The 111,584-nt window shown below is 59.6% G+C and carries 110 protein-coding genes, 7 tRNA genes and 1 pseudogene (1 of these 118 cut by a window edge); 57 read left to right on the plus strand and 61 right to left on the minus strand.

The features are described from left to right. The 7 genes and pseudogenes from E4O97_RS04175 to E4O97_RS04205 form a co-directional block, all read right to left on the minus strand. Positions 1-364: pseudogene (locus tag E4O97_RS04175) on the minus strand (hypothetical protein); the annotation flags it as partial. A 47-nt stretch (positions 365-411) separates the two neighbouring features. Then, positions 412-717 (minus strand): hypothetical protein, encoded by a 306-nt coding sequence (locus tag E4O97_RS04180; protein ID WP_248160887.1) that lies wholly within the window; start codon positions 715-717, stop codon positions 412-414. After that, a complete protein-coding gene (locus tag E4O97_RS04185) occupies positions 714-968 on the minus strand; it encodes an AlpA family phage regulatory protein (protein ID WP_026078127.1) in 255 nt (84 codons plus the stop codon). Before E4O97_RS04185 ends, E4O97_RS04180 begins: the two co-directional genes overlap by 4 nt. Positions 969-1,050: 82 nt before the next feature. Further along, on the minus strand, positions 1,051-1,995 hold the full coding sequence (locus E4O97_RS04190; protein ID WP_248160888.1) for a hypothetical protein: 945 nt from the start codon (positions 1,993-1,995) through the stop codon (positions 1,051-1,053). 246 nt (positions 1,996-2,241) lie between these two features. Further along, positions 2,242-3,483 (minus strand): tyrosine-type recombinase/integrase, encoded by a 1,242-nt coding sequence (locus tag E4O97_RS04195; protein ID WP_248160889.1) that lies wholly within the window; start codon positions 3,481-3,483, stop codon positions 2,242-2,244. A gap of 166 nt (positions 3,484-3,649) precedes the next feature. Further along, positions 3,650-3,726: transfer RNA gene (locus E4O97_RS04200), tRNA-Met, on the minus strand. A 238-nt stretch (positions 3,727-3,964) separates the two neighbouring features. After that, a complete protein-coding gene (locus E4O97_RS04205; protein ID WP_078820225.1) occupies positions 3,965-4,516 on the minus strand; it encodes an RNA polymerase sigma factor in 552 nt (183 codons plus the stop codon). Positions 4,517-4,779: 263 nt separating this feature from the next. On the opposite strand from E4O97_RS04205, the gene E4O97_RS04210 reads away from it, so the two are divergent. From E4O97_RS04210 to sctU, 11 genes are read left to right on the plus strand one after another with little or no spacing between them, the layout of a single operon-like run. Then, a complete protein-coding gene (locus E4O97_RS04210; RefSeq protein WP_078820226.1) occupies positions 4,780-5,844 on the plus strand; it encodes a TyeA family type III secretion system gatekeeper subunit in 1,065 nt (354 codons plus the stop codon). Next, a complete protein-coding gene (sctV, locus tag E4O97_RS04215; protein ID WP_032878025.1) occupies positions 5,841-7,934 on the plus strand; it encodes a type III secretion system export apparatus subunit SctV in 2,094 nt (697 codons plus the stop codon). The genes E4O97_RS04210 and sctV overlap by 4 nt, the downstream gene beginning before the upstream one ends. A gap of 37 nt (positions 7,935-7,971) precedes the next feature. Beyond that, positions 7,972-8,877: an FHA domain-containing protein gene (locus E4O97_RS04220; RefSeq protein ID WP_078820393.1), complete on the plus strand. Its 906-nt coding sequence runs from the start codon at positions 7,972-7,974 to the stop codon at positions 8,875-8,877. Further along, positions 8,874-10,232 (plus strand): FliI/YscN family ATPase, encoded by a 1,359-nt coding sequence (locus E4O97_RS04225; RefSeq protein ID WP_005784571.1) that lies wholly within the window; start codon positions 8,874-8,876, stop codon positions 10,230-10,232. Before E4O97_RS04220 ends, E4O97_RS04225 begins: the two co-directional genes overlap by 4 nt. Then, positions 10,219-10,647 carry a YscO family type III secretion system apparatus protein gene (locus E4O97_RS04230; protein WP_032878023.1) on the plus strand — a complete coding sequence of 143 codons (429 nt, stop codon included), beginning with the start codon at positions 10,219-10,221 and terminating at the stop codon, positions 10,645-10,647. Before E4O97_RS04225 ends, E4O97_RS04230 begins: the two co-directional genes overlap by 14 nt. Beyond that, positions 10,644-11,102 (plus strand): type III secretion system HrpP C-terminal domain-containing protein, encoded by a 459-nt coding sequence (locus E4O97_RS04235; RefSeq protein ID WP_078820228.1) that lies wholly within the window; start codon positions 10,644-10,646, stop codon positions 11,100-11,102. Before E4O97_RS04230 ends, E4O97_RS04235 begins: the two co-directional genes overlap by 4 nt. Beyond that, positions 11,099-12,112, plus strand: coding sequence for a FliM/FliN family flagellar motor switch protein (locus tag E4O97_RS04240; RefSeq protein WP_216090712.1), 1,014 nt, complete (start codon positions 11,099-11,101; stop codon positions 12,110-12,112). The genes E4O97_RS04235 and E4O97_RS04240 overlap by 4 nt, the downstream gene beginning before the upstream one ends. Continuing rightward, positions 12,109-12,762 carry a type III secretion system export apparatus subunit SctR gene (gene sctR / locus E4O97_RS04245; protein ID WP_078820229.1) on the plus strand — a complete coding sequence of 218 codons (654 nt, stop codon included), beginning with the start codon at positions 12,109-12,111 and terminating at the stop codon, positions 12,760-12,762. Before E4O97_RS04240 ends, sctR begins: the two co-directional genes overlap by 4 nt. Before the next feature lie 7 nt (positions 12,763-12,769). Continuing rightward, a complete protein-coding gene (gene sctS, locus E4O97_RS04250) occupies positions 12,770-13,033 on the plus strand; it encodes a type III secretion system export apparatus subunit SctS (RefSeq protein WP_014716816.1) in 264 nt (87 codons plus the stop codon). A 10-nt stretch (positions 13,034-13,043) separates the two neighbouring features. Beyond that, on the plus strand, positions 13,044-13,832 hold the full coding sequence (sctT, locus tag E4O97_RS04255; protein WP_148853429.1) for a type III secretion system export apparatus subunit SctT: 789 nt from the start codon (positions 13,044-13,046) through the stop codon (positions 13,830-13,832). After that, positions 13,829-14,926, plus strand: a complete 1,098-nt coding sequence (gene sctU, locus E4O97_RS04260; RefSeq protein WP_248160890.1) for a type III secretion system export apparatus subunit SctU — start codon at positions 13,829-13,831, stop codon at positions 14,924-14,926. Before sctT ends, sctU begins: the two co-directional genes overlap by 4 nt. Here sctU and E4O97_RS04265 read toward each other — a convergent pair whose 3' ends face one another. The 19 genes from E4O97_RS04265 to E4O97_RS04355 form a co-directional block, all read right to left on the minus strand. Continuing rightward, positions 14,927-15,292, minus strand: coding sequence for a transcriptional regulator (locus E4O97_RS04265; RefSeq protein ID WP_078820231.1), 366 nt, complete (start codon positions 15,290-15,292; stop codon positions 14,927-14,929). Continuing rightward, positions 15,289-15,492, minus strand: coding sequence for an HrpT family type III secretion system protein (hrpT, locus tag E4O97_RS04270; protein WP_078820232.1), 204 nt, complete (start codon positions 15,490-15,492; stop codon positions 15,289-15,291). The genes E4O97_RS04265 and hrpT overlap by 4 nt, the downstream gene beginning before the upstream one ends. Next, complete coding sequence (gene sctC / locus E4O97_RS04275) at positions 15,489-17,615, minus strand: type III secretion system outer membrane ring subunit SctC (RefSeq protein WP_248160891.1); 2,127 nt, start codon at positions 17,613-17,615, stop codon at positions 15,489-15,491. The genes hrpT and sctC overlap by 4 nt, the downstream gene beginning before the upstream one ends. A gap of 14 nt (positions 17,616-17,629) precedes the next feature. Further along, a complete protein-coding gene (locus tag E4O97_RS04280) occupies positions 17,630-18,022 on the minus strand; it encodes a type III secretion protein (RefSeq protein ID WP_078820233.1) in 393 nt (130 codons plus the stop codon). Further along, positions 18,023-18,238, minus strand: a complete 216-nt coding sequence (locus E4O97_RS04285) for a hypothetical protein (protein ID WP_032878012.1) — start codon at positions 18,236-18,238, stop codon at positions 18,023-18,025. A gap of 88 nt (positions 18,239-18,326) precedes the next feature. Next, a complete protein-coding gene (gene sctL / locus E4O97_RS04290; protein ID WP_032878011.1) occupies positions 18,327-18,920 on the minus strand; it encodes a type III secretion system stator protein SctL in 594 nt (197 codons plus the stop codon). Further along, entirely contained in the window at positions 18,898-19,479 is a 582-nt protein-coding gene (locus E4O97_RS04295) for a type III secretion protein (RefSeq protein ID WP_248160892.1), read from the minus strand. Before E4O97_RS04295 ends, sctL begins: the two co-directional genes overlap by 23 nt. Positions 19,480-19,492: 13 nt before the next feature. After that, positions 19,493-20,293: a type III secretion inner membrane ring lipoprotein SctJ gene (gene sctJ, locus E4O97_RS04300; protein WP_032878009.1), complete on the minus strand. Its 801-nt coding sequence runs from the start codon at positions 20,291-20,293 to the stop codon at positions 19,493-19,495. A gap of 2 nt (positions 20,294-20,295) precedes the next feature. Beyond that, a complete protein-coding gene (locus E4O97_RS04305) occupies positions 20,296-20,667 on the minus strand; it encodes a type III secretion protein (protein WP_078820234.1) in 372 nt (123 codons plus the stop codon). Between the two features lie 118 nt (positions 20,668-20,785). Further along, complete coding sequence (locus tag E4O97_RS04310; protein ID WP_143508404.1) at positions 20,786-20,983, minus strand: type III secretion protein; 198 nt, start codon at positions 20,981-20,983, stop codon at positions 20,786-20,788. Positions 20,984-21,223: 240 nt separating this feature from the next. Continuing rightward, entirely contained in the window at positions 21,224-22,147 is a 924-nt protein-coding gene (locus E4O97_RS04315; RefSeq protein WP_078820235.1) for a sigma 54-interacting transcriptional regulator, read from the minus strand. 323 nt (positions 22,148-22,470) lie between these two features. Continuing rightward, positions 22,471-23,571 (minus strand): redox-regulated ATPase YchF, encoded by a 1,101-nt coding sequence (gene ychF, locus E4O97_RS04320; RefSeq protein ID WP_005784608.1) that lies wholly within the window; start codon positions 23,569-23,571, stop codon positions 22,471-22,473. Between the two features lie 22 nt (positions 23,572-23,593). Next, positions 23,594-24,178 (minus strand): aminoacyl-tRNA hydrolase, encoded by a 585-nt coding sequence (gene pth / locus E4O97_RS04325; RefSeq protein WP_005784610.1) that lies wholly within the window; start codon positions 24,176-24,178, stop codon positions 23,594-23,596. Positions 24,179-24,345: 167 nt separating this feature from the next. Then, complete coding sequence (locus E4O97_RS04330; protein WP_005784612.1) at positions 24,346-24,951, minus strand: 50S ribosomal protein L25/general stress protein Ctc; 606 nt, start codon at positions 24,949-24,951, stop codon at positions 24,346-24,348. A gap of 138 nt (positions 24,952-25,089) precedes the next feature. Continuing rightward, on the minus strand, positions 25,090-26,031 hold the full coding sequence (locus E4O97_RS04335; protein WP_003208392.1) for a ribose-phosphate pyrophosphokinase: 942 nt from the start codon (positions 26,029-26,031) through the stop codon (positions 25,090-25,092). A gap of 46 nt (positions 26,032-26,077) precedes the next feature. Further along, positions 26,078-26,152, minus strand: a tRNA-Gln gene (locus E4O97_RS04340). Positions 26,153-26,189: 37 nt separating this feature from the next. Continuing rightward, on the minus strand, positions 26,190-27,038 hold the full coding sequence (gene ispE / locus E4O97_RS04345; RefSeq protein WP_032878006.1) for a 4-(cytidine 5'-diphospho)-2-C-methyl-D-erythritol kinase: 849 nt from the start codon (positions 27,036-27,038) through the stop codon (positions 26,190-26,192). Between the two features lies 1 nt (position 27,039). Beyond that, positions 27,040-27,657: a lipoprotein insertase outer membrane protein LolB gene (lolB, locus tag E4O97_RS04350; protein ID WP_032878005.1), complete on the minus strand. Its 618-nt coding sequence runs from the start codon at positions 27,655-27,657 to the stop codon at positions 27,040-27,042. 4 nt (positions 27,658-27,661) lie between these two features. Then, complete coding sequence (locus E4O97_RS04355) at positions 27,662-29,386, minus strand: tetratricopeptide repeat protein (RefSeq protein WP_248160893.1); 1,725 nt, start codon at positions 29,384-29,386, stop codon at positions 27,662-27,664. 182 nt (positions 29,387-29,568) lie between these two features. On the opposite strand from E4O97_RS04355, the gene hemA reads away from it, so the two are divergent. The 6 genes from hemA to E4O97_RS04385 all read left to right on the plus strand — a co-directional run bounded on the left by hemA (position 29,569) and on the right by E4O97_RS04385 (position 34,933). Then, a complete protein-coding gene (gene hemA, locus E4O97_RS04360) occupies positions 29,569-30,858 on the plus strand; it encodes a glutamyl-tRNA reductase (protein WP_032878003.1) in 1,290 nt (429 codons plus the stop codon). Next, a complete protein-coding gene (gene prfA / locus E4O97_RS04365) occupies positions 30,855-31,937 on the plus strand; it encodes a peptide chain release factor 1 (RefSeq protein ID WP_032878002.1) in 1,083 nt (360 codons plus the stop codon). Before hemA ends, prfA begins: the two co-directional genes overlap by 4 nt. Beyond that, the gene (gene prmC / locus E4O97_RS04370) at positions 31,938-32,768 is read left to right on the plus strand and encodes a peptide chain release factor N(5)-glutamine methyltransferase (RefSeq protein WP_216090716.1); all 831 of its coding nucleotides are present in this window, start codon (positions 31,938-31,940) and stop codon (positions 32,766-32,768) included. Then, the gene (locus E4O97_RS04375; protein ID WP_032878000.1) at positions 32,762-33,517 is read left to right on the plus strand and encodes a molybdopterin-synthase adenylyltransferase MoeB; all 756 of its coding nucleotides are present in this window, start codon (positions 32,762-32,764) and stop codon (positions 33,515-33,517) included. The genes prmC and E4O97_RS04375 overlap by 7 nt, the downstream gene beginning before the upstream one ends. Further along, the gene (gene murI / locus E4O97_RS04380) at positions 33,510-34,304 is read left to right on the plus strand and encodes a glutamate racemase (RefSeq protein ID WP_078820239.1); all 795 of its coding nucleotides are present in this window, start codon (positions 33,510-33,512) and stop codon (positions 34,302-34,304) included. Before E4O97_RS04375 ends, murI begins: the two co-directional genes overlap by 8 nt. A 110-nt stretch (positions 34,305-34,414) precedes the next feature. Further along, positions 34,415-34,933: an acyloxyacyl hydrolase gene (locus E4O97_RS04385; protein ID WP_005784623.1), complete on the plus strand. Its 519-nt coding sequence runs from the start codon at positions 34,415-34,417 to the stop codon at positions 34,931-34,933. A 137-nt stretch (positions 34,934-35,070) separates the two neighbouring features. Here E4O97_RS04385 and E4O97_RS04390 read toward each other — a convergent pair whose 3' ends face one another. The 12 genes from E4O97_RS04390 to E4O97_RS04445 all read right to left on the minus strand — a co-directional run bounded on the left by E4O97_RS04390 (position 35,071) and on the right by E4O97_RS04445 (position 45,062). Then, entirely contained in the window at positions 35,071-35,376 is a 306-nt protein-coding gene (locus tag E4O97_RS04390) for a YkgJ family cysteine cluster protein (RefSeq protein ID WP_248160894.1), read from the minus strand. 54 nt (positions 35,377-35,430) lie between these two features. After that, complete coding sequence (locus E4O97_RS04395) at positions 35,431-35,922, minus strand: DUF2878 domain-containing protein (protein ID WP_078820240.1); 492 nt, start codon at positions 35,920-35,922, stop codon at positions 35,431-35,433. Beyond that, entirely contained in the window at positions 35,915-37,186 is a 1,272-nt protein-coding gene (locus E4O97_RS04400) for a cyclopropane-fatty-acyl-phospholipid synthase family protein (protein ID WP_078820241.1), read from the minus strand. Before E4O97_RS04400 ends, E4O97_RS04395 begins: the two co-directional genes overlap by 8 nt. Beyond that, positions 37,173-37,982, minus strand: coding sequence for a DUF1365 domain-containing protein (locus tag E4O97_RS04405; RefSeq protein WP_032877996.1), 810 nt, complete (start codon positions 37,980-37,982; stop codon positions 37,173-37,175). Before E4O97_RS04405 ends, E4O97_RS04400 begins: the two co-directional genes overlap by 14 nt. Beyond that, complete coding sequence (locus E4O97_RS04410) at positions 37,979-39,226, minus strand: FAD-dependent oxidoreductase (protein WP_032877995.1); 1,248 nt, start codon at positions 39,224-39,226, stop codon at positions 37,979-37,981. The genes E4O97_RS04405 and E4O97_RS04410 overlap by 4 nt, the downstream gene beginning before the upstream one ends. Further along, entirely contained in the window at positions 39,223-40,005 is a 783-nt protein-coding gene (locus E4O97_RS04415) for an SDR family NAD(P)-dependent oxidoreductase (RefSeq protein WP_032877994.1), read from the minus strand. The genes E4O97_RS04410 and E4O97_RS04415 overlap by 4 nt, the downstream gene beginning before the upstream one ends. Further along, positions 40,002-40,424 carry a nuclear transport factor 2 family protein gene (locus E4O97_RS04420; RefSeq protein ID WP_032877993.1) on the minus strand — a complete coding sequence of 141 codons (423 nt, stop codon included), beginning with the start codon at positions 40,422-40,424 and terminating at the stop codon, positions 40,002-40,004. Before E4O97_RS04420 ends, E4O97_RS04415 begins: the two co-directional genes overlap by 4 nt. After that, on the minus strand, positions 40,417-41,859 hold the full coding sequence (gene phrB, locus E4O97_RS04425) for a deoxyribodipyrimidine photo-lyase (RefSeq protein WP_248134526.1): 1,443 nt from the start codon (positions 41,857-41,859) through the stop codon (positions 40,417-40,419). The genes E4O97_RS04420 and phrB overlap by 8 nt, the downstream gene beginning before the upstream one ends. Further along, on the minus strand, positions 41,860-42,789 hold the full coding sequence (locus tag E4O97_RS04430) for a MerR family transcriptional regulator (RefSeq protein WP_032877991.1): 930 nt from the start codon (positions 42,787-42,789) through the stop codon (positions 41,860-41,862). It lies immediately after the preceding gene. Between the two features lie 3 nt (positions 42,790-42,792). Then, positions 42,793-43,752, minus strand: a complete 960-nt coding sequence (locus E4O97_RS04435) for a DUF523 and DUF1722 domain-containing protein (protein ID WP_078820246.1) — start codon at positions 43,750-43,752, stop codon at positions 42,793-42,795. Between the two features lie 111 nt (positions 43,753-43,863). Then, positions 43,864-44,079 (minus strand): TIGR02450 family Trp-rich protein, encoded by a 216-nt coding sequence (locus E4O97_RS04440; protein WP_005784634.1) that lies wholly within the window; start codon positions 44,077-44,079, stop codon positions 43,864-43,866. Next, complete coding sequence (locus E4O97_RS04445) at positions 44,076-45,062, minus strand: FAD-dependent oxidoreductase (RefSeq protein WP_032877989.1); 987 nt, start codon at positions 45,060-45,062, stop codon at positions 44,076-44,078. The genes E4O97_RS04440 and E4O97_RS04445 overlap by 4 nt, the downstream gene beginning before the upstream one ends. A gap of 212 nt (positions 45,063-45,274) precedes the next feature. Between E4O97_RS04445 and E4O97_RS04450 the strand changes: the two genes are divergently transcribed. Next, on the plus strand, positions 45,275-46,174 hold the full coding sequence (locus E4O97_RS04450; protein ID WP_032877988.1) for a TIGR01777 family oxidoreductase: 900 nt from the start codon (positions 45,275-45,277) through the stop codon (positions 46,172-46,174). Between the two features lie 14 nt (positions 46,175-46,188). Continuing rightward, the gene (hemH, locus tag E4O97_RS04455; RefSeq protein WP_248160895.1) at positions 46,189-47,214 is read left to right on the plus strand and encodes a ferrochelatase; all 1,026 of its coding nucleotides are present in this window, start codon (positions 46,189-46,191) and stop codon (positions 47,212-47,214) included. A 127-nt stretch (positions 47,215-47,341) separates the two neighbouring features. Here hemH and E4O97_RS04460 read toward each other — a convergent pair whose 3' ends face one another. Then, entirely contained in the window at positions 47,342-49,435 is a 2,094-nt protein-coding gene (locus E4O97_RS04460) for a TonB-dependent siderophore receptor (protein ID WP_248160896.1), read from the minus strand. A gap of 110 nt (positions 49,436-49,545) precedes the next feature. Beyond that, positions 49,546-50,706, minus strand: coding sequence for a Do family serine endopeptidase AlgW (gene algW, locus E4O97_RS04465; protein WP_005784639.1), 1,161 nt, complete (start codon positions 50,704-50,706; stop codon positions 49,546-49,548). A gap of 101 nt (positions 50,707-50,807) precedes the next feature. Between algW and E4O97_RS04470 the strand changes: the two genes are divergently transcribed. The 3 genes from E4O97_RS04470 (at position 50,808) to cysN (ending at position 54,651) form a co-directional block, all read left to right on the plus strand. Continuing rightward, positions 50,808-51,566, plus strand: coding sequence for a Nif3-like dinuclear metal center hexameric protein (locus E4O97_RS04470; RefSeq protein WP_032877985.1), 759 nt, complete (start codon positions 50,808-50,810; stop codon positions 51,564-51,566). Between the two features lie 259 nt (positions 51,567-51,825). Then, the gene (cysD, locus tag E4O97_RS04475; RefSeq protein ID WP_005784641.1) at positions 51,826-52,743 is read left to right on the plus strand and encodes a sulfate adenylyltransferase subunit CysD; all 918 of its coding nucleotides are present in this window, start codon (positions 51,826-51,828) and stop codon (positions 52,741-52,743) included. A gap of 9 nt (positions 52,744-52,752) precedes the next feature. Next, entirely contained in the window at positions 52,753-54,651 is a 1,899-nt protein-coding gene (cysN, locus tag E4O97_RS04480) for a sulfate adenylyltransferase subunit CysN (protein ID WP_005784642.1), read from the plus strand. 193 nt (positions 54,652-54,844) lie between these two features. Here cysN and E4O97_RS04485 read toward each other — a convergent pair whose 3' ends face one another. The 3 genes from E4O97_RS04485 to E4O97_RS04495 all read right to left on the minus strand — a co-directional run bounded on the left by E4O97_RS04485 (position 54,845) and on the right by E4O97_RS04495 (position 58,214). Further along, positions 54,845-55,744 (minus strand): acyltransferase, encoded by a 900-nt coding sequence (locus tag E4O97_RS04485; RefSeq protein WP_078820252.1) that lies wholly within the window; start codon positions 55,742-55,744, stop codon positions 54,845-54,847. Beyond that, entirely contained in the window at positions 55,745-57,844 is a 2,100-nt protein-coding gene (pta, locus tag E4O97_RS04490) for a phosphate acetyltransferase (RefSeq protein ID WP_078820253.1), read from the minus strand. Positions 57,845-57,923: 79 nt separating this feature from the next. Then, complete coding sequence (locus E4O97_RS04495; protein ID WP_078820254.1) at positions 57,924-58,214, minus strand: DUF3565 domain-containing protein; 291 nt, start codon at positions 58,212-58,214, stop codon at positions 57,924-57,926. On the opposite strand from E4O97_RS04495, the gene E4O97_RS04500 reads away from it, so the two are divergent. Continuing rightward, positions 58,213-58,698, plus strand: a complete 486-nt coding sequence (locus E4O97_RS04500; protein ID WP_003171645.1) for a peptidylprolyl isomerase — start codon at positions 58,213-58,215, stop codon at positions 58,696-58,698. The genes E4O97_RS04495 and E4O97_RS04500 overlap by 2 nt on opposite strands. A 264-nt stretch (positions 58,699-58,962) precedes the next feature. On the opposite strand, the gene rpsT is transcribed toward E4O97_RS04500, so the two are convergent. After that, the gene (gene rpsT / locus E4O97_RS04505) at positions 58,963-59,241 is read right to left on the minus strand and encodes a 30S ribosomal protein S20 (protein WP_003188401.1); all 279 of its coding nucleotides are present in this window, start codon (positions 59,239-59,241) and stop codon (positions 58,963-58,965) included. Between the two features lie 253 nt (positions 59,242-59,494). Between rpsT and murJ the strand changes: the two genes are divergently transcribed. The 6 genes from murJ to ispH all read left to right on the plus strand — a co-directional run bounded on the left by murJ (position 59,495) and on the right by ispH (position 67,012). Continuing rightward, positions 59,495-61,033 carry a murein biosynthesis integral membrane protein MurJ gene (murJ, locus tag E4O97_RS04510; protein WP_078820255.1) on the plus strand — a complete coding sequence of 513 codons (1,539 nt, stop codon included), beginning with the start codon at positions 59,495-59,497 and terminating at the stop codon, positions 61,031-61,033. Between the two features lie 119 nt (positions 61,034-61,152). After that, positions 61,153-62,091, plus strand: a complete 939-nt coding sequence (gene ribF, locus E4O97_RS04515; RefSeq protein ID WP_003188404.1) for a bifunctional riboflavin kinase/FAD synthetase — start codon at positions 61,153-61,155, stop codon at positions 62,089-62,091. Between the two features lie 14 nt (positions 62,092-62,105). Continuing rightward, on the plus strand, positions 62,106-64,937 hold the full coding sequence (gene ileS / locus E4O97_RS04520) for an isoleucine--tRNA ligase (RefSeq protein WP_078820256.1): 2,832 nt from the start codon (positions 62,106-62,108) through the stop codon (positions 64,935-64,937). Continuing rightward, entirely contained in the window at positions 64,930-65,442 is a 513-nt protein-coding gene (gene lspA / locus E4O97_RS04525; protein ID WP_032877979.1) for a signal peptidase II, read from the plus strand. Before ileS ends, lspA begins: the two co-directional genes overlap by 8 nt. A gap of 7 nt (positions 65,443-65,449) precedes the next feature. Further along, positions 65,450-65,887 (plus strand): FKBP-type peptidyl-prolyl cis-trans isomerase, encoded by a 438-nt coding sequence (gene fkpB / locus E4O97_RS04530; RefSeq protein ID WP_177327426.1) that lies wholly within the window; start codon positions 65,450-65,452, stop codon positions 65,885-65,887. A gap of 177 nt (positions 65,888-66,064) precedes the next feature. Further along, positions 66,065-67,012: a 4-hydroxy-3-methylbut-2-enyl diphosphate reductase gene (ispH, locus tag E4O97_RS04535; RefSeq protein WP_005784653.1), complete on the plus strand. Its 948-nt coding sequence runs from the start codon at positions 66,065-66,067 to the stop codon at positions 67,010-67,012. Here the strand turns inward: ispH and E4O97_RS04540 are convergent. Then, positions 66,966-67,547, minus strand: a complete 582-nt coding sequence (locus E4O97_RS04540) for a GspH/FimT family pseudopilin (RefSeq protein ID WP_078820257.1) — start codon at positions 67,545-67,547, stop codon at positions 66,966-66,968. The two genes, ispH and E4O97_RS04540, sit on opposite strands and share 47 nt — an antisense overlap. Positions 67,548-67,753: 206 nt before the next feature. On the opposite strand from E4O97_RS04540, the gene pilV reads away from it, so the two are divergent. From pilV to thiO, 5 genes are all read left to right on the plus strand, one after another. Next, positions 67,754-68,239, plus strand: coding sequence for a type IV pilus modification protein PilV (gene pilV, locus E4O97_RS04545; RefSeq protein WP_248131861.1), 486 nt, complete (start codon positions 67,754-67,756; stop codon positions 68,237-68,239). After that, positions 68,236-68,943 carry a prepilin-type N-terminal cleavage/methylation domain-containing protein gene (locus E4O97_RS04550; protein ID WP_248160897.1) on the plus strand — a complete coding sequence of 236 codons (708 nt, stop codon included), beginning with the start codon at positions 68,236-68,238 and terminating at the stop codon, positions 68,941-68,943. Before pilV ends, E4O97_RS04550 begins: the two co-directional genes overlap by 4 nt. Positions 68,944-68,948: 5 nt before the next feature. Further along, a complete protein-coding gene (locus E4O97_RS04555; protein WP_078820259.1) occupies positions 68,949-69,479 on the plus strand; it encodes a PilX N-terminal domain-containing pilus assembly protein in 531 nt (176 codons plus the stop codon). An 11-nt stretch (positions 69,480-69,490) separates the two neighbouring features. After that, on the plus strand, positions 69,491-69,892 hold the full coding sequence (locus E4O97_RS04560; RefSeq protein WP_032877965.1) for a type IV pilin protein: 402 nt from the start codon (positions 69,491-69,493) through the stop codon (positions 69,890-69,892). Positions 69,893-69,954: 62 nt separating this feature from the next. Continuing rightward, positions 69,955-71,064, plus strand: a complete 1,110-nt coding sequence (gene thiO, locus E4O97_RS04565) for a glycine oxidase ThiO (protein ID WP_005784658.1) — start codon at positions 69,955-69,957, stop codon at positions 71,062-71,064. Here thiO and E4O97_RS04570 read toward each other — a convergent pair. Both E4O97_RS04570 and E4O97_RS04575 read right to left on the minus strand, forming a co-directional pair. Then, the gene (locus tag E4O97_RS04570; RefSeq protein WP_005784659.1) at positions 71,051-71,284 is read right to left on the minus strand and encodes a PP0621 family protein; all 234 of its coding nucleotides are present in this window, start codon (positions 71,282-71,284) and stop codon (positions 71,051-71,053) included. The two genes, thiO and E4O97_RS04570, sit on opposite strands and share 14 nt — an antisense overlap. A gap of 127 nt (positions 71,285-71,411) precedes the next feature. Further along, complete coding sequence (locus E4O97_RS04575; RefSeq protein ID WP_005784660.1) at positions 71,412-72,437, minus strand: outer membrane protein assembly factor BamD; 1,026 nt, start codon at positions 72,435-72,437, stop codon at positions 71,412-71,414. A gap of 149 nt (positions 72,438-72,586) precedes the next feature. Here E4O97_RS04575 and rluD point away from each other — a divergent pair, with 149 nt between their 5' ends. The 7 genes from rluD (at position 72,587) to E4O97_RS04610 (ending at position 77,680) form a co-directional block, all read left to right on the plus strand. Further along, on the plus strand, positions 72,587-73,549 hold the full coding sequence (rluD, locus tag E4O97_RS04580) for a 23S rRNA pseudouridine(1911/1915/1917) synthase RluD (RefSeq protein ID WP_005784662.1): 963 nt from the start codon (positions 72,587-72,589) through the stop codon (positions 73,547-73,549). Continuing rightward, positions 73,546-74,271: a peptidoglycan editing factor PgeF gene (pgeF, locus tag E4O97_RS04585; protein WP_032877959.1), complete on the plus strand. Its 726-nt coding sequence runs from the start codon at positions 73,546-73,548 to the stop codon at positions 74,269-74,271. Before rluD ends, pgeF begins: the two co-directional genes overlap by 4 nt. A gap of 135 nt (positions 74,272-74,406) precedes the next feature. Next, positions 74,407-76,971, plus strand: coding sequence for an ATP-dependent chaperone ClpB (gene clpB, locus E4O97_RS04590; RefSeq protein WP_005784667.1), 2,565 nt, complete (start codon positions 74,407-74,409; stop codon positions 76,969-76,971). Between the two features lie 295 nt (positions 76,972-77,266). Beyond that, positions 77,267-77,342, plus strand: a tRNA-Asn gene (locus E4O97_RS04595). 9 nt (positions 77,343-77,351) lie between these two features. Next, positions 77,352-77,428, plus strand: a tRNA-Pro gene (locus E4O97_RS04600). Positions 77,429-77,433: 5 nt separating this feature from the next. Beyond that, positions 77,434-77,509, plus strand: a tRNA-Lys gene (locus tag E4O97_RS04605). Between the two features lie 94 nt (positions 77,510-77,603). Continuing rightward, positions 77,604-77,680 (plus strand) — tRNA-Pro (locus E4O97_RS04610). A gap of 117 nt (positions 77,681-77,797) precedes the next feature. On the opposite strand, the gene E4O97_RS04615 is transcribed toward E4O97_RS04610, so the two are convergent. The 3 genes from E4O97_RS04615 to E4O97_RS04625 are packed head-to-tail and all read right to left on the minus strand — an operon-like array spanning position 77,798 to position 80,013. Then, positions 77,798-79,096, minus strand: coding sequence for an NAD(P)/FAD-dependent oxidoreductase (locus E4O97_RS04615; RefSeq protein ID WP_078820261.1), 1,299 nt, complete (start codon positions 79,094-79,096; stop codon positions 77,798-77,800). A 60-nt stretch (positions 79,097-79,156) separates the two neighbouring features. Continuing rightward, positions 79,157-79,330 carry a DUF3094 family protein gene (locus E4O97_RS04620; protein ID WP_005784671.1) on the minus strand — a complete coding sequence of 58 codons (174 nt, stop codon included), beginning with the start codon at positions 79,328-79,330 and terminating at the stop codon, positions 79,157-79,159. A 53-nt stretch (positions 79,331-79,383) separates the two neighbouring features. Beyond that, entirely contained in the window at positions 79,384-80,013 is a 630-nt protein-coding gene (locus E4O97_RS04625) for a DUF1780 domain-containing protein (protein ID WP_003188431.1), read from the minus strand. 129 nt (positions 80,014-80,142) lie between these two features. Between E4O97_RS04625 and E4O97_RS04630 the strand changes: the two genes are divergently transcribed. After that, complete coding sequence (locus E4O97_RS04630; RefSeq protein WP_148853443.1) at positions 80,143-80,832, plus strand: energy-coupling factor ABC transporter permease; 690 nt, start codon at positions 80,143-80,145, stop codon at positions 80,830-80,832. A gap of 66 nt (positions 80,833-80,898) precedes the next feature. Next, entirely contained in the window at positions 80,899-81,114 is a 216-nt protein-coding gene (locus E4O97_RS04635; RefSeq protein WP_003171680.1) for a hypothetical protein, read from the plus strand. On the opposite strand, the gene yacG is transcribed toward E4O97_RS04635, so the two are convergent. From yacG to E4O97_RS04655, 4 genes are read right to left on the minus strand one after another with little or no spacing between them, the layout of a single operon-like run. Next, positions 81,111-81,311 carry a DNA gyrase inhibitor YacG gene (gene yacG, locus E4O97_RS04640; RefSeq protein ID WP_003188437.1) on the minus strand — a complete coding sequence of 67 codons (201 nt, stop codon included), beginning with the start codon at positions 81,309-81,311 and terminating at the stop codon, positions 81,111-81,113. The two genes, E4O97_RS04635 and yacG, sit on opposite strands and share 4 nt — an antisense overlap. Further along, positions 81,308-81,931 (minus strand): dephospho-CoA kinase, encoded by a 624-nt coding sequence (gene coaE / locus E4O97_RS04645; RefSeq protein ID WP_103734653.1) that lies wholly within the window; start codon positions 81,929-81,931, stop codon positions 81,308-81,310. Before coaE ends, yacG begins: the two co-directional genes overlap by 4 nt. Continuing rightward, positions 81,928-82,794 carry an A24 family peptidase gene (locus E4O97_RS04650; protein ID WP_032877843.1) on the minus strand — a complete coding sequence of 289 codons (867 nt, stop codon included), beginning with the start codon at positions 82,792-82,794 and terminating at the stop codon, positions 81,928-81,930. Before E4O97_RS04650 ends, coaE begins: the two co-directional genes overlap by 4 nt. Next, the gene (locus E4O97_RS04655) at positions 82,791-83,999 is read right to left on the minus strand and encodes a type II secretion system F family protein (RefSeq protein WP_223017573.1); all 1,209 of its coding nucleotides are present in this window, start codon (positions 83,997-83,999) and stop codon (positions 82,791-82,793) included. Before E4O97_RS04655 ends, E4O97_RS04650 begins: the two co-directional genes overlap by 4 nt. A 199-nt stretch (positions 84,000-84,198) precedes the next feature. On the opposite strand from E4O97_RS04655, the gene E4O97_RS04660 reads away from it, so the two are divergent. From E4O97_RS04660 to E4O97_RS04670, 3 genes are all read left to right on the plus strand, one after another. Continuing rightward, on the plus strand, positions 84,199-84,612 hold the full coding sequence (locus E4O97_RS04660; RefSeq protein WP_005784685.1) for a pilin: 414 nt from the start codon (positions 84,199-84,201) through the stop codon (positions 84,610-84,612). A gap of 63 nt (positions 84,613-84,675) precedes the next feature. Continuing rightward, positions 84,676-84,748, plus strand: a tRNA-Thr gene (locus tag E4O97_RS04665). Positions 84,749-84,898: 150 nt separating this feature from the next. Beyond that, on the plus strand, positions 84,899-85,204 hold the full coding sequence (locus E4O97_RS04670; protein WP_248128578.1) for a DUF6388 family protein: 306 nt from the start codon (positions 84,899-84,901) through the stop codon (positions 85,202-85,204). Positions 85,205-85,278: 74 nt separating this feature from the next. Here E4O97_RS04670 and nadC read toward each other — a convergent pair whose 3' ends face one another. Continuing rightward, positions 85,279-86,127, minus strand: a complete 849-nt coding sequence (gene nadC / locus E4O97_RS04675) for a carboxylating nicotinate-nucleotide diphosphorylase (RefSeq protein WP_248160898.1) — start codon at positions 86,125-86,127, stop codon at positions 85,279-85,281. A gap of 245 nt (positions 86,128-86,372) precedes the next feature. On the opposite strand from nadC, the gene E4O97_RS04680 reads away from it, so the two are divergent. From E4O97_RS04680 to E4O97_RS04700, 5 genes are all read left to right on the plus strand, one after another. Beyond that, positions 86,373-88,526: a DUF1631 domain-containing protein gene (locus E4O97_RS04680; RefSeq protein ID WP_248160899.1), complete on the plus strand. Its 2,154-nt coding sequence runs from the start codon at positions 86,373-86,375 to the stop codon at positions 88,524-88,526. Positions 88,527-88,587: 61 nt separating this feature from the next. After that, complete coding sequence (gene ampD / locus E4O97_RS04685) at positions 88,588-89,151, plus strand: 1,6-anhydro-N-acetylmuramyl-L-alanine amidase AmpD (RefSeq protein WP_248160900.1); 564 nt, start codon at positions 88,588-88,590, stop codon at positions 89,149-89,151. Beyond that, positions 89,148-89,984, plus strand: coding sequence for a regulatory signaling modulator protein AmpE (ampE, locus tag E4O97_RS04690; RefSeq protein ID WP_032877836.1), 837 nt, complete (start codon positions 89,148-89,150; stop codon positions 89,982-89,984). Before ampD ends, ampE begins: the two co-directional genes overlap by 4 nt. 547 nt (positions 89,985-90,531) lie before the next feature. Beyond that, positions 90,532-92,562 (plus strand): HAMP domain-containing methyl-accepting chemotaxis protein, encoded by a 2,031-nt coding sequence (locus E4O97_RS04695; protein ID WP_032877834.1) that lies wholly within the window; start codon positions 90,532-90,534, stop codon positions 92,560-92,562. Between the two features lie 125 nt (positions 92,563-92,687). Next, the gene (locus E4O97_RS04700) at positions 92,688-93,116 is read left to right on the plus strand and encodes a hypothetical protein (RefSeq protein ID WP_032877832.1); all 429 of its coding nucleotides are present in this window, start codon (positions 92,688-92,690) and stop codon (positions 93,114-93,116) included. Here the strand turns inward: E4O97_RS04700 and E4O97_RS04705 are convergent. Both E4O97_RS04705 and cra read right to left on the minus strand, forming a co-directional pair. After that, positions 93,063-93,839 (minus strand): TatD family hydrolase, encoded by a 777-nt coding sequence (locus tag E4O97_RS04705; RefSeq protein WP_032877831.1) that lies wholly within the window; start codon positions 93,837-93,839, stop codon positions 93,063-93,065. The two genes, E4O97_RS04700 and E4O97_RS04705, sit on opposite strands and share 54 nt — an antisense overlap. A 2-nt stretch (positions 93,840-93,841) precedes the next feature. Continuing rightward, positions 93,842-94,837: a catabolite repressor/activator gene (cra, locus tag E4O97_RS04710; RefSeq protein WP_032877829.1), complete on the minus strand. Its 996-nt coding sequence runs from the start codon at positions 94,835-94,837 to the stop codon at positions 93,842-93,844. Between the two features lie 293 nt (positions 94,838-95,130). On the opposite strand from cra, the gene ptsP reads away from it, so the two are divergent. The 4 genes from ptsP (at position 95,131) to E4O97_RS04730 (ending at position 102,313) form a co-directional block, all read left to right on the plus strand. Continuing rightward, positions 95,131-97,989, plus strand: coding sequence for a phosphoenolpyruvate--protein phosphotransferase (gene ptsP, locus E4O97_RS04715; protein WP_228309336.1), 2,859 nt, complete (start codon positions 95,131-95,133; stop codon positions 97,987-97,989). Continuing rightward, positions 97,990-98,910, plus strand: coding sequence for a 1-phosphofructokinase (gene pfkB, locus E4O97_RS04720; RefSeq protein WP_248160901.1), 921 nt, complete (start codon positions 97,990-97,992; stop codon positions 98,908-98,910). A gap of 11 nt (positions 98,911-98,921) precedes the next feature. After that, positions 98,922-100,640, plus strand: coding sequence for a PTS fructose-like transporter subunit IIB (locus E4O97_RS04725; protein WP_248160902.1), 1,719 nt, complete (start codon positions 98,922-98,924; stop codon positions 100,638-100,640). A gap of 131 nt (positions 100,641-100,771) precedes the next feature. After that, a complete protein-coding gene (locus E4O97_RS04730; RefSeq protein WP_032877824.1) occupies positions 100,772-102,313 on the plus strand; it encodes an alkaline phosphatase D family protein in 1,542 nt (513 codons plus the stop codon). Positions 102,314-102,382: 69 nt separating this feature from the next. On the opposite strand, the gene E4O97_RS04735 is transcribed toward E4O97_RS04730, so the two are convergent. Beyond that, the gene (locus E4O97_RS04735) at positions 102,383-104,908 is read right to left on the minus strand and encodes a sulfite reductase flavoprotein subunit alpha (protein WP_248160903.1); all 2,526 of its coding nucleotides are present in this window, start codon (positions 104,906-104,908) and stop codon (positions 102,383-102,385) included. Positions 104,909-105,044: 136 nt separating this feature from the next. Further along, a complete protein-coding gene (locus E4O97_RS04740) occupies positions 105,045-107,330 on the minus strand; it encodes a TonB-dependent siderophore receptor (RefSeq protein WP_032877822.1) in 2,286 nt (761 codons plus the stop codon). 205 nt (positions 107,331-107,535) lie between these two features. On the opposite strand from E4O97_RS04740, the gene E4O97_RS04745 reads away from it, so the two are divergent. Together E4O97_RS04745 and E4O97_RS04750 are read left to right on the plus strand one after the other, a co-directional pair. Next, a complete protein-coding gene (locus E4O97_RS04745; RefSeq protein WP_248160904.1) occupies positions 107,536-108,216 on the plus strand; it encodes a Fe2+-dependent dioxygenase in 681 nt (226 codons plus the stop codon). 1 nt (position 108,217) lies between these two features. Continuing rightward, positions 108,218-108,967 (plus strand): tetratricopeptide repeat protein, encoded by a 750-nt coding sequence (locus E4O97_RS04750; RefSeq protein WP_248131835.1) that lies wholly within the window; start codon positions 108,218-108,220, stop codon positions 108,965-108,967. Between the two features lie 48 nt (positions 108,968-109,015). Here E4O97_RS04750 and E4O97_RS04755 read toward each other — a convergent pair whose 3' ends face one another. Further along, a complete protein-coding gene (locus E4O97_RS04755) occupies positions 109,016-110,179 on the minus strand; it encodes a type III PLP-dependent enzyme (RefSeq protein ID WP_005784717.1) in 1,164 nt (387 codons plus the stop codon). Positions 110,180-110,653: 474 nt separating this feature from the next. Further along, on the minus strand, positions 110,654-111,584 hold the 3' portion of the coding sequence (locus E4O97_RS04760) for an ABC transporter ATP-binding protein (protein WP_003171711.1). It continues 227 nt past the right edge of the window; 931 of the gene's 1,158 nt are visible here — the last part of the coding sequence; its start codon lies beyond the right edge, outside the window — the gene reads right to left on this strand; it ends in the stop codon at positions 110,654-110,656.

Below are 111,584 nucleotides of genomic sequence, written 5' to 3' on the forward strand. Positions count from 1 at the left end.
GGCGGCGCGAATTTTGGACGGATTGAGGGCGTGCATTTGGTGAAGCTCCTGTATGTGAGGAGCTGCCACTGATCGTCGCCAAACGAATTAGGGTGGCAGCTGTGCGCGGGTTGGCGAACCGGGCATACAGGACCCCGGCAGACCCGAAGGTCTCCCACGCACAGCCGCCATAAAGCAGGAATGCGGACACAAAAAAAGCGCCTGCAATCGGTATGGGGGCGCCTGTGCGCCTGTATGTGCTCGGGTCGCCAAACCCGGTCGCTGAATTTGCAGCGACAGCCAGAGAGTAACGCCCGTTTTTTGAAAGTGCAACTGTGCAGATCACTTGCGGATTTTTTCGATGCGGCATAAATTGATCAGGCATGTAGATTTACCTCAACGCCTCCGGTTGCCGCCGGGGGCGTTTTCGTTTCAGGCATGGATGTCCCAGCGCAGGGAGACAAAAGGCAACAGGTCGCTTTCGAGGCACGCGCGCGCATCCTCATAGGCATCGATTTGTTGGCCTTCGTCGACGATGATTGCTTGAGGGGCTTGGCAGGGAACTGACAATGCGCACCAGATGCCATCTCTCCATCGCATCACCATCACGTCCCGGTTCAGGCGTTTTTGCTCTGCGCGGTAACGTTCAAAACGCTGCATACCGCGTGATGAGAATCCGACTTTTCTGAGTACAGAAAAGGGCTGCAAGATGACCCTGTTGGCAACACGATTTTTCATGCTGCCACCTGATCGCGGGCTGCGATGCGTGCCCGTGTCCATGCCTGAACCTCCCCCAATACCCACGCAACCGGAGCGCTTCGGGCATTGCTGTTACTCAGCTTTACCGGCAACGGAAATCCGCTTTCAGGTTGACGCATCAGCTTGTAGATAGTTGGGCGTGCGAGCCCTACGATTGAAATGACCTCGGGCATGCGGATGAGGGTCATGGAGGGATCATGCGAGGGAATTGCTTTTAATACGGTAGTCATAGCGAGCTAACCCTTTGTTAATTGAGACAACGGGTCATACGCTACGCAGGGGAGGGAGAGTGGACTGTGTCCGCTCCCTTTTTTATTTCAGAGGTCTAAGGCCCAGAGCGGTCAAATGCTCTCGAATGGTTTTTTTTGTGCCGTGGCCCTTTCGTTCGGAAAGAATATTGGTCAGTTCAGCATCGGACAGACTTCGCATTTCAATTTTCCGACCGTTAATGATTTGCTCTGCAGCCGCTTTGATTTTTGCCCGCCTATCCATAGCCAAGGTCTGTATTGAGGAACTGGGGTTTCGGTTCCCATTACCTGCTTCCTGGCCCCTTCTCGTCGCCTTTGTCGACAAGGCATCGTCGAGAATTCGATGCATCAGGCTTGATGTGTTGAAACCTTTTTTAAACACATCCATCTGCTCCACCTGGCGATAAAGACTCGCCATCAGCAGCGCCTGATTCGCCTCGCCTAGCAACGTTGCGAATTCTTCTCGTGCCCTGATCTCGTTTCCGCTGCTGCGGTCCCGCTCTTTTTCGATCAGGGCAAGGTACTGGCGGGGTGAGTCATGTTTCAGCTGCTCTATCAGGTCTGCATCAATGCCGTAGGTGGTGAGTTCAAGGTCGAACAGCCAATTTGCGAGTGTCTCAAGCGCCTGTGTTGCAAGTACCAGGGCATAGGTCGCCACAAGCTGTGAATCTGCTGCGGAATGACTGGCCCGAAGTAACCCTCGAATCACCCTTGGCAGTGAGCCTGCCTCTGCATAACTGGCATGGTCGTAGGTGGCATCACGTAGGTAATAAAGGTTTCGTGTGATCGACTCTGCGCATGGAGCGTAGGAGCCCTCCTCAAGCCAGAACGAAGTGGCCGTGTTGATCAGGTCAAATGCGTTCCGGAAGTGCGTTTCGAACTGCGGAAACAACACAAGATTACGAACGGCTGCCTCGACGTCGTCCTGATCCCACACCAGGCACGTTACGTCGAAGCCTGCGATTTCGAGTTCGAGCTCTTCTGCCTCGATGCCCCGCTCAAAGTCCATTTAGATCTCCCCGACGCCCCGAAGCCGGTAGGCTGTTACAGCGATTTGCGGATGGAAACGCCGATGCCAGCAGGGTTACGGGTGTGGCCGTTCTGTAACACGACTCCTGCATGTAACACGTGGTGCTCTGAAACTCTTCAGTTCGTGTAACGCGTAATATATTCAATAAAAACAATAAGTTGTCGGGTGGCGTAACACGCGTAACACCCGTAACACCATTTTTTAAGGGGTATAGGGTTAACTGCTTCACACGGCCTTCCCAAATTGACCTTGCACTACATTGCCGGCCTCTAGGGAATCAAGATGATCGGCGTACCACTGCATCATCTTTGTGCGTTGCTCTAGGTACTGGGCTTTGTTGTAAATCCCCCGAACACCTTGTGCCTTATGACTGAGTTGGGCCTCGATATGGTCAGCAGGATAGCCATGCTCGTTGAGGATTGTGCTGGCGATGTGGCGGAAGCCATGACCTGTCTGGCGACCTTCGTAACCAAGGCGCCGGAGCGCCATAAGGAAAACGGTATCGCTTCGTGGTTTGGTGCGGTCGCTTCTACCTGGGAACAGGAGCGTGTAGGCCCCGGTAAGCTGGCGGAGCTCCAATAGTGCTTCTACAGCTTGAGTGCATAGTGGCACCAGGTGCTCACGACCTTTCTTACGACCCTTGCGCTCGACTGGAACGGTCCACAGCTTTTTGTCGAAATCGAACTCTACCCAATGTGCTTCTCGGAGTTCACTGGGGCGTACAGCCATCAGGGTCAACAGCCTTAGGCCAAGCTGAACATCTTTGGCGTGGGGGTAGGAGCGTATCGCTCGGAGTAACCCTGGAAGCTCATCGGGGGAGACATGGGCGTAGTTCTCTGCCTTTCCCGAGGACAGAAATTTATGCACACCCTCCAAAGGGTTGTTGACGGCTCTGCCCGTCACGCGAGCCAAGTCATAAATATCTTTGCAGTAAGCCCTCACACGGCTCATCTGTTCAAGAATCCCCTGACGCTCAAGCCCTCTCAATAGCTCCATCCACTCCATCGACATGATAGAGGTGTAGGGGCGTTTACCGAGCGAGGGGAATACATGGCGTTCGAGTGCGCCAAGTATCCTTTTTGCCGTACCAGCATCCCAGCCGCTCAGGCGAGACGTGTGCCACTCCCTTGCCAATGCTTCAAAGGTGTCGTTGGCCGCATCGATCTCGGCGGCTTGGCGAGCTTTCTTGGAGGTGATCGGGTTCTTACCTTCCGATGCGTCTGCGCGTAGATCAGCCGCTTTCTGCCGAGCGAAAGCGCCGCCTACTTCCGGGTAGCCGCCAAGACCAAGCCATGACCATTTGCCGTCTGGCTTCTTGTAGCGTAACTCCCAGGACTTTTGACCGTTTGGCTTGACCCTGAAATACAGCCCTGGGCTGTCTAATTCGCGGTATGCCCCGGCCTCAGGCTCCAGGCTGGAAAGTGTAGTGTCAGCGAGAGGGCGCCGCTTGATATCGGTGCGTTTCATCCTTGTATGCCTTCAGTTCAATTATTTATGAAGCATACACGTGGGCATACACGGCGGGGAAGGATAGGGGTAGATAGAGGGGGACAGCCAGAAACAAGAAAGCCCGCACTAGGCGGGCTTCTTGAGGTGATTCATAGACTGCTGTAGACGTCTATGGATCGGTACTTGGTGGCTACACAGGGACTTGAACCCCGGACCCCAGCATTATGAATGCTATGCTCTAACCAACTGAGCTATGTAGCCAAGTGGCGCGCATTATTCGCTCGGAACGGCAATGCGTCAAGTCTTTTTGTTGAGTTTTTTTCTACGCTTTCAACCGTTTAACCGAAAACGCTGCTTTGGGTGACAGGCGGCAGGGAGGCTAGCTGGCGGATGCGCTCTGTAGCGGGGGGCAGATGCAGAGCATTGGCGTCTATCAGGCCAAGTCTGACAGTGTTGGGCAGATATCCCTGTCGCCCAACGCTTGCCCGGCTAATTCAGCTTAGCGATGCAGGGGGGTGTGGGTCACGCGCTTGAGCTGTTCGCGTGCCCGTGACAGGCGCGAGCGCACGGTGCCGATAGGGATGTCCAGTACGTCGGCGGTGTCCTGATAGCTACCGTCGGTTTCCAGTGAAGCGTACAGCGTCTTGCGCATCTCGGTCGGCAAGTGATCGATAGCGCTCAGGGTATTTTCCAGGCGCCGGTTGATCTCAAACTCCCAATCCAGACTGTGGGTGTCTTCCTGGCCATGCCACAGCGACTCATCGAATTCGCAATGTGCGGGTTTGGCATACAGGCGCCGAAAGTGATTGCGGATCAGGTTCTGCGCGATGCCACACATCCAGGTGCTGAGCGTTGCGGTGCCGCTGAAACGTTCGCGATTACGCCAGGCTTCCAGGTAGGTCAATTGCAAAAGATCATCCGCATCTTCCGGGTTAAGCACGCGTTTATGAATAAAGCGGCGAAGCTTTTTCTGTTGATCGTCTGTCAGATGAAGCATGAATTGAGGCGAATTGCCACCAAGGTGAACTAAGGCTTCAATAGGAATATTCATGATTTTTTCCTTAAGGTAGACGCAGTCGAAACGTATCGACAGGAACCCGATTGCACTGCTTGTGCCAAACAGAAAAAATCACGTAACTACTTAATTTATATATATAAATATCTTGAATTGATGCTTTTTTACGCAGGCTTTTGCACGTGAGGATTAGAGGTCCGTGCAAGTATTTTCAAACGTGCCGTCGTCTCGAATTTCAATGGAACCGTATGGGTAGGCTTTGCCACACAGAGACACACTCTTCCTGAACTGGCCTGTCCATGAAAGTCGAATCGCGCAACGATGTGCCAACGGTCCAACGCCTGGATCAACCTGTTATCAGCAATACTGCCGTGCCTGCGCCTGCGAAGGGTGTTGATGAACTGGCCCAACTGTTCAATCAGGAAGTAGAGCTCAATAAACTTCCGCTGGCCCAGCGGCAGATGGCCCAGCGCGTGCCTGCTGCGGAACAACTGGTGCAGCTTTATGACCAGTTGGGGCATCCGGCCCAGGCGAGCATGGCCTCGGTTTCTCGCCGCATCAGGATGCAGTTACTGCAAAACGCCAGCGTCGACAAATTGCTCGACCTCACAGGCGGCGACCCGGCGCGTGCGTTCGTGGTCCTCAAGCACGTGGCAGGCCAGGCGGACGCTGAACTGCGTAAATCCGAGGCTGCCTTGGCCCGCGCAGCCATTGCCAAATTCGAGGCGCGTTTCAAGGGAGAAATCCAGGCTGGCCTGAACATTGCCGTAGCATTGCAAGCAGCCGGCGCGGACCCGCAGGAACGCCAGGCGCTCCGCGCGCTCTACTATGCCAGCGTGGTCACGCGCCAATCGCTGGCGACCATGATGCAAGCCCTGCTGGGCGTATACGGCGGCGAGCGCTTCTATGAAGGGCTCAATGTGATGCGTAAAGCCTTGGCAGACGATATCGCGGCCCGGGTGTCATCGATGCCCACCCCACTGTTGCGTTCTGTGCTGCTGGGCCTGCGAAGTTGCGGGCAGTTGGGCACCGTATTGGCCGATTGCCTGGCGTTCAACCTGCGACTGGGCATCGATCATGACGCCGTTTCCCTGCTGCAGCGCCTGCTTGGATACGCCGATAGCGGCATCGCCGCCGATGAAATCCTGCGGTTGGGGAATGAGATGGGGAGTGGTTCGCCCTCCAGGCAACTGGCAGCTCTCAACGCGCTTTACCCTCTTATCCGGCAGTTACCGTTGGCCTTATGGTCTGACAGTAGAGTCCGCGAGGAAACCTTGTTCAGGTTTGTAGCGGTGATGGACGAGCTGAACCGGATCGACGGTGGTACCCAGCGTTTTCCTGAGTTGGCCGGGGTTATGACGTGACCCTGCTGTCGACCATCAACGGCTTGCTGCTCAAAGTGGCACAGCGCGCAGAAGTGCTGGGCGCCGTGGTGGTCATGGCCATTGTCTTTATCTTTATCGTGCCACTGCCGACCTGGCTGGTAGATATTCTGATTGCGCTCAATATCTGCATATCTTGCCTGTTGATCGTACTGGCGCTTTATCTACCAGGCCCTCTGGCGTTCTCATCGTTCCCATCGATCCTGTTGCTGACCACCATGTTTCGTTTGGCGCTGTCGATTGCGACCACGCGCTTGATCCTGCTGGAACAGGACGCCGGTGACATCGTCGAGGCCTTCGGCAATTTCGTGGTGGGGGGAAACCTGGCGGTAGGGATGGTGATCTTTCTGATCCTGACCCTGGTCAACTTCCTGGTGATCACCAAGGGCTCGGAGCGGGTCGCCGAGGTGGCGGCGCGGTTCAGCCTGGATGCGATGCCGGGCAAACAGATGTCTATCGATAGCGATCTGCGTGCAGGGCTGATTGACGGCATGCAAGCGAGGGACAAGCGTGAGCAGTTGTCGCGTGAGAGCCAACTGTTCGGGGCCATGGATGGGGCCATGAAGTTCGTCAAGGGCGACGCCATCGCCGGCTTGATCATCGTCGTGGTCAACCTGTTGGGCGGCTTCTCCACAGGAATGTTCCAGCACGGCTTGAGCGCAGGCGATTCGATGGCGTTGTATTCGGTACTGACGATCGGCGATGGCCTGATTGCACAGATTCCGGCGCTGCTGATCTCTTTGACTGCGGGCATGATCATCACCCGTGTTGCGCCGGATGGACGCAAAGGCGTCAGTAACATGGGCGTCGAAATTGCCCGGCAAATGACCAGCGAGCCCAAGAGTTGGGTGATAGCCTCGGTGGGAATGCTTGCGTTTGCCGCGGTCCCTGGCATGCCTACCCTGGTATTTATCCTGATCGCGCTGATCACCGGCAGCGTGGGTTACTACCTGGTGCGCCAGCGTCAACACCAGGCAGGGCCTTCCAACGAGGCCGCCGAAGTCGTTCGCCCTGAAGAGAACGGTAAAGAGGACTTGCGCGGCTTTGACCCGTCGCGCCCTTACCTGTTGCAGTTTTCCCCTGTTCTGCGTGGCACGCCTGAAGTGACGAATCTGATTCACGGGATTCGCCAGGCGCGAAATTCGCTGGTCGCCAATATTGGCCTGACATTGCCGCCGTTCGAAGTCGAGCTCGATGACTCCCTGGCCCCCGATGAGATGCGCTTTTGTGTGCATGAAGTCCCCATGGTCAGGGCGTCAGTGGTCAATCATATGGCCGTTGAGCGCATGGCACTTGAGGTTGAGCCAGAGCACGCCATCGCCGGGTTGGCTGAGCGCGATGAGCAGGATTGGCTCTGGTTGGCCCCTGACGATCCGCTGCTTGATGATCCGCAACTGGAGCGCTTCACCGCCACGAGCCTGATCCTGGAGCGTATGCGCAAGGCGATGATGCTCAGCGGGCCACAGTTCCTGGGGATTCAGGAGAGCAAGTCGATCCTGAGTTGGCTTGAGCATAATCAGCCGGAACTGGTGCAGGAACTGCAGCGCATCATGCCGCTGTCGCGTTTTTCTGCGGTGTTGCAGCGCCTGGCCAGTGAAGGTGTCCCCCTGCGGGCGGTGCGCCTGATTGTCGAATCGCTGATCGAGTACGGACAGCATGAGCGTGAGCCGGAAGCCCTGGCCGACTATGCACGCATTGCTCTCAAGGCGCAGATCTATCACCAGTACAGCGAGGCCGACGGCCTGCACGCCTGGCTGTTGTCTGCGCAAAGCGAAAACATCCTGCGCGAAGCCCTGCGCCAAACCCAGACCGGGGTGTTCTTTGCGTTGGACCAGGATCACAGCGCGGCGTTTATCAACCTGCTCAATCAGGCCTTTACCTTGAGGGCCAAGAGCAAAAGCGTGATGTTGGTGGCGCAGGACTTGCGCAGCCCCTTGCGGACTCTATTGCTCGAAGAGTTCAACCATGTACCGGTGCTGTCTTTCGCTGAGTTGGGGAGCGCATCCAAGGTCAAGGTGTTGGGGCGCATTGACCTCGGTCAGGAAGCATTGATGCGTGGCGCAGCGGCATGATTTCGCAGCCATGGACAGTACGAAGGAGGGCTCGATGATGTATGAGTTACGCGTGCTTGATGGGCTGCGCCAGGGCGCTGCGTTGCCGTTGTTCGGCGAGCGATGGAGCATCGGTGCCCAGCCGGACGCTGACCTGGTACTGAGCGATCCAGGGGTCGCCGAGCATCATGCCCTGCTGCAGTTTTGCGACGTTAACTGGTCGGTGCAGGCCCAGGCGCAGTTGGTGTACGGGACTGATGGCCAGGCCCTGGCGCAGATCCCGAGCCTGGCGTTGAACGTGCCCTTTCTGGTGGGTAGCGTGAGATTGTGCGTCGCCTTGGCAGATCATCCATGGCCTGAGCCTGTGCCTGAGGCCCCGGTATCTGCGGCATTGCCATCACCGGAACAACCTGTGCAGACACTGCCGTTATCGTCGATATCACCCTCGCAGCAAAAGCGGTTGATCAGCCTGATGCTGGTGGTGGCGGTAGTCATCGCAGTGGTGGGCATGGTTTCGACAGGGGAGCATGACGCGCAGGCTTCCCTGATGCCATCGGTGATTGGCAAACACGAATTGGCCTCACCGTTTGATGTGCGTCAGCAGTTGTTGAAAATGCTCGGCGAGCGTGAGCTGAGCCAACGGATCGACCTGCAAGTCATCAACGGTCAAGTCGTGCTCAACGGCGATGTTTCCCAGGACGATGTGGAGCTGGTGTCGCGGATGCTCAGCCGCTTTGGTGAGCAATTCGACAGTATGGTGCCGGTGATCAGTCGTGTACGTGTGCGAGATGACGCCTTGCCGTTCAGGATCGTGCAAATTGTCGGCGGACCTAACGGTCATGTGGTTCTGGAAGAGGGTAGCCGGCTCTTTTTGGGGGATCAGGTGGACGGCTTGCGCCTGGTGCTGATCGACAACAGCAAAGTGGTTTTTGATGGCGCACAGCGTTACGAGGTGCACTGGTGAGTACCTCCGAGCAAGCGCGTCTGGACGCCTGGCAGCAACGCCAGGCCCAGGCGCTCGGCAGCTTTGCGCCGGTGTCCATGCGCGGGCGAATCCAGCGCGTCAACGGCATGCTGCTGCAGTGCCGGCTGCCTCAGGCGCGTATCGGTGATTTGTGCCAGGTGGAAAAAGGTCCGGGTGACTGCATGCTCGCTGAAATCATTGGTTTTGATCAGCAGGATGCGGTGCTCAGTGCCCTTGGGAACCTGGAAGGCGTGCGCGTGGGGGCGCCTGTCGAGCGCCTGGGCGTGTCGCATAGAGTGCAAGTCAGCGAGGCGCTCCTGGGCCAGGTTCTGGACGGTTTCGGAAGGCCGATTACGGGCCAGGGTGCCAGCGCATTTGTCGAATCCGAACTGCCGGATACCAGCCCGGTGTTATGTGAAGCGCCCTTGCCCACCGAGCGGCCGCGTATCAACCGTGCGCTGGCCACCGGGGTGCGGTCCATCGATGGATTGATGACGCTCGGTGAAGGCCAGCGTGTCGGTCTGTTCGCCGGGGCCGGTTGTGGCAAAACCACCTTGTTGGCCGAGATCGCCCGTAACGTCGAATGCGATGTCATCGTGTTCGGCTTGATCGGCGAGCGGGGGCGCGAGCTGCGTGAGTTTCTCGACCATGAACTCGATGAGCAACTGCGCTCTAAAGCGGTACTGGTGTGTGCCACGTCTGATCGCTCCAGCATGGAGCGTGCCCGCGCCGCTTTTACCGCCACGGCACTGGCTGAAGGTTTTCGGCGCAAGGGCCAGCGGGTGTTGCTGCTGATCGATTCCCTGACCCGTTTCGCCAGGGCCCAGCGTGAAATCGGCCTGGCTGCCGGCGAACCCCTGGGGCGCGGAGGCCTGCCGCCTTCGGTGTACAGCTTGCTGCCGCGCTTGGTGGAGCGCGCCGGGTTGACCCGTGACGGCGTGATCACAGCGATCTACACAGTGCTGATTGAGCAGGACTCCATGAACGATCCGGTGGCCGATGAAGTACGTTCATTGCTCGACGGCCATATCGTGCTGTCGCGCAAATTGGCTGAGCGTGGGCACTATCCGGCGGTGGATGTGTTGGCGAGCCTTTCACGAATATTGAGCAACGTTGCGGCGCCAGAGGATATTCAGGCGGGCACGGCGTTGCGACGGTTGTTATCGGCGTACCAGCAGATCGAGTTGATGCTCAAGCTGGGCGAGTACCAGCCTGGCAGCGATGCGTTGACGGACCTGGCCGTGAACAGTCGCCAGGCGGTGGACGGTTTCCTGCGCCAGGATTTGCGTGAGCCGACACCGATGGCCGTCACGCTGGAGCAACTCAAGGAGCTGACGACCTATGTCCCCTTCTGATGTGCTGCACGGTGAAGTGCAGATGCTGCGTTGCCTGCGCAGGCACAGGGCTGATCGTGCCGAACGTGCCCTGCGTGAGGCCAAGCGTGCGCAGCAGGCCCTGCTCGCGCATATCCAGCAGGCCCAGGATGCACTTGAACACACTCGGCAGGAGCAAGCCCGGCAAAGTGCTGAGTTGCTCAGTCAGCACCAGGGCCAGCTCTTGACCTTGGCGGGCCTGAAATCCTGGAACGCACAGGAGCGCTCCTTATCCGCCAGTACCCAGCGCGAAGAGGGGCAGCTTGAGGCGCTGCGCAACCAACGGCAAGAAAAGGAACACCACGTTGGCAGTGCCCAGAGGCAAGCCACCGAATGCCTGCGGCAGGTGGAAAAGTTACAGGAGCTATCACTTTTGCTTGCACAGGAGCCGACATGACCCAGGTTGCGAATAAACCCACCGAACGACCCCCCCTGCGTGAGCCCCGCGAAGAGCGTGACTCGGGAGCAGCGGGCATGGTTGCGTGGGAACAAGGGCGACTGTTTACGCGGTTGTTTGCGGGTGATGGGGAGGGCGCAGGGACGAGCGCCTCCTTGTCGCGAAAAAAATCTGCGGCCGGTATTGCCATGATCGAGGCGCTGGCCGAACAACTGACGCCTCGTGTGTTGGCCGGTTCGCAGTGGCCGTTGCAGGCAGTGTTGTACTTGCCACGCCTGGGACGGATCAACGCCAGCGTGCGCCGAGAGCAGAGCGGCTGGGCCATTGAATTGGAAGCGGAACACGACGCCACGGCCCGCTGGCTCAGCGGCGTACGGCAACAGTGTGAGGACCGTTTTACGCAAGCGCTGGGTCTGCCGGTCAGCCTGCTTCTGCCAAGCGTCGGCAACCCATGATCGTACCGCTACTGACATTACCTTCGATCAAGAGCGACGGGGTTGCCGCGCGCCGCCAGCTGGGCCGCGGCCTGTACCTGCCGTTCCATGTTGCGGGTCAGGCCGGTGAATTGCGGCTTGAGCCTGGACGTGCGCCTGTTGGCGGTGACGTGGTGTGCTTCGACACGCAGTGCGGTGTGCTGGCGCTCGCTAAGGCGGGGCCGTTGCTTAGCCTGCTGGGTGAATGTCCGGTGACCCTTGCAGGGGCCGACAACGAACCGGATTCCTGGTTCTGGACGTTGTTTCAGTATTACCTGAGCCCCGAAGTGCGAGCGCTGTTGGGTTATGTGCGATTGCTACACACCGCGCGACCAAAAGGCTTTGGCTGTCGCCTCACCGTGACCCTGGGGGCATCGTGGGTTGAGGGTTATGTGTGGTTGAGCCCCGAAAACTTTTTGGCGTTGTACGAGGCGGGGGCCTGGCGGGCCACGGCTGCGCCGCTGCCGTTGTCGTTTCAACTGGCAATTGCCGTGACCCTTGGGCGGTTGCGGTTACCGATTGTACAGGCCGGCAGTCTGCGAGCTGGCGATGTGCTGGTGCTTGAACAGACCTTTTTCCAGGCCCGGGGCAGCGGCTATGTGTCGGTCGGCAGAGAGCGCCTGCATGGCGGCATTGACGATGACACCGGGTGGTTACGTTTCACTCTTACTTCTATCGAGGACGTGTCTGTGGACGAAGATTTAGATGTACCTCATCACTCGGGGCATGAAGACGATGAACCCGTAATGGACGTATTCGGCCCCGAGCCGTTCGATGAATTGAGCATGACGCTGAGCGTACGCTGCGGAACACTGAACCTGACCCTGGGGGAGTTGCGTAACCTCGTGCCCGGCTCGGTACTGGGCATTACCGGCTTTGCCCCAGGCATGGCGGGTCTGTTTTATGGTGATCGGCCCATCGGCCAGGGGCAGTTGGTGGAAGTTGACGGGCGCCTTGGGTTGCAGTTGTCCCGAGTGGTGTTCGGTCGATGATACTTCAAGGGCTGGACCCGATCGTCCTGGCGATATTTCTGGGCGCGCTGTCGTTGATGCCCATGCTGTTGGTGGTCTGCACAGCCTTCTTGAAAATCGTGATTGTGCTGATGATTACCCGCAATGCCATCGGCGTACAGCAAGTACCTCCGAGCATGGCCATCAACGGAATCGCTCTGGCGGCTACCTTGTTCATCATGGCGCCGGTGGGGTACGAAATCGCCGAGAATATCAAGGCGTCGCCTCTGGACATGAGCAACGTGCAAACGTTTCTGCATACCGGCAATGAGGCCATCAACCCCTTGCGTGCATTCATGTTGCGTAATGTGGACCCGGATGTGCTGACCCATCTGCTGGACAATACCGCACGTCTGTGGCCTGCGAAAATGGCTCAGGAGGTACAGCGTGAGGATCTTATCCTGCTGATCCCGGCCTTTGTGCTTTCGCAATTGCAGGCGGGGTTCGAGATCGGTTTCCTGATCTACATTCCCTTCATTGTGATCGACCTTATTGTTTCCAACCTGTTGCTGGCGTTGGGTATGCAGATGGTCTCGCCGATGACCATTTCCCTGCCGCTCAAGCTGCTGCTGTTTGTGCTGGTGTCTGGCTGGTCGCGGTTGCTCGACAGTCTGTTCCTTTCCTATCTCTGAGTGGCGTATGGAACCTATCGTGCTGTTCAAGCAGGGCATGTTGCTGGTGGTTGTACTGTCTGCACCGCCGCTGATCGTGGCGGTGGTGGTGGGGGTGCTGACCTCTTTGGTACAAGCGCTGATGCAGATCCAGGACCAGACATTACCCTTTGGTATCAAACTAGTGGCGGTGGGTGTCACATTGATCCTCACGGGCCGATGGATTGGCGTGGAGTTGATCCAGCTGATCAACCTGACGTTTGAAATGATCGGCCGTTCGGCCCTGAACTAAGGCGTTGCCTGTGCTGCTTTATCTTGAGTATCTCCCCAGCCTGTTGATCGGCATGGCGCGTATCTACCCCTGTGGCATCCTGGTAGCGGCGTTTTGTTTTCAACATGTGCGCGGCCTGCCCCGGCACACCATCGTGATGGTCATGGCGTTGTTGCCCGCTCCAGGTATTCATGCTGCTTTGGCAGGGCAGGACTATTCAGCATTGATGCTCGGTGCGCTGATGCTCAAGGAGGTAGCGTTGGGGTTGCTGCTGGGGGTGTTGTTGGCGATGCCGTTCTGGATGTTCGAGTCGGTGGGAGCGCTGCTGGACAACCAGCGTGGAGCCTTGGCCGGTGGCCAACTTAACCCGTCACTGGGGCCGGACGCGACGCCGATCGGGCACATGTTCAAGCAACTGGCGATTTACTTGCTGATGGCCATGCTGGGGTTGGGCGCGCTCACCCAGGTGATCTGGGACAGTTACCTGATCTGGCCACCCACCGTGTGGTTTCCGCTTCCAGCAGCTAATGGCATGAGCGTATTTGTTGGGCTGCTCAGTGACACATTCATGCACATGATGCTTTATGCCGCGCCCTTTATTGCCGTGCTGTTGCTGTTGGAGTTCGGTATCGCGTTACTGGGGGTCTACAGCCAGCAATTGCAAGTGAGTACCTTGGCTCCGCCGGTCAAGTGCCTGGCGGGAATCGGTATTTTGTTGCTGTACTTCGCACTGTTACAGGATCTTATTGTCGGGCGTATGAGCCAGCTGGGTGACCTTAAGCACTACCTGGGGCTTTTGTTCAAGGTCTCGGCGCCGTGAGTGATTCGGGGGAAAAAAAGCACCCGGCGTCCGCCAAGAAGCTGCGTGACCAACGTAAGAAAGGTCAGGTTGCGCAGAGCCAGGATGTGAGCAAGCTGCTGGCGCTGACGGCTATCAGTGAGGTCGCTTTGTTCACTGCCGAAACCAGCTTGCAGCGCTTTCAGCAACTGCTGGTGTTGCCGATATCACGCTTGGGTCAGCCGTTTGCGCGGGTGCTGGAAGAAGTGCTGGTGGAGGGCCTGGTGATGTTTTTCTCGTTCTCTCTGTTGATGGCCGGGCTTGCGATTGCCGCGAAGCTGATTGCCAGTTGGATGCAGTTCGGCCTGCTGTTCGCGCCGGCCACGCTGAAGATGGATTTCAATCGCCTCAACCCTATCAGCCAGATCAAGCAGATGTTCTCTGCCCAGTCGTTAATGAATCTGCTGATGAGCATCGCCAAGGCGTTCCTACTGGGCCTGATTGTGTACGTGGTGGTCTGGCCCGCGTTGGGGGCGTTGATTAACCTTGCCAACAGCGACCTGCAGAGTTATCTGCTGGCGCTGATCGCGTTGTTCCGTCACCTGCTGCATGCCTGCCTGGGGCTGTTGCTGGTGTTGGCGCTGATCGATCTGACTTTGCAAAAGCACTTCTTCGCCAAGCGTATGCGCATGACACAGGTTGAGGTCGTCAAAGAGTACAAGGACATGGAGGGCGACCCGCATGTGAAAGGCCAGCGCCGCCAGTTGGCGCAGGAATTGGCGCAAGAGGAGCCGAAGGTCAAGCTGCCCAAGCTGGAAGAAGCCGACATGTTGGTGGTCAACCCGACGCACTTTGCAGTCGCGCTGTACTACCGCCCAGGCGAGACGCCTTTGCCCCTGCTGATCAGCAAGGGCACGGACGACGAAGCGCGAAAACTGATCGCGCGCGCAAAGGTCGCCGAGGTCCCGGTGATTCAATGTGTGTGGCTGGCCCGCACGATCTATACCAAGCAGCTGGGTGCAAGCATTCCTCGCGAGACCTTGCAGGCCGTAGCGTTGATCTACCGCACCTTGCGCGAGCTGGATGACGAAGCCAAGCGCGAAACGCTGGAATTGCCTGAGCTTGATCAGCGCTGATCAGCGACTGGAGCCTGGGTCCAGAGCGCTGAGATTGGCCAGCGAGAGCATCCTGCTGAGGATCCTGCCCGGATTGCAGTGGGAGGTGGGCAATGCGTGCCAGATCACCAAGGCGCCCTGGGTATCGAGATAGATAAAACAGCCATCAAACACCTGTGCCTGCTCAAAGCGGCGCTGCAATACGCGTTGTAGTTGCCCGGCTTGCAACGCTTCGCGAATGATGTGCAAGGCCAGTCCAGGGTGATTACCCGCGTTGAGCGCGCGCACCTCGATGCCCCGAGTGAGAACCTGGTGAGTGGCAGCGCCGCTCACCAGGTTCTCCAGAAATACCTGGCGTGGTTCGTCGGGTATTTCCTTGATGCTCATCGTTCCAGCGATATCGTCTGGTAATCCGCTCGCTCCCCGGAAGGGCCGGGCTCGACGCGCATGTGAGATGGCCACCAGATCACCATCTTTTGTGCGGTCGATTGGGGGCGTGAGCAGGAGTCGCCTTTGCACGTGGGGGTGCAAGCGCTGACAAGCAGCGCCGCACCGATCAGAGTGACGCACAACAATTGATGTTTCATGGGCGAACCTTTTGAGATGGCGTAATCAAGGTGGGGCGCGGTACGCTGAGGTGTTCATCCTTCACCACCGGACGCATGGCAATAAATACCTCGGCTTCCTCTCCCGGTTTCAACCAGGCGTGTGGCCACACGGTGACGGCAAGCGTTTGCGAGTTGCTGCATTCTTTTTCATCGATGCGCACATTGCGGTTGAACTGGTTGCGTAGTACTACGACTGCAACGTTGTACTCAGGGCCTGCATACCATTGGCTGCGCTCGGTACTCAGTGCGAGCAGGTCGCGGGTGCTGCACAGCGTGTTCAACCCCACGGGCATTGGCGCCAACTTGAAGGCCTTGGGCACTTGCCCAGTCACCAGGTGCGCCAGGGTACTGATCACGTCGCTACGCTTGATCACCGGCTGGTGAGGGGCGTTACGCCTGGCCAGCGGTGCCAGCGCCGCCTGCAATTGGGCCTGATCTGCCTGGGGTAAATAGCGAGACGGATCGGCCTGGTCGCCGATGACGCGCGGCGTGATGATAAACAGGCGTTCACGCCGATTGTTCTGCCTTTCGCTGGAAGAGAACAGCGCCTTGCCCAGCAGCGGGATATCACCCAGCAGTGGCACCTTGCTTTGCCTGTCGGTGCTTTCCGTGACGTGGAAGCCGCCTACAACCATAGAGCGCTTTTCCGCCATGACGGCCTGGGTGCTGACGTTACCGCGGCGAACATCCAGGTCCCTGAGGTTACGGTTGGGGTTGGATTCGTCGAACGTGCCGTCCTCGATATCCACGACCAAGTGAATCTGATGGCTTCCGCGGCTGGTGATGACGCGGGGTATGACCTGAACGCTGGTCCCCACGGTGACCGGCAAGATGGTTGCGTTCTGCCGACCAGGTGTCAGGTATTGAGTGCGGTTGAAGTCGATCACCGCCGGCTGGTTTTCCAGGGTGAGCACGGACGGGTTGGAAACCATCGTCGCCAGCCCCTTGGCTTCCAGGGCGCGTATGTCGGCATAGAACCGTTCGCGATTCTCAAGCGACAACTGTTGGGATGACGAACCTGCACGGAACCGGCTGTTCTGAAACCCCCAGTTCACGCCGAACTCATCCAACTGCGTACGCTCGATATCCAGAATGATCGTGTCGATCTCCACCAGTTTGCGCGCCACATCGAGTTGAGCGATCAACTCGCGGTACATGGCCTGGCGCTCTGGCAGGTCATAGATCAGGACTGCGTTATTGCGAATGTCGGCTTCGACGCGAATCCGGCTGCTGGGTATCGGTGCACGCGGGGGGAGTGTGGCGCCAATATCCAATGGCATGGTGTTGCTGTTTGTACCGAGTATCTGCCCCAGCATGGGATTGCTCAAGCGGGGAACATTCGGCGCAATAGGCGAGGGCTGTGAGGAAGGGCGCTGGCTCAGCACCGAGGAGATCGGAACTGAACGGGGCTCCAGCAGCCCTTGCACAATGCTGGAAACACCGGCAATGGTCAGCTTCTGGCCGCGGTAATCCACTTGACGATCAGCGGCATTGGCGAACTTCAGCGGGAAGCTCAGCACCGTCTGTTTTTCATCCACGGTGCGGCGTTGGCTGCTGAACTGCTTGATTTGTTCGATATAGCGCCGAGGTCCGGAGACGAGCACGACGCCATCCTCGGGCAACTCACCCCAGCCGAAGCGACTATCGAGCAGGCCAATATCAGTGAGCGCCTGCTTGAGGTCGGCAATGGTCTCAGAGGAAACCTCCAGGCGCGCGGACTCCTGCTGGTCCAGGGTGCTGATGTAGAGTGTGTTGTTGTACAGATACCATTGGAAGCGATGTTCTACTCCCAGCCGGTCGAGCAAGGATTGTGGGGTATTGGCGCGTATCTTGCCGTTGACGGTGCCCTCCAGCAGGCCCTCGATTTGCAGTTGCGTACCGAAGGTTTGGGCGAAGTCGTCGAGCACGTCCCGGACTGGCTTATGCTCGGCTTCATAAGCGTAGGCGGTGTTCTTCCATTCGGCGGGGATCGCCGCCACCGCGCTTTGAGTTGAAACCAGCAGCCAGGAAAACAGGAACACATTCCGCCAATGGGCTCTTTTGAATGAAGCATCAGGCGAGTCAAGGCACAAGCGGCCGCCCTTATGGGTCTTGTTAGGCATAGACAGTTCTCTGATTAGTACGCGCGTGAACGTAGCGGGGTGGGTTTGAGGTTTTGGGCTGGACGAGCAAGACGCGCAACGATGGCGCGCCATGTGTCACGTTGGTTCAGCAGGGTCTCGAGGCAATTCAGTACGTGGGCTTCACCACGGTCGGTGCGCAGACTTTGAATCAGCCATAGCGCACCTGTGTCAGCTTTTTGAGCCAATGCACCCTGAAAATGGTTCAAGCTGGCAGCACCCAGGCGCAGCCAGCCTTGCAAGGCTGAGTTATCTGTCACCGCTGAGGTCAGTTGAACACCCAATAAAACGGCGTCACCCTGACGTCGCAAGGTGACTTCGTCGTCACCTTCAAATATGGCGATTTTTTCCTCCCTGCCGCTCAACCAGTCACCCACGAGCGCTTTCATTTACTGAAAACTTTCAATGGTTGTCTTGAGCATCTGATTGACTGTTTTACCGTGCTCACTATAAAGCGCAAAGGTGACCTCTCTGCGCGTTACTAAATTGTGAAACCGCTCGCTGTCTTCGGCCGCCAGGCTTTCTTCAAAACCGGACTTGAACTCTTTGTATGTAGAAGTTTTATTTCTGGCAATCGAATGAGTCAGCTCTTTGAAAAAATCCATGATTTCCCTCTGATAGCTATGTTGATGGGTGAATTTAAACAGTTAGTTCTGAGCGGAGAATATAAATAAAGTCTCTGTGCTCGTAGGATTAGATCTCGATCGAGTACTCTTTGCCCTGATTGAAAAAAGTGTCGAGCATGGCATTCCAGCTGATACGGAAGTCCCCCTCATCTGTTTTCAATACGAGTGTTTGAGGATGAACCGTGTCGTCGGCGTTTAACTTCCAGAATCTGCTCTTGTGACGGGCAAGGCCCTGCCTTATCTCCTCAAGATCATGGGGATGACAGAGCAACGTCGCACTGACTTCCTGAACTTGGCTATCCAGCAATTGTTTCAACAGCGCTGCGAGCCGTTGCGGGGCAGTTGTCTCGTCGAGCAGACAGCGAATGGCTTGGTTGGTGATGGCGGTCGCGTAGTGTTCAAGGTTGTCGCACATCGATTGACGGTCACGTTCCCATTGTTTGAGTTGAGCGTCGGCGCGTTGCCAGATTTCCAGTGAGGCTTGTTCAAGCATGGCCTCGCATTTTTTTTCGGTCATACGTATCAATTCGTCGGCCTGGGCATTGGCGTGGCTCAAGAGATGGTTGGCCTGTTCCCAATTGGCTAGCTCTTCGCGCGGGATAAGGTTGGCTCGCGTGCCGGATGCGTCCTTGCGTAACTCAATAGTATGTCGGCATAACATCGCTGCTTTCCTCATCCTTGCGAGACAGGGGCATGTTGTCGCTCGCCATGCTTGCGACGCGCCAGACGACGGCCTGCCAGAGGGTGTTCAATCGGCTGCTCGCATTTTCGAGTGGGGCGTCTGCTGTTTCAGCCTCGCTCACACGTGTACGGGGGAAACGCAATCGAAGGCGCTGCCAGGTAGCGGGCTCAACCCAGCTATGAAGTAGTCGCAGCGGATCGGAATGTGGGGGCAGCATGGAAGGGTGCAGCGCCATGGAGAGGCGCATGCACCACTCATGATGATCTTCACTCAAGGGTGATGCTGCCTGAGGATTGAACGTGTGGTTGGCCAATGCCAGCGCCAGGTTGAGTTGGTCCGTGGAGGCCAGGGCCAACCGAAGCACAGTGGCATGAGGTGCAGCCGGCAAGCAGGCGACAAAACCCGTAAGGTCTTCTGGCGCTGACCGACCGCTATAAAAAAGCCTTTCAATCGCACGATACTTGTCGCCTCTCCAGTCTTCGTGGGCCTGTTTCCAGGGAAAAGCCCACCATTGAGCCCAGGCCAGTTGCTCACGCATCAGATGATCGGGTCTAGGTGCCATGCGTTGGCCCCGTTGAGTTTCCTGTAAGCGCGGGCTCCAGATGAGGACGCTTGCGCCGCGCTTGCAGGAAGATCATGGCTGCCACGGCCGAAGCCAGACCGAGCAGCAAGATCATGATGCTGGATCGCCAGAATCCGAGATCGTCGCCGGGCACCAGGAAGGGGCCGAAATACACCAGGCGTTGTTGTTCCTGATAAGTGGAGGCCGGTACAAACACCACCGTGAGTTTTTGCGGGTTATCCACTGCGGTGGTCATCCCCGGGATACTGCTCGCCACCATTCTGCGGACCCGGGCGCGAATGTTGTCGGGGTCCAGGCGTGGATCATGCTTGATGAATACGGAAGCGGATGCGGGTTGGACCGGCTCTCCTGGCGCTATGCGTTCAGGCAATACCACATGCACACGTGCGACGATCACGCCGTCGATCTTGGATAACGTGGTTTCAAGCTCTTGAGATAAGGCATAAATGTAGCGGGCACGCTCTTCCAGAGGGGTGGAAATTACCCCTTCCTTGCGAAAGGTATCCCCCATAGTGGTCCGGGCGAGCCGGGGAAGGCCGGCGGCTTCCAAGGTACGTACGGCGCGCCCGATGTCGCTTGTATTAACCGTTACGACGACCCCGTCTTTGGCCGGTACCTTTTGCGCGCGAATATGTTTATCAGCCAATTCGGCTACAACCTCATTGGCTTCTTGTTCGGACAGTTGGCGATGCAGTTCTACCCGGTCACCACATCCGCTCAATATAAAAGTCATACTCAAAACTAAAGCGACAAGCAGAGAGTTATTCATGCTCAAGACTGCATGTTGCTGATCTTGTCAATGCACTGCGTTGTCTTGGCAAGACATTTCACCATCAGTTGTGTTGTAAGTTGTGCGTTATGTAACTCGCGTGGGTAATTTCCTATTGCCTCAACATCAATCCCCTTTTTGGTTGAGCGGATTATTTTTGCGAAGCCATCTCTTGAGTTGCTCAGGTGCTTTGATGCTTCTGTCAAAAGGAGTGAGCCTTCAGGCTTGGCAGAGATTGTGCTTGTGGGATGGGAGCCTTCGAACAGTGACGTGAAAAAACTGACGTCCGTACCGCCTGCCGATTGTTCCGGTGGCTTACGGTCGTGTTCGGTATTGCTGCTTTTCTGTGAAAAGCGGTCGTTTACTATTTGCATGGAGTGTCTACTCATTCAGGGTGGACAGCGGCTCTAGAGCACTAAAATGCTCTGTCGGGCCGGTTGGATGATTACCTTTCGGGCTGCAAAGCCTGAAAGGTAATCGATCACCTCGCGATTATTGGCCTGAGCCCGACCGGATCAATGCTTGAATATTTTTTACTTCAGCACTCTTCCAGCCATTTTTTATTGCATCAGCCTTCATTTTCTCGAAGATAGCTTCGGCTGAGCCCTCGTTCGCGCCTCCAGCTCCAACCATATTCCCTGAAGATGTCTGCGGTATAGAGCCTGTACCACTTCCTGCGCCAACAATCATATAGAAATCCTACTATGGGTTTTTGGGGTCTTTATTTTTCCATCGGTCAAATCACGGAACATCTACGTGTTACAGAGATTTGCTTCTGGCAACAACTGTGTGGCCCGTATTAGTAATGCGTTCCAGATGTTTCCAGGTCGCGATGTAACTAATTGTTTTCTTGAGTGGTTGTTTGATCAGGTCTTTGGCGATACAGGGTTTTTATGGCCTACTTATTAGCTGTGAGAGGAATGATTGAGCTTATGCCAGTGATATATTCAAGTGTTTCATCCTGTAATACAGCGTGCGCTTAGCGACCCCCAGTTCAATTGCTACGGTATCTACACAGTGGTGGTGGCGGTACATGGATTCTTCAATCAATGCTTTTTCAATTTGTTGGAGGCGTGTCTTCAGGTCCGTCTGAAGTGGTTGCTGTCTGCAGGCGGGAGTTGAGAGCGGCGGGAGGCCCAAGACGAACCGTTTCGCCGTCGAACGTAGTTCGCGCACATTACCCAGCCAGGAGTGACAGAGCAGTTGATGCAGCAGGCTGTCAGGAGGCGATGGGGCACTGCATTTGAACTGCTCCGCTTCTTCCTGAACCATTTCCAGAAACAACGGGATGATGCGTTCGCGCCGATATCGCAGGGCGGGGAGCTCGATGTTGACCACATTCAAACGAAAGTAGAGGTCACGCCTGAAGGCGCCTTGTTCGACCATGATTTGCAGCGACTGCTGGGCTGATGCGATGACGCGCATGTCCACGGAGATCAGCCGAGTCGAGCCCAGGCGTTCCACCCCACGGCACTCCAGCACGCGCAGGAGCTTGGCTTGCAGGTTCAGGGGCATGCTGTCGATCTCATCCAGGTATAGGGTACCCAGGTGGGCTGCTTCGACGAATCCAGCCCTTGATTGTATTGCCCCGGTATAAGCCCCGCTGTTGACACCGAACAACTGGCTTTCCGCGAGGCTTTCTGGGATTGCCGCACAGTTCACGGCAACAAAATTACCGCGTCGCCCCGATAAACGATGAATCCGCTGTGCAAGAGTGTCTTTTCCGGTGCCGGTTTCTCCCAGCAACAGAATGTCAACGTTGAGCGCGGCAGTGTTGTTAAGCGTGGTTTCAATTTCCGGACCTTCGATGAGTGAAACGTCTGTTTTATTATCCTTCTGGACGTAGGTCGACATGAATTGATACTCCCTGTTCGCTATTACTTCACTGTTGCAAATACGGTGTGCAAGCGCCATTTCAGTAGAGCGTAGATTATAAAAGTTGTCACTCGGTGTAGAGAGGTTTAAGCGGAGGAGTGATGTAGGAAAATGATGGTAAGTTAAGGCTTGTTGGTCGCAGGAATAAGTGCGGGGTTAATCGGTCGATTGGTAAGTAGGAATATTCTGAGAGTCTGTTTTTTTTGGGAATACAAGTCTTTTTTCATAAGCGCTCGCCCACAAAAAAGCCGATGCAATGCATCGGCTTTTTCTGGTCCCGCAGTCAATACCGCGGGTTGTACTTACACGTTAAAACGGAAGTGCATTACATCGCCATCCTTGACGACGTATTCCTTGCCTTCCAGGCGCCATTTACCGGCTTCCTTGGTGCCGGCTTCACCCTTGTACTGAATGAAGTCGTTGTAGGCGATCACTTCGGCGCGGATGAAGCCCTTTTCGAAGTCGGTGTGGATCACGCCGGCAGCTTGTGGCGCGGTAGCGCCAACCTTGACGGTCCAGGCGCGAACTTCTTCGACACCGGCGGTGAAGTAGGTCTGCAGGTTGAGCATCTCGTAGCCGGCGCGGATCACACGGTTCAGGCCAGGCTCTTCAAGGCCCAGGGCCTCAAGAAACATATCTTTTTCTTCGCCGTCATCGAGCTCGGCGATTTCAGCTTCGATCTTGTTGCATACCGGAACAACAATGGCGCCTTCTTCCTCGGCAATGGCCTTGACCACGTCGAGCAGCGGGTTGTTCTCGAAGCCGTCTTCGGCGACGTTGGCGATGTACATCACAGGCTTGGTGGTCAGCAGGTGGAAGCCCTTGATCACAGCCTTCTCATCGGTGCCCATGCTCTTCATCAGGCTGCGTGCCGGCTTGCCTTCGGTGAAGTGAGCGATCAACTGCTCCAGCAGGCCTTTCTGGACCACTGCGTCCTTGTCTCCGCCTTTGGCGTTACGCGCGACTTTCTGCAGTTGCTTTTCGCAGCTGTCGAGGTCGGCGAAGATCAGTTCCAGGTCAATGATTTCGATGTCGCGCTTGGGGTCGACGCTGTTGGAGACGTGGATCACGTTCTCGTCTTCAAAGCAGCGGACCACATGGGCAATGGCATCGGTTTCACGGATGTTGGCCAGGAACTTGTTGCCCAGGCCTTCGCCTTTGGATGCGCCAGCGACCAGGCCCGCGATGTCGACGAATTCCATGGTGGTCGGCAGGATGCGCTTGGGGTTGACGATCGCTGCCAGTGCCTCCAGGCGTGGGTCCGGCATCGGCACGATGCCGCTGTTGGGTTCGATGGTGCAGAAGGGGAAGTTCTCCGCCGCAATACCGGACTTGGTCAGGGCGTTGAACAGGGTGGATTTGCCGACGTTGGGCAGGCCGACGATGCCGCAATTGAATCCCATGGTGTTTCCCCTCGGGTAAAAGTCAGGCCTTCTGGCTGTGCAGGTTTTTCATCGCGCGGTTCCATTCACCGGCGAAGATATCCGGCAGCACGCCGAGGGCAAAATCGATGCTGGCATCGAGTTTTTCCTGTTCGGCGCGTGGCGCACGACCCAGGACGAAATTTGAAACCATACTGGCAACGCCTGGGTGGCCAATGCCGAGCCGCAGACGGTAAAAGGTATTCTGATTGCCCAGCTGCGCGATGATGTCGCGCAGACCATTGTGCCCGCCGTGTCCGCCGCCTTGCTTGAGCTTGGCAACGCCGGGTGGCAGGTCCAGTTCGTCATGGGCCACCAGGATTTCTTCGGGTTTGATCCGGAAGAAGCCCGCAAGCGCCGCGACAGCCTGGCCGCTGCGGTTCATGTAGGTGGTGGGAATCAGTAGACGAATATCCTGACCCTGGTGCGAAAAGCGCCCGGTCAGGCCGAAATATTTGCGATCGGCCACAAGGTTGATGCCTTGGGCGTGGGCGATGCGCTCAACAAAAAGGGCCCCCGCGTTATGCCGGGTCTGTTCGTATTCGGCGCCTGGATTTCCCAGGCCAACGATCAGTTTAATGGCAGTCACGACAGGGGCCCTTCCTTTGGAGTTGTGGATAACATCGCTACACCAGTGTGCGGCGAAAGTGGACGACAGGAGCTCACTTATCCAGAGATAAACTTCGCGTTGTTGCCCGCTTTCTCGCTACGTTTCGGTCCGCGATGTTCCCTCAAGCTCCTTCGTTGCAGAGTGTATTACTCGGCAGCGGTTTCGCCGGCTTCATCTTCTGCTACAACACGTGGCGCGTGGACGTTGGCAACAGCCTTGTCGTCGTTGTGAGCCAGTGCAACGAACTCAACGCCTTTAGGGGCCTTGAGGTCGGACAGGTGGATGATGGTGCCGATTTCAGCAGCCGACAGGTCGACTTCGATGAACTCAGGCAGGTCTTTCGGCAGGCAGCTTACTTCCAGCTCGGTAGTGGTGTGAGAAACAACGCCACCTTTCTTGACTGGAGCTTCTTCGCCAACAAAGTGCACAGGCACGATAGCGGTCAGTTTCTGACCGGCTACGACGCGTACGAAGTCAGCGTGCAGTACGTGGCCCTTGGAAGGGTGGCGCTGCAGGGCCTTGATGATAACGTTCTGCTTTTTGCCGCCAACGTTCAGTTCGATAACGTGGCTGTAGGCAGCGTCGTTTTCGAGCAGTTTAGCAACTTCTTTGGCCAGCATGCTGATGGATTCAGGGGCTTTGTCGCCACCGTAAACTACAGCTGGAACCAGGCTTGCGAGACGACGCAGGCGGCGGCTCGCACCTTTCCCCAGGTCGGAACGCACTTCAGCATTCAGAGTAAAATCGTTCATGTTGTATCTCCAAAATAACCACATTCGCCCCAGCGTTTGCGACCAGCGCTAAAGGCGATATGGGCAAAAAAGCCCCGCCCCAACAGTATGTTGGGGCGGGGCGCTTTTCGTCAGTGAGGTGCTCCGAAGGTTTGACCCTTAACGGAACATCGCGCTGATCGATTCTTCATTGCTGATGCGGCGAACCGCTTCGGCAACTACCGGTGCGATATCCAGTTGACGGATACGCGAACAGGCTTGAGCAGCAGCGGACAACGGGATGGTGTTAGTCACCACCAGTTCGTCCAGCATGGAGTTCTCGATGTTCTCGATCGCTCGGCCCGACAGCACAGGGTGTGTGCAGTAGGCGAAGACTTTTGCAGCACCGTGCTCTTTCAGGGCTTTCGCCGCGTGGCACAGGGTGCCGGCGGTGTCGACCATGTCATCAACCAGAATACAGGTACGCCCTTCGACATCACCGATGATATGCATCACTTCAGAGTGATTGGCTTTTTCACGGCGTTTATCGATGATCCCGAGGTCCACGCCCAGGGATTTGGCAACGGCCCGTGCACGCACGACGCCACCAATGTCCGGGGACACGATCATCAGGTTTTCAAAGCGCTGGTCTTCGATGTCATCCACCAGAACGGGGGAGCCGTAGATGTTATCTACCGGAATATCGAAGAAACCCTGGATTTGGTCAGCGTGCAGGTCAACCGTGAGAACACGGTCGATGCCTACCACGGTCAGCATGTCAGCAACGACTTTCGCGCTGATAGCCACACGTGCGGAACGCGGACGGCGATCCTGACGGGCATAACCAAAGTAAGGGATTACAGCTGTGATTCGAGTCGCTGAGGAGCGGCGGAAGGCATCAGCCATCACGACGAGTTCCATCAGGTTATCGTTGGTCGGAGCGCAGGTCGGCTGAATAATGAAGACGTCTTTACCGCGGACATTTTCATTGATCTCGGCTGTAATTTCGCCGTCGGAAAACTTACCGACAGAGATGTCACCGAGAGGGATATGCAGCTGACGTACGACACGTCGAGCCAGATCGGGGTTGGCATTCCCCGTAAAGACCATCATCTTGGACACGCGCAGTACCTAGAGGCTGAGGGTAACCTGGATGAGTATTAGAAAATGGCAGGGGCGGCTGGATTCGAACCAACGCATGGCAGGATCAAAACCTGCTGCCTTACCGCTTGGCGACGCCCCTGTATCTGTTGCAACGAGTGCCTAACACTCGATTCCTTTTAGAGCAGACTTTGCAGCTTGCGATGCAACATCGAAACGTTGCTTCCCTTTGCTACAAACCCTGTAAGGGTCTCTGTAAGAAGGGCCGAGACTTTATCAGCTTCAGCTTTGCTTGGGAAGCCCCCAAACACACAACTTCCAGTTCCGGTTAATTTTGCTTCGGTAAATTTACCTAACAAATTCAAAGCGTTACGTACCTCTGGATAACGCCTTGCTACAACCGGTAAGCAGTCATTTCGACTGTTTCCCTTGGGAACGGGGCGCACTTTAATGGGAGAAGAGTTACGTGTCAACAACGGATCTGAAAAAATTTCTGCTGTACTTACAGATACTTGCGGCACAAGCACGACATACCAAGGTTCTTCGGGCTCTACAGGGGTAAGTTTCTCCCCTACGCCCTCAGCAAACGCGGCGTGGCCGCGCACGAAAACCGGGACGTCCGCGCCCAGCGTCAGGCCCAGCACAGCCAGGCGATCGTGGTCCCAGCCCAGTTGCCACAAGTGGTTCAGCCCCAGCAACGTCGTTGCAGCATTCGAGCTCCCGCCCCCGATACCTCCGCCCATGGGCAGGATTTTGTCGATCCAGATATCTATCCCGAGCGGGCAGCCGGATTGTTGCTGAAGTTTTTTCGCCGCCTTCACGATCAGATTGCTGTCGTGGGGCACGCCTTCGAATTCGGTGTGCAGCTGGATCACGCCATCGTCGCGTACGGCGAAGGTCAGCTCATCGCCATAGTCGAGGAACTGAAAGAGGGTCTGCAGCTCGTGATAGCCATCTTCACGGCGACCAAGAATATGCAGCATCAGATTGAGTTTCGCAGGCGAGGGCAGGGTCAGGCGTTCTGTCACGTTATTGCCCCAACTTGCGCGGTTGCCAGTCCTTGATCACCAGCGTGACATCAAGGTCGGTGCCGTGCAGCTTGATGCGCTCGGGCAGCCAATAGCCGTTCTGTTGCACGTAGCTCAGGTACTCCACCTGCCAGCCGTCCTGCTCCAGGGAGGCAAGGCGACTGTCGCCATTGAGGCTCAGGCGACTTTTGCTCTCGGGCGCCGGAAGACCGCGCACCCACCAGACCAAATGCGAGACAGGCAGCTTCCAGCCGATCTGCTGCTCCAGCAGTTCCTCCGGGGAGGTCGCTTCATAGCGGCCCTGGTTGGCCACTTCCAGGCTCACCTGCCCCGGCCGGCCCGTCAGGCGAGCCGCCCCCCGGCCCAGCGGGCCCGAGAGGCGAATGTCGTAATAATCCTGGCGTTGCAGCCAGAACAGGGTGCCGCTGCCGGAATCTTTCGGCGCGCGAACCCCGACCTTGCCCTCGATCTGCCAGCCGTCGATGCTGCTGAGCTGATCCTTGTGTTGTTGCCATTGCGCCGGGTTGCCCTGGCCTTCAACGGATTCACGGGTGCCTACGCCCGCGCAACCGGCGAGCAGGGCGATAAAACTGAAGACGATAATGTGGCGCAAGAACATAAGCTTAAAGGGTCTCGGATCCGGTCAGGCGCTTGATGGTGCCGCGCAGGATTGGGCTTTCGGGTTGTTCCTTGAGGAATTTTTCCCAGATTTGTCGTGCTTCGCGTTGCTTGCCCTTGGCCCAGAGCACTTCGCCCAGGTGCGCGGCAACTTCTTGATCGGGAAAGCGCTCCAGTGCCTGGCGCAGCAAGCGCTCGGCCTCGTCGAGGTTGCCCAGGCGGTAATTCACCCAACCCAGGCTGTCGAGTACAGCCGGGTCTTCAGGGTTGAGCGCATGGGCCTGTTCGATCAGTACCTTGGCTTCGGCGTAACGCGTGGTGCGGTCGGACAAGGTATAACCCAGGGCGTTGAGTGCCATGGCGTTATCCGGGTCGCGCTTGATGATCAGGCGCAGGTCCTTTTCCAGCTGGGCCAGGTCATTGCGTTTTTCAGCCTGCATGGCGCGGGTGTACAGCAGGTTCAAATCGTCGGGATATTGCAACAAAGCTTGTTGCAGCAGCTTCCAGGCGCGTTCGCCCTGCTTGTTGGCCGATAAGGTCTCGGCCTGGATCAAGTACAGTTGGATGGCGTAGTCCGGCTCGGCATCGCGGGCCGCCGCCAGTCGTTTTTCCGCTTCGTCGGTACGGCCATTGCTCATCAGGATGTCGGCCTGGCGCAACTGGGCGGGCAGGTAGTCATTGCCGGGGCCGACCTGGGCGTACTCGAGCAGGGCGGCCTGCGGGTCGTTGCGTTCTTCAGCGATGCGGCCCAGGTTCAGGTGCGCCGAGTCGACATGGCTGTCACGTTCAATCAACTGTTCCAGGTAGCCCTTGGCCTCATCCCAGGCTTTGGCTTCCAGGCACACCAGGGCCAGCGAATAGCGCAGTTCGTCGTCGTCGGGGTATTGCTGGACCAGGTTGGCGAACTGCACCTTGGCGTCTTCCATGCGGTCCTGCTCAACCAGCATTCGCGCATAAGTCAGGCGCAGGCGCTTGTCGTCCGGGTATCTCTTGATGCTTTTTTCCAGCAGAGGAATCGCTTCCTTGCCGCGGTTGAGGTTCTGCAGCAGGCGTGCTCGCAGCAGGATCGGCGCGATCTCGCCGTCTTCCGGCGGGTTCTGTTCAAGCAATTTGAGTGCGGCGTCGGCTTCGTCATCCTGTTGCAACAGCAAGGCTTTGCCGAAAATCAACTGGCTGTTCTTCGGATGCTTTTGCAGCAGGCGGTCGAAGCTCTTCATCAGGCCATTGCGGGTGTCCTGATCGGTGTCGGCGGCCGACAGCGCCAGGAAGTCGAAATGCGTGTCGCCCTTGCCCTGCAGGACTTTCTCCATATAGACCATAGAGTCGTCATAGCGGCCCGCACGCGCCAGTTGCACGGCGGCGGCGCGCTGGGCTTCCAGATCATCGGTGGCATTTTTTGCCCAGATCAGCGACGTATCCAGCGCAGCCTGGTCGGCGCCCAGGTATTCGGCGATGCGAAACGCCCGCTCGGAAATGCCCGGATCCTGGGTGTTGATGGCCTGGGTCACGTAATTATCCAGCGCAATATCGAAACGATTACGCTGGCCGGCCAGTTCCGCGGTCAGCAGGCTGTAGATCGTTTCTTCACTGAACGAGGAATAAACCTTGGGCTTTTCAGGGGCGGGGGAGGTGTCTTCTACCGGCGGCGTAGCCTCCGGCGACACGGGTGCCATGGCCTGGCAGCCGCTGAGAAAGACAAAAGCAAGGAGCAACGCGGAAGATCTATTCATATAGGAAGAGGACGACTAACCTGCGGTCGGATCATCATGACACAAGCCTTCGGCCAAACATAACCGAGTCTCAGTGGAGGCCTTTATAGGCATAACGCATTAGGACAATAGACGACGGTGGTTGTTCTGGATCTTTCGAAGTAGGACAATTGTCGGCTTCCCGACATCATCAGCGATATTGAATGGCCTTCCTCGCACTCGGTATTAACCACAAGACTGCCTCCGTAGACGTGCGCGAGCGCGTGGCGTTTACGCCAGAGCAGTTGGTTGAGGCCTTGCAGCAGCTCTGCCGGCTCACCGACAGCCGCGAAGCTGCGATCCTTTCGACCTGCAATCGCAGCGAGCTCTATATAGAGCAGGAACATCTTTCAGCGGATGTGGTACTGCGCTGGCTGGCCGATTATCACCATTTGAGCCTCGATGACCTGCGCGCCAGTGCCTATGTGCATGAAGAGGATGCGGCAGTTCGTCACATGATGCGTGTGGCGGCCGGTCTCGACTCGCTGGTGTTGGGCGAACCGCAAATTCTTGGCCAGATGAAGTCTGCCTATGCCGTAGCGCGTGAGGCCGGCACGGTCGGCCCGCTGCTGGGGCGCCTGTTCCAGGCCACCTTCAATTCGGCCAAGCAGGTGCGTACCGACACGGCGATCGGCGAAAACCCGGTGTCGGTGGCCTTTGCCGCTGTCAGCCTGGCCAAGCAGATTTTCAGCGACTTGCAGCGCAGCCAGGCGCTGCTGATCGGTGCCGGTGAAACCATTACCCTGGTAGCCCGGCACCTGCACGATTTAGGCGTGAAGCGCATCGTTGTCGCCAACCGCACGCTCGAACGGGCGAGTATCCTCGCTGAACAGTTCGGGGCCCATGCCGTGCTGTTGTCAGACATCCCGGCTGAACTGGTACGCAGTGATATCGTTATCAGCTCCACCGCCAGTCAGTTGCCGATCCTCGGCAAAGGTGCGGTCGAGAGCGCGTTGAAACTGCGCAAGCACAAGCCGATCTTCATGGTGGATATCGCCGTTCCCCGGGATATCGAACCCGAAGTCGGCGAGTTGGACGACGTTTACCTCTATAGCGTCGACGATCTGCATGAAGTGGTCGCCGAGAACCTCAAAAGCCGCCAGGGTGCCGCCCAAGCCGCTGAGGAGATGGTCAGCACCGGTGCTGAAGATTTCATGGTGCGCCTGCGTGAATTGGCGGCGGTGGATGTGCTCAAGGCGTATCGTCAGCAGGGCGAGCGCCTGCGTGATGAAGAGTTGCTCAAGGCCCAGCGTCTGCTCGCCAACGGCAGCAGCGCCGAAGAGGTGCTGATGCAATTGGCCCGTGGCCTGACCAACAAACTGCTCCATGCACCCAGCGTTCAGTTGAAAAAGCTTACCGCCGAAGGCCGCCTCGATGCGCTGGCCATGGCTCAGGAACTCTTTGCCCTCGGTGAGGGCGCGTCAGACAGCTCTTCGGATAAAAAACCGCAATGAAAGCGTCACTGCTCAATAAACTGGACGTGCTCCAGGACCGTTTCGAAGAACTGACCGCCTTGCTCGGCGACGGCGAGGTCATTTCTGATCAGGCCAAGTTTCGCGCTTATTCCAAGGAGTACGCCGAAGTTGAGCCGATTGTAGCCACCTACAAACATCTCACCAAAGTGCAGGCTGACCTCGAAGGCGCTCAGGCGCTGCTCAAGGACAATGACCCGGACATGCGTGAAATGGCCGTGGAAGAAGTCCGCGAGGCCAAGGAAAAACTCGCCGAACTGGAAGGCGACCTGCAACGCATGTTGCTGCCCAAGGACCCCAACGACGGGCGCAACGTGTTCCTCGAAATCCGCGCCGGTACCGGTGGCGACGAGGCGGCGATTTTCTCCGGCGACCTGTTCCGCATGTATTCGCGCTACGCCGAACGACGCGGCTGGCGGGTCGAGATCCTGTCCGAGAACGAAGGTGAACACGGTGGCTATAAAGAAGTCATTGCTCGGGTCGAAGGTGACAACGTCTACGGCAAGCTGAAGTTCGAATCCGGCGCCCACCGTGTGCAGCGTGTCCCTGCGACTGAGTCCCAGGGCCGTATCCATACCTCGGCGTGCACCGTAGCGGTGTTGCCTGAGCCGGACGAGCAGGAGGCCATCGAGATCAACCCCGCGGACTTGCGTGTCGACACCTACCGCTCGTCGGGCGCCGGTGGCCAGCACGTCAACAAGACCGACTCGGCGATTCGGATTACCCACTTGCCGTCGGGCATCGTGGTGGAATGCCAGGAAGAACGTTCCCAGCACAAGAACCGGGCGCGGGCCATGTCCTGGCTGTCGGCCAAATTGAACGACCAGCAAACCAGCGCCGCCGCCAACGCGATTGCCAGCGAGCGTAAGCTGCTGGTGGGCTCGGGCGATCGCTCCGAGCGCATCCGAACTTACAACTTTGCCCAAGGCCGGGTGACCGACCATCGTGTCAATCTCACCCTTTATTCCCTGGACGAGATTCTCGCTGGTGGCGTGGATGCGGTAATCGAGCCGTTGCTCGCCGAATATCAGGCGGATCAACTGGCCGCGATAGGTGAATAAATGACCATCATAGCCAGCCTGCTGCGCGCGGCCGACCTGCCCGATTCGCCCACCGCGCGCCTGGATGTGGAACTGCTGCTGGCCGCCGCCCTGGGCAAGTCCCGCAGCTACCTGCACACCTGGCCGGAAAAGATCGTCAGCAGCGAAGACGCCCTGACCTTTGCCGACTACCTGCAGCGCCGCCGCAGCGGCGAGCCGGTGGCCTATATCCTCGGCCAGCAAGGCTTCTGGAAGCTGGATCTGGAAGTCGCGCCGCACACGCTGATTCCGCGTCCGGAAACCGAATTGCTGGTGGAAGCCGCTCTAGAACTGCTGCCTGCTACCCCGGCCAAAGTCCTGGACCTGGGCACCGGCAGTGGCGCCATTGCCTTGGCGTTGGCCAGCGAACGCCCGGCCTGGCAAGTCACCGCCGTTGATCGCGTGCTCGAAGCGGTGGCCCTGGCCGAGCGCAACCGCCAGCGTCTGCACCTCAATAACGCGACGGTGCTGAACAGCCATTGGTTCAGCGCCCTGCAAGGCGATCGCTTTGACTTGATCATCAGCAACCCGCCCTACATTGCCGACAACGATCCGCACCTGGTGGCGGGGGATGTACGGTTTGAGCCGGCGAGCGCCCTGGTGGCCGGGCCTGATGGCCTGGACGATTTGCGCCTGATCATCAATGAATCACCTGCCTATCTGAATGCTGGCGGCTGGCTGTTGCTTGAGCACGGCTACGACCAGGCCTTGGCTGTGCGTGACTTGTTGTTGAGCCAGGGTTTTGAAGGCGTACACAGTCGTATCGATCTTGGCGGTCACGAACGTATCACCCTGGGGCACCGACCGTGCTGACCGATCAGGAGCTGTTGCGTTATAGCCGGCAGATTCTGTTGCAGCATGTCGACATCGAAGGGCAGTTGCGCCTGAAACAGAGCCGCGCGTTGATCGTCGGCCTCGGTGGCCTGGGCGCTCCGGTTGCGCTCTACCTCGCCGCTGCCGGTGTAGGTGAGCTGCACCTGGCGGATTTTGACACGGTCGATTTGACCAACCTGCAACGCCAGATCATCCATGACACCCACAGCGTAGGGCAGACCAAGGTTGATTCGGCCATGCGTCGCCTGAACGCGCTCAACCCTGAAATCACCCTGACCGCCCATCGCGTGGCGCTGGATGCTGATTCGCTGGTCTCTGCAATCGGCGCGGTGGATGTGGTGCTCGATTGCAGCGACAACTTCTCTACCCGCGAAGCGGTGAATGCGGCCTGCGTCGTGGCGGGCAAGCCATTGATCAGTGGCGCGGCCATTCGCCTTGAGGGGCAATTGTCGGTGTTCGACCCGCGTCGCGCCGACAGCCCGTGCTATCACTGTTTATACGGGCACGGCAGCGACACCGAACTGACCTGCAGCGAAGCCGGTGTGGTCGGGCCGTTGGTGGGGCTGGTCGGTAGCCTGCAAGCGCTGGAAGCCTTGAAGCTGTTGGCAGGTTTCGGTGAGCCGCTGGTGGGTCGCCTGTTGCTGATCGACGCCTTGACCACGCGTTTTCGCGAATTGCGCGTCAAGCGCGACCCGGGTTGCAGCGTGTGTGGAACCCGGCATGGTTAAGGGCGCGCCCATCGGTGTGTTCGACTCCGGCGTCGGCGGCCTGACGGTGCTGGAGGAAATCCAGCAGTTATTGCCCCATGAATCGCTGCTGTATGTGGCCGACTGCGGGCATATCCCCTATGGAGAGAAAACGCCCACTTTCATCCTTGAGCGTTCTCGAACCGTCGCCGAGTTTTTCCGCGAGCGCGGTGCCAAGGCATTTGTGATCGCGTGTAACACCGCAACGGTCGCCGCCGTTGCCGATTTGCGCCAGGACTACCCAGATTGGCTCTTGGTCGGCATGGAGCCTGCGGTCAAGCCCGCTGCTGCCGCTACCCGCAGCGGCGTGGTGGGTGTGCTCGCCACCACCGGCACGCTGCAAAGCGCCAAATTCGCGGCCTTGCTCGACCGCTTCGCCACTGATGTACGAGTGGTGACCCAACCCTGTCCGGGCCTGGTGGAGCTGATTGAAGCCGGCGACCTGAACAGCCCGGCTTTGCACATACTGTTGCAGGGCTATATCGAGCCACTGCTCAGCGCCGGTTGCGACACCATCATCCTGGGTTGCACCCACTATCCCTTCCTCAAGCCGCTCCTGGCGCAGATGCTGCCCCCCAGCATTATCCTGATCGACACCGGCGCCGCCGTGGCGCGCCAGCTCAAGCGCTTGCTGGATGGGCGCGACCTGCTGGCAGCTGGCAATCCCGACACTGCACAGTTCTGGACCAGCGGCGATCTGACCCACCTAAGAAATATCCTACCGACACTTTGGAAACATCCCGGAGTTGTGCGAAGCTTTGGCTCGTGAAAATTTCGTGAAATGGTGCTGATAAAAGCTGAACTTCCGGCTCTACGTCAGCTTCTATAGCCAGTTAGCCTGTTTAAAACTATATAACTTCGTTTGGAAGGATGTTTCTTATGAAGCGCTTGTTCTGTTTGGCTGCGATTGCGGCCGCTGTGTTGGGACACTCTGTTTCAGCCCAGGCCGCCGGCCTGGAGTTCGGGTTGGGGAGTACCAGTGATTCGACGTTGACCTATCGACTGGGCCTGACTTCGGATTGGGATAAAAGCTGGATGCAAAGCGATGTTGGCCGTCTGACCGGCTACTGGAGCGGCGCCTACACGTATTGGGAAGGTGATGACCGTGCAGGTGCCAGCAGCCTGTCGTTCTCGCCGGTGTTTGTGTATGAGTTTGCCGGCCAGTCAGTCAAGCCCTACATCGAAGCCGGTATCGGCGTGGCGGTGTTCTCCCGCACTCGGCTGGAAGACAACAACATCGGCCAAGCCTTTCAGTTCGAAGACCGCCTGGGTTTCGGCCTGCGGTTTACCGGTGGGCATGAAGTGGGTATTCGCGCCACGCACTATTCCAACGCCGGCATCAGCAGCAATAACGATGGGGTAGAGAGCTACTCGTTGCACTACACCATGCCGTTGTAATTCAACAACAACGAAGCCCCCCCTGTGGGAGCGGGCTTGCTCGCGAAAGCGGTGTATCAGCTAGCACATGCATAGACTGACCCACCGCCTTCGCGAGCAAGCCCGCTTCCACATTTAGATCTTTGCTCATTGCAGGATCAGCGGTAGACCGTCGCGATGCCTTCTCGCTCTTCAAGACACTCCGGCGCTCCCATCTCGAACTCCCGGCAAATCAGCGGTCGAAGCGCATAGATCGTGCACATCATCGTGTCTCGATCCAGTGCCGCGCACCAGCCGTCGTCCAGGCGCAGCATCACTTCGCCGCCCCACTCATCGGTATCGATAAAGCGCTGCGGCACGCCGGTGTCGGTGATCAGCATGACTTCCAGCTGACAGCAGCAGGCCGCGCACGTCGAGCAGGTGACGGCCGGTTTAGTGATTTGGATATGGGGGATGTTGGTCATAGCCGCGCAGTGTAAGGCAAGTGCGTTAAACGTGTATGAATGCTCGGACAAGCGTCAGTGTTCTAGCTTGCGCGCGAGCCCGTGCAGCAAGGGGAACAGCATGGCCCATAACAACGCCAGACCGGTCAGAGTGGCTGCCGTGCCGTAGCCAAAACCCACACCGGCCAATTGGCTGCCGGCGTAATAAGACAAAGGCCCACCCACTGCGCCCAACAGGCCGGCCAGCCACCAGGGCCGTGCACTCCAGGCCAGGCAATGGCGCAGGGTCGTGGCCAGCAGTGCCCACAGTACGATCAACCAGAATGGAATCAACGGCCCAGGCTCGCTGAAGTGGAAAACGCCCAGGGTGCGCAACAGCGTGTCCAGCAGTGTGCCCGCCAGTGTCACGTTGAGCACGAGCATGCCGTCATCCGCCGGCGAACTTATCCACAGCAGATGCACGCCCAGTGCCGCCAAACCCACCAGCAGCCATGGGCTGTCGCCGCCGAGTACGCAGGCAAACCAGCCGCATTGGAACAGCGCGGCATTGGCCAGGGTTTTAAGCACTGAAGCGCCCAAGCAATGGCGGGTTGATCGCCGCGGGTTTGGCCAGCAGCAGTTGTGCGGTACCAATGGTGCGTTCCATAAACCCGCCTTCGCAATAGCACAGGTAGAACTCCCACAAACGCAGGAAATATTCGTCGTAGCCCAATTCCATGAGACGGCCATGGGCGCGGCGGAAGTTTTCATGCCACAGGCGCAGGGTACGGGCGTAGTGCAGGCCGAAGTCCTCCATGTGCAGCAGGTTCATGTCGGTGTCGCGGCTGACGATGTGCAGCATGTTCTGTACACAGGGCAGGGCGCCACCGGGGAAAATGTAGCGCTGGATGAAGTCGACGCTGCGCTTGGCCTGCTCAAAGCGCTGTTCGCGAATGGTGATGGCTTGCAGCAGCATCAGGCCGTTGGGCTTGAGCAAGTGCGCACATTGTTTGAAATAGGTCGGCAGGAACCGATGGCCCACCGCTTCGATCATCTCGATCGACACCAGCTTGTCATACTCGCCGGTGAGGTCGCGGTAATCGCTGAGCAGCAAGGTCACTTGATCTTGCAGGCCCTGCGTCTGGATGCGTTTTTCGGTGTAGGCGAATTGCTCCTTGGACAGGGTCGTGGTGGTGACCTTGCAGCCGTAATGCTGCGCCGCATACAACGCCATGCTGCCCCAGCCGGTGCCGATTTCCAGCAGATGGTCGCTGGGCTTGAGCGCCAGTTTCTGGCAGATGCGCTCCAGCTTGTTCAGTTGCGCTTGTTCCAGGCTGTCATCGGGTGTCAAAAACTGCCCCGCCGAGTACATCATGGTCGGGTCGAGAAACTCTTCGAACAGGTCGTTGCCCAGGTCGTAATGGGCGGCGATGTTTTTCTGCGAGCCCTTGCGTGTGTTGCGGTTGAGCCAGTGCAGGCCTTGGGTGAACGGGCGGGCCATGCGTGCCAGGCCACCTTCCATGGCGTCGAGCACTTCCAGGTTGCTGACCATCACCCGGACCACGGCGGTGAGGTCGGGACTGGTCCAGTAACCATGGATAAACGCCTCGCCGGCGCCGATCGAACCATTGGCGGCCACCAGGCCCCATACCGCCGAGTCGAGAATCTGAATTTCGCCTAACAGGTGCGCTTCCCGCGCGCCGAACACTTGTCGCTCGCCGTCTTCGATCACCACCAACTGGCCGTGACGCAGTTGGCTGAGCTGGCGCAGCACCGCCTTGCGCAACAGCGCAGCGGTCATGCCATTGACGTTCAGGCGGTTAGCCTTGACCGATAAACTAGGGTGTTTCATGGCGGCGATCCTTGGTGTACCCGACTGCGGTGCGAGAGGCGCCATCGGCGGCCCGGTGGGAAAAAATCGGTGTGCGCTTGAGCAGCAGGCGCAAGGCTTGCCAGTAGATTGCCAGGCAGGTCTTGGCGGTCATCCAGGGGAAACGCCACAAATATTGATGCAGGCTTGCGCGGCTGAGTGAGTGTTTTTCCAGGCTCAAGGTGGCGTCGAAAACCTTTTGCGTGCCCTGCCAGTCGGCCATGTGCACGCCGAGCCGGGCAGATGGAGGGCTGAAACTCATGCGATATTCCAGGTCGCGCGGTAAGAAGGGCGACACATGGAACCCCTTGGCCACGGCGAAGTGCTGATGCTCATCGGCGTCGAGGGGCTGGGCCGGCAGCACGTAGTGATAGCGCTCGCGCCATGGCGTGTTGGTCACTTCACACAGAATCGCGGCCAACTGCCCGTCGGCCTCGAAGCAGTAGAAGAAACTCACCGGGTTAAACGCCAGGCCCCAACTGCGGGCCTGGGTCAGCAGGCAGATAGCGCCCTGGGGTGTACGCCCCAGAGCTTTGCCGACTTCGTGGCGCACGGCATCGCTCAAGCTCATGCCGTGGCGCGTGAGTTCACGCAGGTAATCCTGCTGGCGAAAGCCGAAAGGCGCCAGGCGACCAGTGCCGGCCAGGGGTGAAAGCCCGAGCACCGCATCCTGTTCGCTGAGGTCCAGATACAGCAGGCCGATGCGGTAGCGAAAAGCGTGGGCCCTGGGCGTAAACCGGCGATGGGCGATCCAGCCGCTATACAGGGCGCTGTTCACAGGCTTTCCCCGAACGCCTGGGCCACGCGCAGGGCACTGACCACGCCGTCTTCGTGGAAGCCGTTGGCCCAGTACGCGCCGCAGTAGAAGGTGTTGCGGGTGCCGTGCAATTCTTCCCAGCGTGCTTGAGCGGCCACGGCGGCCAGGCTGTACTGCGGATGGGCGTAGGTGTAGCGCGCGAGGATCTTCAACGGGTTGATCACTTGCGTCTGGTTGAGGCTGACACAAAACGTGGTGTCGCTGTCGATGCCCTGCAGGATGTTCATGTCGTAGGTGACGGCGGCCTGATTCTGCGAGTGGCCGGTCAGCCGGTAATTCCAACTGGCCCAGGCCAGCTCGCGGTCAGGCAGCAAGCGCGTGTCGGTGTGCAGCACTACGTCGTTGTCGGCGTAGGGTAGGGCGCCGAGGATCTCTTGTTCGGCCTGGCTCGGGTCGTCAAGCAATGCCAGGGCCTGATCACTGTGGCAGGCCAATACCACCCGGTCGAAGGTTTCGCTGCCGTACGGGCTGTGGATAACCACGCCATTGTCGGTGCGTTGCACTTTATGCACAGGGCAACCGAGGCGCACACGCTCGCGAAAACTGCGGGTCAGCGGTTCGATGTAGCTGCTTGAACCGCCTTCGATCACGCACCATTGCGGCCGGTTGTTGACCGACAACAAGCCGTGGTTCTTGAAGAAGCGCACGAAGAATTGCAGTGGGAAACCGAGCATGTCCGAAAGGGACATTGACCATATCGCAGCCCCCATTGGCACGATGTAGTGGCGGATAAACCTTTGGCCGTAACCGCCGGCTGCGAGGTAGTCACCGAGGGTCATCTCGGCACTGATACGCTGCTCTTGCAGGTCCAAAGGCGCCTGGCGGTTGAAGCGCAGGATATCGCGCAACATGCCCCAGAACCCGGGCGACAGAATATTGCGGCGTTGGGCAAACAAGCTGTTGAGGTTGTTGCCGTTGTACTCGAACCCGCTGCTTTGGTCACACACCGAAAAGCTCATTTCGGTGGGTTTGAACGTCACGCCGATCTGGCCCAGCAACTGGATGAAGTTGGGGTAGGTCCAGTCGTTGAACACAATAAAGCCGGTGTCCACGGCATAGCGTTCGCCCTCTACGGTAACGTGGACTGTGTGCGTGTGCCCGCCGATGCGGTCGCCCGCTTCGAACACCGTGATGTCGTGGCGGCGGCTGAGCAGGTAGGCGCTGGTCAGCCCGGCGATACCGCTGCCGACAATGGCGATCTTCACGGAATGTCCTTTTTCGGTGGCGGGCTGCGCAACATGCGCTTGCCGATGATCAATTGCGCGCGGTTAGGCAACTTCGACAGCGGCCACAGGGTGGCAATGAACATGGCCGGGAAGGCAATTTCCAGCGGGCGTTTCTCCAGTTTCGCAAAGATGTGCCGCGCCGCCTTGTCGGCGGACCAGCTCAGGGGCATCGGGAAGTCATTGCGTTCGGTCAGCGGTGTGTCAACAAAGCCTGGGCTGATCACGGTGACGTCGATGTTTTCCGGTGACAGGCTGATGCGCAGGGACTCGAACAGGTAACGCAGGCCGGCCTTGGATGCGCCATAGGCTTCGGCGCGTGGCATCGGCAGGTAAGTCACGGCGCTGGCCACGCCCACCAGGTGCGGGGTACGCCCGGCGCGCAACAGCGGCAGCGCGGCCTCGATGCAATAACTGCTGGCCAACAGATTGGTACGCACCACATGTTCGATGATCGAAGCGTCAAATTGCCGGGCGTCGACATATTCACAGGTGCCGGCATTGAGGATCACCGTGTCCAACTCACCCCAGACCTGGGCGATGTGTTCACCGATCTCGCGCACGGTCTGGCTGTCGGTCAGGTCGCCGGCCACCACCAGCACTTGCCCCGGATAACGGTGGGCGAGTGCTTCCAGCGGGCCTTTGGTGCGGGAACTAAGGGCCACATGGGCGCCACTGTTGAGCAGCTCTACGGCCAATGCGGCGCCGATGCCACTGCTGGCGCCGGTTAGCCAATAACGGCGGGGCGATGCAAGGCTCATCCCATTCTCCTTTTCAGCCAACTGATGACGCGGCCGAGAATCGGCACATGTTCATAAAGCAGTGCGCCCGCATCGAAGTAATCGCGATGCCGGTAGACCTTGTCGCGCCACATCAAGTGGGAACAGCCCTCTACCCGGATCATCTTGCCTGCGGCCAGGCGCGGATGACGAAAACTCATGATCCAGCGCAGGTAGCCTTCGCCTTCGGCCGTCTGGTCGATACCCTGAAACTCGAAATCCAGTTGGCTGACGTTGCTGTATAGCTGAGCGAAATAACGCTGCAGTTCGGGCAGCCCATGGACTTCATGCAGCGGGTCGGCAAATACAATGTCATCACTGTACAAACTGCCAAGCAGGTGCAGGTTGTGCTTGTCCAGCGTAGTGAAGGCTTCGGCGAAGCGGCGCAGGAAGTCACTCATGATCGGCCATCTCCTGACGTGAAGGCAGGCGGCGAAAGGCAGCCAATGCGCGTTCCCGAGAGGCTTTGAGGTCGACGATGGCGCAGGGGTAATCCGCCACGCCAAACAAACCGCCAGCCGCTGCCGGGTGATGCACTTCTTTTTTATTCAGCGTGGCCAGTTCCGGCAGCCAGCGCTTGATGAAAATGCCGTCGCCGTCGAATTTCTCCGATTGGCTCAACGGGCTGAAAATCCGGAAATACGGTGCCGAGTCGGTACCGGTCGATGAGCTCCACTGCCAACCGCCATTATTGGCCGCCAGGTCGCCGTCGATCAGGTGGCGCATAAAAAAGCGCTCGCCTTCGCGCCAGTCGATCAGCAGGTTCTTGGTCAGGAACATCGCCACCACCATGCGCAGGCGGTTGTGCATCCAGCCGGTTTCCAGCAATTGGCGCATGGCCGCGTCGATGATCGGCAAGCCCGTGCGCGCCTGTTGCCAGGCCGCGAGGTCTTCGGGGGCATTGCGCCAGGCCAGCGCTTCGGTTTCCGGGCGAAAGGCGCGGTGGCGGGACACCCGTGGGTAGCCGACCAGAATGTGTTTATAGAACTCGCGCCATAGCAGCTCGTTGATCCAGGTGATGGCGCCGATGTCGCCGCTTTCGAACTCGCCCTGATTGGTTTGCAGCGCAGCGTGCAGGCACTGGCGCGGCGAAACCACACCGGCGGCGAGGTAGGCCGAAAGCTGGCTGGTACCGGGTTTGGCTGGGAAGTCGCGCTCGTCCTTGTAATAGCTGATCTGCTCGTCGGTGAAGGCGTCGAGGCGGCGGCGCGCCTCGTCTTCACCGGCTGGCCACAGGGCGCGCAAGGTTTCGCTGGGCGACTCGAAACCGTCGACCGTGGTCGGCACCGGATCGCTTTTCACGTCGAGCCTGGCCTGAGCTTTCGGCGTTGCCACCTGGCGCGGCAGGGCGCTGTGCAGGCGGTTGTAGCAAACCTTGCGAAACTGGCTGAACACTTGGAAATAGGTACCGGTCTTGGTCAGTACGCTACCGGGTTGGAAAAACAGTTGGTCCAGGTAGCTGTGAAACGTGATTCCCTGCGTTTGCAGCGTCTCTGCCACGCCAGCATCACGCTGGCTCTCGTGGATGCCGTATTCCTCGTTGACGTGCACAGACTCCACCGACAGTTCCCGGCACAGTTCGCTCAGTGCAGCGGGCGCCTGGTCCCAGGTCGCGGCGTAGCGGATCAATAAAGGGATGTTCAGTTCGCCCAGCGCCTGGCTCAAGTGCTGCAGGTTGCGCAGCCAGAAATCTATTTTGCACGGCGCGTCATCGTGGGCCAGCCACTGCTGGGGAGTGATCAGGTAAATGGCCGCGACGGGGCCACGCTGGCACGCAGCAGCAAGGGCCGTGTTGTCGTGCAGGCGCAAGTCGGTGCGCAGCCAGATCAGATGCATTTAGACGATTCCACGCTGGATCAATAATTGGTGGGCCGACAACGGGTCTTGCGCCATGAACAACTCAGGGATGTCGCGGGTGAGTACGGACAACTCGGCGTTGTGAATGCGCACCGTCGGGCCGGCAATCACTATTGGGCAACTGACGTCGCCCAATAGTTTTGTCAGTGTCGACAAATGGAGGGTCTTGCTCGAATACAACAGCACGGCGCGTGGTTGCAGGTGTTCCACCGCCAGGGCCAGTTCGCCGGCAGGCAGCGGCCAATCGAATACTTCCACCGGGCAGTCGGCGCTGCTCGCCAGCCAGGCGCTGAGCCACAGGTGCGGTTCCAGCGGTAAGTCGGAATGGTTGACCAGCAGCAGCGGCGCGCCGTGGAGTTGGCGATTGTTGTGATAAATCCGCGCGCCGAACTTGCTGCGCAGCCACGACAGGAAAAACGCCCGCTCCATCTGCGCGCCGAACTGGCCCTGCCACCGTTGTTCCAGCTCCTTGAGCAGCGGCAGCATCAATTGCTCGCACAAGGTGCGTGGCGGGTAGAGCGCCATGGCCTGGTTGAAGGCGTCATCGACCCGGCGTTCGGCCAGTTCGCTGATGGCATCCACCAAATGCTGGCGCAGGGCGTGCCACTCGTTTTCCATGGGCGCGGGGCTGGCCTGGGCTGAGTCGATCAAGCCTTTGACCTGACTGACCGGCACGCCTCGATTGAGCCAGGTGAGGATGGCGTGGATGCGTTGTACATGTTCGGCACTGAACAGCCGGTGCCCCTTGGGCGTGCGCTGGGGCACGATTAGGCCGTAGCGGCGCTCCCAGGCGCGCAGGGTCACGGCGTTGACGCCGGTCTGGCGCGCCACTTCGCGGATTGGCAACCAGCCGTTTTCAATGGCCAGGGCAATGTCTTCGCCGGGTTCGTCAAGCAGGGCAGCTTTCATGGGTTATATCGCATTACGCAGGCTGAGGTTTTCCGGGTGCGGTTGCAGGTAGGCCTGCTGCGCGATGTAACGGTCCGGATGTTGGCGAAAGTGATGCTTGAGCAGGGTGAGTGGCACTACCAGCGGCACGATGCCTTGACGGTACTGGCCGATCACGGTTTGCATTTCCTGTTTGTCATCGGCGCTGATGACCTGCTTGAGGTAGCCGCTGATGTGTTGCAGCACATTGCTGTGCGTGCCGCGGGTGGCGCACTTCTTCAGGCCCGTCATCAGCTCGCCGAAGTAGCCGTGGGCCAGAGCCTGGAGATCGACGTCCTTGCCCATGCTGCCGAGCAAATGGCCCAGGCTTTTGTAATGCGCCGGGCTGTGGGCCATCAGCAGGTACTTGTAGCGCGAGTGAAACGTCAGCAAGCCGTGGCGGGTGAGCCCCTCGGCCAGCAGTTGTTGCCAGCTGGCATACACGAATACGCGGGTCAGGAAGTTTTCCCGCAACACAGGGTCGTTCAGCCGGCCGTCTTCTTCTACCGGCAGGTTAGGGTGACGCGCACAAAACGCCTGGGCGTAAATGCCGCGGCCGCCACCGTCAACGGGCGTGCCGTTGGCGCGGTACACCTTGACCCGCTCCAGGCCGCACGATGGCGACTTCTGCATGAAGATATAACCGCACAGGTCTGGGTGTGCCTGGGCCATTTGCTGGCCGTAGTCGTGCAGTGGCTGCGTGACGTTGAGTTCACGGTTTACCGTGCCAACGGCTTGCGGCTGCGCAGGGTCGCCTACCAGCCGGATTGGCTCGCGGGGGATGCCCATGCCGATGGCAACTTCCGGGCACAACGGCACGAAGTCGAAGTAGTCGCTGAGTGTCTGGGTGCACAGCAGCGACTGTTTATGCCCACCGTTAAAGCGCACGTTTTCGCCAAGGAGGCAGGCGCTGATGGCGATCTTCGGTTTTGTACTACTCGACATACCCAAAACCTCTGCAATAATCCTGTACAACTTATAAAGTTTGTACAACTACGTCTCATCATAGATTCGATGTTGTACAAGTCAAATAGTTTGTATAGGTTTTTTGCAGCGTTACTTCCAGCCGATTTTCCAGCACTCGGCGTTTTGCAGGGTCTGCCATGGCAGGCGTTCGGCACGGTGGGTCAGCACCGCTTGCAGCTCGATTTCCAGCACCGTGCCTTCGTCATCACGAAACAACTCGGTGACCAAAAAGTGTTTTTCCTTGTTGCGTGGCTGTGCTGCCGTCCATTTCGACAGCAGCAGCTTGCTGGGGTTGAGGCGGTTCATTGCAGGTGTGCGATCAAGCGTCGTGCCGCTTCCTGGCCACTGAGCCAGGCGCCTTCCACCCGGCCCGAAAGGCACCAGTCGCCGCAGACGAACAGGCCCAGGTCGGCATCGGCCAGTACGCCGAACTCATGGCTGCCCGACGGGCGAGCGTAGAGCCAGCGGTGTGCCAGGCTGAATGACGGCGCGGGCATGGCGCTGTGCAGCAGTTCGGCGAAGGCGCCGTGCAAGTGCTCGATTACCGCTTCCTTGGGCAGGTCCAGGTGCGCCTTGCTCCAGGCGCTGGTGGCGTGCAGCACCCAGGTGTCGAGGGTGGTGTCGCGCCCGGGTTTGCTGCGGTTGCGCGCCAGCCAGTCAAGGGGGCTGTCTTGCACGAAGCAGCCCTCCATCGGTGTATCCAGGGGCTTGTCGAAGGCCAGCGCAATGGCCCAGGTCGGGTCCATTTTCACCCCGGCGGCGGCACTTGCCAGCTTGGGGGCAGCGGCCAGCAGGGCAGTGGCCTGAGGGGCCGGTGTGGCGATGATCACATGGCTGAAGGGGCCGTGACTCTCACCGTCGGCGTCGAGCAGGTTCCAGTGCTGTGTGCCCTGGAACACCTCGGTGATGCGGCAACCGAACTCCACCGGCAGGTCATCGAGCAGTGCGCGGGTGATCGCGCTCATGCGCGGTGTACCGACCCAGCGGATCTGTTCATCGGGGGAAGGCGTCAGTTGGCCGGACTTGAAGTTGTACAGCTGGGGCTTCCACTGTTCGGCCCAGCCATTGCTTTGCCAGCGCTGCACTTCGTTGACGAAGCGCCGGTCGCGGGCGGTGAAGTATTGCGCGCCCATGTCCAGCGCGCCGGCATCGCTGCGCTTGCTGGACATGCGGCCACCGCTGCCGCGGCTTTTATCGAAGAGTTGTACGGTGTGGCCCGCGTCTTTTAACGCTCGGGCGGCGGAGAGACCGGCTATGCCGGTGCCGATGATCGCGATGGGGACAGTCATGGGAGGCCTCGTTTTACCGTTGGGTACAGACTACGCCGACACCAATAGCTGTACAATATTGTTTTTTGGTATAAGTTTTGGCGTGCCTGATTGTGTGGCGTGACCTATGGTTAAGCTCAGGCTTGAACGCGCGTCACGCTCGATTATCAAATTGATCCCTGCTTATAAAATAGACCAGTGAGCGGCGGCGAACGTTACATGAGGAGAGTCCCATGCATATTTTGCTGACCGGCGGTACCGGCCTGATTGGCCGTCAACTTTGCCAACACTGGCTCGCCCAGGGTCATCGCCTGACGGTGTGGAGCCGGCAACCGGAAACGGTCGCCAGGGTCTGCGGCGCACAGGTGCTTGGGGTGGCTCGCCTGCAAGAGGTGATTGGCGCGGTGGACGCGGTGGTCAACCTTGCGGGTGCACCCATCGCTGACCGGCCCTGGACCCACAAGCGCAAGGCATTGCTGTGGAGCAGCCGCATCAACCTCACCGAAACCCTGCTGGCCTGGATCGACAGCCTGGAGCAGAAACCGGCGGTACTGATCTCCGGCTCCGCAGTGGGCTGGTATGGCGACGGCGGCGAGCGCGAATTGACCGAAGCCAGCGGGCCAGTGCTGGACGATTTTCCCAGCCAGTTGTGTATTGCCTGGGAAGAAACCGCCCAACGTGCCGAAGCCCTGGGCGTTCGCGTGGTGCTGGTGCGCACCGGCCTGGTGCTGTCGGCGCAGGGCGGCTTTTTGTCGCGCCTGTTGCTGCCCTTCAAACTGGCGCTGGGCGGGCCGATCGGTAACGGTCGGCAGTGGATGCCATGGGTGCATATCAAGGATCAAATCGCCCTGATTGATTTTCTTCTGCACAAGACTGACGCCAGCGGTCCTTATAATGCCTGCGCGCCACACCCGGTGCGTAATCGCGAGTTTGCCAAGACCCTCGGCCAGGTGTTGCACCGCCCGGCGTTCATGCCGATGCCGGCGTTTGCACTGAAGGTTGGCCTGGGCGAATTGTCTGGTTTGTTGCTGGGCGGGCAGAAGGCCTTGCCTGAACGGCTGCTGGCGGCGGGTTTCACTTTCCAGTTCACTGAGTTGCGTGCGGCTCTGGACGACCTGTCCAGCCGCCTCTAAAGATAGGATGTTGCATGACCGATCACGCGTTGTTACTGGTCAACCTGGGTTCGCCAAAGTCCACTTCGGTGGCTGATGTGCGCAGCTACCTCAATCAGTTCCTGATGGACCCTTATGTGATCGACCTGCCATGGCCGGTGCGGCGTTTGCTGGTGTCGCTGATCCTGATCAAGCGCCCTGAGCAGTCTGCCCATGCTTATGCGTCGATCTGGTGGGATGAGGGCTCGCCGTTGGTGGTCTTGAGCCGTCGTCTGCAACAGCAGATGACGGCGCAGTGGACCCAGGGCCCTGTGGAACTGGCAATGCGTTATGGCGAGCCGTCGCTGGAAATCACCCTGACACGGTTGGCCGCCCAGGGTATCGGCAAGGTGACACTGGCGCCGCTGTATCCGCAATTTGCCGACAGCACCGTGACCACGGTGATAGAAGAAGCCAGACGCGTGGTGCGCGACAAGAAACTCGCTATCCAGTTTTCGATCCTGCAGCCTTTTTACGACCAACCCGAGTACCTCGATGCTCTGGTAACCAGCGCACGCACTTACCTGGAGCAGGATTTCGATCACTTGCTGCTCAGTTTCCATGGCCTGCCCGAGCGCCATCTGAAAAAGCTCGACCCTACCGGCGGGCATTGCTTCAAGGATGCCGACTGCTGCAAGAACGCATCGCCAGAGGTGCTCGCCACCTGCTATCGCGCCCAATGCTTCAGCGTCGCCCGGGATTTTGCCGCGCGTGCCGGTTTGCCCGATGGCAAGTGGTCGGTGGCGTTTCAATCGCGCCTTGGCCGGGCCAAGTGGATCGAGCCCTACACCGAGGCCCGCCTGGAGGCGCTGGCCCAGCAGGGCGTGAAGAAGCTGCTCGTGATGTGCCCGGCGTTTGTCGCCGACTGCATCGAGACCCTGGAAGAAATTGGTGATCGCGGGCGGGAGCAGTTCCGCGAGGCGGGGGGCGAGGAGTTGGTGTTGGTGCCGTGCTTGAATGATGACCCGCAATGGGCGGCGGCGCTCAATACCCTGTGCGAACGAGCGCCCGTTGCCTTGTAGTCAAGCCTTGCGGTGACTCAAATGTGGGAGGGGGCTTGCTCCCGATGGCGGTGGATCAGTGACAGATATACTGCCTGATACTCTGCTATCGGGAGCAAGCCCCCTCCCACATTCAGTTCCATGCTCGTCAGAGATTGAGGGTCAGGCTGACGGTGAGGTTGCGCGGTTCACCGGGGTTGGTCCAATAGCGGCTGTAGGAGCGCTCGTAGTACTTCTCATCGAACAGGTTATTCAGGTTCAGCCCCACGGTGACATTCTTCGTGGCCTTGTAGTGGGCCAGTAAATCCACGGTGTGGTAGGCCGGCAGTTCGAAGCCTGTGCCCGCCTCACCGGAACGGTCACCCACATAAGTAAACGCCGCCCCCAGGTCTGAGCCGCGCAACGCCCCATCCTGGAATTCATAAACGCCCAACAGACTGCCGCTGCGCTTGGCGACCCCGAGAATGCGACTGCCCGTGGGGATGGCTTTGTCGCCCTTGGTCACTTCGGCGTCGATATAGGCCAGTGCGCCAATCACGCGTATGGCGTCGGTCACTTGCCCGGTCACCTGCAGGTCAAACCCCTGGCTGCGCGCCTTGCCAATGGCGCGGTCGGTGTTGGTTGCCGGGTCCAGGGTGAGGACGTTTTCCTTTTCGATATGGAAGGCCGCGAGCGTCGCGCTGAGGCGCTCGTCAAACAGCTCGCTCTTGATACCCACCTCATAGCCCACGCCTTCTTCTGGCTTGAAGGATTTGCCGCCGGCATCCAGGCCGCTGTTTGGCTTGAACGAGGTGGATGCGTTGGCAAATACCCCGACTTGTGGTGTGAGCTGATAGAGCAGACCGGCGCGTTGGGTCAGGGCGTCGTGAGTCTGGCGGCTCTTGGCGTGGTTGCGGGCGAAGTTGTCGGTGCTCTGTTCGAAGTGCTCGAAGCGCGCACCGATCATGCCCCGCAGACGGTCGGTGAAGATGATCTGGTCTTGCAGGTTCAGCGCGTGGCTTTTGGTCTGTTCGAAGAAGTCGGTGCCGGAGCGTGCGCCATTGGGTTTGGCCTGGCCGTAGACCGGTTTATAGATGTCGATAAGGTAGTCGCCGCCAATCGCCGTCACGCGTTCCTTTTTACGGTAATCCTCGTATTCGGTGCCGATCAGCAGTTCATGCTGCCAGCTGCCGATATCGAACAGGCCGCGCAGTTCCAACTGGGTGATGCTGTCATGCCAACCGGTGGAGCGTTCACGGTAGCGACGGCTGAGGGTGTGGCCATCCCCTTTCAATGCACGGCTTTCCGACGCATCGCCCCACAGGCTGCCCTGCTTGTAGTGGCTGGCCAGGCGCAGCTTCCAGGCGTCGTTGAGGTGGTGTTCCAGCGCGGCCTGGATGCGGTTGTTGTGGTTGCGGATATTGCCGTCGTTGGGCTCGCCGAGAAAGGTGGAATGGGACATGCCAGTATCGGCGACGATGCCCCGGTCGAAGGTGGAGCTGTGGCGCACGAATTCGCTTTCGACCAGCAACTGAGTGTCCGGGGTCAACTGCCAACTGAACGACGGCGCGACGAACACTCGTTTAGCGTCCACGTGATCGCGGAAACTGTGCTTGTCTTCAACCGCCAGGTTCACCCGCGTCAGTACGCGTCCCTCGCTGTCCAGCGGCGTATTCACATCCAGCGCAGTGCGGTAGCGGTCCCAACTACCACCACTGGTTTGCAAGGTGGTGAACGCTTCGGGCTGGGGTTTCTTGGTGACGATGTTCACCGTGCCGCCAGGATCGCCACGCCCATACAAGCTGGCGGCGGGGCCTTTGAGAACTTCAATGCGTTCGATATTTGCCGCGTCCGGCGTACTGGGGTAACCGCGGTTGGCGCTGAAACCGTCCTGGTAGAACTCAGACGTGGTGAAGCCGCGCACGCTGTATTCGTAGAGGGTCAGGCCACCGAAGTTGTTTTGCTTGGATACGCCGCCGGCAAATTCCAGGGCGCGCTCCACGCTGGTACTGCCCAGGTCCTTGAGCACCGTGGCGGGGATCACGCTGATCGATTGCGGTATGTCGCGAAGGGCGGTATCCGTTTTGGTGGCACTGGCAGAGCGGGTGGCGCGATAGCCTTGGACCGGGCCTGTGGCGGACTCATACGCCTCGGAGGTTACGCTGATGGTGTCCAGTTCCAGGGTGTTTTCTTCGGCGTAGGCAGGGTCGAGCAGCAAACCCAAGGCCAGGCCGGCCAAGGGCACAAACTTTCGAGACGGCATGATAGAGCGTTCCAATAGCGATATTGAAACAATATAACATGCCCAATGAGAATGAGTCGCCGCAAAAGTGGCCTTGCATGTGCCCGCGGACGGGCACTTGGGCGTATCGGCTACTGCTCTTCTTTTATCGGTGCGGTCGCCGGTGGCGGACGCAGGCCGATTTCCGCCGAGAGCTTGATCTCCTTGCCGTTACGCATGACCAGGATCGCCACCTTGTCGGTCGGCTTTATCCGCGCTACCTGGTTCATCGACTTGCGGCCATCACCGGCCGGTGCACCGTCGATGCTGAGGATTACATCGCCCAACTCCAGGCCGGCTTTCTGTGCCGGGCCATCGCGGAAGATCCCGGCGACCACGATGCCTGGGCGTCCGGTCAGGCCAAACGACTCGGCCAGTTCCTTGGTCAAGGGTTGCACTTCAATGCCCAGCCAGCCGCGAATGACCTGGCCGTGTTCGATGATCGACTTCATCACTTCCATCGCCAGCTTCACCGGGATCGCAAAACCGATGCCTTGGGAGCCGCCGGACTTGGAGAAAATCGCCGTGTTGATGCCGGTCAGGTTGCCATTGGCATCCACCAACGCACCGCCGGAATTGCCCGGGTTGATGGCTGCGTCGGTCTGGATGAAATCTTCGTAGCTATTAAGGCCCAACTGGTTGCGCCCGGTGGCGCTGATGATGCCCATGGTGACCGTCTGGCCCACGCCGAACGGGTTGCCGATCGCCAGTGCTACATCACCCACGCGCAACCCGTCGGAGCGACCGAGGGTGATCGATGGCAGGTTCTTCAAATCGATTTTCAGTACTGCGAGGTCGGTTTCCGGGTCGCTGCCCACCACACGGGCCAGGGTTTCGCGGCCATCACGCAGGGCGACCACGATCTGGTCGGCGCCGGTAGTCACGTGATTATTGGTGAGGATGTAGCCTTCGGGGCTCATGATTACCCCGGAACCCAGGCTCGACTCCATGCGGCGCTGCTTGGGGCCGTTGTCACCGAAATAGCGGCGAAACTGCGGGTCCTCGAACAGCGGGTGCGCCGGTTTGTTGATGACCTTGGTGGTGTACAGGTTGACCACCGCAGGGGCCGCAATGGTGACCGCGTCGGCATAGGTGACCGGGCCCTGCACCACCGTGTTGGTTTGCGGTGCTTGTTGCAGGTTCACATCCAGGGTAGGCAGGCCCACCCATTGGGGATAACGCTGAATAATCAGCATCGCGATCAGCACGCCAGCCAACAATGGCCATCCAAAAAAACGCAGTGCCTTGAGCATCAAGTAAGTCCTGACAGGTTGCAGGGGGCGGGCGAGCGCCCATAATGTCGCGCATTATACGAGGCTGCGATGCCTGCGAACCGGATATTTAGGAGTCTTTTATGGCCGTCCCTCTTACCACCCTCGTTGAGGAAGCCGACCGCTACCTTGGCAGTGCCAAAATTGCCGATTATTGCCCCAATGGCTTGCAGGTCGAGGGCCGCCCGCAGGTGATGCGCATCGTCAGCGGTGTGACCGCAAGCCAGGCGCTGCTGGACGCCGCCGTCGAAGCCGGGGCCGACCTGGTGCTGGTGCATCATGGTTATTTCTGGAAGGGCGAGAGCCCGTGTATCACCGGCATGAAGCAGCGCCGCCTGAGAACCCTGCTCAAGCACGACATCAGCCTATTGGCCTATCACCTGCCATTGGACCTTCACCCTGAGGTGGGCAATAACGTGCAACTGGCCAAGCAACTGGACATCACCGTCGAAGGCCCGTTGGACCCGAGCAACCCCAAGGTGGTCGGCTTGGTGGGGTCGCTGGCCGAACCTTTGTCACCGCGTGATTTCGCCCGCCGTGTGCAGGATGCAATGGGGCGCGAACCGCTGTTGGTCGAAGGCAGCCAGATGATCCGCCGCGTCGGCTGGTGCACCGGAGGTGGCCAGGGCTATATCGACCAGGCGATTGCCGCCGGGGTCGACCTGTACCTGAGCGGCGAGGCATCCGAGCAGACCTTCCACAGCGCCCGTGAAAACGACGTCAGCTTCATTGCTGCCGGTCATCACGCCACCGAGCGCTATGGGGTGCAGGCGTTGGGCGATTACCTGGCGCGACGCTTTGCCCTGGAGCATTTATTTATCGACTGCCCGAACCCGATCTGAGCCTTAGAGCGCGACTGAATGTGGGAGGGGGCTTGCTCCCGATGGCGATGGATCATTGAAATATGTACTAACTGACACACTGCTATCGGGAGCAAGCCCCCTCCCACACTTGAGTCTATTTGCGGCCAAACTGGTCGGTATATTCATATACCGTTTCGATCTAGATGGCGCCCTGAATAGAAGAAGGTGCTGTGCTAGCATGCCCCGCTCGAACACGGCCCGCCTGGCCGTCCATAAGATCGTTTTTCCGTGAGTAACCATGGTCGACAAACTGACGCATCTGAAACAGCTGGAGGCGGAAAGCATCCACATCATCCGCGAGGTCGCCGCCGAGTTCGACAACCCGGTGATGCTCTACTCGATCGGTAAAGACTCCGCCGTGATGTTGCACCTGGCACGCAAGGCTTTCTTCCCGGGCAAGCTGCCGTTCCCAGTGATGCACGTCGACACGCGCTGGAAATTCCAGGAAATGTACAAGTTCCGCGACAAAATGGTCGAAGAGCTTGGTCTGGACCTGATCACTCACGTCAACCCGGATGGTGTGGCGCAGGGTATCAACCCCTTCACCCACGGCAGCGCCAAGCACACCGATATCATGAAGACCGAGGGCCTCAAGCAAGCCCTGGACAAGCATGGTTTCGATGCAGCGTTCGGCGGCGCCCGTCGCGATGAAGAGAAGTCTCGTGCCAAAGAGCGCGTGTACTCGTTCCGCGACAGCAAGCACCGCTGGGACCCGAAGAACCAACGTCCGGAGCTGTGGAACGTTTACAACGGCAACGTCAACAAGGGCGAGTCGATCCGCGTGTTCCCGTTGTCCAACTGGACCGAGTTGGATATCTGGCAGTACATCTACCTGGAAGGTATCCCGATCGTGCCGTTGTACTTCGCCGCCGAGCGCGAAGTGATCGAGAAGAACGGCACGTTGATCATGATCGACGACGACCGCATCCTCGAACACCTGTCCGACGAAGACAAAGCCCGCATCGTCAAAAAGAAAGTCCGTTTCCGTACCCTTGGCTGCTACCCGTTGACGGGCGCGGTGGAGTCCGAAGCCGAGACGCTGACGGACATCATTCAGGAAATGCTCCTGACGCGAACTTCCGAGCGCCAGGGCCGGGTCATCGACCACGATGGCGCAGGCTCCATGGAAGATAAAAAACGTCAAGGCTATTTCTAAGGGGCTGTCATGTCGCATCAATCTGATTTGATCAGCGAGGACATCCTCGCCTACCTGGGCCAGCACGAGCGCAAAGAGATGTTGCGCTTCCTGACCTGCGGCAACGTCGACGACGGCAAGAGCACCCTGATCGGGCGCCTGCTGCACGACTCCAAGATGATCTACGAAGATCACCTGGAAGCCATCACCCGCGATTCGAAGAAGTCCGGCACCACCGGCGATGACATCGACCTGGCCTTGCTGGTCGACGGCCTGCAGGCCGAGCGTGAGCAGGGCATCACCATCGATGTTGCCTACCGCTACTTCTCCACCGCCAAGCGCAAGTTCATCATCGCCGACACCCCCGGCCATGAGCAGTACACCCGCAACATGGCCACCGGTGCGTCCACCTGTGACCTGGCGATTATCCTGATCGACGCCCGCTATGGCGTGCAGACCCAGACCCGTCGCCACAGCTTTATCGCCTCGTTGCTGGGCATCAAGCACATCGTGGTGGCCGTCAACAAGATGGACATCAACGGCTTTGACCAAAGCGTATTCGAGTCGATCAAGGCCGATTACCTGAAGTTCGCGGAAGGCATCGCGTTCAAGCCAAGTACCCTGGCCTTCGTGCCGATGTCGGCGCTCAAGGGCGACAACGTGGTGAACAAGAGCGAGCGTTCGCCCTGGTACACCGGCCAGTCGCTGATGGAGATCCTCGAGACCGTCGAGATCGCCAACGACCGCAACTACACCGACCTGCGTTTCCCGGTGCAGTACGTCAACCGCCCGAACCTGAACTTCCGTGGTTTTGCCGGCACTCTTGCCAGCGGCATCGTGCACAAAGGCGACGAAGTCGTGGTGCTGCCGTCACGCAAACGCAGCCGGGTCAAATCCATCGTCACCTTCGAAGGTGAGCTGGAGCACGCCGGCCCAGGCCAGGCCGTGACCCTGACCATGGAAGACGAGATCGATATCTCCCGTGGCGACCTGTTGGTGCATGCCGACAATGTGCCGCAAGTGACCGATGCGTTCGACGCCATGCTCGTGTGGATGGCTGAAGAGCCGATGCTGCCGGGCAAGAAATACGACATCAAGCGCGCTACCAGCTACGTGCCGGGCTCTATCACCAGCATCGTGCATCGCGTGGACGTGAACACCCTGGCCGAAGGCCCGGCGAGTTCGCTGCAGCTCAACGAAATTGGCCGGGTCAAGGTCAGCCTTGATGCCGCCATTGCGTTGGATGGCTATGACAGCAATCGCACCACCGGTGCCTTTATCGTCATCGACCGCCTGACCAATGGCACCGTGGCCGCGGGCATGATCATCGCGCCACCGGCCAGCCAGGGCGGTGCAGCGCAGCACGACAAATTGGCACACGTGGCCACTGAAGAACGTGCCCTGCGTTTCGGCCAGCAACCGGCCACCGTGTTGTTCAGCGGCTTGTCGGGTGCCGGCAAGAGCACGTTGGCCTATGCGGTTGAGCGCAAGCTGTTCGACATGGGGCGTGCGGTGTTCGTGCTGGACGGCCAGAACCTGCGGCATGACCTGAACAAAGGCTTGCCTCAGGACCGTGCCGGGCGTACCGAGAACTGGCGCCGTGCGGCTCACGTGGCGCGTCAGTTCAACGAAGCCGGTTTGCTGACCCTTGCGGCTTTTGTCGCGCCGGATGCCGAAGGCCGTGAACAGGCCAAGGCGCTGATTGGCAGTGATCGCCTGCTGACCGTCTATGTGCAGGCGTCGCCGCTGGTATGTGCCGAGCGTGATCCGCAAGGTTTGTACGCGGCCGGTGGGGATAACATCCCTGGCGAGTCCTTCCCGTACGACGTGCCGTTGAATGCCGACCTGGTGATCGATACCCAGGCCTTGTCGCTGGAAGACAGCGTCAAGCAAGTGCTGGAGTTGTTGCGTCAGCGCGGCGCGATCTAGGCTTTATTGCCGCACAAAAAAGCCCGCCACCGAGTGATCGGTGGCGGGCTTTTTACACATTCTCAAATGTGGACTCGGTCAATGTGGGAGCTGGCTTGCCTGCGATGGCGGACTGTCAGTTTATTTATCCTTAGCTGATCCACCGCTATCGCAGGCAAGCCAGCTCCCACATTGAATTGCATCCACATGCTGATCAGCGGCTGGCTGGAAAGTCTTTGTGCAACTGCTCCAGCAACGCATCCTTGTCTTCCCACAACCGGTTGATCCAGCCCTGGAACGCTAACCGGTACTCCCCATCCTGCTCATAATTCTTGCCAATGAATTCAGCCGGGATCTGCACCTCTTCAAAATGCACCACCACCTCCTTCACATTGCCGCACAGCAAATCCCAATAGCCTGGGCGCCCGGCAGGGTAATGGATGGTCACATTCACCAATGATTTGAGCTGCTCGCCCATGGCATCCAGCACAAACGCAATGCCGCCCGCCTTGGGTTTAAGCAGGTAGCGAAACGGTGACTGTTGCTGCGCATGCTTGCCCGGCGTAAAGCGTGTGCCTTCGGCAAAGTTGAAAATCCCCACGGGGTTGTCGCGAAACTTCGCACAGGTCTTGCGGGTGGTTTCCAGGTCCTTGCCTTTCTTTTCCGGGTGCTTCTCAAGATAAGCCTTGGTGTAGCGCTTCATGAACGGAAAGCCCAGTGCCCACCACGCCAGACCAATCACCGGCACCCAGATCAGCTCTTGCTTGAGGAAAAACTTCAGCGGGCGAATGCGCCGATTGAGCACGTATTGCAGCACCATGATATCGACCCAGCTCTGGTGGTTGCTGGTCACCAGATACGAATGCTGATAGTCCAGGCCTTCAAGGCCGCTTAGGTGCCAGCGTGTGCGGCGCACCAGGTTCATCCAGCCTTTGTTGTTGGTCACCCAGGCTTCGTGGGTGTGGTTCATCAGCCATTCGCTGAAGCGCTTGGCGAAGGGCAGTGCCTTGAACAGCGCGACAATAAACAGGAACGAGCACAGCAGGATCGTGTTCAGCGCCAGCAACAGCGAAGCGATCACCCCGCGTACGGCGGCAGGTAGAAAATCCAGCATTTAGATATCCATAGGTCGGTTGGCGGCTTGGATCGCAGTCAGCGCGATGGTGTACACGATGTCGTCTACCTGGGCGCCGCGCGGCAGGTCGTTGACCGGTTTGCGCAGGCCCTGGAGCATCGGCCCCAGGCTCACGCAATCGGCGCTGCGTTGCACGGCTTTGTAAGTGGTGTTGCCGGTGTTCAGGTCGGGGAACACGAACACCGTGGCCTTGCCCGCCACCTGGCTATTGGGCGCCAATTGCCGGGCCACGCTTTCATTGGCGGCGGCGTCGTATTGCAGCGGTCCGTCGATCAGCAGCGAGCCTTGCTGTTCGTGGGCGAGCAGGGTGGCTTCGCGGACTTTTTCCACTTCTTCGCCGCTGGCCGAATCACCGCTGGAGTAGCTGATCATCGCCACGCGTGGCGTGATGCCGAACGCGGCGGCGGAATCGGCGCTTTGCAAGGCGATTTCCGCCAGTTCCGCGGCGCTTGGGTGTGGGTTCATCACACAGTCGCCGTACACCAGCACCTGCTCGGGGAACAGCATGAAGAACACCGACGACACCAGGGTGCAGCCCGGCGCGGTCTTGATCAGTTGCAGGGCCGGGCGAATGGTATTGGCGGTGGAGTGGATGACGCCGGAGACCAGGCCGTCCACTTCGTCCAGGGCGAGCATCATGGTGGCGATCACCACTGTGTCTTCCAGCTGTTGCTCGGCCATTGGTGCGTTGAGGCTCTTGGTCTTGCGCAAGGCAACCATCGGCTCGACATAGCGCTGGCGAATCAGGTCCGGGTCAAGAATCTCCAGGCCCTCGGGTAGCTCGATACCCTGGGCACGGGCGACCGCTTCGACATCCGCCGGTTTGGCCAACAGCACGCAGCGGGCAATGCCTCGGGCCTGGCAGATGGCGGCGGCCTGCACCGTCAGCGGCTCGCTGCCCTCGGGCAACACGATGCGCTTGTTGGCGGCCTGGGCCCGTTGGATCAACTGGTAGCGGAACACCGCCGGCGACAGGCGCATCTCCCTGGGCGTGCCACACCGTTGGTGCAGCCAGCGTGCGTCGAGGTGGCTGGCGACGAAGTCGGTGATGATCTCCGCGCGCTCACGGTCATCGATGGGGATTTCCTTGTTGAGGCTATTGAGCTGGTTGGCGGTGTCGTAGGAGCCGGTGCTCACCGACAGCACTGGTAACCCGGCCTGGAAGGCGCCGCGGCACAGATCCATGATGCGCGGGTCGGGCAGGGTGTCGCTGGTCAGCAGCAGGCCGGCCAGCGGCACGCCGTTGATCGCGGCCAGGCTGACGGCGAGGATGATGTCGTCGCGATCGCCGGGGGTAACCACCAGGACGCCGGGCTTGAGCAGCTCTACGGTGTTGCGCATGGTACGGGCGCAAATGATGATCTTGGTCATGCGCCGGGTTTCATAGTCACCGGCGTTGAGGACCTGCGCACCCATCAGGTCGGCCACATCGCGGGTGCGCGGGGCATTGAGTTCGGGCTGGTAGGGGATGCAGCCAAGCAGGCGGAAATCGCCGCTGCGCAACAACGGCGAGTGCTCTTTAAGGCGCGCCGAGAATGCCTCCATGCTTTCGTCGGTGCGCACTTTGTTGAGGATCACGCCCAATACTTTCGGGTCTTTGGGGCCGCCGAACAGTTGGGCCTGCAATTCCACCCGGCCAGAGAGCTCGGTGAGCACTTCGTTCTCCGGCGCCGAGACCAGGATCACTTCCGCATCCAGGCTCTTGGCCAGGTGCAGGTTGACCCGCGCGGCGTAGCTGGCGCTGCGGGTCGGCACCATGCCTTCGACGATCAGCACGTCTTTGCCTACGGCGGCCTGCTGATACAGGGTGATGATTTCTTCAAGCAGCTCATCGAGTTGGCCGTCGCCGAGCATTCGCTCCACATGGGCCAGGCCCAGGGGTTGTGGTGGCTTCAGGCCGTGGGTACGTGCCACCAGCTCAGTGGAGCGCTCCGGACCGGTATCGCCCGGGTGTGGCTGGGCAATCGGTTTGAAGAAGCCGACTTTAAGGCCGGCCCGTTCCAGGGTGCGCACCAGCCCAAGGCTGATGGAGGTCAGACCCACACCAAAATCGGTGGGCGCGATAAAAAAAGTCTGCATGCGAATTCTCTGGAGGTGCATGGCTTGGGTGGCGCCCTATGCATGGGCGCCTACCGCGAATCAGGCGTCAAGGTTATCGTTATTCGCGCACTTGCGCACACCAGCCGCACGCAAAGGGTTGGCCTATTTTTTCAAGGCGTTGCGCGGGGTCGACGACCCAGGCGCGCGACTGCCACGGCGGCTGGTGGCGCAGGTGCTGGGTGTGGCCGCAGGACAGCTCGGCAACCCAGTGCCGGTCGTCATCCTGGTGGAATCCGGTGATCGTCGAGACCGTTGGTCGGCCCCGTCTGTCCGGGTTCTGTTCGCTTTCGGGCAAATCCTTGTTTAGACTTGTCCGTTCTTCATTCTTATGCAAAAGGTCTCGCCCCATGACGATCGCCGCTAACAAGGCTGTCTCCATCGACTATACCCTGACCAACGACGCTGGTGAGGTCATCGACAGCTCAGCCGGCGGCGCGCCGCTGGTCTACCTGCAAGGCGCAGGTAACATCATCCCAGGCCTGGAAAAGGCCCTGGAAGGCAAGGCAGTCGGTGACGAACTGACCGTAGCCGTAGAACCTGAAGATGCCTACGGCGAATACTCCGCCGAGCTGGTCAGCACTTTGAGCCGCAGCATGTTCGAAGGCGTTGACGAGCTGGAAGTGGGCATGCAGTTCCACGCTTCCGCGCCGGACGGCCAAATGCAGATCGTCACCATCCGTGACCTGGACGGCGATGATGTGACGGTCGACGGCAACCACCCTCTGGCTGGCCAGCGCCTGAACTTCCAAGTGAAAATCGTTGCCATCCGCGATGCTTCCCAGGAAGAAGTGGCTCACGGCCACGTCCACGGTGAAGGCGGTCATCACCATTGATTGTGGTTTGATCAATCGGTAGCAAAAACGCCCCGACTGGTTCGGGGCGTTTTTTTTTTGCGTTTTAATGTGGGAGGGGGCTTGCTCCCGATAGCGGTGTATCAGTACCAGATATTCTGACTGACACACCGCCATCGGGAGCAAGCCCCCTCCCACAAGGGAAGTTGTGATGAATCTTTGGGCAAACAAAAATGCCCCGGACCTTTCGGTACGGGGCATTTCTTAACTGTTACGCAGCCTGGGCTGCGTGGCAGTTGTTACCACTTAGGCTGCAGCAGGAACGCTCAGAGCCTTGATGTGGCCATTCAGGCGGCTCTTATGGCGAGCGGCCTTGTTCTTGTGGATGATGCCTTTATCGGCCATACGGTCGATAACTGGCACGGCCAGAACGTAAGCAGCTTGAGCTTTTTCAGCGTCTTTGGTGTCGATGGCTTTAACTACATTCTTGATGTAGGTACGAACCATGGAACGCAGGCTGGCGTTGTGGCTGCGACGCTTCTCAGCCTGTTTTGCACGTTTTTTGGCGGAAGGTGTGTTGGCCACCGTCGAGCTCCTCGAAAGACTTTTTAGGAAATAGCAAACAAAATAGGCCGCGAATCATGCCGATGACTTGATGGGTTGTCAAGGGCGGCTGATGCGAACTGCTGAGTGGTCGATCTGAAGAGGCGGGTGATTTATTTCCGGCGCTTGACCTGTAAACTCGCGAGCTTTGGCTCTGTGCTGTTGCAGGCGCGCAGTATCGCATAAGTGGGCGCTTTGTTCGCCTGCTCTTTATCTATAGGCGCAAACTCTTTCAATGAATCTGCTCAAATCGTTGGCTGCGGTCAGCTCTATCACGATGATCTCCCGGGTTTTGGGGTTTGTGCGTGACACTCTGCTGGCGCGCATCTTTGGCGCCAGTATGGCCACGGATGCCTTCTTTATTGCCTTCAAACTCCCCAACCTGCTGCGACGGATCTTTGCCGAAGGCGCGTTCTCCCAGGCGTTCGTGCCGATTCTGGCCGAATACAAGACCCAGCATGGCGAGGAGGCGACTCGTACGTTCATCGCCTACGTCTCGGGTTTGCTGACGCTGGTACTGATGCTGGTAACCATCGTCGGGATGCTCGCCGCGCCCTGGGTGATCTGGGCCACGGCGCCCGGTTTTGCCAATACGCCGGAAAAGTTTGCGCTCACCACTGATCTGCTGCGGGTGACCTTTCCTTATATATTGCTGATTTCCCTGTCTTCGCTCGCCGGGGCGATCCTCAATACCTGGAATCGTTTCTCGGTACCGGCCTTTGTGCCAACCTTGCTGAACGTCAGCATGATTATTTTTGCGCTGTTCCTTACGCCGTATTTCGATCCGCCCGTCATGGCCCTGGGCTGGGCGGTCCTGGCCGGCGGCCTGGCGCAGTTGCTGTACCAACTGCCGCACCTGAAAAAAATCGGCATGCTCGTACTGCCACGCCTGAACCTCAAGGACACCGGCGTCTGGCGTGTGATGCGCAATATGCTGCCGGCGATACTCGGGGTATCGGTCAGTCAGATTTCCCTGATCATCAACACCGCGTTCGCCTCGTTGCTGGTATCCGGCTCGGTATCGTGGATGTACTACGCCGACCGCTTGATGGAGTTGCCATCCGGTGTGCTTGGTGTGGCATTGGGCACGATCCTGCTGCCTACCCTGGCACGCACCTATGCCAGCAAGGATCGTCAGGAGTATTCGCGCATTCTCGATTGGGGCCTGCGTCTGTGCTTTCTGTTGGTGTTGCCATGCGCACTGGCCCTGGGAATCCTGGCCGAGCCGCTGACGGTCTCGCTGTTTCAATACGGGCAATTCGATGCGCACGACGCGTTGATGACCCAGCACGCACTGGTTGCCTACTCTGTCGGTCTGCTCGGCATTATTGTGATCAAGGTGCTGGCACCGGGCTTCTACGCACAGCAGAACATCCGTACGCCGGTGAAAATCGCGATTTTCACGCTGATTGTCACGCAACTGCTCAACCTGGTATTTATCGGTCCTTTGGCCCATGCCGGGCTGGCGCTGGCGATCAGTGCCGGAGCTTGTATCAATGCAGGCCTGCTGTTTTATCAACTGCGCAAACAGCAGATGTATCAACCACAGCCGGGTTGGGGGATGTTTACCCTCAAGTTGCTCGTGGCGGTGGCTGCGATGTCCGCCGTGCTGGTGGGCTTGATGCACGTGATGCCGGCCTGGGGCGATGGCGATATGCTTGAGCGCTTTATGCGCCTGGGCGTGTTGGTGGTTGCGGGCGTAGCGGTGTACTTCGGGATGTTGCTGTTGCAGGGTTTCCGCCTGCGGGATTTCAATCGCAAGTCGCTGGGATAGAGACTTCGCCGCGATAAAACGATTGTTTTATCGATTCGACCCATTTGGCCTGCGCTGTTGCCTGTCGTCCGGGGCCGGGTGTGGTTATAATCGACCACTTTATGAGCAAGAAGCGCGTTATGCAGCTGGTTCGAGGTCTCCACAACCTGCGCCCCGAGCATCGGGGCTGCGTCGCCACTATTGGCAACTTTGACGGTGTTCACCGTGGCCACCAGGCTATCCTGGCAAGGCTGCGCGAGCGTGCGGTCGAGTTGGGTGTGCCCAGCTGCGTGGTGATTTTCGAGCCACAACCGCGGGAGTTCTTTACCCCGGAAACAGCGCCGGCCCGTTTGGCGCGCTTGCGCGACAAGCTGCAACTGCTGGCGGAGGAGGGCGTGGACCGCGTCCTCTGCCTGGCTTTCAACCAGCGTTTGCGCAGCCTCAGCGCCGCCGAGTTCGTCGACCGCATCCTGGTCGATGGCCTGGGTGTACAACACCTGGAGGTCGGTGACGACTTCCATTTCGGTTGCGATCGGGTCGGGGATTTCGATTTCCTGCAACATGCCGGCGTCAACCAGGGCTTTACCGTTGAAGCCGCCCAAACCGTCGAACTGGACGGCCTGCGTGTGAGCAGCACCCAGGTGCGTAACGCCTTGGCTGCCGCCGACTTCGACCTGGCCGAGCGTTTGCTCGGTCGCCCCTTCCGCATTGCCGGGCGGGTACTGCACGGCCAGAAGCTGGCGCGCCAATTGGGCACGCCAACTGCCAACGTGCAACTCAAGCGCCGCCGTGTGCCGCTGACCGGGGTTTACCTGGTCAGCGTCGACATCGACGGCCAATCGTGGCCGGGAGTCGCCAATATAGGCGTCAGGCCCACGGTTGCAGGTGATGGCAAGGCCCACCTGGAAGTTCACCTTTTGGATTTTGCCGGTGATTTATACGACCGGCGTTTGACGGTGGTTTTCCACCAGAAGCTGCGTGAAGAGCAGCGTTTCGCCTCCCTGGAGGCGTTGAAAACGGCGATCAATGCGGATGTCGCCGCCGCCCGTGCACTAGCCGCACCTAGCGCCCATCGCTAACCGAAGAGCCTTAAATGACCGACTATAAAGCCACGCTAAACCTTCCGGACACCGCCTTCCCAATGAAGGCCGGCCTGCCACAGCGCGAACCGCAGATCCTGCAGCGCTGGAACAGTATTGGCCTGTACGGAAAGTTGCGCGAAATTGGCAAGGATCGTCCGAAATTCGTCCTGCACGACGGCCCTCCTTATGCCAACGGCACGATTCATATCGGTCATGCGCTGAACAAGATTCTCAAGGACATGATCCTGCGCTCCAAAACCCTGTCGGGCTTTGACGCGCCGTACGTTCCGGGCTGGGACTGCCATGGCCTGCCGATCGAGCACAAAGTCGAAGTGACCTACGGCAAGAACCTGGGCGCGGACAAGACCCGCGAACTCTGCCGTGCCTACGCCACCGAGCAGATCGAAGGGCAGAAGTCCGAATTCATTCGCCTGGGCGTGCTGGGCGAGTGGGACAATCCCTACAAGACCATGAACTTCAAGAACGAGGCCGGTGAAATCCGTGCCTTGGCTGAAATCGTCAAGGGCGGCTTCGTGTTCAAGGGTCTCAAGCCCGTGAACTGGTGCTTTGACTGCGGTTCGGCCCTGGCCGAAGCGGAAGTCGAATACGAAGACAAAAAGTCGTCGACCATCGACGTGGCCTTCCCGATTGCCGATGACGCCAAGCTGGCCGAGGCATTCGGCCTGGCAAGCCTGGCCAAGCCGGCTGCCATCGTGATCTGGACCACCACCCCGTGGACCATCCCGGCCAACCAGGCGCTGAACGTGCACCCGGAATTCACCTACGCTCTGGTGGATGTCGGTGATCGCCTGTTGGTGCTGGCCGAAGAAATGGTCGAGTCGTGCCTTGCCCGCTACGAGTTGCAAGGCTCGGTGATCGCCACCGCCACCGGCTCCGCGCTGGAACTGATCAACTTCCGTCACCCGTTCTATGACCGTCTGTCGCCAGTGTACCTGGCTGACTACGTCGAGCTGGGTTCGGGTACCGGCATTGTCCACTGCTCGCCTGCCTATGGCGTGGACGACTTCGTGATCTGCAAGAAGTACGGCATGGTCAACGACGACATCATCAACCCGGTGCAGAGCAACGGCGTATACGTGCCTTCGCTCGAGTTCTTTGGTGGCCAGTTCATCTTCAAGGCTGACCAGCCGATCATCGAAAAACTGCGTGAAGTCGGTGCGTTGATGCAAACCGCCGCCATCCAGCACAGCTATATGCATTGCTGGCGTCACAAGACCCCGCTGATCTACCGCGCTACGGCGCAGTGGTTTATCGGCATGGACAAAGAGCCGACCAGCGGCGACACCTTGCGTGTACGCTCGCTCAAGGCCATCGAAGACACCAAGTTCGTCCCGTCCTGGGGTCAGGCGCGCCTGCACTCGATGATCGCCAACCGTCCGGACTGGTGCATCTCCCGCCAGCGCAACTGGGGCGTGCCGATCCCGTTCTTCCTGAACAAGGAAAGCGGTGAGCTGCACCCGCGCACCGTCGAGCTGATGGAAGTCGTGGCCCAGCGTGTCGAGCAGCAAGGCATCGAAGCCTGGTTCAAGCTGGACGCTGCCGAGCTGCTGGGCGACGAAGCGCCGCTGTACGACAAGATCAGCGACACCCTCGACGTGTGGTTCGATTCGGGCACCACTCACTGGCATGTGCTGCGTGGTTCGCACCCGATGGGCCACGAGACCGGCCCGCGTGCCGACCTGTACCTGGAAGGTTCGGACCAACACCGTGGCTGGTTCCACTCGTCGTTGCTCACCGGTTGCGCCATCGACAACCATGCGCCGTACCGCGAGCTGCTGACCCACGGCTTCACCGTCGACGAGACGGGCCGCAAGATGTCCAAATCGCTGAAGAACGTGATCGAGCCGAAAAAGATCAACGACACCTTGGGCGCCGACATCATGCGCCTGTGGGTGGCTTCCACCGATTACTCGGGTGAAATCGCCGTGTCGGACCAGATCCTGGCCCGCAGCGCCGACGCCTACCGTCGTATCCGCAATACCGCGCGATTCATGCTGTCGAACCTGACCGGCTTCAACCCGGCCAGCGACCTGCTGCCGGCCGAAGACATGCTCGCCCTCGACCGTTGGGCTGTGGACCGTACCTTGTTGCTGCAGCGCGAGTTGCAGGAACACTACGGCGAATACCGCTTCTGGAACGTCTACTCCAAGATCCACAACTTCTGCGTGCAGGAGCTGGGTGGTTTCTACCTCGACATCATCAAGGACCGCCAGTACACCACTGGCGCCAACAGCAAGGCGCGCCGTTCGGCGCAGACCGCGCTGTACCACATCAGCGAAGCGCTGGTGCGCTGGATCGCACCGATCCTGGCATTCACCGCTGACGAACTGTGGGAGTACCTGCCGGGCGAGCGTAACGAGTCCGTCATGCTCAACACCTGGTACGAAGGCCTGACCGAACTGCCGGCTGACTTCGAACTGGGCCGCGAGTACTGGGAAGGCGTGATGGCCGTCAAGGTTGCGGTGAACAAGGAACTGGAAGTCCAGCGTGCGGCCAAGGCCGTGGGTGGCAACCTGCAAGCCGAAGTCACCCTGTTTGCCGAAGACGGCCTGACCGCCGACCTGGCCAAGCTGAGCAACGAGCTGCGCTTCGTGCTGATCACCTCTACTGCGAGCCTGGCGCCGTTTACCCAGGCTCCGGCAGATGCGGTGGCTACCGAAGTGCCTGGCCTTAAGCTCAAAGTGGTCAAGTCGGCCTTCCCCAAGTGCGCTCGTTGCTGGCACTGCCGTGAAGACGTCGGCGTGAACCCTGAGCACCCGGAAATCTGCGGTCGTTGTGTCGACAACATCAGCGGTGAAGGCGAGGTTCGCCACTATGCCTAATGCAGACAGTCGTTTCGGACGTCTGGGCTGGCTCGTACTGAGCCTGCTGGTCCTGGTCATTGACCAGGTCAGCAAGGCTCACTTCGAGGGCTCCCTGGAAATGTTCCAGCAAATCGTGGTGATCCCGGATTATTTCAGCTGGACCCTGGCCTACAACACTGGCGCCGCCTTCAGCTTCCTCGCTGACGGCGGTGGCTGGCAGCGCTGGCTGTTTGCTGTGATCGCCGTGGTGGTAAGTGCCGTACTGGTGGTGTGGCTCAAGCGCCTGGGCCGCGACGACACCTGGCTGGCCATCGCGCTGGCCCTAGTGTTGGGTGGCGCGCTGGGCAACCTGTATGACCGCATCGCCCTGGGCCATGTGATCGACTTTATCCTGGTGCATTGGCAGAACCGCCACTACTTCCCGGCGTTCAACTTTGCCGACAGTGCTATCACCGTCGGCGCAATCATGCTGGCGCTGGATATGTTCAAGAGCAAGAAAACCGGAGAAACCGTCAATGACTGATCAGGTATTGGCTGAGCAACGCATCGGCCAGAACACGGAAGTCACTTTGCATTTCGCACTGCGCCTGGAGAATGGCGACACGGTCGACAGCACGTTCGACAAGGCCCCCGCGACCTTCAAGGTCGGCGACGGCAACCTGCTGCCGGGTTTCGAAGCGGCACTGTTCGGTTTCAAGGCCGGTGACAAGCGCACCCTGCAAATCCTGCCGGAAAACGCCTTTGGCCAGCCCAACCCGCAAAACGTGCAGATCATCCCCCGTTCGCAGTTCCAGAACATGGACCTGTCGGAAGGCTTGCTGGTGATCTTCAATGATGCGGCGAACACTGAATTGCCTGGCGTGGTGAAAGCATTTGATGACGCGCAAGTGACCATCGACTTCAATCACCCGTTGGCCGGCAAGACGTTGACCTTTGACGTCGAGATTATCGACGTCAAAGCGCTGTAACCGACCGTACGCGGTCTAAAATGTGGGAGGGGGCTTGCTCCCGATAGCGGTATATCAGCTAAATGTGCAGACTGATATACCTATATCGGGAGCAAGCCCCCTCCCACCTTTGATCTCCATTGTCGGTTGAGTCAGTGTCAAATTGACTCAATATGGCTGCAATACACGAGGCACAGCATGCAAATCAAACTCGCCAACCCCCGTGGCTTCTGCGCCGGCGTGGACCGGGCGATCGAAATCGTCAATCGCGCCCTGGAAGTCTTCGGGCCGCCGATTTATGTGCGCCATGAAGTCGTCCATAACAAATTTGTGGTCGAAGACTTGCGCGCGCGCGGGGCGATCTTTGTCGAAGAACTCGATCAGGTGCCCGACGACGTGATCGTCATCTTCAGTGCCCACGGTGTTTCCCAGGCTGTACGTACCGAAGCGGCGGGCCGTGGCCTCAAGGTGTTCGATGCCACCTGCCCACTGGTGACCAAGGTGCATATCGAAGTGGCGCGCTACAGCCGCGACGGTCGTGAGTGCATCCTGATCGGCCACGCCGGTCACCCGGAGGTAGAAGGCACCATGGGCCAATACGACGCCAGCAACGGCGGTGCTATCTACCTGGTCGAGGACGAGAAAGACGTCGCCAACTTGCAGGTGCACAATCCGGAACGCCTGGCCTTCGTGACCCAGACCACCTTGTCCATGGACGACACCAGCCGCGTAATCGATGCCCTGCGCACGCGGTTCCCGGCCATTGGCGGCCCGCGCAAGGATGACATCTGCTACGCCACGCAAAACCGCCAGGATGCGGTCAAGCAACTGGCAAATGAGTGTGACGTAGTGCTGGTGGTCGGCAGCCCTAACAGCTCCAACTCCAACCGCCTGCGTGAGCTGGCCGAGCGCATGGCTACGCCGGCGTACCTGATCGACGGTGCCGAAGACATGCAGCGCAGTTGGTTCGATGGTGTCGAGCGTATCGGCATCACGGCAGGCGCCTCCGCACCGGAAGTGCTGGTACGCGGCGTGATCCAGCAGTTGCAGGCCTGGGGCGCTACTGGCGCCGATGAGCTGGCAGGTCGTGAAGAGAACATCACGTTCTCGATGCCGAAGGAACTGCGGGTCCGCTCGCTGCTCTGACGCCAACAATGCCGGCATCGGCTCGGCATAATGCCTGCTCGGTCTTGTCACTGCGCAGGCTGATGCGTCCGCTGGGGGCCAGCACGATCTGATACAGGCTCTGTGCCTGGCTCGTGTCGCACACATGCACGGTGCCGGCACGGAAGCCTCCGCCGGCGAAAACCGGTTCTCCCAAGCCGCTGAAACGCACCTGGTCCGTGACCGGGCCATTGCCTGCCACTGGCACGCGACCATCACCCTGGCGCTCCAGCAGCACCGGGTTGTCGTCGTCCTGATGGCCGCGTCCACTGACATCCAGTATCACCCGCCACCCCAGGCTCCAGTCCCTGTCGTTTGCATGAATGACCACCGCCTGATTGCGCGTGATGGCCTCCATGCGTGCGTAACGCAGTCCGGCGGCAAGTGATTGGGCCACGCTTTGTCGTTGCTGCGATTCAAGCAAACCTTTGAAACCGGGTACGGCCAATTGCGCGAGGAAGCTGGTGACGATCAGCCCCAGCAGCATTTCAATCAGGGTGAACCCTCGTTGTGTCATGTGCGTTCCCTCCGTGGACGCGAGTGAATCTTCGAGTTGCAGACCTAGGTATAGCGCCTGGCCGCGAATGCTGGGTGATGGCCTTTATGTCCAAAGTATTTCCCTTTGTTCCGGCAGCAGCGCTGCTCGAAATCCGCCGCTAGTCTTGGATCGCACAGCAGGGTTTGCCTGCTTTTTTCCGGCCTTCGACATGGATGACGACGGTAATGCCTGCCCGCCCGAATCGATTTTTTCTGCGCTTCGCGCATCGGCACCAATCCGGCATGACGCTGATCGAGGTGCTGATAGCGCTGTTGATCCTGGCTGTCGGCCTGATGGGCGCTGCAATGCTTCAGCTCAACGCGCTCAAGTACACCGACAGCGCCAGGATGATCAGCCAAGCCAGCTTTATCGCCTACGACATGCTCGACCGAATTCGCGCCAATGCTGGTGCGGATTACACGTGGGGGAGGGACGAGTCGGGGCCGCCCAACACTTCGGCCGCCAGTGTGCGCGACCTGGACCTGCACGATTTCGAGGCCAATATCATTGGTTTTGCTGGCAAGGATGCCAAGGGATCCGTGGCGGTAAGCGGGCATGAGGTCACCATCAGCATCAGTTGGGAGGATCGCCGCTCAGCAGGCACCCCAGGAGCACGGGAAACCTTCACGCTGACCAGCCGAGTCACCAGTGAGCAGGGAGCCTTGCAATGAATCGTCATGCCCGAGGTTTCAGCCTGGTGGAGTTGTTGCTGGCACTCGCCGTCGGGCTGGTGCTGGTGTTGGGGGTGAGTCAGGTGCTCATAAGTTCACGATTGACTCACGACAGCCAGCAGGCCGCCATGGTGCTGCAGGATGATGCGCGGCTTGCCCTGGGCAAGATCACACAGGACATTCGTCAGGCAGGCATGTTGGGATGTTTGGCCGCGACCGTTATCGACAACGCCCCGGCTGCCTTCGATCGACCGATAAGCTGGGACGCGTCGGGAAGTTCAAGGTCGCTGACGTTGGTCACCGCGTACGTCGGTAACGGCGCTGGCAAGCCCGATTGGACGGTGTTGTCCGACTGCAAGGAGGCGGCCCAGGCGTATGAGGGGGCAGCACCTGCTGCCGCCCCTGGCCTGATCCGCTTTGGCATACGCCAGCTTACCTACACCTATGAATCGGGCCAGTTGAAGGTCAGTACTCCGGCAGCGCCGGCAAAGGCGGTACTGATTGATAACATGGGGGCATTCGACATCAGTTTTGGCTTGGCGGCTGAACCTGCATCAACGGTTGTGGTGCGTTACGACAGCCATCCAGCTGACAGTTCTTTGGTACGTAGTGTGCGTATCTCCATGACTCTGCAAGACCCAACTGGGCGGGTTAAGGACCAGACCTACAGTGTCGTTGCGGCGCTGCGAAATCGGTTGGGTTAGGGGCGATGTCGATGCTTGGCGGTATTCGGGTACGGCAGAACGGGATGGTGCTGCTGATCAGTCTGGTATTCCTGCTGTTGTTATCGCAGGTGGGGCTGTCGTCGATACAGGGGGCGGTCGCCCAGCAAAAAGTCGCGAGTAGCCTGTGGCAGCGTAATCAATCCTTTCAGTCTGCTGAAAGCGGTTTGCGGCTGGGGGAGTCGGTTGTGCAGAGGGGCGGCCCTGCGATGCCTGTGTGCAACTCGGTTATTACGTGTGTACCGCCCAATGAAGCATTTTCCTTGACTGGCGCAGGGGCAAACCCTGTCTCAGCGGTCACCTGGTTGGCCTTGAGGGGTGGGTTTTATGGCGTTCAATCCCTGGGGGAGGGAGCAGGGCTGGCTCATTTGCCTCCCGATACACGGGCAGCGCTCTTTCGCATCACTGCCGTGGGCCTTACAGGCCAATCGCGCACGGTGCTGGAGTCGGTTTATGCACGGGTGGAGGAGGGCGGCAACGTCAGGTTTCGACGGATTTCATGGCGGCAACTTCAATAAGGAGCAATGGGATGGGCATGGATAGCCAGGGCTTTACCCTGATGGAGTTATTGATCGCCGTGGCGATCGTTGCGTTGTTGGCCGGCATTGCGTATCCCGGGTACATCGGCCAGGTAAAAAAGGTGTATCGCGCGCAAATAGTCGCGTTGCTGAGCGAGCAAGCCCAGCACCTGGAGCGCGCATATACCAGAAACGGCACTTTTATTGATGCGGGCGGCGCCATTGCGGGTAACGATCACTATAGAATCAGTGTGATTTTAAACCCCCAGGATTTCGACTTGCTCGCTACGCCTGCCGTGGACTCAGTCATGGCGGACGACGCGTGTGCAGCTTTCAGCTTGAGCAGCACCGGTATGCGAAGCAACCCGGGAGCGGCGCCTGAAATGTCGCGCAAAGTCTGCTGGGGGCAGTGATGAGAGTGCTTGAAGAGTGGGCGCCGGGCGCGCCTTTCCCTGTTTATCGGCGGGATCAGATGATGGCAAAGCAACAGCAAGTGGTGATTGTCGGCGGCGGAGTAATCGGGCTGTTGACGGCGTACAACCTTGCCAGAGAAGGGCGTGCAGTCATGCTGCTGGAGCGTGCGGGGCTTGGGCAGGAGTCTTCCTGGGCGGGTGGCGGAATTGTCTCACCGTTGTATCCATGGCGTTATAGCCCGGCCGTGACTGCCTTGGCCCATTGGTCCCAGGATTTCTATCCGCAGTTGGCACAGCGCTTGTTTGCCGCAACCGGTGTCGATCCCGAGGTTCATACCACGGGTTTGTACTGGCTTGACCTGGATGATGAGGCTGATGCATTGGCCTGGGCTGCGCGTGAAGGGCGGCCATTGAGCAAGGTGGATGTGTCCCAGGCTCATGATGCCGTGCCGGCGCTGGGAGGCGGCTACTCCCGGGCGATCTACATGGCCGATGTGGCCAATGTGCGCAACCCTCGCCTGGTCAAATCCTTGAAGGCGGCGCTGCTGGCGTTGCCGGATGTGACGATTCACGAGCACTGCGAAGTGTCGGGTTTTGTGCAGAACAACAATCGCGTGGTGGGGGTGAACACTGCTACGGGACCGGTTTTTGCCGATCAGGTGGTGCTCGCCGCCGGGGCCTGGAGCGGGCAGTTGCTGAGCACACTGGGCATGACCCTTCCCGTGGAGCCGGTCAAAGGCCAAATGATCCTGTACAAGTGCGCGTCCGACTTTTTATCCAGCATGGTCTTGGCCAAGGGGCGCTATGCAATCCCCCGCCGCGATGGGCACATTCTGATTGGAAGCACATTGGAACATGAGGGGTTCGACAAGACGCCGACCGAAACTGCGTTGGCGAGCCTCAAGGCGTCTGCGGTGGAACTGATCCCCGCCTTGGCGGACGCCGAGGTAGTCGGGCATTGGGCGGGGTTGAGGCCCGGTTCGCCGGAAGGTATCCCCTATATCGGAGAGGTTCCCGGCTTTCAGGGCTTGTGGCTCAATTGCGGGCATTACCGCAATGGCCTGGTACTCGCACCTGCCTCCTGCCAGTTGTTCGCCGACTTGCTGTTGGGGCGGGCTCCGATCATTGATCCGGCGCCTTATGCCCCGGCAGGTCGCCTCAACGCTGGATAGACTTCGGCCCTTGTTCCAGGTGCGCCTGGGTGCAGTACCACTCCTGGCGCGAACTCAGTGCGCGATCCTGCGGCAGGTGCACGCCGCAGTGGGCGCATCGCACCATCAGCGCTGCGTTCGGCTCGGCAGGTCGTTGCTGGCGGGCTGCAGGGTTTTTGAATTTGCGCCAGAACCATACCGCGGCAGCAATGACGGCAATCCAGAACAGTAGACGAAGCATGATGGGCAGTTTCTCGACAAGGAATGCGCCAGTTTAGCCAAGCTGGCCACAGGCGCACAGCGCAATAAATACTCGCTCATAAAAAAGGGAGCTCCTTCAGAGCTCCCTTTTGCGTTGCGTCGAACAATCAGTCGAACACACCGAAGGTCATGTAGCTGAACCACGAACGGTCTTCGTTGTTGCCAAGGGCCTGCGGCTCCTCTTCTTCGATAACGTCGCCGTTCTCGTCGTGAGGCTTGAGGTCCGAAGGGATGGCATCCTTGGCGTCCTGGTACTGCTTGATCACGTCCTGGTTGGCGCGGGTTTCACCCGGCGGCAGTGGCGGACGAGACTCGATCAGGCCCAAGGTGTACTTGCTCAGCCACGAACGGTTGTCGGCTTCGGCAACCTGAGGCACGAACTGGCCATCTTTCAGGCTTGGGTGATCTGGGTAGTTGAGCTTCAGGGTTTCCAGGCTGGTGGTCGCCAGGGTGTCCAGGTGCAGACGCTGGTAAGCCTCGGTCATCACCGCCAGGCCGTCGCCCACGGATGGGGTTTCCTGGAAGTTCTCCACAACATAGCGGCCACGGTTGGCGGCAGCTACGTAGGCCTGACGGGTCAGGTAGTAGTGGGCCACGTGGATTTCGTAGGAGGCCAGCAGGTTGCGCAGGTAGATCATGCGCTGCTTGGCGTCCGGCGCGTAGCGGCTGTTGGGGTAGCGGCTGGTCAGCTGGGCGAACTCGTTGTAGGAGTCGCGTGCAGCGCCCGGGTCACGCTTGGTCATGTCCAGCGGCAGGAAGCGCGCCAGCAGGCCAACGTCCTGGTCGAACGAGGTCAGGCCCTTCATGTAGTAGGCGTAGTCCACGTTCGGGTGCTGTGGGTGCAGGCGGATAAAACGCTCGGCGGCGGACTTGGCAGCTTCCGGCTCGGCGTTCTTGTAGTTGGCGTAGATCAGCTCCAACTGGGCCTGGTCGGCATAGCGGCCGAATGGGTAGCGCGACTCCAATGCCTTCAGCTTCGCTGTGGCGCTGGTGTAGCTATTATTGTCCAGGTCTGTCTGAGCTTGCTGGTACAGCTCGACTTCGCTCAGGTTTTCGTCGACGACGTCCTTTGTTGACGAGCAAGCAGCAGTCATGGCGAGGATGGCGATCAGCAGCAGGTGTTTCACTTGCATGGCGGCTTGCGTCCCTATGACGGCCGCTGTCTTGGGCGGGGCCGTCCTGTTATGATGAGCGCCCCGTTGAAAGCCTCGGGGCAAAAGACGCCGTATTTAACCACAAGCGCGCAGCCGAAACCAAAGGCTGTGCCACGCCTAGTCTGAGCATGTCCGATAAAATTGAACTTCGCGCAGAGGTGCCGTCCGAATTGGGCGGCCAACGCCTCGATCAAGTCGCCGCACAATTATTCGCTGAGCACTCGCGCTCGCGCCTTTCCGCCTGGATCAAAGACGGCCGCCTGACTGTGGATGGAGCGGTTATCCGCCCGCGAGACATAGTTCATGGCGGTGCGATTCTTGAGCTGACTGCCGAGCAGGAAGCCCAGGGAGAATGGGTCGCCCAGGACATCGAGCTGGATATCGTCTATGAAGACGACGACATCCTGGTCATCAACAAACCCGCTGGCCTGGTGGTTCACCCGGCTGCCGGGCACGCTGATGGCACTTTGCTCAATGCCCTGTTGCACCACGTCCCGGACATCATCAATGTCCCGCGCTGCGGCATCGTGCACCGTCTGGACAAGGACACCACCGGTTTGATGGTGGTGGCCAAGACCATTCAGGCGCAGACGCAACTGGTTACTCAGTTGCAGAGTCGCAGCGTCAGCCGGATCTACGAGTGCATCGTGATCGGTGTGGTGGTGGCCGGGGGCAAGATCAACGCCCCGATTGGTCGCCATGGCCAGCAGCGCCAGCGTATGGCGGTGATGGAAGGTGGCAAGCAAGCCGTCAGCCACTACCGTGTGCTGGAGCGTTTCCGCTCCCACACCCATGTGCGGGTCAAGCTGGAAACCGGGCGCACCCACCAGATTCGCGTGCACATGGCGCATATCAACTTCCCGTTGGTCGGCGATCCTGCCTACGGTGGGCGCTTCCGTATTCCGCCGGCGGCAAGCCAGACAATGGTCGAGTCGCTGAAGTCCTTCCCGCGCCAGGCACTGCACGCACGCTTCCTGGAACTGGATCATCCGACGAGCGGTAAGCGCATGAGTTGGGAATCGCCACTTCCAGACGACCTGGTCTGGTTGTTGTCGCTGCTCAAGCAGGATCGTGAGGCGTTTATCGGATGAGTGACTGGCTGATTCCTGACTGGCCCGCGCCGTCTCAGGTCAAAGCCTGCGTCACGACTCGTGCGGGCGGTGTCAGTCTGGCGCCGTTCGACAGCCTCAACCTGGGCGATCACGTCGAGGACAGCCTTGAGGCCGTCCTTGAAAATCGCCGTCGTCTGAGCAGCGCCTTCGATATCCAGCCCGCCTGGTTGCGCCAAGTCCACGGTACTCACGTGGTTGAGGCCGATCCAGGCCTTACCGTCGAGGCAGATGGCAGTTGGACCAGCACCCCCGGCATCGCCTGCACATCCATGACCGCCGATTGCCTGCCTGCGCTGTTCTGTAATCGTGCGGGTACCCGGGTTGCCGCAGCCCATGCCGGTTGGCGTGGCTTGGCGGCTGGCGTGCTGGAGGCCGCATTCGAAAGCCTGGATACTGCTCCTGAAGACGTCCTGGTCTGGCTCGGCCCAGCCATTGGCCCGCAAGCCTTTGAGGTCGGCCCGGAGGTACGTGAAGCGTTCATGCAGCAACTGCCGGCCACCGCTGAAGCCTTTGTTCCCAGCCACAACCCCGGCAAGTTCATGGCCGACATCTACCAGCTGGCGCGCCTGCGTCTGGCAGCAAACGGTGTCACCGCTGTATATGGTGGTGGTTTTTGCACCGTGACCGATCCACGCTTCTTTTCTTATCGCCGCAGCCCGCGTACGGGCCGATTCGCCTCCCTTATCTGGCTTGAACGCTAGACTGTCCTGACCTGTATCAACAGTCCGCCGCTTGAAACCCCCAGAATCCACCCCATCTATAAGGGTATCTGGCAGGTTTCTTCATTCAGGATGTGTTTGTTCATAGCTCCGGCCTGCTCAAAAGGAAGGTGACTAATGCGTATTGATCGTTTAACCAGCAAATTGCAGTTGGCCTTATCGGACTCCCAATCCCTGGCGGTCGGCCTCGACCATCCGGCGATTGAGCCGGCGCACTTGATGCAGGCGCTCCTGGAGCAACAAGGTGGCTCTATCAAACCCTTGTTGATGCAGGTGGGCTTTGACATCAACAGCCTGCGCAAGGAGTTGAGCAAAGAGCTCGACCAACTGCCGAAAATTCAAAACCCTACCGGCGACGTGAATATGTCCCAGGACCTGGCGCGCCTGCTCAATCAGGCGGACCGCCTGGCCCAGCAGAAGGGTGACCAGTTCATCTCCAGCGAACTGGTGCTGCTCGCCGCCATGGACGACAACAGCAAGCTCGGCAAATTGTTGCTGGGGCAGGGCGTGAGCAAGAAAGCCCTGGAAAACGCTATCAACAACCTGCGTGGCGGTGAGGCCGTGAACGACCCCAACCATGAGGAGTCGCGACAGGCCCTGGACAAATACACCGTCGACCTGACCAAGCGTGCCGAAGAAGGCAAGCTCGACCCGGTGATTGGTCGTGACGATGAGATTCGTCGCACCATCCAGGTCCTGCAGCGTCGCACCAAGAACAACCCGGTGCTGATCGGTGAGCCTGGCGTGGGTAAAACCGCGATTGCCGAAGGCCTGGCCCAGCGCATCATTAATGGTGAAGTGCCGGACGGCTTAAAAGGCAAACGCCTGTTGTCCCTGGACATGGGGGCCCTGATCGCCGGTGCCAAGTTCCGTGGTGAGTTCGAAGAACGACTGAAATCCCTGCTTAATGAATTGTCGAAGCAGGAAGGCCAGATCATTCTGTTTATCGACGAACTGCACACCATGGTCGGCGCCGGTAAAGGCGAAGGCTCGATGGATGCTGGCAACATGCTCAAGCCGGCCTTGGCGCGGGGCGAGTTGCATTGCGTCGGTGCGACCACGCTCAACGAATACCGTCAGTACATTGAAAAGGATGCGGCCCTTGAGCGGCGTTTCCAGAAAGTGCTGGTGGAAGAGCCAAGCGAAGAAGACACCATCGCGATCCTGCGGGGCCTGAAAGAACGCTATGAGGTCCACCATAAGGTGGCGATCACGGATGGCGCAATCATTGCGGCGGCCAAGCTGAGCCATCGCTACATCACCGATCGTCAGTTGCCGGACAAGGCCATCGACTTGATCGACGAAGCGGCCAGCCGCATTCGCATGGAGATTGACTCCAAGCCGGAAGTGCTCGACCGCCTGGATCGGCGCCTGATTCAACTGAAAGTCGAATCCCAGGCGTTGAAGAAAGAAGAGGACGAGGCAGCGAAGAAACGCCTGGAAAAACTTCAGGAAGAAATCGTCCGTCTGGAGCGTGAGTATTCGGACCTCGAAGAAATCTGGACCTCGGAAAAAGCCGAAGTACAGGGTTCGGCGCAGATCCAGCAGAAAATCGAGCAGTCCCGTCAGGAACTGGAAGCCGCGCGTCGTAAAGGCGATCTGAGCCGCATGGCTGAGTTGCAATATGGTGTGATTCCGGACCTGGAACGCAGCCTGCAGATGGTCGACCAGCACGGCAAGCCTGAGAACCAGTTGCTGCGCAGCAAGGTGACCGAGGAGGAGATCGCCGAAGTGGTCTCCAAGTGGACCGGCATTCCAGTCTCGAAAATGCTCGAAGGCGAGCGCGACAAACTGCTGAAAATGGAAAGTTTGTTGCACCAGCGCGTCATCGGTCAGGAAGAGGCGGTGGTGGCGGTATCCAATGCGGTACGGCGTTCCCGTGCCGGCTTGTCCGACCCGAACCGTCCAAGCGGCTCGTTCATGTTTCTCGGCCCGACCGGCGTAGGTAAGACTGAGCTGTGCAAGGCCCTGGCCGAGTTCCTCTTTGATACTGAAGAGGCCATGGTACGCATTGATATGTCCGAGTTCATGGAGAAACACTCGGTGGCTCGCCTGATCGGCGCACCACCAGGCTATGTGGGCTACGAGGAGGGCGGTTACCTGACCGAGGCCGTTCGACGCAAGCCTTACTCGGTGATCCTGCTGGATGAGGTCGAGAAGGCGCACCCGGATGTGTTCAACATTTTGCTGCAGGTGCTGGAAGATGGTCGCTTGACGGACAGCCACGGGCGTACGGTGGACTTTCGCAATACGGTGATCGTGATGACCTCCAATCTGGGCTCGGCACAGATCCAGGAACTGGTGGGGGATCGCGAGGCCCAGCGCGCAGCGGTGATGGACGCCTTGACCACCCACTTCCGCCCGGAATTCATCAACCGGGTGGATGAAGTGGTGATCTTCGAGCCTCTGGCACGGGATCAGATTGCGGGTATCACCGAAATCCAGTTGGGCCGCCTGCGCAGTCGCCTGGCTGAGCGTGAGCTCGACCTTGAGCTGAGCGGCGAGGCGTTGGACAAGCTGATCGCAGTGGGCTACGACCCGGTGTATGGCGCACGGCCGTTGAAGCGTGCGATCCAGCGCTGGATCGAGAACCCGCTGGCACAGTTGATCCTGTCGGGCAGCTTTATGCCGGGCACTCGCGTCACGGCAACGGTGAAAGACGACGAAATCGTCTTCCACTGAGGCCAGCACCCGGTGTAATAACGAGAGGCCTCGCATTGCGAGGCCTTTTTTTTCGATAGGGCGTTGAACTGTAAGGCAAAGGCTTGTAAAGTGCGCCCCGCAGCAACGTCAGCCCACGGGTTTCTTCTCCCCAAGAAGAAATCAGAAAGAAGCGCAAATCATTGTCTTAAAAGCAATTTAAAGGGTTGACAGGGGTTTTTAAGATTGTAGAATAGCGCGCCTCAGAGACGCTAACGTAGCGATACGGACAAGGTCGAAGAGAAGGTTACACAGCAGTAAATTTGAAATATGTAGTTCCGTGATAGCTCAGTCGGTAGAGCAAATGACTGTTAATCATTGGGTCCCAGGTTCGAGTCCTGGTCACGGAGCCAATTTCAAATCGGGGTATAGCGCAGTCCGGTAGCGCGCCTGCTTTGGGAGCAGGATGTCGGGAGTTCGAATCCCCCTACCCCGACCATATTTGGGTCGTTAGCTCAGTTGGTAGAGCAGTTGGCTTTTAACCAATTGGTCGTAGGTTCGAATCCCACACGACCCACCATTTTTGAGACCAGTTCAGGCTGGAATCGAATCTTAAGATCAGAGGCCAAAAGCGCTGATCGAAGAAGGCGACTGAAAGGTCGCCTTTTTTTTACCGGGGTATAGCGCAGTCCGGTAGCGCGCCTGCTTTGGGAGCAGGATGTCAGGAGTTCGAATCCCCTTACCCCGACCATATTAAAAATCCTCGTATCGAAAGATACGGGGATTTTTTTTGCGCGCGCGAATCTTGAATTCTCCGCAAAACAAATGTGGGAGGGAGCAAGCCCCCTCCCACAGGTGTTATGCGTTGTTAGTGGAGTTTGAGGCGCGGTTCTGTGCCTCGCCCAATCTTGCTGCCCAGCATCAGCATCGCCGTGCGGAAGAAGCCGTACAGCGCCATCTGGTGCATACGGTACAGCGACACATAGAACATCCGCGCCAACCAGCCCTCCAGCATCACGCTGCCAGTCAGGTTACCCATCAGGTTACCTACCGCCGAGAACCGCGACAGCGAGATCAGCGAGCCGTAGTCGGTGTACTTGTAGGTCGGCAGATCCTTGCCTTCAATGCGCAATCTCAGCGACTTGGCCAACAACGAAGCCTGCTGATGCGCGGCCTGGGCTCGTGGGGGCACATTGCGGTCGGTGCCCGGTTGCGGGCAGGCGGCACAATCGCCAAAGGCGAAGATGTTTTCATCGCGAGTGGTTTGCAGTGTTTGCAGCACCTGAAGCTGATTGATGCGGTTGGTTTCCAGGCCATCGATGTCTTTGAGAAAACCCGGTGCGCGGATCCCGGCCGCCCATACCTTGAGGCTGGCGGGAATCACTTGGCCGCTACTGGTAATCAGTGCGTCGGCGGTTACTTCGCTGACCGCCGAGTTGGTCAGCACGGTCACCCCGAGTTTTTCCAGGGTTTTATGCACTGGGCCGCCGATCCGCTCTGGCAGGGCAGGCAATACCCGCGGGCCGGCTTCGATCAGGGTGATATGCATGTTTTCCGGTTTGATGCGGTCCAGGCCATAGGCAGCCAGTTCATGGGCTGCGTTATGCAGCTCGGCGGCCAGCTCCACCCCGGTGGCGCCGGCACCGACGATGGCCACGCTGATTTGTTCAACGGCATCGGTTTGCCCGGCATGGGCGCGCAGGTAGTGGTTGAGCAGTTGTTGGTGGAAGCGCTCGGCTTGCTTGCGGGTATCGAGGAACAGGCAATGCTGCGCCGCACCCTCGGTGCCGAAGTCGTTGGTGGTGCTGCCTACGGCAATGACCAGGCTGTCATAGCCCAGTACGCGCGCGGGCACCAGCTCGCGGCCTTCTTCATCGAGGGTGGCGGCCAGCTGGATTTTCTTCTGTTCACGGTCAAGCCCACTCATGCGCCCAAGCTGGAACTCGAAGTGGTTCCATTTTGCCTGGGCGACATAATTGAGTTCGTCTTCCGAAGAATTCAGCGAGCCGGCAGCCACTTCGTGCAGCAGAGGCTTCCAGATGTGAGTCAGGTTGGCGTCCACCAGCGTGATGCTGGCCTTGCCGCGCTTGCCCAGAGTCTTACCCAGGCGGGTAGCCAACTCCAGGCCGCCGGCGCCGCCGCCGACGATAATAATACGATGGGTCATGGGGATATCTCGCAAGGCTAAAAGAAATCGGAGCAGTTACCCCCGCGAGCGCCAGGCAGCTCATAGCGTCAGGTAACTCAATAGGCGGCTCAGCACGCCGAGCCCGATCACCACTACCAGCACCACACAAAGGAGCAGCCATGGCCGGAAAGGCTTGCGTTCGACTCTGTGCTGGGAGAGTTGCAGGTACTCTTGGACATGCTGTTGGTCATCGGGGTTCAGGCGGCTGGTCATAAAGGCCTCGTCAGGTAGACGTTGCAAAAGGGCGCCACGTTACAGCCAAGGGTTCAAAGGCTGATGCCCACATCGAACACTATGCTGCGGCCCAGGTTGTTGCGCAAGAAGTCCGGCGCGTCCGGGTGTGCGAACAGTACGCGCGCGAAGGTTGGCCCCACCAGTGACAGTGAGCGCCAGCCCTGGCGCAGGTATTCGGTTGGCGGCGGAAAGTGGCTGTTGAGGTCCAGCACTTCGCGTTTGAGGCTGGTGAAAGCGATAAGGTCCAACTCCCCCAGATCCATGCCGCGTTCTTTGTAGTTATGTGCTTTTTTGCGCAGTGTCGGTGCCAGGCGCAACAAAAACTCATGGGCGGGAATGCGTCGTGGCTTGGCTTCGCGCCGCACCAGTTGGCTCAAAGAGAACGCGCTACGCCTGCGCAGCAATTCATCGCGCCATTCGTCGTTCAGGCGGCGCCCCTCGTCCAGCACGAAAAACACCTCGAAACTGGCGTCGCGAAACAACACATCCGGCGGCTCCTGGCCCGCAGCGTGAAACTCTTCGACGCGGTAGGGCACATTCAAGCCCTGCAGCAGGCGCTGGCAGACCCAACGCTCACGCTCCCATTTGCGGGCATTGGACAGGAACGCATTGGCTTGTTCGGCTGCTACGGTGAGCAGGCGCAAATAATCTGAGTCATCCATATTCCCAGCTTAGCGTTCAAATGATGACCACAGGAAGTCCTGCTTTAAAACGCGGGTGTAGACTGGTCACCTGGCAGCAGGCCCAAGGATGAGGTGTGTGGTGAGGCTTTTTATAAAGGTAGTGCATCCGTGATCAGTGCAGCTGTTCTGGCGCCATCGACCCTCGGCATTGGCTGGCTGTTATATGCGCCGGTGGTGATGTGGGCGACGTTGCGCTCGCCTTGGGTCGAATTGTTCGCCGACCGACGGCGCCAGCATTTGCTGTTCGGTACGGTGTTCGCGTTGTTTATGCTGTGGCTGGTGCGCCGGGATTTCGATACCGGGGTCTCGTACCACTTTATCGGCATGACCGCCGTGACCTTGCTGCTGGATTGGCCGCTGGCAATCGTCGGTGGGTTTGCTGCACAGTTCGGCTTGATGCTGCTGGGGCGCCAGGATCTGGCCGCCCTTGGCGTCAACGGCCTGCTTCTGGTCGGGCTGCCGGTGCTGGTCACCGAAAGCTGCGCGCTGTTGGTCGAACGGGCGCAACCGCGAAACCCCTTTGTGTATATCTTCTGTTCCGGTTTTTTTGCGGCGGCGCTGTCGGCATTGTTGTGCCTGTTGGTCGGCCTGGGCCTGTTGTGGTTGGACGGCCGCTTTGCGATGCCGGAATGGTTGGAGGACTTTGTAGGTTACCTCTGGCTGATCATCTTCCCTGAAGCCTTTATCAACGGCATGGTCGTCAGCGCGTTGGTGGTGTTTTGCCCGGAATGGCTGGAGACCTTCAACCGAACTCGCTATCTCTCGGCCCCCTGGAAGGACGACGATTCACGGCGTTGATCCAGGTCAAATGCCGGGCACCGGCGCAGGTCCATGCTCTGCAAAATTTTTTCTGGAGCACCGATCATGAGTGTGTACGAGTGGGCACGGCAGGAGTTGCGCAGAAGCCAGGACGCAGCGCAGGAAATCGGTTTTGACCCCGGCTTGACCTTGCGCGCCATGCTCAGTGCGGTGGTGCAGCAAAGCAAGGGTGTACGCAGTTTTGAAGACCTGGCCGACGAGTTGCAATACCTTGCAGAAAACCTCGACGACCAGCAGGAATATGCCTTTATGCGGCCTTAGTGGCGCGGCGGCAGGTCTTCGGAAAACAGTTCATCTTCAGCGTCCGGGGCCACCGGAATCTTGTGTTCTTCAGCGGCCCAGGCACCCAGGTCGATAAGCTTGCAACGGTCCGAGCAGAACGGCCGGTTGAGGTTGGTCGCTTTCCATTCCACGGGTGCACCGCAGGTTGGGCAGTCGACGGTCAAGGGTTGGCTCATGATCGGCCTCCACGCAAAGTAAGGTAAAAGTGGTGCAGTCGCTCGACCTCGCCGTGCAGCCAGGCAAGGTCCTTATCGTTGACCAGCACGTCATCGGCATGGTTCAGGCGGTCTTCGCGGCTCGATTGAGCCTTGAGAATCGCCTGCACCTGTTGTTCGCTGATGCCATCGCGCTGCAGGGTACGCTGAATCTGCAGCGATTGCGGCACGTCGATCACCAGGATGCGCTGGGTCATGCTGTATTGGCCGGACTCGATCAGCAGCGGTGACACCAGGATCGCGTAAGGCGACTGGGCGCGTGCCAGGTGGCTGCGAATTTCCTCGGCAATCAGCGGGTGCAGCAAGGCTTCCAGCCACAAACGTTCTTGCGGTATCTCAAAGATCAGTTTGCGCAGCGCGGCGCGATCCAGCTGGCCGTCGGGTTGCAGCACGCCGTCGCCGAAATGCTCGGCAATGCGCGCCAGTGCCGGTCGCCCGGGTTCGACGACCCAGCGGGCAGCATGATCGGCGTCCACCAGGTCGATGCCCAGGTCGATAAAGTGCTCGGCCGCAGCGCTTTTGCCGCTGCCAATGCCGCCTGTGAGGCCAAGAATCCAGGGTGTTGCGACAGAAGTGGTCATCTGAAACCGACAGACTGCAAATAGAAGTCGGTTATTTGACCACCCCAGAGCAATGCAATCCAGCCGGCAATTGCCAGGCACGGCCCAAAGGGCATCGGCGTCGACGTTTGGGCCTTGCGCAAACGCAGCAGGATCAGCCCTGCAAACACGCCCATCAGTGAGGCCATCAGCAACGTCATCGGCAGGATCTGCCAGCCACCCCAGGCTCCCAGCAATGCCAATAACTTGAAATCGCCATGGCCCATGCCATCCTTGCCGGTGACCAGCTTGAACAACCAGAACACGCTCCATAGGCTCATGTAGCCAATGACCGCGCCCCACAGTGCGTCGGGCAGTGTCGCCAACAGGTCAGCGCTGTTGATAACCAGCCCCAGCCAGAGCAGCGGCAGGACCAGCACGTCCGGCAGCAATTGGTGGTCCAGGTCAATCAGGCTCATGGCCAGCAAGCCCCAGCTCAGCAACATCACCGCAGCGGCTTGCCAGCCGAAGCCGAAATGCCAGGCAACAGCGGCAGTGATCAGCGCGCACGTCACTTCGGTCAGGGGATAGCGGACGCTGATGGGGTCACGGCAATGGGCGCAACGACCCCGGAGCATCAGGAAGCTGAGCAGCGGAATATTTTCCCAGGGCTGAATCGGCTGGTTGCAGCGCGGACAGCAAGAGTTCGGGCGCATCAGGTTGTACACCGGACCGGCGGGCTCGGTTGGCAGGCCGAGGACCTCATGGGCCTGGGCACGCCATTCGCGTTCGAGCATTTTGGGCAGGCGCCAGACCAGCACGTTGATGAAACTGCCGATGATCAGGCCGAGCACCAGTGCCATGCAGGCAAACGCCCAGTGCTGCTCGCTCAGCAGCAGGCTCAAAAGGCCGTACCCAATTGAAAGACCGGCAGGTACATCGCAATCACCAGCGCGCCGACAATGGCCCCCAGGACAACCATGATCAGCGGCTCCATCAGGCTGGTGAGGTTATCGACCAGGGTGTCTACGTCCGACTCGTAGTGGTTCGCGACTTTTTCCAGCATCCGGTCCAGGGTGCCGGACTCCTCTCCAATGGCGGTCATCTGGATCGCCATGCCGGGAAACAAACCGCAACTGTGCATGGATTGATTCAACTGCATGCCTGTGGATACATCGTGGCGCATACGTTCGATTGCCTGTTTGAAGGGGTCATTGCCGACGGCTCCGGCTACCGAGCCCAGTGCCTGGACCAGCGGGACACCCGCTGCAAACGTGGTCGAAAGCGTGCGGGCGTAGCGGGCGACGGCGGTTTTTTGCAGCAGTTTGCCTGCCAGAGGCGCTTTCAACAAACTCGCTTGCAGCCAATGGCGAAAGCCAGGGTAACGGCGGTAGGCGTGGCGCAGCCCGCCCACCCCCACGGCCAGGCCCAGCACGAGTATCCACCACGCTTGTTGCAAGAACTCGGACAGGGCAATGACCCCCAGGGTAAACCCGGGCAGTTGGCTGTCGACCCCGGCAAACAGATGCTGGAACTGAGGCACGACGTGTATCAACAGCACTGTGCTGACCAGTGTCGCGACTACCAGGACTGCGACAGGGTAAGTCATGGCTTTTTTGATCCTGGCTTTGAGCTGTTGGCTTTTTTCCAGATGAATCGCCACGCGCTCCAGCAGGGTTTCCAGAGCCCCGGCCTGTTCTCCGGCAGCTACCAGGTTGCAGTACAGGTCATCGAAATAACGCGGGTGCAGGCGTAGCGCTGCGGCCAGGTTATTGCCGCTGGCGATCTGTTGTTTCAACGCCTTGACCAGTTCACGCACCTGCTGGTTTTCAAAACCCTCACTGATGATGTCGAAGGCTTGCAGCAGCGGGATCCCGGCTTTGAGCAAGGTCGCCAACTGTCGGGTAAACAGGGCGATATCGGCTGGCAGGATTCGCGGGGTGAAAGCCGAACGTGATCGAGGCCTCTTGCGCACACGCTCGGGGCAGATCCCTTGCTGGCGCAGTTGTGCCTTGATCAGCGCAAGGCTGTCGCCAGCGGTTTGCCCGGTCACCCTGCGTCCTTTGCGGTTGATGCCTTCCCAGGCATAGATCGTTGACGTGTCGTTCATATCGGTTTGCGCACCCGGCAGTGAAGAATTTATAGCGTAGTCAGGTGGCGGATTCGGGGCGGCTGGTGTTATGGGATAAAGTGTCAGAATGTGCGTCTTGCAGGCGATGGGCTTCGTGGTGGTGGGTACACTGGCGCCGTTGCACACTTCGGGGCGCAGGACGCGCCTTGTCATGGTTTTATTCTGGAGAGTGAAAGAGATGCGTCAAAAAGGCTTTACCTTGATCGAGTTGTTGATCGTTGTGGCAATCATCGGCATTTTGGCCACGATCGGTTTGCCCATGTACACCAAGCACCAGGCCAAGGCCAAGTTTACGGCGGGGCTGGCTGAAATCAGCGCGTTGAAGGCCGGTTATGAAGACGTCATCAACCAGGGCACTGTGCCCACTGTGTCGTTGATCGGTGGCAACAGCCCCACTGCCAATTGCAAGATCGACGTGACAGGAGATGTAGCCTCGGGCGCCGGCTCCATCAGCTGTGAAATCCTCGATGCGCCAGCGCCCGTGCTCGGCAAGACCATCACCTTGACCCGCAACGCAACCAGCGGATGGACCTGTGCTACCACAGCGGATCCGCAGTACGTTGCCAAGGGCTGCTCTGCCAACGGCGCGTGATGGCGCCGGGCGGTGAGCGAGTCAGTTGCTGCATGACCAATGCAGTGCTAGCTTTAGCCCACCGCCCGTGTAGCTCAGCCGGTAGAGCAGCGCACTCGTAACGCGAAGGTCGCAGGTTCGATTCCTGTCTCGGGCAAAAGCGCACCACTGCTTCAAAGGCAATGTTTTCAGATGATCCCAGAATGGTTCTGAAGGCCAGACGAGTCGGCATTCGTGCTCGCTCTTTTGTATCTGCGCAACCTTGATGACCCAGATGCATCCCCATTCCTCGATCCAAGAGAACGACATGACCACGACTGAGATGACCCAGGAAGTTCGGCACCAAGCAGCTCTCGAGAAATACCTTGAGGCGACGCCGCAGCTTAAAGAAGAGATCAAGGACCTGAGCGCTGACGACCAGCGCGATCAGATTCAGTGGGCATTCGAGGACGAGGCAGAGAGCCAGAACCTCCAGCCTTGGGAGTTGACCCTCAAGTACACCTCGACACCGGAAGAATTCGAAGCTGCGCGGTTGGCCTTGCATAAAGAGGCGGCCGAGGTGCTGGGCGTCGAATGGGACGAGTACTGCGAGATGAATAATCTTGTAGTTTAAAAGCAGCCGCGAGTTTCAAGCTGCAAGCGGCAAGTTGTCTCGCAGCCTTCTTGCAGCTTGCAGCTGGCAACTACTCAGATACTGAGGCGCATCGACAGATCCACTGCCTTCACATCCTTGGTCATCGCGCCGATGGAGATGAAGTCCACACCGGTTTCAGCGATAGGCAGCAGGGTACTTTCATTGATCCCGCCGCTGGCTTCCAGCTTGGCCTTGCCGGCGTTCAAGCGCACGGCCTCGCGCATGTCTATCAGGCTCAGTTCATCGAGCATGATGATGTCGGCTCCCGCCGCCAGGGCTTCGCGCAACTCATCCAGGTTTTCCACTTCGATTTCCACCGGCTTGCCTGGGGCGATCTTGTGGGCGGCCGTAATCGCCTGGGCAATGCCACCGCAGGCGGCAATATGGTTTTCCTTGATCAGGAACGCGTCATACAGCCCGATGCGGTGATTGTGGCAACCGCCACAGGTGACCGCGTATTTTTGCGCCAGGCGCAGGCCCGGCAATGTCTTGCGAGTGTCCAGCAGCTTGACCTGGGTACTGGCGACAAAGTCCGCGAGGAACTGCGCTCGGGTGGCTACACCTGACAGCATCTGCAAAAAATTCAGCGCACTGCGTTCACCTGTGAGCAGCGAGCGTGCCGGGCCTTCAAGGTGGAACAGCGACTGGTTGGGGCTCACACGTTCACCGTCGGCCACCTGCCAATGCACGGCGACCCGTGGGTCCAGTTGGCGAAATACCGCATCCACCCAGGCCGTACCGGCAATAACAGCCGCTTCGCGGGTAATGATCGTGGCCTTGGCCAGCCGTTCGGCGGGGATCAACTGCGCGGTGATATCGCCACTGCCGATGTCTTCCAGCAGTGCGCGGCGCACGTTGGCTTCGATTTCGGCGGTGAGGTCGGCAAGACGGAGGTTCGGCATAACAGGCTCCACAAACAAAGTGCCTGGATTATAGGGGCTGCGTGCGTTCGAACCCAGCGCGCCGCTCATTTACAGCGTAAAGGCAGAGTTTGCTGGCGCAACCCCCCTCATTTGCAAGATAATCTCGCGCCTTTCAATTGGCGTCATAGCTTTGACGTCGAGGTGGTAGCCGGTTTATTTGCAGCGCACTGCCGTGCCTGCCCCGTTCTTTGCCCCTCTCAACACCGCCGTTTCAGGAGGCCAGGATGCACAATGACGGAAAGGTGGTGCCTATCAACAGGGCACAGGCCACGCCATCGCCGCTCGCGCGCCTGCCGGTGGTGTTGCTGCAGGTGCGTGACAAGGCCGCGCAACAATTGCAGCAGGGTTTGCAGGAACTGTTCGATAACGCCGACGACACCCTGTTCGAAATGGCTGACAAGGCCCGAAGCACCGTCGACCATCATATTTTTTTCGAAGCAATGCGCGACCTGCGCCTCAAGCGCAAGAACTTCGAACGCGTGTTCATGGAGCAGCTGTTTGTCGCCTTCGCCAATCTGGGCCAGGCCGGAAGCGGCGATCTGCACCTGGTGCCGGTGGTGTCCTACGAAGCGGTATCCGGTACCAGTGCCGACGATATGGAAAAAGCCGTAGCCCTTGAGGCGATGCTCGGTCGGGTGCGACATCGTGATGGCTTGGCCCTGGGACAGTTAAGCGCGCGCATGAGCCGATTGCTGGGCCGGCGACTGGATGACCATACCAACCCACTGGGTCCGGCACTGCTCTGTGAGTTTTTCCTGCAGGCAGGGCGCAGTCTGGGGGTGGAAATCCGCGTCAAACTGATCATGCTCAAGCTCTTTGAAAAATACGTGCTCAGTGACGCGGACCTGTTGTATGGCGAAGCCAATCAACTGCTGGTCGCCGTTGGTGTACTGCCTGAACTCAAGGCCGTGCCATCCCGTCGTCCCGGCGGGCGCGCCAGCCGGGAACACCAACGCGCCAGCCAGCCGATCGTCGACCCGCCGCTCGATAAAAGCGGCCAGCAAGCGTTCAGCGCATTGCAGAAGTTACTGCAGGCCGTGCGTGGCAGCGTGGCGCCGACCCTCGAAGCCAGTGCCGAGCCGCAACCCATTGCCACCCGTGATCTGCTACGCCTGCTGTCGCATTTGCAGCAGTACGTCCCCGAGCCCGAGGCTGAAGACGATTTCGACCTGCGTAACCAGCTTGAACAGCTGCTCACCCGAGTCAGCGTCAAGAGTGGCAAGTCGCGGGTCCTGGAAGATGCTGACGAAGATGTAATCAATCTGTTCGCTATGCTGTTCGCGTTCATACTCGGTGATAGCAGCGTGCCGGACGCGTTCAAGGGCCTGATCGCCCGTTTGCAGATCCCCTTGCTGAAAGTCGCCGTGCTGGACAAGAGCCTGTTCAGTTGCACGCGCCATCCGGCGCGACGCTTGCTCAATGACATCGCGGGCGCCGTCATGGGCTGGAACCCGCCCGAAGACGCCTCCCGCGATACTCTGTACCTGTGTGTCGAGCAGGTCGTGCAGCGTTTATTGAATGAGTTTGTTGAAGACCCGGCGATTTTCTCCCAGCTACTGACGCAATTCAGCGCGTTTACCGCTGATGAATCCAGGCGCAGCGAGTTGCTTGAGCGCCATACCCGAGAGGCCGAGCAGGAGCGCCTGCATACCGAGGCTGCCCGCCAACGTGTGGCGCAGGTGCTTGATCGAAGGCTGGCGGGCAAGGTTCTGCCGCAGTTTGTGGTGCAATTCCTCCAGCAAGCCTGGAGCCAGGTGTTGCTATTGGCCATGCTCAAGCATGGCGGACAGTCGCTGCAATGGCAGGCAGCGCTGCGCACCCTGGATGAGTTGATCTGGAGCGTCGGCCTGCGGGAAGACACCGAAGCGGGCCGGCATTTGCTTGAGCAACTACCCGCGTTGCTCAAGGCGTTGCGTGACGGTTTGGCCGCTGCGGCGTTCGACTCTTTTAGCACCCGCGAATTTTTCCGGCGGTTGCAGGCCATGCATGTTCAGTGTTGCGGGGGCGACGGCGGCGAAGTGCTGGTCGAAGTGCGTGAGTCCTTCACGCTTGGCACCGGTGCGCCATCCGTCGTTGCGCCGCTGCCCGATGATGACCCCGACCTGCTCAAGGCCAGGCAGTTGCAGATCGGCGCCTGGGTAGTGTTTCAGCACGATCAGGAAATCGCCCTGCGCTGCAAGTTGACGGCAATCATGCCGCCTGCCAATACCTGTATTTTCGTCAGCCGCACCGGGCTCAAGGTTCTGGAAAAAACTACCGACCAATTAGCCCATGCGTTCAAGCGTGGTGTGCTGCGCACGCTGGATGATGGCCCTTTGTTCGAGCGTGCGCTGGCTGCGGTGATGGGCGACCTGCGTCAACTCAAACGCGGCAAGTGATCGCAACCGCAGGGTGGAACGCGGCATACTGGTAACACCTCGTCTCATTTCAGGAGCCTGTATGCAGTTGGACCCCGCCAGCGGTTGGTGCCAGGGCATCCGTCATTGCCCGTCGCCCAATTTCAACGAGCGCCCTGGAGGCGAAATCTCGCTGTTGGTGGTGCATAACATCAGCTTGCCTCCAGCGCAGTTCGCCACGGGCAAGGTGCAAGAGTTTTTTCAGAATCGTCTGGATGTTTCAGAGCATCCCTACTTTGCCGGTATCGACCACCTACGCGTGTCTGCGCATTTTCTGATTGAACGTGACGGCACTGTGACGCAATTTGTCTCGTGCCGGGACCGGGCCTGGCACGCCGGTATTTCCAGCTTCGAGGGGCGCGAGGTGTGCAATGATTTCTCGCTGGGGATCGAACTGGAAGGCACAGACGAACTGCCGTTCACCGATGCCCAGTACGCGGCGCTGACCGAGCTGACGCGCCAGTTGCTCAAGGCTTACCCAAAGATCACTCGCCAACGTATTTGTGGTCACAGCGATATCGCCCCGGGGCGCAAGACTGACCCGGGCCCCGCTTTTGATTGGGCGCGCTTTCTCGGCGCCCTGCAGGATGGAGGACACGAACAATGAGTTTCCTGGTGTTGGTGCTGGCGGTGTGGATCGAGAAGTTCTCGGCCTTGCGCCTGCGGTTGCAGCGTGACGGTGGATGGCTGCGTGAGCTGGCCAAGCTGGAGTCGAGCCCGCGTATGGGCAAGCGACCCTGGCTGATCCTGACGCTGCTGGTGCTGCTGCCGGTAGCGTTGCTGGCGCTGTTGTTGTTGGTACTGGAGCCGGTGGCCTATGGCCTGTTGGCGTTACCGGTGCACATGCTGGTGGTGATCTATAGCCTGGGCCGTGGTGATTTATTGGCAGGGCTGGGGCCGTTCCGTGATGCCTGGCGACGTGGCGACCTGCAAGCTGCAGAGCATGTGGCCGAGCGCGACCTGAAGCTTGGCGCCGACAGTGGCGAGCAATTGCTGGAGCGGGTCCAGGGCTATCTGTTGTGGCAGGCGTACCAGAGCTTTTTTGCGGTGATTTTCTGGTATTTCCTGCTGGGCCCGGTGGCGGCTTTGGCCTACCGGCTGTTGGCGCTGGCCAGCGAACATAGCCAGAACCCGTTGGTGGCTGAACGTGCCGCGCAGTTGCGTCACGCGTTTGACTGGTTGCCGGTACGCCTGTTGGCGGCGAGCTTTGCTTTGGTGGGCAACTTTGTCGGGGTCAGTCGGGTGATGCTCCACGAACTGCTGAGCTGGGACATCAGCGCGGCGCAGTTGATGGAAAAGGTCGGGCTGGCCGCGGCTGAAATCCCTCCTCCAGTGGTGGGGGCTGACGGCATCAATAGCCTGGATCGGTTGTGGGAGCTGCTGCTGCGTGCGGCGGTGTTGTGGTATGCCGGGTTTGCCATTTGGACTGTGTTGCCCTGAACACTGTGGGAGGTGGGCTTGCTCCCGATGGCGGCCTCCGGGCCAACCAGGGTGCTGGATCAGACCGAGTACATATCCATTCCTGCGGTAACGGCCACGGTTGGTTCCGCTTTTACAGCGGGTCACTTTGGAAAAGAGCCCCAAAGTAACCAAAGGGCTCTTGCCCCACCACTCGGCACCTCGCTTAGGCTCGGTGTGCCCGTAATCCGCCAGTGATTTGGGGGGCCGCCGCCACGCGCCATCCATGGCGCGGGGCGGCTAAAACCGGCATCCCTGCCGGTTTACCCCCCAAATCCCTGTCGAATTCCGGCCAGCGTGGTTTGACGGGGCGCCTGAGATCAAGATCAAAAGCAGATCAAGATCAAGAGCGGCTCGCTTCGCATCGTGGTTACGGGGGCAAGCCCTCCTACATGTGCTCTCCGGATACGCCGTTAACCTTACGTTACAAAACTTCCCTTCGAATTGAGCTATACAGACAGAGCGCCAAATAGTGGCTATCTGCCGCCGCCCTGCGCCTCAATAACAATAAAAGAAGGGGAGATCACCTGTGATGAGCTTGCTCTATCCTGCCGTCGCGCTGATGAACCGCCTGAGCTTCGGCATGAAGTTCAGCCTGATCAGCGTGCTGTTCCTGCTGCCGATGCTGGCGACCAACTATTACCTGGTGCGTGACTCGTGGCGCGAATTCCAGGGCACCCGTATCGAACTGCAAAGTCTCGACCTGCTTGGCAGCAGCCTGGCATTGCGTCGTGAGTTGGAAACGCTCAACAACCAGGTGCAGATCAACGTCATTCTCGGACAGTCGGGCAAGGCGGCTGATCTTGAAGCGCAGATCACTGCCCTGGAGCAAGGTGTGCTGGAGCGGTTGCAGGGGTTGCACGCCATGGCGACGCAGCCCGAGCAAGTCGAGGTTTTTGAAAACAAGCGCGACGAGCTGATCGCCGCGTTCAAGGCGCAGCAACAGGAAACCTCGTTGCTCAACAAAGCGGCGTTGATCGGCAAGTTACTCAACCAGGCCCAGATGCTCAGCCAAATCATCGCCAGCCAAGCCGGCTTGAGCCGTGATGCGCAGAGTGACCTGCGCCAACTCAGCGACCTGGTCACTGCGGTCACCCCACAGGTCACCCAACTACTCGGTGAGGGCCGCGCGATGGGCGCGTATTCTCTGGGCCAGGGCTTTATCAATTCCTCCTCCAGTACGCGCTTTGACGAGTTACTGCAGCAGGTGGAAAAGCTCCAGGGCGAATACGGCTTGAAGCTGCAGGACGCGCTGGGCGCCAGCAACGCCGCGCATGCAGCACTCGATAGCTTGGCGCAAGCCAGCCAGGCCAGCCTCAAGCAAGGCAGTGAGTTGTTCGAAGAACAGGTAGTGATGGCCGAGACCCTGGATACACCTTGGCAAGGTTTTTACGACGGCGTCAGTCAACTGATGGCCAAGACCTATCAACTCGATGACGCCACCTTAGCGTTCATCGGCCAGCAACTGGAGCAGCGTCTGACGCAAAACCGCCTGCACATGGTGTTGCTGGTCGCGGCCCTGGTGGCGGTATTTGCGCTGATCTTCTACTTGTATGCAGGTTTCTTTGTCTCCACTCGCACTACCTTGCGCAGCCTGGGGGCGATGATGGACAAAGTCGCGGCCGGTGACATGACGGTCACTTTCGTCGCCCACAGCCGCGACGAGCTGGGAGACCTGGGCCAAGTATTCAATGGCACCGTGGCCAAGATCCACGACCTGATTGAGCGCGTCGGGCATACGGTCAGCCAGGTCGAGTTGCAGGCCAGCCAGGTGCAGACGATTTCGGCACAGAGTAACCAGGCGGTATCCGGCCAGCGCAGCCAGATCGAACAAGTGGCAACGGCGATGAACCAGATGTCTGCCACCGCACAGGAGGTGGCGCGCAGCGCGGCGGCGGCGGTCAACAGTGCACAGAGTGTCAATGATGAAACCGTCAGCGGACGGGCGCTGGTGCAATCTCAACAAAGCGGCATCGCACGCCTGGCTTTGGAGATCGATGAGTCGGTGCGGGTGATCAATCAGTTGGCGGCCGATAGCCAGTCCATCAGCAGCGTATTGGAGGTGATCAAGAGCATCGCCGAGCAAACCAATTTGCTGGCGCTCAACGCGGCCATCGAAGCTGCGCGTGCCGGTGAGCAAGGACGCGGTTTTGCCGTAGTGGCCGATGAGGTGCGCACCCTGGCCCGGCGTACCCAGCATTCCACCGGAGAAATTGAACAAATGATCAGCCGCTTGCACAGCGGCGTCGGCGCAGCGGTAAAGGCGATGGGCAGTAGCCATGAAATGGCGAGTGGCACGGTAGGGCAGTCGGAAAAGGTCCAGCACGCCCTGGAAAATATCCTCGGTGCCGTAGGCATGATTGTTGACCAGAACCAGCAGATCGCCGCTGCCGTGGAGCAGCAAACGGCGGTCGCTCACGACATCGACCAGAATATTGTCCAAATCAACCGCGCCGGTGAACATGCAGCACAAGGCGCCCAACAGACCGAAGCGGCCAGCCGGCAGTTGTCGGCGCAGGTCATTGAGCTGAAGCAATTGATTGGTGCGTTTCGGGTGTAAGAACTTTCTGTGGGACTGGGCCATGAATCACGTGGCATTTGTCCTGATTTGCCGGGCTGTGTTTTATCGCGACGTGAATGGGTGAGAATTTGTTTCATCAGTCACGGTCACGAGGGGATACGACGATGGCCGCTGCAATCGGCATCAAAGGGCATTGTGCCCAGTGCAACATGACGTTTGAACTCAAGCCTTGGCAACTGAACGCCATCGCCATGGAAGTACCGTTTGACTGTGCGTACTGCCACTCGGGCCTGCAGTTGTGCTGCCACAAGCAGTTGCGTCAGTTTCGCGCCCTGGACCAGTGGGCGCTGGTGCGGCCCGGCATGATCATGCTGACGTGCGCGACCTTGCTGATGGCGTTGTTCGCAGAGTGGTTGGGGCTGCTCAGCGTGATCGGGCAGCTGAACATTTCGCTGGTCGCGGTGTTGATTTATCTGCTGGTCGTGCGCTACGCCCGTTATCGGCAAAGGATGACCTTGAACTTGCAGGTCATCAGCCCGCTACCAGTTGAACAGCTCGCACGCATTGCGTGTGCTCGTCTCACCCAGCAATAAAGGGCTGATGCCCATACGCTCAGCCAGGGCGGTGCAGATATCCGGCAGGTGTTGCGGGCAATTGCGCTGGTTGGGATACATGGCCGGGGCCATGTCCGGCGAATCGGTTTCCAGTACCACGGCTTCAAGAGGCAATTGTGCCAGTACCTTGTGCATGCGCAGGGCCTGGGGCCAAGTGGCGGCGCCGCCCAGACCGAGTTTGAAGCCCAGTTTGATGTACTCGCGGGCCTCTTCAATGCTGCCGGCGAACGCATGAATGATCCCGCCCCTCGGTAGACGGATGCGCTTGAGCGTGGCAATCACGACGGCGTGGCTGCGGCGTACATGCAGCAAGGCGGGGAGTTGGAAATCCGCCGCGAGTTTCAGCTGGGCTTCGAACAGGCTTTGCTGGCGCTCGCGATCCAGGTGCTCAAGGAAGTAATCCAGACCGATTTCGCCCACGGCGCAGAGTTGCCGATGGCCGTGCAAGCGCGTCAACCAGTCACCCAGCTCCAGCAGGTCGGCAGGGCGATGCTCATCGAGATACACCGGGTGCAAACCAAAGGCAGCGAACAAACCGTCGTCCTGCTGCACCAGATCCCACAGCCGCTGCCAGTTTTTCTGATACACCCCCAGTACCACCAGACGCCGTACCCCGAGTTCACGGCTATGGGCGAGGACTTGCGGGCGGTCGTGATCGAAGTCCGCAAAGTCCAGGTGGGTGTGGGTGTCGATCAGCTCCACGTTCAGACCTCGTGAATGCGCTGCTTGAACGTGCGGCCAATCGCATGCACACCCGGTTGGTACTGTTCTTCTTCGATGGCCGCCAGGGCCAGGCGCAGAGCTGTCTCGGCGATCAGTTGATGTTGCTGGGCCATGGCGTTGACTGGCAGCGGCAGGAAGTCCAACAGTTGGGTGTCGCCAAAGGTGCCCAGGCGTAGCGGCCGCGACCGGAGCGGGAAGTCATGCAGCGCATCGAACACGCCTTGCAGCAGCACGTAGGAGGTAGTCACCAGCGCGTCAGGCAAATGCCCCAGGCGCTGCAGCAGTTGCTCCATCAGCTGTCGGCCACAGTCACGGCTGAAGGCTTCGCCCTGTTCGATAATCACTTCGCCGGTGAAGTCTTGCAGCGCTTCACGAAAACCCGCAGTACGTTCCTGGCTGATGCTCAGCTCGGGACGTGCGCCGATCAGCGCGATTTGCTTGGGCAGCGGTTGTAGCAGGCTGCTGGTGAGTTGCTGACAGGCCTGGTGATCATCGCTGACCACTGAGCAGAACTGGTCAGGCTCCATCACCCGGTCGATGGCAATCACCGGCAACCCCTTGGCTTGCAAGTCTCGATAGCTGTCATCGCTGGCCGGCAGGCAACTGGCGACGAACAACGCATCGCAACGCCGCGCACGGAACAGTTGCAGCAGTTGGCGTTCGCTGTCGGCTTCGTCATCGGAGCTGGCAATCAGCAACTGATAGCCCCGTGCCCGGGCGCCTTGCTCCAACAGTTTGGCAATGCGTGCGTAGCTGGGGTTTTCCAGGTCTGGCAGGATGAACCCCAGGGTGCGCGTATGCCGGCTGCGCAGCCCGGCGGCTTGAGGGTTGGGGGTAAAACCATGGGCCTGGACCACGGCACGCACACGCTCAACGGTTGCGTTGCTGATGCGCTGCTGTTCTGCCTTGCCATTGATGACATAGCTGGCGGTGGTCACGGACACACCGGCCAGACGTGCAATATCACTGAGTTTCAAACCGGGATTTCCTTGTTTTTTAGAGCGTGCCCCGACATTTTGTCCAATCGTAACCGATTCCAGCCCACGACCAATGTCCCACGACAGGTGCCGAGTGGTGCTTCAAGGTTGCGCAATTAACGCGTAATCTGCCATAAATTCTAGATTAAACGTTTCAGCAAGCGTATTTTTACGATGTTCGCCGCTGAGTGGCTACTGCCAATTGACCACTCAGTCAGTTATTTTTGAACGTCTCGCGCTGATTTATTCAAAACAATACCTAGTGCGCACATCGCACTAACTAGGAGAACGGCATGCTTGAGCTCACTGTAGAGCAGATATCCATGGGCCAGGTGGCTGTGGATAAATCTGCTGCCTTGCACCTGCTCGCTGACAAACTGGTGGCCGATGGCCTGGTTGCCGAGGGGTATCTGAGCGGCCTGCAAGCCCGTGAAGCCCAGGGTTCGACCTTTCTCGGCCAGGGCATCGCCATTCCCCACGGTACGCCAGAGACCCGCGACCAGGTGTTCACCACGGGTGTGCGCCTGCTGCAGTTCCCCGAAGGGGTGGACTGGGGCGATGGCCAGATCGTCTACCTGGCGATTGGCATCGCCGCCAAATCCGACGAACACCTGCGCTTGCTGCAACTGCTGACCCGTGCCCTCGGTGAAACCGACCTCGGCCAGGCGTTGCGCCGTGCCGGCAGTGCCGAAGCGTTGTTGAAGCTGTTGCAAGGTGCGCCCCAGGAACTGGCGCTGGATGCGCAGATGATCAGCCTGGGCGTGTCTGCCGATGATTTTGAAGAGTTGGTATGGAGGGGGGCGCGCCTGCTGCGCCAGGCCGACTGCGTGAGCAATGGTTTTGCTGCGGTGTTGCAACAGGTCGACGCGTTGCCCCTGGGCGATGGCCTGTGGTGGTTGCACAGTGAACAGACAGTCAAGCGTCCGGGCCTGGCGTTTGTCACGCCGGACAAACCCATGCGCTACCTCGGCCAGCCGCTGCACGGCCTGTTCTGCCTGGCGAGCCTGGGCGAAGCCCACCAAACATTGCTTGAACGCTTGTGTGCCCTGTTGATTGAAGGGCGCGGCCAGGAATTGGGGCGTGCCACCAGCAGCCGTGCGGTGCTGGAAGTGCTGGGCGGCGAATTGCCACCGGACTGGCCCAGCGCCCGCATCAGCCTGGCCAACGCCCACGGCCTGCACGCCCGTCCGGCCAAGATCCTTGCGCAACTGGCGAAAAGTTTTGACGGCGATATCCGCGTGCGCATCGTTGATGGACCGGTGGGCGCGGTATCGGTCAAAAGTTTGAGCAAGTTGCTCAGCCTCGGTGCGCGTCGTGGCCAGGTGCTGGAGTTTGTCGCCGAGCCGACGATTGCCGGCGATGCACTGCCTGCACTGTTGGCCGCGGTCGAAGAGGGCCTTGGCGAGGAGGTCGAACCATTGCCGGCCCTGAGCGCCCAGCCTGCTCCTGTGGATATCGAGCCGGTGCTCAGCGCGCCATCGAGCGGCAGCCAGATCCAGGCCATCGCCGCCGCGCCGGGCATCGCCATCGGCCCGGCGCATATCCAGATTCCACAGCTGTTCGATTATCCCCTGCGCGGTGAGTCTGCCGCCACTGAACGCCAGCGCCTGCACGCCGCCCTGGGCGATGTGCGTAAGGATATCCAGGGCCTGATCGAGCGTAGCCAGGCCAAGGCCATCCGCGAGATTTTCATTACCCATCAGGAGATGCTCGACGACCCGGAACTGACCGACGAAGTCGATACCCGCCTCAAGCAGGGCGAAAGCGCCGAAGCGGCGTGGATGAGTGTGATCGAAGCCGCCGCCAAGCAGCAGGAAGCCTTGCAGGACGCCTTGCTGGCCGAGCGCGCCGCTGACCTGCGTGACATCGGCCGTCGCGTGCTGGCGCAGTTGTGCGGTGTCGAAACCGTCCAGGAACCCAGCGAGCCCTACATTCTGGTGATGGATGAAGTCGGCCCCTCGGACGTTGCGCGCCTGGACCCGGCCCGCGTAGCCGGCATTCTGACTGCCCGCGGTGGTGCCACCGCTCACAGCGCCATCGTCGCGCGCGCCCTGGGGATTCCCGCCTTGGTCGGTGCTGGTGCTGCGGTGCTGCTGCTGAGCGCCGGTACGCCACTGCTGCTCGACGGCCAGCGCGGTCGCCTGCATGTCGACCCGGACGCCGCCACCCTGCAACGCGCCACCGTGGAGCGCGACACCCGCGAACAACGCTTGCAAGCTGCCTCGGCTCAACGCCACGAGCCGGCGCTGACCCGTGACGGTCACGCCGTGGAAGTGTTCGCCAATATCGGTGAAAGCGCCGGTGTGGCGAGTGCGGTGGAGCAGGGCGCCGAAGGCATTGGCCTGCTGCGCACCGAACTGATTTTCATGGCCCACCCTCAGGCGCCGGACGAGGCTACCCAGGAAGCCGAGTACCGCCGCGTCCTCGATGGGCTCGGCGGTCGCCCGCTGGTGGTGCGCACCCTCGATGTAGGCGGCGACAAGCCCTTGCCCTATTGGCCCATCGCCCAGGAAGAAAACCCCTTTCTTGGCGTGCGCGGCATTCGCCTGACCTTGCAACGCCCGCAGATCATGGAAGCGCAATTGCGGGCACTGCTGCGTTCGGCGGATAACCGGCCGCTGCGCATCATGTTCCCCATGGTCGGCAGCGTGGATGAATGGCGCGCCGCCCGCGACATGACCGAGCGCCTGCGCCTGGAAATCCCGGTCGCTGATTTGCAACTGGGCATCATGATCGAAGTGCCGTCAGCCGCCTTGCTGGCGCCGGTACTGGCCAAGGAAGTCGACTTCTTCAGCGTCGGCACCAACGACCTGACCCAGTACACCCTGGCCATCGACCGCGGCCACCCGACCCTGTCGGCCCAGGCCGATGGCTTGCACCCAGCGGTCTTGCAACTGATCGACATCACCGTGCGCGCCGCCCATGCCCATGGCAAATGGGTCGGCGTGTGCGGTGAGTTGGCGGCAGACCCGCTGGCGGTGCCGGTGCTGGTCGGCCTGGGGGTGGATGAGTTGAGCGTGTCGGCCCGCAGCATTCCTGAAGTGAAGGCGCGGGTGCGCGAATTCAGTCTGAGCGAGGCCCAGGGCCTGGCGCAACAAGCACTGGCGGTGGGTTCGCCCGCGCAAGTGCGTGCCCTAGTGGAGGCCGTGTAGATGGCGAAGATTCTGACCCTGACGCTGAACCCGGCGTTGGACCTGACGGTGCGCCTGGCGCGCCTGGAGCCCGGTGCAGTCAATCGCAGTGAGGCGATGTTGACCCACGCGGCCGGCAAGGGCGTGAATGTGGCGCAGGTGCTGGCCGACCTGGGCCACCACGTCAGCGTTGGCGGGTTTCTCGGTGACGCGAACCCTCAGGCTTTCGACGCGCTGATCGCCAGCCGCGGGTTTGGCGATGCGTTCGTCCGCGTGCCGGGCGAAACCCGCAGCAATATCAAGATTGCCGAACAGGACGGACGTGTCACCGATATCAATGCGCCGGGGCCGCTGGTGAGTGAAGCGGCGCAAACAGCGCTGCTTGAGATGATCGCGAAGAAGGGTGCGCAATTCGATGCGGTGGTGGTGGCCGGTAGCTTGCCGCGCGGCGTCAGCCCGCAGTGGTTTCAAGCACTGTTGGGTCAGTTGAAAGACCTCGGTTTGAAAGTCGCCCTGGACACCAGTGGTGAAGCGTTGCGCGCTGGTTTGCAGGCTGGCCCGTGGCTGGTCAAACCCAATACCGAAGAGCTGGCAGAGGCCCTGGATAATGCCACCGATGCCATCAGCCAATTGCATCAGCAAGGCGTCGAGCATGTGGTGGTCTCCGACGGCGCCGCAGGCGTGACCTGGTACCGCCCAGGCGCGGCGCTACACGCCACGCCGCCCAAGGTGACGGTGGCCAGTACCGTGGGCGCTGGCGACTCGCTGCTGGCCGGGATGCTTCACGGTTTGCTCAGCGGCGATACGCCTGAGCGCACCTTGCGCCGCGCCACGGCGATTGCCGCGATGGCCGTCACTCAGATCGGTTTTGGCATCAGCGATGACGCGCAGTTGGCGCGCCTGGAAAGCGGCGTCGATGTACGCGCGCTGACAGAACAATAAGAGGGTTTGTGATGAAGTTAGCCATTGTTACCGCCTGCCCCAACGGCATGGTCACCAGTGTGCTGTGCGCCCGCTTGTTGGACGCCGCCGCCCAGCGCATGGGCTTGCACACCAGTGTCGAGGTCGTTGATGTGCAGCGCCCGGAACGTCAGTTGTCCCAAGCCACGGTCGATGATGCCGAGTGGGTACTGCTGGTCAGCAGCACGCCGGTGGATATGCAGCGTTTTGTCGGCAAACGCGTGTTTCAAACCACACCGGCCCAGGCGCTGGCAGATGTCGAAGGCGTATTGCGCCGGGGCGCTGAAGAGGCCCAGGTGTATGTCGCCAGTGACGCCCCGGTATCGGCGAAGAATGCGCCGCGTATCGTCGCGATTACTGCGTGCCCGACCGGGGTGGCCCACACCTTCATGGCCGCCGAAGCCTTGCAGCAGACCGCCAAGCGCTTGGGCTACGACTTGCAGGTCGAGACCCAAGGCTCGGTCGGCGCCCGCACACCGCTGAGCCCGCAAGCCATCGCCGAGGCCGACGTGGTGTTGCTGGCGGCGGATATTGAAGTTGCCACCGAGCGTTTTGCCGGCAAGAAAATTTACCGCTGTGGCACCGGCATCGCCCTCAAGCAATCCGAAGCCATCCTTAACAAAGCCCTGGCTGAAGGCGCGGTGGAAAACGCCGGCAGTGGCGCGCCGGCCAAGTCGGAGAAAACCGGGGTCTACAAGCACCTGCTCACTGGCGTGTCGTACATGTTGCCGATGGTGGTGGCGGGGGGCTTGTTGATCGCCTTGTCATTTGTGTTCGGCATCCATGCTTTCGAACAGCCAGGCACCTTGGCAGCGGCGCTGAAAAGCGTCGGTGACCAGGCATTCCTGCTGATGGTACCGCTGCTGGCGGGCTACATCGCCTACTCGATCGCCGACCGTCCTGGCCTGGCGCCGGGCATGATCGGCGGCTTGCTGGCGGGGACGCTGGGGGCTGGGTTTATCGGCGGCATCCTGGCCGGTTTCGTCGCGGGTTACTGCGTCAAGCTGATCAGCCGTGCGGTGCAATTGCCCCAGAGCCTGGAGGCGCTCAAGCCGATCCTGATCATCCCGTTGCTGGCCAGCCTGTTCACCGGCCTGGTGATGATCTACCTGGTGGGCCCGCCGGTCGCACGTTTGCTGACGGGTCTCACCGATTTTCTCAGCACCATGGGCACTACCAACGCAGTGCTGCTGGGCATTTTGCTCGGCGGCATGATGTGCGTGGATTTGGGCGGGCCGATCAACAAGGCGGCGTATGCGTTTTCTGTCGGCCTGCTGGCGGCGTCGAGCGGCGCACCGATGGCCGCGACCATGGCTGCCGGCATGGTGCCGCCGATTGGCATGGGCATCGCTACGTTATTGGCTCGGCGCAAGTTCGCCCAGACTGAACGCGAAGCCGGCAAGGCCGCGATGATCCTGGGCCTGTGCTTTATCTCCGAAGGCGCGATCCCGTTCGCGGCCAAAGACCCGCTGCGCGTGATCCCGGCCAGCATCGCCGGTGGCGCGCTGACCGGTGCGCTGTCGATGTACTTCGGCTGCAAGTTGGCCGCGCCCCATGGCGGGTTGTTTGTGCTGGTGATTCCGAATGCGATGAACCACGCGTTGTTGTACTTGCTGGCGATTGTGGCGGGCAGTGTGTTGACGGGGTTGGTGTATGCGCTGCTCAAGCGACCGGAAGCCGTGGAGCTGACGGTCACTGCTGCCAGGGGCTGATGGGATTCAGAATGTGGGAGAGGGCAAGCCCCCTCCCACATTTGGATCTCCATTGTTTGTATGGCCGGTGTCATCTTCGCTTCATCCCATCATGCTTAAGTGGCCCTTTTGATACTCAAGAGGGCACCTGCATGAGCCACTTCGATCTCGGCCGCCGCCGCGTGATGCAAGCCGTGGGCGCCGGCCTGTTGTTGCCGGGCCTGGCCCCGGCAGTGATCGCTTCGGTGAAGGACCGGCCGCAACTCACGGATGGCGTGCAATCGGGCGACCTGCTCGGCGACCGTGCGATGATCTGGAGCCGCAGCGACCGCCCCGCGAAAATGGTGGTGGAGTGGGATACGCGCAGTGTGTTCAGCAACCCCCGCCGATTGGTTTCCCCGCTGGCCGACAGCCGCAGCGACTTTACTGCCCGTGTCGAGCTCACCGGTTTGCCGGTCGATCAGTCGATCTTCTACCGTGTTCACTTCGAAGACGCCCAGACCGGCGTCGCCAGTGAACCCTGGTTCGGTCACTTGCGCAGCGAGCCGCAACAGCGTCGCGATATCCGCTTTGTATGGAGCGGCGACACCGTTGGCCAAGGCTTCGGCATCAACCCGGAGATTGGCGGTATGCGTATCTACGAAGCCATGCGCCTGCGCCTGCCAGACTTTTTTATCCACAGCGGCGACACCATCTACGCCGACGGCCCGGTGCCCGCGCAGTTGACCACCGAAGGCGGACGTATCTGGCGCAACATCACCACCGAGGCCAAGAGCAAAGTGGCGGAAACCCTCGATGAGTATCGCGGCAATTACCGCTACAACCTGCTGGATGAAAACGTGCGCCGCTTCAATGCCCAAGTGCCGCAGATCTGGCAGTGGGACGATCATGAGGTGATCAATAACTGGTCCTCCAGCAAGCAACTGGATGAGCGTTACCAGACCCGCGACATCAATACCCTGGTCGGCCGTGCGCGGCAGGCCTGGCTGGAATATTCACCGATGCGCCGCCAGAGTGCCGACGGCGGCGGGCGTATTTATCGCAAGCTCAGTTACGGGCCGCTGCTGGACGTGTTTGTGCTGGATATGCGCAGCTATCGTGGGCCGAATGATGACAACCTGGGCGGCGAAAAACCCTTCCTCGGCCGCCAGCAACTGGACTGGCTCAAGCGCGAACTCAAGGCGTCGCAGGCGCAGTGGAAGGTGATCGCCGCCGACATGCCGATCGGCCTGGGCGTGCCCGACGGTGAAGTCAGCCCCGGCGTGGCGCGCTGGGAAGCCATCGCCAATGGCGACCCCGGCCCGGCGCAAGGGCGTGAGCTGGAGATTGCCGAACTGCTTGGCTTTCTGCGTGCGCAGAAGGTGCGCAACCATGTGTGGCTGACGGCCGATGTGCACTACTGCGCGGCGCACCACTACCACCCGGACCGGGCGGCGTTCCAGGATTTCGAGCCGTTTTGGGAGTTTGTGGCAGGGCCGCTGAATGCCGGCAGCTTCGGGCCGAATCCGTTGGATAAAACCTTTGGCCCGCAAGTGGTGTTCGAGAAAGCGCCGCCTGCGCAAAACACCTCGCCGTTTGCTGGCTTTCAGTTTTTTGGTGAAGTGCAGATTGATGGGCAGACGGGGGAGTTGACCGTCATTTTGCGCGATCTCGATGGCGTTTCGGTGTTTGAGCAAAAACTGCAACCTGCCTGATTGGAATGCAGTTAAAACTGTGGGAGGGAGCAAGCCCCCTCCCACAATTGATCTTCATTGCCTGACGGGTCAGTAGACATCCCGGCGATAGCGGCCCTGTTCAATCAAGCGCTCCACCGCCTCACTGCCCAGGATATCCACCAACGCCTGATCCACCCCCGTCGCCATCCCTTGCAAACTGCCGCACACATAAATCGCCGCGCCGTCCGCCAGCCATTTGCGCAACACATCTGCCGATTCGCGCAGGCGATCCTGTACGTAGATCTTCTCTTCCTGGTCCCGCGAAAACGCCAGGTCCAGCAGCGCCAGGTCGCCACTGGCCAGCCAGCCTTGCAGTTCGTCCTGGCACAGATAATCGTGGGCGATATTGCGCTCGCCAAACAGCAACCAGTTACGCTGCTGGCCATCGGCAATACGCGCCTTGAGCAGGCTGCGCAGGCCCGCAAGGCCGGTACCGTTGCCCAGCAGGATCAACGGCACGGGAGCGTCCGGCAGGTGGAAGGCACTGTTGCGGCGCAGGCGCAGGCTGATACCCGAACCGATGGCGGCGTGTTCGGTCAGCCAGCCGGAGCCCAGGCCCAGGCTGCCGTCGGGGTGGCGCTCCTGGCGCACGATCAGTTCCAGCACGCCGTCGCTGGCAATCGAGGCGATGGAATATTCGCGCATACCCAGGGGCACCAGTGCGTCCACCAGGGCTTGGGCATGCAAGCCGACCAGGTGTGCACGGTTGTCCGGCAGTTGACGGTTGGCCAGGGCTTGATCGAGCGTTTGTGCCAAGCCGTCGATCAACACGCCGTCACTGCCGGCCAGGCCGAGGCCGTCGAGGAAATGCTCCACGGCCCACGGACAATTGCGCGGCAAGACCTCCACCAAGTCACCGGCGAGCCAGCTCTGAGGCGAGGGTGGAGTGAGACCTAGCAGGTAGACATCGGCCCCCGCGCTGCCGGGGTTGAGCAGGCGGCGTTGGCTCAACGTCCAGTTTTCGTACGGGTCTGCCTGCCAGGCTGCCGCGGATCCGTGACCGGTGAGCTGGCCCAGTTGCTGTTGCCAGGTGTGCAAGGCCACTGCGTCGCCGCTGTCGACTTCCACCGGGGCAAACAGCGGGTTGCCGCCCTGGTTGGTCAGCCAGAAATGCAGGCGCCGGGCGAAGCCACAGAAGTGTTCATACTGCCGATCACCCAGGGCCAGTACCGAGTAATTCAAGCCTTTGAGGGGCAGGTCCTGGCCGAGCACGCTGCGCTCGAAACCACGGGCGCTGTCGGGGGCTTCGCCGTCGCCGAAGGTGCTGACCACAAACAGCGCATGTTGCGATTGGCTGAGGTCGTCGCGGCTGACGCTGCCCAGGGGCTGCACCTTGACCGCAACGCCGGCGGCCTGCAATTGCCCGGCAGTCTGCCAGGCCAACTGTTCGGCAAAGCCGCTTTGGCTGGCAAACCCGATCAGCCAGGCCGGCGCATCGCTGTGAGGGGCACTCAAACCTTGGCGGGCTTCGCGTACCTGGCGTTTCTTGCGACGACGGTCGAGGTACAACAGCCAGCCAGTGATGAAAAACAGGGGCATGAGCAGCGAGCTGACGGTGAGCACGATGCGCCCGATCAGGCCGAAATAACTGCCGGTGTGCAACGCATAGACGCTGGTCAGCAGTTGAGCCTTGAGGCTCTTGCTGGCATAGCGATCATGGGATTTGACCTCACCGGTGGCCGGGTCCAGGTTGATCTGGTTCAGCGCACGGTCATGGGGTGAATCCTTGAGCAGGTAGTACACGGTTGCCGGTTGCCCGGCGACGGCCGGCATACGGATATTGTAGGCACTCAGGTCGGGGCCGGCGTTGCTGTAGATGCTGCTCCAGATCGCCTCGTAGTTGGCCACCGGGGCAGGGCCCGGGGGCGGCGGGCCGCGTTTACGCATCCGCTCGTTCTGCGGCGCATCGGAGAGCAGTTTGGTCACGCCCTGGTTGTACCAGTCGTAGGACCAATACAGCCCGGTCAGTGCCGCCAGCAGATAAAACAGCAGGCACCAGGTGCCGAACACCGAGTGCAGGTCCCAGTTGAAGCTGCGGCCCTTTTTGCGCCAGTCCAGGGTCAGCCACACGCGCCAGCTTTTTACCTGGCGCGGCCAGCGCAGGTACAAACCAGAGAGGCAGAAAAACACCAGGATCAGGGTGCAGGCGCCCGTGATATTGCGCCCAGTGTCGCCGATGGCGAGGAAGCGGTGCAGTTGCAGGATAAAGCCGAATACATCCTGGCCGACGGCGTCGCCCAGGTAGTCGCCGGTGTACGGGTCGAAGTAGCGCATCTGGCCACGACGCTCCCCCGGTGGCGGGGTGAAGGACACCCGGCCGGCATTGCCGCTGTCGCTTTCCACCCACAGCATCGCGACGCTCTTGCCTTCGGTGGCCTCCAGCTTGCGCACCAGCTCGGCAGGCGGCAGTACGCCGGCTTCGCGTTTCTGTACGTTCAATACTGTGGGGTTGAGGGCCCGCAGGATTTCATCCTGGAACGAGTACGCAGCCCCGGTGATCCCCATCAAGGCCAGCACCAGCCCGGCAGTGATGCCGAAGAACCAGTGCAACTGAAACAGGGTTTTCTTCAACACGTCGGAGCGCCTCGCTGATCTGGATATCGATGTCACGGCGCGCATTATGCCGTGGGTTATCGAGAAAAATTCTGTTTTACACACAAAAGCCCCACGCATCCGATGCGTGGGGCCTTGGGTCGAGCATTGACTGCGTTTAGAAGTGGAAGCTGGTGGTCAACAGGGCGGTACGACCGGCCGCCTGGTTGGCGAAGTGCGCCGAGTAGGCCTTGTCGTAGTAGGTCTTGTCGGTCAGGTTCTGCACGTTCAATTGCAGGTCGACGTTCTTGGTCAGCTTGTAGCTGGCCATGGCGTCGTAGCGAGTGTAGGAGGGTACGTACACGGTGTTGCCTGCATCGCCGTAAACCTCATCGACGTAGAACGCGCCGCCGCCGACTGTCAGCTTGGGGGTGAGGTCGTAGGTGGTCCACAGGCTGAAGGAGTTCTTCGGCGTGTTGGGCATCTGGTTGCCTTTGTTGGAGCCGGCACTCACTACACCGTTACGCCCGTTCAGGCCGGATTTGACCAGCTCGCTGTCCAGGTAGCTGTAGCCCGCAAACAACTGCCATTTATCTGTGATCTTGCCGCTGGCGGACAACTCGATGCCGTCGACCTGAGATTCACCGGCGTTCTGGTAGGTGAGAGCGTCCACCAGGATGCGGGTGTTTTTCTTCTCGGTGCGGAAGATAGCTGCGGTCAGAGACAGGCGATCGTGGAACAGGTCCCACTTGGTGCCCAGTTCATAGTTGACGGTTTCTTCGGGCTGCAAGTCGCTGGTGGCGGCACCGGCTGACAGTGGGTTGCCGTCGGAGCCTTCGCCGATCAGGCCACCGGCAGGCGTGGCCGAGGTCGCGTAGGAAGCGTAGATGCTGCCGTTCTCCAGCGGCTTCCACACCAGGCCGGCCTGCCAGTTGAAGAACTGGCTGTCGTCCTTGATCTTGGAGCGTCCGGCCACGGCGTTGCTGTTGGCCTCGGTATCGAAGGTGTCGTAACGCAGGCCCACGTTCAGCAGCCATTTCGGATCAAGCTCGATGGTGTCGAACACATAGGCGGCGCGGCTGGTGGCCTTGGTGTTGGTGCCCATGTAGTTGCGCGCAACGCTGCCGTTCCAGGCGTCGTCCGGGTTCGGGTTGCTCAGTGAGGTGCACTGGCCGCCCAGGCTGCCCTTGGCCGGGTTGCACACCGGGTTGGCGTTGGGGCTGACGGTATAGCCGCTGACACGGGTCTCTTCCCCGGTGAACTCCAGGCCGGTGGAGTAGCTGTGCTTGAAGCCCAGCGCCTGGAAGCTGCCAAACAGGTCGGTCTGGTTGGTGGTTGTGGTGGTCGTGGAAACACGGCTATTGGCACGACGCCATACGGTGCCGAACTTGTTGACGTTGAGTTTGCTGTCGTCCGGTTGTGTCAGCACATAGTCCTGGCCGGTGCTGCCATGGCGCAGGGTATTTTTCAGCGTCATGTTGTCGTTCAGGTCGTGCTCGATGGAGAACGTGCTGATGTCGGCACGGGTCTTGCGGAAGTCGCGGCTTTTCAAACCGTAGAAATTGTTGCTGTCGCCGCCGTCGTTGGGTTTGTCGTGCGCGTGGGCGGTGGCGGTCGAGGAACCATAGCCATACGGAATCCCCGAATCCGGCAGGTCATCGCTTTCCATATGGTAATAGCTGAGGTTGACGCGGGTCGGCGTGCCCAGGCCAAACGTCAGCGACGGGGCTACACCCCAGCGGTCGTAGTTCACCGCATCGCGGCCTGCCACGTTTTGTTCGTGGCTCATCAGGTTCAGGCGGAAGGCGGCGCTGTCGTCGAGGAACTGGCGGTTCACGTCGAGCACGTAGCGGCGGGTCTGGTCGGAGCCGTAGGTAAAGCCGCCGTTGGTGAAGTCACGTGCTTGTGGGGTTTTGCTCACCAGGTTGAGGCTACCACCGGCCGAACCACGGCCGCCGAACGAGGAGTTCGGGCCCTTGCTGACTTCGATGGACTCGATATCGAAGATCTCGCGGCTCTGGCCGCCGGTGTCGCGCACGCCGTCCAGGTAAGTGTCGCCTTGGGCATCAAAACCACGAATGAACGGGCGATCGCCTTGGGGGTTGCCGCCTTCACCGGCGCCGAAGGTAATGCCCGGTACGGTGCGCAAGGCGTCCTGCAACGACGTGGCGGCAGTGTCCTTGAGTACTTGTTGCGGCACCACGGTGACCGAACGCGGTGTGTCCACCAGCGGCGCGGTGTATTTCTGCGACGAGGCTTTTTCCACCTGATAGGAGGTGTTGTCTTGGTCCTGGCCGGTAATGTTGGTGGCGCCGAGGGAGATAGGGTTGCGCTCGCCTTTTTGCTCGGTGTTTTCTGCTGCCTGCGCCAGGTGGGCGGCAGAGCTGGCGCTGAGGGCAACGCCGATGGCCGAGGCCAGCATACGTGGTGAACTGGCGGTTGTTATTAGCGTAGTGCGCGACATGACGTGTCCCTTCCCCAAGGATGTGAGGCCGCGGAATATAGGGCCAACAAGACTTTGTATCAATTGAGAGATATTGCTATTCGCATCGAATTTACATTCTTTACACTTTTTCGTTACGGATTTTGCGTTCTCGTTCGTCCCCGGGTTTTACAGGGCGGATAAGAATCAATACCATTGGCGCCTCTCTGATCGCAGGTATTGCCTCATGTTGCTGCACATTCCCGGCCTGTTCTCTCGCGAGGAGGTGCTGCGCATTCGCCAAGCCCTGGAAGAGGCCGAATGGGCCGATGGCAAAATCACTGCCGGGCATCAGTCCGCCAAAGCCAAGCACAACCTGCAATTGCCCGAAGGCCACCCATTGGCCAAGGAAATCGGCGCAGCCATGCTGGAGCGGTTGTGGAGCAACCCGCTGTTCATGTCGGCGGCGCTGCCGCACAAGGTCTTCCCGCCGCTGATCAACTGCTATACCGCAGGTGGCAGTTTTGACTTCCATATCGACAATGCGGTGCGCCAGCCCAAAGGCAGCCACGAGCGCGTGCGCACCGACCTGTCGTCCACGCTGTTCTTCAGCGATCCCGACGAGTACGACGGCGGCGAACTGGAGATCCAGGACACCTTCGGCCTGCAACGGGTCAAGCTCCCCGCCGGCGATCTGGTGCTGTACCCCGGCTCCAGCCTGCATAAAGTCAACGCCGTGACCCGTGGTGCTCGCTATGCCTCGTTCTTCTGGACCCAAAGCCTGGTGCGCGAAGACAGCCAGCGCACCTTGCTGTTCGAAATGGACGACGCCATCCAGCAACTGAGCCGCGACGTGCCCGAGCACCCGGCGCTGATCCAGCTCACCGGCACCTATCACAACCTCCTGCGCCGCTGGGTCGAGGTCTGAGATGGGCTTTTTATTGCGTCGCCAGGAAGTGCTCAACGTCGAGCAATTGCAGTCCATGCTTGATGATTCCCCGGTGCGCGTCGCCCAGGCGATCCTGATCGCAGCCAAGGAAGGCGTGGTCGATGCCCAGGCGTTGCTCGGGCAGATCCTGCTGGAAGGGCGCGGTATTGCACGCGATGAAGCGCTGGCGCTGCGCTGGTTCCAGATTGCGGCGCAGGGCGGGCACGTGATGGCGCGCAATATGGCCGGGCGTTGCCTGGAGCATGGTTGGGGTTGCGCCGTCGATGAAGCGGCAGCTGCGCGGCAATACCGGCTGGCAGCAGAGACCGGCCTGGATTGGGGCCAGTACAACTACGCCAACCTGCTGGCGACCGGCCGTGGCGTTGTGCAAGACCAGGCCCAGGCGCTGACGCTTTATCGCCAGGCGGCAGAGCAGGGCCACGCCAAGTCGATGAATCTGTTGGGGCGTTATCTGGAAGATGGGCAGTATTGCCCCAAGGATCTTGAGGCAGCCGTTGAATGGTACCGGCGCTCCGCCGAAGCCGGGGATTTTCGGGGGCAGTTCAGTTATGCGGCGGTGCTGGCGCACAGAGGCCAAATCGACGCTGCGCTGGAGTGGCTGCGCAAGGCGTTGGCGCATGGGAATCTCAAATTCCTGCGAACGGCGCACAAGGCGCTGGCGCTGGCCAATGAGCCGCAGATTCGCGCCATGGCCAATGCCTATCAACAGCGTGCCGCGACCTTTTCCTGAAGCCAAAAAAACCCATGACTTGTCATGGGTTTTTTATATGCGGCGTTCTTACACGTAGAACGATTTCAACGGTGGGAACCCATTGAACTCAATCGCGCTGTAGCTGGTGGTGTACGCACCGGTCGACAGCCAGTACAAACGATCACCAATCGCCAGGTTCAGCGGTAGGCCGTACTTGTAGTTCTCGTACATGATGTCGGCGCTGTCGCAGGTTGGGCCGGCAATGACCACTTCTTCCATCTCGCCTTTCTTCTCGGTCCAGATCGGAAACTTGATGGCTTCGTCCATGGTTTCGATCAGGCCGGAGAACTTGCCCACATCCGTGTACACCCAACGCTCGACGGCGGTACGCGACTTACGGGCCACCAGCACCACTTCGCTCACCAGGATACCGGCGTTGGCGATCAGCGAACGGCCTGGCTCCAGGATGATTTCCGGCAGGTCGTCGCCGAAGTCTTCCTTGAGGAAGCGGATGATTTCTTCGGCGTAGGTTTCCAGGCTGTTGGTGCGGGTGATGTAGTTGGCCGGGAAGCCGCCGCCCATGTTGATCAGCTTCAGTTCGATGCCGTCTTCTTCTTTCAAACGCTCGAAGATCACCTTGACCTTGGCGATGGCCGCGTCCCACACGCTGATGTCGCGCTGTTGCGAGCCAACGTGGAACGAGATGCCGTAAGGCACCAGGCCCAGGTCGCGGGCGAGGATCAGCAGGTCCATGGCCATGTCGGTCTGGCAGCCGAATTTGCGCGACAAAGGCCAGTCGGCCGTGGTCGAGCCTTCGGTGAGGATGCGCACATACACTTTCGAGCCCGGCGCGGCCTTGGCGATGTTGCGCAGGTCGGCTTCGGAGTCGGTGGAGAACAGGCGCACGCCCTTCTCGTAGAAGTAGCGGATGTCCTTGGATTTCTTGATGGTGTTGCCGTAGCTGATACGGTCGGCGCTGACGCCGCGGTCCATGACCTTGTCCAGCTCGTAGATCGAGGCGATGTCGAAGCTCGAACCCTTGTCTTTCAACAGGTCGATGATCTCGACGGCCGGGTTGGCCTTGACGGCGTAATACACTTTGGCGAATTCGAAACCGGCGCGCAGGTCATCGTAGGCCTGGCTGATCATCGCGGTGTCGATCACCACGAATGGGGTTTCTTGCTTGTCGGCGAACGCCTTCATTTTGTCAAAGGTGGCGCGCGCGAAATAATCTTCGACGTTGATCGACATGCTGGGGAACTCCTAAGGGCAAACTGTATTGATCAATGGGTGCAAATGAACGTCCTCCGTATCCCCACTTTGGTTCGCCTACTTCCCAAGGCATGTCGCCGAAAGCAAAAAGGCCACGGGATAAGCTTCCCTTGGCCTTGCTGTCTCGTCGTCAGTACTTGAGCCGGATGGATCGTTTCCAGCATGGACGTTCGGCGCGAACTTTAGGGCTTGATGGGCGTGGGATCAACTAAAAATGTCGCGTTTTTGCACGCGTTCGTCGCGGGACCCAGTCCAGCTACTTATGTAACCGACCGGTGTGACGGATTGATGTTCCCCGCTGAATGGGAATTGAGGACATTTCCCTGACTCACCGAGGGGCAAATGTGGGAGGGGGCTTGCTCCCGATAGCGGTGTGTCAGTCACTTCTCAGTCACTGATTCACCGCTATCGGGAGCAAGCCCCCTCCCACATTTTTATCCCTGTTGTATCAGGTCAGGCCAGGGCGGTCTCGGCCGGCGAGACAATACTGGTCTTGCCCCCACGGGACTTGCCAGAGCTCAGGTACTCGGCAATCGACTCCTGAGTCACTTCACCCAGGAACACCCGCTCGGCATCCATCACCGGCAACCACGAGCGGTTGAACTCATACATGCGCGACAGCAGGATGCGCAAGTGTTCGTCATAGGCAGCGGTGGCGTTGAACTCGCGCAGGTACTGGCCGCAGGTACCGGTCTGACGGTGTAAGTCGCGACGGCGCACATACCCCAGTGCCTTGTTCTCGGCACAGGTGACCACCACGTAGCGGCGGTCGTGCTCGTCCATCAGCTCCAGCGCATCGGCCACCGGTGTTTCCGGGCTCACCGACGGAGCGTTGTCCGCTGCGTCTTCGGCTTTTACCAGCAGCAGGCGCTTGAGCGTGCTGTCCTGACCCACGAAGTTGCTCACGAACTCATCGGCCGGGTGCGCCAGCAGCGTGTCCGGGTGGTCGATCTGCAGCAGCTTGCCGGCACGGAAGATGGCGATCTTGTCACCCAGCTTGATGGCTTCGTCGATGTCGTGGCTGACCATGATCACGGTCTTGTTCAGCGCGCGCTGCATCTCGAAGAACTCGTTCTGGATCATCTCGCGGTTGATCGGGTCAACCGCGCCGAACGGCTCATCCATCAGCAACAGCGGCGCATCGGCCGCCAGCGCACGGATCACGCCGATACGCTGTTGCTGGCCACCGGACAGCTCACGTGGGTAGCGATGCAGGTACTGCTTGGGTTCCAGCTTGATCATGCTCATCAGTTCGCGGGCGCGGTCGTGGCATTTTTGCTTGTCCCAACCGAGCAGCTTGGGCACGACCACGATGTTTTCCTCGATGGTCATGTTGGGGAACAGGCCGATCTGCTGGATCACGTAGCCGATGTTGCGACGCAGG

It is taken from the genome of Pseudomonas sp. W15Feb34 (genome assembly GCF_023127765.1).
Classification (GTDB): domain Bacteria; phylum Pseudomonadota; class Gammaproteobacteria; order Pseudomonadales; family Pseudomonadaceae; genus Aquipseudomonas; species Aquipseudomonas synxantha_A.

Bases quoted from the DNA above. Each gene is read 5' to 3' on its own strand.
- E4O97_RS04435 (WP_078820246.1), bottom strand. From the start codon at position 43,752: ATGTCGAGTAGTACAAAACCGAAGATCGCCATCAGCGCCTGCCTCCTT.
- pta (WP_078820253.1), bottom strand. From the start codon at position 57,844: ATGCAGACTTTTTTTATCGCGCCCACCGATTTTGGTGTGGGTCTGACC.
- phrB (WP_248134526.1), bottom strand. From the start codon at position 41,859: ATGCATCTGATCTGGCTGCGCACCGACTTGCGCCTGCACGACAACACG.
- E4O97_RS04400 (WP_078820241.1), bottom strand. From the start codon at position 37,186: ATGAAACACCCTAGTTTATCGGTCAAGGCTAACCGCCTGAACGTCAAT.
- E4O97_RS04185 (WP_026078127.1), bottom strand. From the start codon at position 968: ATGACTACCGTATTAAAAGCAATTCCCTCGCATGATCCCTCCATGACC.
- E4O97_RS04495 (WP_078820254.1), bottom strand. From the start codon at position 58,214: ATGGGGCGAGACCTTTTGCATAAGAATGAAGAACGGACAAGTCTAAAC.
- ampD (WP_248160900.1), top strand. From the start codon at position 88,588: ATGCAGTTGGACCCCGCCAGCGGTTGGTGCCAGGGCATCCGTCATTGC.
- E4O97_RS04385 (WP_005784623.1), top strand. From the start codon at position 34,415: ATGAAGCGCTTGTTCTGTTTGGCTGCGATTGCGGCCGCTGTGTTGGGA.
- hemA (WP_032878003.1), top strand. From the start codon at position 29,569: ATGGCCTTCCTCGCACTCGGTATTAACCACAAGACTGCCTCCGTAGAC.
- pgeF (WP_032877959.1), top strand. From the start codon at position 73,546: ATGAGTGACTGGCTGATTCCTGACTGGCCCGCGCCGTCTCAGGTCAAA.
- lolB (WP_032878005.1), bottom strand. From the start codon at position 27,657: ATGTTCTTGCGCCACATTATCGTCTTCAGTTTTATCGCCCTGCTCGCC.
- E4O97_RS04355 (WP_248160893.1), bottom strand. From the start codon at position 29,386: ATGAATAGATCTTCCGCGTTGCTCCTTGCTTTTGTCTTTCTCAGCGGC.
- E4O97_RS04265 (WP_078820231.1), bottom strand. From the start codon at position 15,292: ATGAGCATCAAGGAAATACCCGACGAACCACGCCAGGTATTTCTGGAG.
- yacG (WP_003188437.1), bottom strand. From the start codon at position 81,311: ATGAGCCAACCCTTGACCGTCGACTGCCCAACCTGCGGTGCACCCGTG.
- hemH (WP_248160895.1), top strand. From the start codon at position 46,189: ATGACCGATCACGCGTTGTTACTGGTCAACCTGGGTTCGCCAAAGTCC.
- thiO (WP_005784658.1), top strand. From the start codon at position 69,955: ATGGCAAAGCAACAGCAAGTGGTGATTGTCGGCGGCGGAGTAATCGGG.
- murI (WP_078820239.1), top strand. From the start codon at position 33,510: ATGGTTAAGGGCGCGCCCATCGGTGTGTTCGACTCCGGCGTCGGCGGC.
- E4O97_RS04195 (WP_248160889.1), bottom strand. From the start codon at position 3,483: ATGAAACGCACCGATATCAAGCGGCGCCCTCTCGCTGACACTACACTT.
- E4O97_RS04625 (WP_003188431.1), bottom strand. From the start codon at position 80,013: ATGGATGACTCAGATTATTTGCGCCTGCTCACCGTAGCAGCCGAACAA.
- E4O97_RS04745 (WP_248160904.1), top strand. From the start codon at position 107,536: ATGTTGCTGCACATTCCCGGCCTGTTCTCTCGCGAGGAGGTGCTGCGC.
- E4O97_RS04305 (WP_078820234.1), bottom strand. From the start codon at position 20,667: ATGCAAATAGTAAACGACCGCTTTTCACAGAAAAGCAGCAATACCGAA.
- E4O97_RS04575 (WP_005784660.1), bottom strand. From the start codon at position 72,437: ATGCAAGTGAAACACCTGCTGCTGATCGCCATCCTCGCCATGACTGCT.
- murJ (WP_078820255.1), top strand. From the start codon at position 59,495: ATGAATCTGCTCAAATCGTTGGCTGCGGTCAGCTCTATCACGATGATC.
- E4O97_RS04485 (WP_078820252.1), bottom strand. From the start codon at position 55,744: ATGCTGGATTTTCTACCTGCCGCCGTACGCGGGGTGATCGCTTCGCTG.
- pilV (WP_248131861.1), top strand. From the start codon at position 67,754: ATGCCTGCCCGCCCGAATCGATTTTTTCTGCGCTTCGCGCATCGGCAC.
- E4O97_RS04750 (WP_248131835.1), top strand. From the start codon at position 108,218: ATGGGCTTTTTATTGCGTCGCCAGGAAGTGCTCAACGTCGAGCAATTG.
- E4O97_RS04560 (WP_032877965.1), top strand. From the start codon at position 69,491: ATGGGCATGGATAGCCAGGGCTTTACCCTGATGGAGTTATTGATCGCC.
- E4O97_RS04500 (WP_003171645.1), top strand. From the start codon at position 58,213: ATGACGATCGCCGCTAACAAGGCTGTCTCCATCGACTATACCCTGACC.
- E4O97_RS04210 (WP_078820226.1), top strand. From the start codon at position 4,780: ATGAAAGTCGAATCGCGCAACGATGTGCCAACGGTCCAACGCCTGGAT.
- E4O97_RS04460 (WP_248160896.1), bottom strand. From the start codon at position 49,435: ATGCCGTCTCGAAAGTTTGTGCCCTTGGCCGGCCTGGCCTTGGGTTTG.
- E4O97_RS04615 (WP_078820261.1), bottom strand. From the start codon at position 79,096: ATGACCCATCGTATTATTATCGTCGGCGGCGGCGCCGGCGGCCTGGAG.
- E4O97_RS04445 (WP_032877989.1), bottom strand. From the start codon at position 45,062: ATGACTGTCCCCATCGCGATCATCGGCACCGGCATAGCCGGTCTCTCC.
- sctR (WP_078820229.1), top strand. From the start codon at position 12,109: ATGATACTTCAAGGGCTGGACCCGATCGTCCTGGCGATATTTCTGGGC.
- E4O97_RS04190 (WP_248160888.1), bottom strand. From the start codon at position 1,995: ATGGACTTTGAGCGGGGCATCGAGGCAGAAGAGCTCGAACTCGAAATC.
- ptsP (WP_228309336.1), top strand. From the start codon at position 95,131: ATGCTTGAGCTCACTGTAGAGCAGATATCCATGGGCCAGGTGGCTGTG.
- algW (WP_005784639.1), bottom strand. From the start codon at position 50,706: ATGCTCAAGGCACTGCGTTTTTTTGGATGGCCATTGTTGGCTGGCGTG.
- ampE (WP_032877836.1), top strand. From the start codon at position 89,148: ATGAGTTTCCTGGTGTTGGTGCTGGCGGTGTGGATCGAGAAGTTCTCG.
- E4O97_RS04635 (WP_003171680.1), top strand. From the start codon at position 80,899: ATGAGTGTGTACGAGTGGGCACGGCAGGAGTTGCGCAGAAGCCAGGAC.
- ileS (WP_078820256.1), top strand. From the start codon at position 62,106: ATGACCGACTATAAAGCCACGCTAAACCTTCCGGACACCGCCTTCCCA.
- E4O97_RS04680 (WP_248160899.1), top strand. From the start codon at position 86,373: ATGCACAATGACGGAAAGGTGGTGCCTATCAACAGGGCACAGGCCACG.
- rluD (WP_005784662.1), top strand. From the start codon at position 72,587: ATGTCCGATAAAATTGAACTTCGCGCAGAGGTGCCGTCCGAATTGGGC.
- clpB (WP_005784667.1), top strand. From the start codon at position 74,407: ATGCGTATTGATCGTTTAACCAGCAAATTGCAGTTGGCCTTATCGGAC.
- E4O97_RS04660 (WP_005784685.1), top strand. From the start codon at position 84,199: ATGCGTCAAAAAGGCTTTACCTTGATCGAGTTGTTGATCGTTGTGGCA.
- E4O97_RS04555 (WP_078820259.1), top strand. From the start codon at position 68,949: ATGTCGATGCTTGGCGGTATTCGGGTACGGCAGAACGGGATGGTGCTG.
- E4O97_RS04205 (WP_078820225.1), bottom strand. From the start codon at position 4,516: ATGAATATTCCTATTGAAGCCTTAGTTCACCTTGGTGGCAATTCGCCT.
- E4O97_RS04620 (WP_005784671.1), bottom strand. From the start codon at position 79,330: ATGACCAGCCGCCTGAACCCCGATGACCAACAGCATGTCCAAGAGTAC.
- E4O97_RS04240 (WP_216090712.1), top strand. From the start codon at position 11,099: ATGATCGTACCGCTACTGACATTACCTTCGATCAAGAGCGACGGGGTT.
- E4O97_RS04740 (WP_032877822.1), bottom strand. From the start codon at position 107,330: ATGTCGCGCACTACGCTAATAACAACCGCCAGTTCACCACGTATGCTG.
- ychF (WP_005784608.1), bottom strand. From the start codon at position 23,571: ATGGGATTCAATTGCGGCATCGTCGGCCTGCCCAACGTCGGCAAATCC.
- sctS (WP_014716816.1), top strand. From the start codon at position 12,770: ATGGAACCTATCGTGCTGTTCAAGCAGGGCATGTTGCTGGTGGTTGTA.
- E4O97_RS04655 (WP_223017573.1), bottom strand. From the start codon at position 83,999: ATGAACGACACGTCAACGATCTATGCCTGGGAAGGCATCAACCGCAAA.
- E4O97_RS04415 (WP_032877994.1), bottom strand. From the start codon at position 40,005: ATGAGCCTTGCATCGCCCCGCCGTTATTGGCTAACCGGCGCCAGCAGT.
- E4O97_RS04295 (WP_248160892.1), bottom strand. From the start codon at position 19,479: ATGCGTGAGCAACTGGCCTGGGCTCAATGGTGGGCTTTTCCCTGGAAA.
- E4O97_RS04540 (WP_078820257.1), bottom strand. From the start codon at position 67,547: ATGACACAACGAGGGTTCACCCTGATTGAAATGCTGCTGGGGCTGATC.
- ispH (WP_005784653.1), top strand. From the start codon at position 66,065: ATGCAAATCAAACTCGCCAACCCCCGTGGCTTCTGCGCCGGCGTGGAC.
- E4O97_RS04285 (WP_032878012.1), bottom strand. From the start codon at position 18,238: ATGGATTTTTTCAAAGAGCTGACTCATTCGATTGCCAGAAATAAAACT.
- prfA (WP_032878002.1), top strand. From the start codon at position 30,855: ATGAAAGCGTCACTGCTCAATAAACTGGACGTGCTCCAGGACCGTTTC.
- E4O97_RS04330 (WP_005784612.1), bottom strand. From the start codon at position 24,951: ATGAACGATTTTACTCTGAATGCTGAAGTGCGTTCCGACCTGGGGAAA.
- E4O97_RS04430 (WP_032877991.1), bottom strand. From the start codon at position 42,789: ATGAAAGCTGCCCTGCTTGACGAACCCGGCGAAGACATTGCCCTGGCC.
- E4O97_RS04310 (WP_143508404.1), bottom strand. From the start codon at position 20,983: ATGATTGTTGGCGCAGGAAGTGGTACAGGCTCTATACCGCAGACATCT.
- E4O97_RS04570 (WP_005784659.1), bottom strand. From the start codon at position 71,284: ATGCTTCGTCTACTGTTCTGGATTGCCGTCATTGCTGCCGCGGTATGG.
- prmC (WP_216090716.1), top strand. From the start codon at position 31,938: ATGACCATCATAGCCAGCCTGCTGCGCGCGGCCGACCTGCCCGATTCG.
- cysN (WP_005784642.1), top strand. From the start codon at position 52,753: ATGTCGCATCAATCTGATTTGATCAGCGAGGACATCCTCGCCTACCTG.
- sctJ (WP_032878009.1), bottom strand. From the start codon at position 20,293: ATGAATAACTCTCTGCTTGTCGCTTTAGTTTTGAGTATGACTTTTATA.
- E4O97_RS04550 (WP_248160897.1), top strand. From the start codon at position 68,236: ATGAATCGTCATGCCCGAGGTTTCAGCCTGGTGGAGTTGTTGCTGGCA.
- E4O97_RS04755 (WP_005784717.1), bottom strand. From the start codon at position 110,179: ATGTCGATCAACGTCGAAGATTATTTCGCGCGCGCCACCTTTGACAAA.
- E4O97_RS04390 (WP_248160894.1), bottom strand. From the start codon at position 35,376: ATGACCAACATCCCCCATATCCAAATCACTAAACCGGCCGTCACCTGC.
- E4O97_RS04280 (WP_078820233.1), bottom strand. From the start codon at position 18,022: ATGAAAGCGCTCGTGGGTGACTGGTTGAGCGGCAGGGAGGAAAAAATC.
- E4O97_RS04315 (WP_078820235.1), bottom strand. From the start codon at position 22,147: ATGTCGACCTACGTCCAGAAGGATAATAAAACAGACGTTTCACTCATC.
- E4O97_RS04670 (WP_248128578.1), top strand. From the start codon at position 84,899: ATGACCACGACTGAGATGACCCAGGAAGTTCGGCACCAAGCAGCTCTC.
- ribF (WP_003188404.1), top strand. From the start codon at position 61,153: ATGCAGCTGGTTCGAGGTCTCCACAACCTGCGCCCCGAGCATCGGGGC.
- E4O97_RS04730 (WP_032877824.1), top strand. From the start codon at position 100,772: ATGAGCCACTTCGATCTCGGCCGCCGCCGCGTGATGCAAGCCGTGGGC.
- sctC (WP_248160891.1), bottom strand. From the start codon at position 17,615: ATGCCTAACAAGACCCATAAGGGCGGCCGCTTGTGCCTTGACTCGCCT.
- E4O97_RS04450 (WP_032877988.1), top strand. From the start codon at position 45,275: ATGCATATTTTGCTGACCGGCGGTACCGGCCTGATTGGCCGTCAACTT.
- E4O97_RS04700 (WP_032877832.1), top strand. From the start codon at position 92,688: ATGGCCGCTGCAATCGGCATCAAAGGGCATTGTGCCCAGTGCAACATG.
- E4O97_RS04230 (WP_032878023.1), top strand. From the start codon at position 10,219: ATGTCCCCTTCTGATGTGCTGCACGGTGAAGTGCAGATGCTGCGTTGC.
- pfkB (WP_248160901.1), top strand. From the start codon at position 97,990: ATGGCGAAGATTCTGACCCTGACGCTGAACCCGGCGTTGGACCTGACG.
- E4O97_RS04180 (WP_248160887.1), bottom strand. From the start codon at position 717: ATGAAAAATCGTGTTGCCAACAGGGTCATCTTGCAGCCCTTTTCTGTA.
- nadC (WP_248160898.1), bottom strand. From the start codon at position 86,127: ATGCCGAACCTCCGTCTTGCCGACCTCACCGCCGAAATCGAAGCCAAC.
- E4O97_RS04470 (WP_032877985.1), top strand. From the start codon at position 50,808: ATGGCCGTCCCTCTTACCACCCTCGTTGAGGAAGCCGACCGCTACCTT.
- cysD (WP_005784641.1), top strand. From the start codon at position 51,826: ATGGTCGACAAACTGACGCATCTGAAACAGCTGGAGGCGGAAAGCATC.
- coaE (WP_103734653.1), bottom strand. From the start codon at position 81,931: ATGACCACTTCTGTCGCAACACCCTGGATTCTTGGCCTCACAGGCGGC.
- E4O97_RS04420 (WP_032877993.1), bottom strand. From the start codon at position 40,424: ATGAGTGACTTCCTGCGCCGCTTCGCCGAAGCCTTCACTACGCTGGAC.
- E4O97_RS04725 (WP_248160902.1), top strand. From the start codon at position 98,922: ATGAAGTTAGCCATTGTTACCGCCTGCCCCAACGGCATGGTCACCAGT.
- sctL (WP_032878011.1), bottom strand. From the start codon at position 18,920: ATGTTATGCCGACATACTATTGAGTTACGCAAGGACGCATCCGGCACG.
- E4O97_RS04440 (WP_005784634.1), bottom strand. From the start codon at position 44,079: ATGAACCGCCTCAACCCCAGCAAGCTGCTGCTGTCGAAATGGACGGCA.
- E4O97_RS04235 (WP_078820228.1), top strand. From the start codon at position 10,644: ATGACCCAGGTTGCGAATAAACCCACCGAACGACCCCCCCTGCGTGAG.
- E4O97_RS04220 (WP_078820393.1), top strand. From the start codon at position 7,972: ATGTATGAGTTACGCGTGCTTGATGGGCTGCGCCAGGGCGCTGCGTTG.
- lspA (WP_032877979.1), top strand. From the start codon at position 64,930: ATGCCTAATGCAGACAGTCGTTTCGGACGTCTGGGCTGGCTCGTACTG.
- hrpT (WP_078820232.1), bottom strand. From the start codon at position 15,492: ATGAAACATCAATTGTTGTGCGTCACTCTGATCGGTGCGGCGCTGCTT.